Origin of the sequence: Lentzea sp. HUAS12, assembly GCF_024125735.1 — a bacterium.
GTDB lineage: Bacteria > Actinomycetota > Actinomycetes > Mycobacteriales > Pseudonocardiaceae > Lentzea > Lentzea albida.
This window is the reverse complement of record NZ_CP099738.1, coordinates 4,900,001-5,012,567: the sequence shown is the minus strand read 5'-3', so window position 1 is coordinate 5,012,567 and position 112,567 is coordinate 4,900,001. Positions and strand designations below refer to the sequence as shown.

The 112,567-nt window shown below is 69.7% G+C and carries 115 protein-coding genes and 1 pseudogene (2 of these 116 cut by a window edge); 66 read left to right on the top strand and 50 right to left on the bottom strand.

What is annotated here, in order from left to right:
- On the bottom strand, positions 1-625 hold the 5' portion of the coding sequence (locus ND450_RS22205; RefSeq protein WP_253320693.1) for a response regulator transcription factor. The gene continues 32 nt to the left of window position 1, outside the view; only the first 625 of its 657 coding nucleotides appear in the window; the start codon lies at positions 623-625; its stop codon lies off the left edge, out of view.
- 125 nt (positions 626-750) lie between these two features.
- On the opposite strand from ND450_RS22205, the gene ND450_RS22200 reads away from it, so the two are divergent.
- The gene (locus ND450_RS22200; RefSeq protein WP_253320692.1) at positions 751-1,020 is read left to right on the top strand and encodes a hypothetical protein; all 270 of its coding nucleotides are present in this window, start codon (positions 751-753) and stop codon (positions 1,018-1,020) included.
- A gap of 55 nt (positions 1,021-1,075) precedes the next feature.
- Here ND450_RS22200 and ND450_RS22195 read toward each other — a convergent pair whose 3' ends face one another.
- From ND450_RS22195 to ND450_RS22180, 4 genes are all read right to left on the bottom strand, one after another.
- Entirely contained in the window at positions 1,076-1,972 is an 897-nt protein-coding gene (locus ND450_RS22195) for an amino acid ABC transporter permease (RefSeq protein WP_253320691.1), read from the bottom strand.
- The gene (locus tag ND450_RS22190) at positions 1,969-2,616 is read right to left on the bottom strand and encodes an amino acid ABC transporter permease (protein ID WP_089924248.1); all 648 of its coding nucleotides are present in this window, start codon (positions 2,614-2,616) and stop codon (positions 1,969-1,971) included. The genes ND450_RS22195 and ND450_RS22190 overlap by 4 nt, the downstream gene beginning before the upstream one ends.
- A 79-nt stretch (positions 2,617-2,695) precedes the next feature.
- Positions 2,696-3,589: a glutamate ABC transporter substrate-binding protein gene (locus ND450_RS22185; RefSeq protein WP_089924244.1), complete on the bottom strand. Its 894-nt coding sequence runs from the start codon at positions 3,587-3,589 to the stop codon at positions 2,696-2,698.
- Between the two features lie 39 nt (positions 3,590-3,628).
- Entirely contained in the window at positions 3,629-4,357 is a 729-nt protein-coding gene (locus ND450_RS22180; RefSeq protein ID WP_177230107.1) for an amino acid ABC transporter ATP-binding protein, read from the bottom strand.
- Positions 4,358-4,516: 159 nt separating this feature from the next.
- Between ND450_RS22180 and ND450_RS22175 the strand changes: the two genes are divergently transcribed.
- Positions 4,517-5,191 carry a response regulator transcription factor gene (locus ND450_RS22175; RefSeq protein ID WP_089924238.1) on the top strand — a complete coding sequence of 225 codons (675 nt, stop codon included), beginning with the start codon at positions 4,517-4,519 and terminating at the stop codon, positions 5,189-5,191.
- 54 nt (positions 5,192-5,245) lie between these two features.
- Positions 5,246-6,631 (top strand): HAMP domain-containing sensor histidine kinase, encoded by a 1,386-nt coding sequence (locus tag ND450_RS22170; RefSeq protein ID WP_089924232.1) that lies wholly within the window; start codon positions 5,246-5,248, stop codon positions 6,629-6,631.
- A 3-nt stretch (positions 6,632-6,634) separates the two neighbouring features.
- Here ND450_RS22170 and ND450_RS22165 read toward each other — a convergent pair whose 3' ends face one another.
- Positions 6,635-7,558 carry a TAXI family TRAP transporter solute-binding subunit gene (locus ND450_RS22165; protein ID WP_245786559.1) on the bottom strand — a complete coding sequence of 308 codons (924 nt, stop codon included), beginning with the start codon at positions 7,556-7,558 and terminating at the stop codon, positions 6,635-6,637.
- 130 nt (positions 7,559-7,688) lie between these two features.
- Here ND450_RS22165 and miaB point away from each other — a divergent pair, with 130 nt between their 5' ends.
- From miaB to ND450_RS45870, 3 genes are read left to right on the top strand one after another with little or no spacing between them, the layout of a single operon-like run.
- Positions 7,689-9,170 carry a tRNA (N6-isopentenyl adenosine(37)-C2)-methylthiotransferase MiaB gene (miaB, locus tag ND450_RS22160; protein ID WP_256557239.1) on the top strand — a complete coding sequence of 494 codons (1,482 nt, stop codon included), beginning with the start codon at positions 7,689-7,691 and terminating at the stop codon, positions 9,168-9,170.
- On the top strand, positions 9,167-9,634 hold the full coding sequence (locus ND450_RS22155; protein ID WP_253320690.1) for a hypothetical protein: 468 nt from the start codon (positions 9,167-9,169) through the stop codon (positions 9,632-9,634). The genes miaB and ND450_RS22155 overlap by 4 nt, the downstream gene beginning before the upstream one ends.
- Positions 9,635-9,678: 44 nt before the next feature.
- The gene (locus ND450_RS45870; RefSeq protein WP_305885172.1) at positions 9,679-10,509 is read left to right on the top strand and encodes an RICIN domain-containing protein; all 831 of its coding nucleotides are present in this window, start codon (positions 9,679-9,681) and stop codon (positions 10,507-10,509) included.
- 56 nt (positions 10,510-10,565) lie between these two features.
- Here the strand turns inward: ND450_RS45870 and ND450_RS22145 are convergent, their stop codons facing one another.
- The gene (locus tag ND450_RS22145) at positions 10,566-11,915 is read right to left on the bottom strand and encodes a DUF349 domain-containing protein (protein ID WP_253320689.1); all 1,350 of its coding nucleotides are present in this window, start codon (positions 11,913-11,915) and stop codon (positions 10,566-10,568) included.
- A 170-nt stretch (positions 11,916-12,085) separates the two neighbouring features.
- Here ND450_RS22145 and ND450_RS22140 point away from each other — a divergent pair, with 170 nt between their 5' ends.
- From ND450_RS22140 to dapF, 3 genes are read left to right on the top strand one after another with little or no spacing between them, the layout of a single operon-like run.
- A complete protein-coding gene (locus ND450_RS22140; RefSeq protein ID WP_253320688.1) occupies positions 12,086-12,772 on the top strand; it encodes a class III extradiol dioxygenase subunit B-like domain-containing protein in 687 nt (228 codons plus the stop codon).
- A complete protein-coding gene (gene miaA, locus ND450_RS22135; protein ID WP_253320687.1) occupies positions 12,772-13,689 on the top strand; it encodes a tRNA (adenosine(37)-N6)-dimethylallyltransferase MiaA in 918 nt (305 codons plus the stop codon). The genes ND450_RS22140 and miaA overlap by 1 nt, the downstream gene beginning before the upstream one ends.
- Positions 13,677-14,483 (top strand): diaminopimelate epimerase, encoded by an 807-nt coding sequence (gene dapF, locus ND450_RS22130; RefSeq protein WP_253320686.1) that lies wholly within the window; start codon positions 13,677-13,679, stop codon positions 14,481-14,483. The genes miaA and dapF overlap by 13 nt, the downstream gene beginning before the upstream one ends.
- Positions 14,484-14,524: 41 nt before the next feature.
- Here dapF and ND450_RS22125 read toward each other — a convergent pair whose 3' ends face one another.
- Together ND450_RS22125 and ND450_RS22120 are read right to left on the bottom strand one after the other, a co-directional pair.
- The gene (locus ND450_RS22125; RefSeq protein WP_253320685.1) at positions 14,525-15,406 is read right to left on the bottom strand and encodes an SMP-30/gluconolactonase/LRE family protein; all 882 of its coding nucleotides are present in this window, start codon (positions 15,404-15,406) and stop codon (positions 14,525-14,527) included.
- Positions 15,399-16,640, bottom strand: coding sequence for an MFS transporter (locus ND450_RS22120; protein WP_253320684.1), 1,242 nt, complete (start codon positions 16,638-16,640; stop codon positions 15,399-15,401). Before ND450_RS22120 ends, ND450_RS22125 begins: the two co-directional genes overlap by 8 nt.
- A 58-nt stretch (positions 16,641-16,698) precedes the next feature.
- On the opposite strand from ND450_RS22120, the gene ND450_RS22115 reads away from it, so the two are divergent.
- From ND450_RS22115 to ND450_RS22105, 3 genes are read left to right on the top strand one after another with little or no spacing between them, the layout of a single operon-like run.
- Complete coding sequence (locus ND450_RS22115) at positions 16,699-17,199, top strand: transcriptional regulator (protein WP_256557238.1); 501 nt, start codon at positions 16,699-16,701, stop codon at positions 17,197-17,199.
- Positions 17,200-17,226: 27 nt separating this feature from the next.
- On the top strand, positions 17,227-18,687 hold the full coding sequence (gene hflX, locus ND450_RS22110) for a GTPase HflX (protein WP_253320683.1): 1,461 nt from the start codon (positions 17,227-17,229) through the stop codon (positions 18,685-18,687).
- Positions 18,688-18,725: 38 nt separating this feature from the next.
- Entirely contained in the window at positions 18,726-19,640 is a 915-nt protein-coding gene (locus ND450_RS22105; protein WP_253320682.1) for an esterase-like activity of phytase family protein, read from the top strand.
- 145 nt (positions 19,641-19,785) lie between these two features.
- Here the strand turns inward: ND450_RS22105 and lexA are convergent, their stop codons facing one another.
- On the bottom strand, positions 19,786-20,463 hold the full coding sequence (gene lexA / locus ND450_RS22100; RefSeq protein WP_177230106.1) for a transcriptional repressor LexA: 678 nt from the start codon (positions 20,461-20,463) through the stop codon (positions 19,786-19,788).
- Between the two features lie 223 nt (positions 20,464-20,686).
- On the opposite strand from lexA, the gene ND450_RS22095 reads away from it, so the two are divergent.
- The 3 genes from ND450_RS22095 (at position 20,687) to ND450_RS22085 (ending at position 24,636) form a co-directional block, all read left to right on the top strand.
- On the top strand, positions 20,687-20,980 hold the full coding sequence (locus tag ND450_RS22095) for a hypothetical protein (RefSeq protein WP_253320681.1): 294 nt from the start codon (positions 20,687-20,689) through the stop codon (positions 20,978-20,980).
- Positions 20,981-21,254: 274 nt separating this feature from the next.
- Complete coding sequence (gene nrdR / locus ND450_RS22090; RefSeq protein ID WP_089924179.1) at positions 21,255-21,725, top strand: transcriptional regulator NrdR; 471 nt, start codon at positions 21,255-21,257, stop codon at positions 21,723-21,725.
- Positions 21,726-21,795: 70 nt separating this feature from the next.
- Positions 21,796-24,636 (top strand): vitamin B12-dependent ribonucleotide reductase, encoded by a 2,841-nt coding sequence (locus ND450_RS22085; protein ID WP_256557237.1) that lies wholly within the window; start codon positions 21,796-21,798, stop codon positions 24,634-24,636.
- A gap of 119 nt (positions 24,637-24,755) precedes the next feature.
- On the opposite strand, the gene ND450_RS22080 is transcribed toward ND450_RS22085, so the two are convergent.
- Positions 24,756-25,277, bottom strand: a complete 522-nt coding sequence (locus ND450_RS22080; RefSeq protein WP_089924168.1) for an HNH endonuclease — start codon at positions 25,275-25,277, stop codon at positions 24,756-24,758.
- Between the two features lie 97 nt (positions 25,278-25,374).
- Between ND450_RS22080 and ND450_RS22075 the strand changes: the two genes are divergently transcribed.
- A complete protein-coding gene (locus tag ND450_RS22075; RefSeq protein WP_253320680.1) occupies positions 25,375-25,926 on the top strand; it encodes a hypothetical protein in 552 nt (183 codons plus the stop codon).
- On the opposite strand, the gene ND450_RS22070 is transcribed toward ND450_RS22075, so the two are convergent.
- On the bottom strand, positions 25,901-26,689 hold the full coding sequence (locus ND450_RS22070; RefSeq protein ID WP_253320679.1) for a LysR family transcriptional regulator: 789 nt from the start codon (positions 26,687-26,689) through the stop codon (positions 25,901-25,903). The genes ND450_RS22075 and ND450_RS22070 overlap by 26 nt on opposite strands.
- A 22-nt stretch (positions 26,690-26,711) precedes the next feature.
- Here ND450_RS22070 and ND450_RS46090 point away from each other — a divergent pair.
- The 4 genes and pseudogenes from ND450_RS46090 to ND450_RS22055 form a co-directional block, all read left to right on the top strand.
- Positions 26,712-27,062, top strand: a pseudogene (locus tag ND450_RS46090) (ADP-ribosylglycohydrolase family protein); the annotation flags it as partial.
- 34 nt (positions 27,063-27,096) lie between these two features.
- The gene (locus tag ND450_RS22065) at positions 27,097-27,327 is read left to right on the top strand and encodes a hypothetical protein (RefSeq protein WP_253320678.1); all 231 of its coding nucleotides are present in this window, start codon (positions 27,097-27,099) and stop codon (positions 27,325-27,327) included.
- 47 nt (positions 27,328-27,374) lie between these two features.
- On the top strand, positions 27,375-29,891 hold the full coding sequence (locus ND450_RS22060; protein ID WP_253320677.1) for a PEP/pyruvate-binding domain-containing protein: 2,517 nt from the start codon (positions 27,375-27,377) through the stop codon (positions 29,889-29,891).
- A gap of 10 nt (positions 29,892-29,901) precedes the next feature.
- The gene (locus tag ND450_RS22055) at positions 29,902-30,558 is read left to right on the top strand and encodes an EcsC family protein (RefSeq protein WP_253320676.1); all 657 of its coding nucleotides are present in this window, start codon (positions 29,902-29,904) and stop codon (positions 30,556-30,558) included.
- On the opposite strand, the gene ND450_RS22050 is transcribed toward ND450_RS22055, so the two are convergent.
- Complete coding sequence (locus ND450_RS22050; RefSeq protein ID WP_253320675.1) at positions 30,555-31,313, bottom strand: DUF4239 domain-containing protein; 759 nt, start codon at positions 31,311-31,313, stop codon at positions 30,555-30,557. The genes ND450_RS22055 and ND450_RS22050 overlap by 4 nt on opposite strands.
- A 314-nt stretch (positions 31,314-31,627) precedes the next feature.
- Between ND450_RS22050 and ND450_RS22045 the strand changes: the two genes are divergently transcribed.
- The 4 genes from ND450_RS22045 (at position 31,628) to ND450_RS22030 (ending at position 34,495) form a co-directional block, all read left to right on the top strand.
- A complete protein-coding gene (locus ND450_RS22045; RefSeq protein WP_253320674.1) occupies positions 31,628-32,590 on the top strand; it encodes a hypothetical protein in 963 nt (320 codons plus the stop codon).
- Between the two features lie 211 nt (positions 32,591-32,801).
- The gene (locus tag ND450_RS22040; protein ID WP_253320673.1) at positions 32,802-32,963 is read left to right on the top strand and encodes a hypothetical protein; all 162 of its coding nucleotides are present in this window, start codon (positions 32,802-32,804) and stop codon (positions 32,961-32,963) included.
- A gap of 144 nt (positions 32,964-33,107) precedes the next feature.
- Complete coding sequence (locus tag ND450_RS22035; RefSeq protein WP_253320672.1) at positions 33,108-33,536, top strand: CBS domain-containing protein; 429 nt, start codon at positions 33,108-33,110, stop codon at positions 33,534-33,536.
- 17 nt (positions 33,537-33,553) lie between these two features.
- The gene (locus ND450_RS22030) at positions 33,554-34,495 is read left to right on the top strand and encodes an MBL fold metallo-hydrolase (RefSeq protein ID WP_253320671.1); all 942 of its coding nucleotides are present in this window, start codon (positions 33,554-33,556) and stop codon (positions 34,493-34,495) included.
- 49 nt (positions 34,496-34,544) lie between these two features.
- On the opposite strand, the gene ND450_RS22025 is transcribed toward ND450_RS22030, so the two are convergent.
- Positions 34,545-35,090 (bottom strand): SRPBCC domain-containing protein, encoded by a 546-nt coding sequence (locus ND450_RS22025; protein ID WP_253320670.1) that lies wholly within the window; start codon positions 35,088-35,090, stop codon positions 34,545-34,547.
- Positions 35,074-35,421: a helix-turn-helix transcriptional regulator gene (locus tag ND450_RS22020; RefSeq protein ID WP_253320669.1), complete on the bottom strand. Its 348-nt coding sequence runs from the start codon at positions 35,419-35,421 to the stop codon at positions 35,074-35,076. The genes ND450_RS22025 and ND450_RS22020 overlap by 17 nt, the downstream gene beginning before the upstream one ends.
- Before the next feature lie 79 nt (positions 35,422-35,500).
- Between ND450_RS22020 and ND450_RS22015 the strand changes: the two genes are divergently transcribed.
- The 3 genes from ND450_RS22015 to ND450_RS22005 are packed head-to-tail and all read left to right on the top strand — an operon-like array spanning position 35,501 to position 37,567.
- Positions 35,501-35,920 carry a hypothetical protein gene (locus ND450_RS22015; RefSeq protein ID WP_253320668.1) on the top strand — a complete coding sequence of 140 codons (420 nt, stop codon included), beginning with the start codon at positions 35,501-35,503 and terminating at the stop codon, positions 35,918-35,920.
- Positions 35,921-35,958: 38 nt separating this feature from the next.
- Positions 35,959-36,924, top strand: a complete 966-nt coding sequence (locus tag ND450_RS22010; RefSeq protein ID WP_253320667.1) for a DUF3500 domain-containing protein — start codon at positions 35,959-35,961, stop codon at positions 36,922-36,924.
- Positions 36,902-37,567 (top strand): endonuclease V, encoded by a 666-nt coding sequence (locus tag ND450_RS22005; protein ID WP_253320666.1) that lies wholly within the window; start codon positions 36,902-36,904, stop codon positions 37,565-37,567. The genes ND450_RS22010 and ND450_RS22005 overlap by 23 nt, the downstream gene beginning before the upstream one ends.
- Here the strand turns inward: ND450_RS22005 and lspA are convergent.
- Genes lspA through ND450_RS21990 form a run of 3 tightly spaced genes read right to left on the bottom strand, consistent with a single transcriptional unit; the run spans position 37,539 to position 39,844 of the window.
- Positions 37,539-38,024 (bottom strand): signal peptidase II, encoded by a 486-nt coding sequence (lspA, locus tag ND450_RS22000; protein ID WP_253320665.1) that lies wholly within the window; start codon positions 38,022-38,024, stop codon positions 37,539-37,541. The two genes, ND450_RS22005 and lspA, sit on opposite strands and share 29 nt — an antisense overlap.
- A 49-nt stretch (positions 38,025-38,073) precedes the next feature.
- Positions 38,074-38,541, bottom strand: coding sequence for a DUF4440 domain-containing protein (locus ND450_RS21995; protein ID WP_253320664.1), 468 nt, complete (start codon positions 38,539-38,541; stop codon positions 38,074-38,076).
- A 4-nt stretch (positions 38,542-38,545) separates the two neighbouring features.
- Complete coding sequence (locus ND450_RS21990; protein ID WP_253320663.1) at positions 38,546-39,844, bottom strand: 6-phospho-beta-glucosidase; 1,299 nt, start codon at positions 39,842-39,844, stop codon at positions 38,546-38,548.
- Between the two features lie 348 nt (positions 39,845-40,192).
- On the opposite strand from ND450_RS21990, the gene ND450_RS21985 reads away from it, so the two are divergent.
- Positions 40,193-42,217, top strand: coding sequence for a helicase (locus ND450_RS21985; RefSeq protein WP_305885171.1), 2,025 nt, complete (start codon positions 40,193-40,195; stop codon positions 42,215-42,217).
- On the opposite strand, the gene cutA is transcribed toward ND450_RS21985, so the two are convergent.
- The gene (gene cutA / locus ND450_RS21980; RefSeq protein ID WP_253320662.1) at positions 42,200-42,514 is read right to left on the bottom strand and encodes a divalent-cation tolerance protein CutA; all 315 of its coding nucleotides are present in this window, start codon (positions 42,512-42,514) and stop codon (positions 42,200-42,202) included. The two genes, ND450_RS21985 and cutA, sit on opposite strands and share 18 nt — an antisense overlap.
- Positions 42,511-43,512: an adenosine deaminase gene (gene add, locus ND450_RS21975; protein ID WP_253320661.1), complete on the bottom strand. Its 1,002-nt coding sequence runs from the start codon at positions 43,510-43,512 to the stop codon at positions 42,511-42,513. Before add ends, cutA begins: the two co-directional genes overlap by 4 nt.
- Positions 43,513-43,619: 107 nt before the next feature.
- Here add and ND450_RS21970 point away from each other — a divergent pair, with 107 nt between their 5' ends.
- Both ND450_RS21970 and ND450_RS21965 read left to right on the top strand, forming a co-directional pair.
- Positions 43,620-45,419 carry a Xaa-Pro dipeptidyl-peptidase gene (locus tag ND450_RS21970; protein ID WP_253320660.1) on the top strand — a complete coding sequence of 600 codons (1,800 nt, stop codon included), beginning with the start codon at positions 43,620-43,622 and terminating at the stop codon, positions 45,417-45,419.
- Positions 45,420-45,591: 172 nt separating this feature from the next.
- On the top strand, positions 45,592-46,632 hold the full coding sequence (locus ND450_RS21965; RefSeq protein ID WP_253320659.1) for a DUF4192 domain-containing protein: 1,041 nt from the start codon (positions 45,592-45,594) through the stop codon (positions 46,630-46,632).
- Here ND450_RS21965 and ND450_RS21960 read toward each other — a convergent pair.
- From ND450_RS21960 to ND450_RS21945, 4 genes are read right to left on the bottom strand one after another with little or no spacing between them, the layout of a single operon-like run.
- Entirely contained in the window at positions 46,602-48,605 is a 2,004-nt protein-coding gene (locus ND450_RS21960) for a S9 family peptidase (RefSeq protein ID WP_253320658.1), read from the bottom strand. The genes ND450_RS21965 and ND450_RS21960 overlap by 31 nt on opposite strands.
- 6 nt (positions 48,606-48,611) lie before the next feature.
- Complete coding sequence (galE, locus tag ND450_RS21955) at positions 48,612-49,574, bottom strand: UDP-glucose 4-epimerase GalE (RefSeq protein ID WP_253320657.1); 963 nt, start codon at positions 49,572-49,574, stop codon at positions 48,612-48,614.
- Positions 49,575-49,610: 36 nt separating this feature from the next.
- Positions 49,611-50,786 carry a galactokinase gene (galK, locus tag ND450_RS21950; RefSeq protein WP_253320656.1) on the bottom strand — a complete coding sequence of 392 codons (1,176 nt, stop codon included), beginning with the start codon at positions 50,784-50,786 and terminating at the stop codon, positions 49,611-49,613.
- Entirely contained in the window at positions 50,783-51,478 is a 696-nt protein-coding gene (locus tag ND450_RS21945) for a metal-dependent transcriptional regulator (protein ID WP_253320655.1), read from the bottom strand. The genes galK and ND450_RS21945 overlap by 4 nt, the downstream gene beginning before the upstream one ends.
- A 78-nt stretch (positions 51,479-51,556) precedes the next feature.
- Between ND450_RS21945 and ND450_RS21940 the strand changes: the two genes are divergently transcribed.
- Complete coding sequence (locus ND450_RS21940) at positions 51,557-52,420, top strand: sulfurtransferase (protein WP_253320654.1); 864 nt, start codon at positions 51,557-51,559, stop codon at positions 52,418-52,420.
- Between the two features lie 38 nt (positions 52,421-52,458).
- Here the strand turns inward: ND450_RS21940 and ND450_RS21935 are convergent, their stop codons facing one another.
- The gene (locus ND450_RS21935; protein ID WP_253320653.1) at positions 52,459-53,064 is read right to left on the bottom strand and encodes a hypothetical protein; all 606 of its coding nucleotides are present in this window, start codon (positions 53,062-53,064) and stop codon (positions 52,459-52,461) included.
- A 74-nt stretch (positions 53,065-53,138) separates the two neighbouring features.
- Between ND450_RS21935 and ND450_RS21930 the strand changes: the two genes are divergently transcribed.
- From ND450_RS21930 to ND450_RS21910, 5 genes are all read left to right on the top strand, one after another.
- The gene (locus ND450_RS21930) at positions 53,139-54,311 is read left to right on the top strand and encodes an acetoin utilization protein AcuC (RefSeq protein WP_253320652.1); all 1,173 of its coding nucleotides are present in this window, start codon (positions 53,139-53,141) and stop codon (positions 54,309-54,311) included.
- A gap of 5 nt (positions 54,312-54,316) precedes the next feature.
- Positions 54,317-56,998 carry a bifunctional GNAT family N-acetyltransferase/acetate--CoA ligase family protein gene (locus ND450_RS21925; RefSeq protein WP_253320651.1) on the top strand — a complete coding sequence of 894 codons (2,682 nt, stop codon included), beginning with the start codon at positions 54,317-54,319 and terminating at the stop codon, positions 56,996-56,998.
- Between the two features lie 179 nt (positions 56,999-57,177).
- Entirely contained in the window at positions 57,178-58,011 is an 834-nt protein-coding gene (locus ND450_RS21920) for a glutamate ABC transporter substrate-binding protein (protein ID WP_253320650.1), read from the top strand.
- A 31-nt stretch (positions 58,012-58,042) separates the two neighbouring features.
- Positions 58,043-58,810, top strand: coding sequence for a GntR family transcriptional regulator (locus ND450_RS21915; protein ID WP_253320649.1), 768 nt, complete (start codon positions 58,043-58,045; stop codon positions 58,808-58,810).
- A 302-nt stretch (positions 58,811-59,112) separates the two neighbouring features.
- The gene (locus ND450_RS21910) at positions 59,113-59,454 is read left to right on the top strand and encodes a hypothetical protein (RefSeq protein WP_253320648.1); all 342 of its coding nucleotides are present in this window, start codon (positions 59,113-59,115) and stop codon (positions 59,452-59,454) included.
- A gap of 88 nt (positions 59,455-59,542) precedes the next feature.
- Here ND450_RS21910 and ND450_RS21905 read toward each other — a convergent pair whose 3' ends face one another.
- The 4 genes from ND450_RS21905 to ND450_RS21890 all read right to left on the bottom strand — a co-directional run bounded on the left by ND450_RS21905 (position 59,543) and on the right by ND450_RS21890 (position 62,656).
- Entirely contained in the window at positions 59,543-60,148 is a 606-nt protein-coding gene (locus ND450_RS21905) for a hypothetical protein (protein WP_253320647.1), read from the bottom strand.
- A complete protein-coding gene (locus ND450_RS21900) occupies positions 60,141-60,725 on the bottom strand; it encodes a hypothetical protein (protein ID WP_089924076.1) in 585 nt (194 codons plus the stop codon). The genes ND450_RS21905 and ND450_RS21900 overlap by 8 nt, the downstream gene beginning before the upstream one ends.
- Before the next feature lie 70 nt (positions 60,726-60,795).
- Entirely contained in the window at positions 60,796-61,974 is a 1,179-nt protein-coding gene (locus ND450_RS21895; RefSeq protein WP_089924390.1) for an RtcB family protein, read from the bottom strand.
- Between the two features lie 10 nt (positions 61,975-61,984).
- Positions 61,985-62,656 carry a hypothetical protein gene (locus ND450_RS21890; RefSeq protein ID WP_253320646.1) on the bottom strand — a complete coding sequence of 224 codons (672 nt, stop codon included), beginning with the start codon at positions 62,654-62,656 and terminating at the stop codon, positions 61,985-61,987.
- Between the two features lie 144 nt (positions 62,657-62,800).
- Here ND450_RS21890 and ND450_RS21885 point away from each other — a divergent pair, with 144 nt between their 5' ends.
- Both ND450_RS21885 and cpt read left to right on the top strand, forming a co-directional pair.
- Positions 62,801-64,129 (top strand): NAD(P)/FAD-dependent oxidoreductase, encoded by a 1,329-nt coding sequence (locus ND450_RS21885; RefSeq protein ID WP_253320645.1) that lies wholly within the window; start codon positions 62,801-62,803, stop codon positions 64,127-64,129.
- Positions 64,119-64,661 carry a chloramphenicol phosphotransferase CPT gene (gene cpt / locus ND450_RS21880; RefSeq protein WP_253320644.1) on the top strand — a complete coding sequence of 181 codons (543 nt, stop codon included), beginning with the start codon at positions 64,119-64,121 and terminating at the stop codon, positions 64,659-64,661. The genes ND450_RS21885 and cpt overlap by 11 nt, the downstream gene beginning before the upstream one ends.
- Positions 64,662-64,671: 10 nt before the next feature.
- Here cpt and ND450_RS21875 read toward each other — a convergent pair whose 3' ends face one another.
- From ND450_RS21875 to ND450_RS21860, 4 genes are all read right to left on the bottom strand, one after another.
- Positions 64,672-64,980 carry a hypothetical protein gene (locus ND450_RS21875; RefSeq protein ID WP_253320643.1) on the bottom strand — a complete coding sequence of 103 codons (309 nt, stop codon included), beginning with the start codon at positions 64,978-64,980 and terminating at the stop codon, positions 64,672-64,674.
- A gap of 115 nt (positions 64,981-65,095) precedes the next feature.
- Positions 65,096-66,598 carry an aldehyde dehydrogenase (NADP(+)) gene (locus tag ND450_RS21870; protein ID WP_253320642.1) on the bottom strand — a complete coding sequence of 501 codons (1,503 nt, stop codon included), beginning with the start codon at positions 66,596-66,598 and terminating at the stop codon, positions 65,096-65,098.
- Positions 66,595-67,419, bottom strand: a complete 825-nt coding sequence (locus ND450_RS21865; protein ID WP_089924062.1) for an NAD(P)-dependent oxidoreductase — start codon at positions 67,417-67,419, stop codon at positions 66,595-66,597. The genes ND450_RS21870 and ND450_RS21865 overlap by 4 nt, the downstream gene beginning before the upstream one ends.
- A gap of 42 nt (positions 67,420-67,461) precedes the next feature.
- Positions 67,462-68,250 (bottom strand): IclR family transcriptional regulator, encoded by a 789-nt coding sequence (locus tag ND450_RS21860; protein WP_245786551.1) that lies wholly within the window; start codon positions 68,248-68,250, stop codon positions 67,462-67,464.
- A 124-nt stretch (positions 68,251-68,374) separates the two neighbouring features.
- On the opposite strand from ND450_RS21860, the gene ND450_RS21855 reads away from it, so the two are divergent.
- From ND450_RS21855 to ND450_RS21815, 9 genes are all read left to right on the top strand, one after another.
- Complete coding sequence (locus ND450_RS21855) at positions 68,375-69,694, top strand: ABC transporter substrate-binding protein (protein ID WP_253320641.1); 1,320 nt, start codon at positions 68,375-68,377, stop codon at positions 69,692-69,694.
- A gap of 128 nt (positions 69,695-69,822) precedes the next feature.
- Positions 69,823-70,662, top strand: a complete 840-nt coding sequence (locus ND450_RS21850; RefSeq protein WP_253320640.1) for a carbohydrate ABC transporter permease — start codon at positions 69,823-69,825, stop codon at positions 70,660-70,662.
- Entirely contained in the window at positions 70,659-71,537 is an 879-nt protein-coding gene (locus ND450_RS21845; RefSeq protein ID WP_253320639.1) for a carbohydrate ABC transporter permease, read from the top strand. Before ND450_RS21850 ends, ND450_RS21845 begins: the two co-directional genes overlap by 4 nt.
- 8 nt (positions 71,538-71,545) lie before the next feature.
- Positions 71,546-72,448 carry a 5-dehydro-4-deoxyglucarate dehydratase gene (locus tag ND450_RS21840; protein ID WP_253320638.1) on the top strand — a complete coding sequence of 301 codons (903 nt, stop codon included), beginning with the start codon at positions 71,546-71,548 and terminating at the stop codon, positions 72,446-72,448.
- Between the two features lie 13 nt (positions 72,449-72,461).
- Entirely contained in the window at positions 72,462-73,721 is a 1,260-nt protein-coding gene (locus ND450_RS21835; protein WP_253320637.1) for a glucarate dehydratase family protein, read from the top strand.
- Complete coding sequence (locus ND450_RS21830; RefSeq protein ID WP_253320636.1) at positions 73,718-74,845, top strand: hypothetical protein; 1,128 nt, start codon at positions 73,718-73,720, stop codon at positions 74,843-74,845. Before ND450_RS21835 ends, ND450_RS21830 begins: the two co-directional genes overlap by 4 nt.
- A 53-nt stretch (positions 74,846-74,898) precedes the next feature.
- Positions 74,899-75,381, top strand: a complete 483-nt coding sequence (locus tag ND450_RS21825; protein WP_253320635.1) for a hypothetical protein — start codon at positions 74,899-74,901, stop codon at positions 75,379-75,381.
- Positions 75,382-75,550: 169 nt separating this feature from the next.
- On the top strand, positions 75,551-76,084 hold the full coding sequence (locus tag ND450_RS21820; protein ID WP_253320634.1) for a hypothetical protein: 534 nt from the start codon (positions 75,551-75,553) through the stop codon (positions 76,082-76,084).
- Positions 76,085-76,093: 9 nt separating this feature from the next.
- Positions 76,094-76,900: an alpha/beta fold hydrolase gene (locus ND450_RS21815; RefSeq protein ID WP_253320633.1), complete on the top strand. Its 807-nt coding sequence runs from the start codon at positions 76,094-76,096 to the stop codon at positions 76,898-76,900.
- Between the two features lie 152 nt (positions 76,901-77,052).
- Here ND450_RS21815 and ND450_RS21810 read toward each other — a convergent pair whose 3' ends face one another.
- The 5 genes from ND450_RS21810 to ND450_RS21790 form a co-directional block, all read right to left on the bottom strand.
- Complete coding sequence (locus ND450_RS21810) at positions 77,053-78,708, bottom strand: fumarate hydratase (protein ID WP_253320632.1); 1,656 nt, start codon at positions 78,706-78,708, stop codon at positions 77,053-77,055.
- Between the two features lie 249 nt (positions 78,709-78,957).
- Complete coding sequence (locus ND450_RS21805; RefSeq protein ID WP_089924027.1) at positions 78,958-79,947, bottom strand: sigma-70 family RNA polymerase sigma factor; 990 nt, start codon at positions 79,945-79,947, stop codon at positions 78,958-78,960.
- Between the two features lie 268 nt (positions 79,948-80,215).
- Entirely contained in the window at positions 80,216-80,641 is a 426-nt protein-coding gene (gene dtd / locus ND450_RS21800; protein WP_253320631.1) for a D-aminoacyl-tRNA deacylase, read from the bottom strand.
- Complete coding sequence (locus ND450_RS21795; protein WP_253320630.1) at positions 80,638-82,107, bottom strand: methyltransferase; 1,470 nt, start codon at positions 82,105-82,107, stop codon at positions 80,638-80,640. The genes dtd and ND450_RS21795 overlap by 4 nt, the downstream gene beginning before the upstream one ends.
- A 28-nt stretch (positions 82,108-82,135) precedes the next feature.
- Positions 82,136-83,620 (bottom strand): CdaR family transcriptional regulator, encoded by a 1,485-nt coding sequence (locus ND450_RS21790; RefSeq protein WP_253320629.1) that lies wholly within the window; start codon positions 83,618-83,620, stop codon positions 82,136-82,138.
- Between the two features lie 77 nt (positions 83,621-83,697).
- On the opposite strand from ND450_RS21790, the gene ND450_RS21785 reads away from it, so the two are divergent.
- Positions 83,698-84,012, top strand: coding sequence for a DUF3099 domain-containing protein (locus ND450_RS21785; RefSeq protein ID WP_089924014.1), 315 nt, complete (start codon positions 83,698-83,700; stop codon positions 84,010-84,012).
- 9 nt (positions 84,013-84,021) lie between these two features.
- Here the strand turns inward: ND450_RS21785 and ND450_RS21780 are convergent, their stop codons facing one another.
- Together ND450_RS21780 and ND450_RS21775 are read right to left on the bottom strand one after the other, a co-directional pair.
- Positions 84,022-84,900, bottom strand: a complete 879-nt coding sequence (locus ND450_RS21780; RefSeq protein WP_089924009.1) for a carbohydrate kinase family protein — start codon at positions 84,898-84,900, stop codon at positions 84,022-84,024.
- Positions 84,897-85,799, bottom strand: coding sequence for a pseudouridine-5'-phosphate glycosidase (locus ND450_RS21775; protein WP_253320628.1), 903 nt, complete (start codon positions 85,797-85,799; stop codon positions 84,897-84,899). Before ND450_RS21775 ends, ND450_RS21780 begins: the two co-directional genes overlap by 4 nt.
- A gap of 31 nt (positions 85,800-85,830) precedes the next feature.
- On the opposite strand from ND450_RS21775, the gene ND450_RS21770 reads away from it, so the two are divergent.
- Positions 85,831-86,082: a DUF3039 domain-containing protein gene (locus ND450_RS21770; RefSeq protein WP_089923999.1), complete on the top strand. Its 252-nt coding sequence runs from the start codon at positions 85,831-85,833 to the stop codon at positions 86,080-86,082.
- Positions 86,083-86,171: 89 nt separating this feature from the next.
- On the opposite strand, the gene ND450_RS21765 is transcribed toward ND450_RS21770, so the two are convergent.
- On the bottom strand, positions 86,172-87,284 hold the full coding sequence (locus tag ND450_RS21765; RefSeq protein WP_253320627.1) for a YihY/virulence factor BrkB family protein: 1,113 nt from the start codon (positions 87,282-87,284) through the stop codon (positions 86,172-86,174).
- Between the two features lie 168 nt (positions 87,285-87,452).
- On the opposite strand from ND450_RS21765, the gene ND450_RS21760 reads away from it, so the two are divergent.
- Positions 87,453-89,138, top strand: coding sequence for a DEAD/DEAH box helicase (locus tag ND450_RS21760; protein ID WP_253320626.1), 1,686 nt, complete (start codon positions 87,453-87,455; stop codon positions 89,136-89,138).
- Here the strand turns inward: ND450_RS21760 and ND450_RS21755 are convergent, their stop codons facing one another.
- Positions 89,139-89,927: a class I SAM-dependent methyltransferase gene (locus ND450_RS21755; protein WP_253320625.1), complete on the bottom strand. Its 789-nt coding sequence runs from the start codon at positions 89,925-89,927 to the stop codon at positions 89,139-89,141.
- A gap of 246 nt (positions 89,928-90,173) precedes the next feature.
- Here ND450_RS21755 and ND450_RS21750 point away from each other — a divergent pair, with 246 nt between their 5' ends.
- From ND450_RS21750 to ND450_RS21735, 4 genes are all read left to right on the top strand, one after another.
- Positions 90,174-91,301: a sugar ABC transporter substrate-binding protein gene (locus tag ND450_RS21750; RefSeq protein WP_253320624.1), complete on the top strand. Its 1,128-nt coding sequence runs from the start codon at positions 90,174-90,176 to the stop codon at positions 91,299-91,301.
- Positions 91,302-91,379: 78 nt separating this feature from the next.
- Positions 91,380-92,153: an ATP-binding cassette domain-containing protein gene (locus ND450_RS21745; RefSeq protein WP_089923972.1), complete on the top strand. Its 774-nt coding sequence runs from the start codon at positions 91,380-91,382 to the stop codon at positions 92,151-92,153.
- 20 nt (positions 92,154-92,173) lie between these two features.
- Positions 92,174-93,619 (top strand): sugar ABC transporter permease, encoded by a 1,446-nt coding sequence (locus ND450_RS21740; protein WP_253320623.1) that lies wholly within the window; start codon positions 92,174-92,176, stop codon positions 93,617-93,619.
- 4 nt (positions 93,620-93,623) lie between these two features.
- Positions 93,624-94,778 carry an ROK family transcriptional regulator gene (locus tag ND450_RS21735; protein ID WP_253320622.1) on the top strand — a complete coding sequence of 385 codons (1,155 nt, stop codon included), beginning with the start codon at positions 93,624-93,626 and terminating at the stop codon, positions 94,776-94,778.
- 92 nt (positions 94,779-94,870) lie between these two features.
- Here the strand turns inward: ND450_RS21735 and ND450_RS21730 are convergent, their stop codons facing one another.
- The 3 genes from ND450_RS21730 to ppgK all read right to left on the bottom strand — a co-directional run bounded on the left by ND450_RS21730 (position 94,871) and on the right by ppgK (position 98,003).
- Positions 94,871-95,050 (bottom strand): hypothetical protein, encoded by a 180-nt coding sequence (locus tag ND450_RS21730; protein ID WP_231642793.1) that lies wholly within the window; start codon positions 95,048-95,050, stop codon positions 94,871-94,873.
- Positions 95,051-95,550: 500 nt separating this feature from the next.
- On the bottom strand, positions 95,551-96,858 hold the full coding sequence (locus tag ND450_RS21725; RefSeq protein ID WP_089923967.1) for an RNA polymerase sigma factor: 1,308 nt from the start codon (positions 96,856-96,858) through the stop codon (positions 95,551-95,553).
- Between the two features lie 383 nt (positions 96,859-97,241).
- Positions 97,242-98,003 (bottom strand): polyphosphate--glucose phosphotransferase, encoded by a 762-nt coding sequence (gene ppgK / locus ND450_RS21720; protein ID WP_305885170.1) that lies wholly within the window; start codon positions 98,001-98,003, stop codon positions 97,242-97,244.
- 105 nt (positions 98,004-98,108) lie between these two features.
- Here ppgK and ND450_RS21715 point away from each other — a divergent pair, with 105 nt between their 5' ends.
- On the top strand, positions 98,109-98,903 hold the full coding sequence (locus ND450_RS21715; RefSeq protein ID WP_256557236.1) for an inositol monophosphatase family protein: 795 nt from the start codon (positions 98,109-98,111) through the stop codon (positions 98,901-98,903).
- Between the two features lie 261 nt (positions 98,904-99,164).
- Here the strand turns inward: ND450_RS21715 and cei are convergent, their stop codons facing one another.
- Complete coding sequence (gene cei, locus ND450_RS21710) at positions 99,165-99,893, bottom strand: envelope integrity protein Cei (RefSeq protein WP_256557235.1); 729 nt, start codon at positions 99,891-99,893, stop codon at positions 99,165-99,167.
- 422 nt (positions 99,894-100,315) lie between these two features.
- Here cei and ND450_RS21705 point away from each other — a divergent pair, with 422 nt between their 5' ends.
- Entirely contained in the window at positions 100,316-100,615 is a 300-nt protein-coding gene (locus tag ND450_RS21705; protein WP_030474775.1) for a DUF4193 domain-containing protein, read from the top strand.
- 90 nt (positions 100,616-100,705) lie between these two features.
- Here the strand turns inward: ND450_RS21705 and ND450_RS21700 are convergent, their stop codons facing one another.
- A complete protein-coding gene (locus ND450_RS21700; protein WP_253320620.1) occupies positions 100,706-101,167 on the bottom strand; it encodes a DUF3093 domain-containing protein in 462 nt (153 codons plus the stop codon).
- A gap of 24 nt (positions 101,168-101,191) precedes the next feature.
- On the opposite strand from ND450_RS21700, the gene dut reads away from it, so the two are divergent.
- Positions 101,192-101,665 (top strand): dUTP diphosphatase, encoded by a 474-nt coding sequence (gene dut / locus ND450_RS21695; protein ID WP_089923950.1) that lies wholly within the window; start codon positions 101,192-101,194, stop codon positions 101,663-101,665.
- 4 nt (positions 101,666-101,669) lie between these two features.
- The gene (locus tag ND450_RS21690; protein ID WP_253320619.1) at positions 101,670-102,287 is read left to right on the top strand and encodes a DUF3710 domain-containing protein; all 618 of its coding nucleotides are present in this window, start codon (positions 101,670-101,672) and stop codon (positions 102,285-102,287) included.
- On the opposite strand, the gene ND450_RS21685 is transcribed toward ND450_RS21690, so the two are convergent.
- Positions 102,284-102,940, bottom strand: coding sequence for an alpha/beta fold hydrolase (locus tag ND450_RS21685; RefSeq protein WP_253320618.1), 657 nt, complete (start codon positions 102,938-102,940; stop codon positions 102,284-102,286). The genes ND450_RS21690 and ND450_RS21685 overlap by 4 nt on opposite strands.
- 84 nt (positions 102,941-103,024) lie before the next feature.
- Between ND450_RS21685 and ND450_RS21680 the strand changes: the two genes are divergently transcribed.
- On the top strand, positions 103,025-103,390 hold the full coding sequence (locus ND450_RS21680; RefSeq protein WP_089923941.1) for an OB-fold nucleic acid binding domain-containing protein: 366 nt from the start codon (positions 103,025-103,027) through the stop codon (positions 103,388-103,390).
- On the top strand, positions 103,387-104,151 hold the full coding sequence (locus tag ND450_RS21675; protein WP_253320617.1) for a DUF3159 domain-containing protein: 765 nt from the start codon (positions 103,387-103,389) through the stop codon (positions 104,149-104,151). The genes ND450_RS21680 and ND450_RS21675 overlap by 4 nt, the downstream gene beginning before the upstream one ends.
- Positions 104,152-104,207: 56 nt before the next feature.
- On the opposite strand, the gene ND450_RS21670 is transcribed toward ND450_RS21675, so the two are convergent.
- Together ND450_RS21670 and ND450_RS21665 are read right to left on the bottom strand one after the other, a co-directional pair.
- Positions 104,208-104,864 (bottom strand): TrkA family potassium uptake protein, encoded by a 657-nt coding sequence (locus ND450_RS21670; RefSeq protein WP_089923935.1) that lies wholly within the window; start codon positions 104,862-104,864, stop codon positions 104,208-104,210.
- A complete protein-coding gene (locus ND450_RS21665; RefSeq protein ID WP_089923932.1) occupies positions 104,864-105,526 on the bottom strand; it encodes a TrkA family potassium uptake protein in 663 nt (220 codons plus the stop codon). The genes ND450_RS21670 and ND450_RS21665 overlap by 1 nt, the downstream gene beginning before the upstream one ends.
- A gap of 82 nt (positions 105,527-105,608) precedes the next feature.
- Between ND450_RS21665 and ND450_RS21660 the strand changes: the two genes are divergently transcribed.
- From ND450_RS21660 to ND450_RS21635, 6 genes are all read left to right on the top strand, one after another.
- Positions 105,609-107,594 (top strand): APC family permease, encoded by a 1,986-nt coding sequence (locus ND450_RS21660; RefSeq protein WP_253320616.1) that lies wholly within the window; start codon positions 105,609-105,611, stop codon positions 107,592-107,594.
- Positions 107,591-108,796, top strand: a complete 1,206-nt coding sequence (locus tag ND450_RS21655) for a class I SAM-dependent RNA methyltransferase (RefSeq protein ID WP_253320615.1) — start codon at positions 107,591-107,593, stop codon at positions 108,794-108,796. The genes ND450_RS21660 and ND450_RS21655 overlap by 4 nt, the downstream gene beginning before the upstream one ends.
- A 62-nt stretch (positions 108,797-108,858) precedes the next feature.
- Positions 108,859-110,763 (top strand): 1-deoxy-D-xylulose-5-phosphate synthase, encoded by a 1,905-nt coding sequence (dxs, locus tag ND450_RS21650; RefSeq protein ID WP_253320614.1) that lies wholly within the window; start codon positions 108,859-108,861, stop codon positions 110,761-110,763.
- Between the two features lie 225 nt (positions 110,764-110,988).
- Complete coding sequence (locus ND450_RS21645; protein WP_253320613.1) at positions 110,989-111,627, top strand: slipin family protein; 639 nt, start codon at positions 110,989-110,991, stop codon at positions 111,625-111,627.
- A 62-nt stretch (positions 111,628-111,689) separates the two neighbouring features.
- Positions 111,690-112,373: a response regulator transcription factor gene (locus tag ND450_RS21640; protein ID WP_253320612.1), complete on the top strand. Its 684-nt coding sequence runs from the start codon at positions 111,690-111,692 to the stop codon at positions 112,371-112,373.
- 16 nt (positions 112,374-112,389) lie between these two features.
- Positions 112,390-112,567, top strand: partial view of a cell wall metabolism sensor histidine kinase WalK gene (locus ND450_RS21635; protein WP_089923911.1) — the 5' portion only. Its footprint extends 950 nt past the window's final position; the window shows 178 of its 1,128 coding nt (coding positions 1-178); it begins with the start codon at positions 112,390-112,392; the stop codon falls past the right edge of the window.

Genomic DNA, 112,567 nt, shown 5'->3' with positions numbered 1-112,567 from the left:
CCAGCCGGGACTCGTACGCCATCACCACGGCCTGGGCCCGGCTGGTCAGCCGCAGCTTCGTCATGACGCGGTTGAGGTGCGTCTTCACCGTGCCCTCGGTGACCGACAGCCGGGCCGCGATGGCCGTGTTCGTCAGCCCCGTGCCGACGAGCCGGAGCACCTCGCGTTCGCGGTCCGTGAGCTCCTCCAGCCCGACCGAACGCCACGGCGACGCGTCGGGGTCGCCTCTCAGGTAGGCCGCCACGAGCCTGCGCATCACCGTGGGGCTGAACTGCATCTCCCCGGACGCGACGGCCTTGATCGCGGCGATCAGCCTCGCCGGCTCGGACTCCTTCAGCACGAACCCGGCCGCGCCCAGCCGCAACGCCTCGTGGACGTGCTCGTCCAGGTCGAACGTGGTGAGCACCAGCACCCGCGCGGACGTCGCCACGCGGGCGAGCGCGGCCAGCCCCGGCAGGCGGATGTCCAGCAGGACCACGTCCGGCCGCGACGACTCGGCGAGCGCGGCGGCGGTGTCGCCGTCCCCGGCCTCGCCGATGACGGTCAGACCGGGTGAAGCGTTAAGCAACGCGACCAGACCCGCACGGAACAACGGCTGGTCGTCGACCACAAGCACGCGCGTCACGATGCCCCTCATCCGTGTGACGTCACCGCGGAAGGTCCCCCACCAGGAGCGTACCGCGAAAGTTGACGGGAGATCCACTCCCCGTGAGACGACCCGGTTCCGCTGCCACGGCTACGTTCCGCTGCATGCGCACCGCATCGGCCGACCTGCTCGCCGTCCGCACGGTCACCGTCGACGGCTCGGACGTCTGGCTCCGCGTCACCGACAGCCCGGTCGACCTGGAGATCCGGTGGTGCCGCGACGGACGGGTCGCGGGCTCCCCCGTGCTGTTCCCGGCGGGCGACCGCTCGCGCAGGCTGCTCGGCGCGAACTTCCCGGCCGGCACCACCTTCCGCCTCGACGTCGTGGGGGAGTCCGGGCAGGACTGGAGCGGTGTCGTCGACTGGAACGTCTGACAAGCGAAGAGGGCGTGTCCGAAGTGGACACGCCCTCTTCCTCGTTCGTGCGGTGTCAGACCGTGATCCCGCCGCCGACCCCGACGGCGGACGCGTTGCCGAGCTGGACCTGCCCCGCGGCGTCGTCGTCGGTGTGGATGACCTTCTTGTTGCGGCGGTTGCGCTTCTCGAGGTAGTTCGCGAACCACGTGAGCAACAGGCACAGTCCGATGTAGATCAGGGCGACCACGATCATCACCGAGATCATCGGACGGCCGAAGTTCACCGCGTCACCACCGATGCGCGTGCCCCACCGCAGCAGTTCCTCGAACGTGATGAGGAAGCCGAGCGCGGTGTCCTTCAGCAGCACGACGAGCTGGCTGATGATGGTCGGCAGCATCGCCCGCAGCGCCTGCGGCAGCAGCACGAACGTCATCACCTGCGTCTTGCGCATGCCCAGGGCGTACGCGGCCTCGCTCTGGCCCTTCGGCAGCGAGTTGATGCCCGCGCGGAAGATCTCCGCGAGCACCGAGCCGTTGTACAGCATCAGGCTGACCACGACCGCCGTGAACGCGCTCAGCTTCACCCCGGCCACGGGAAGGCCGTAGTAGAAGAAGAACATCATGATGACGAGCGGGATCGCGCGGAAGATCTCGACGATCACCGCCGCGGGGGCGCGCACCCACGCGTGGTCGGAGAGCCGGGCCGCCGCGAAGATCGCGCCGAACGCGAGTGCGAGCACCGCTCCGACGCCGAACGCCGACAGCGTGTTGCCGATCGCCTCGACGAGCGACAGCTGGATCTGCTTGTAGTTGATCCAGTCGAGCCTGCGGGCGGTGAACTGGTCGGTCGCGATGAACCGCATGACGACGTACGCGATCGCGGCGAGCGCCGCGGCGATGCCGACGACGGCCATGATCTTGTGACGGACGCGGGCCTTCGGGCCGGGGACGTCGAACAGCACCATGCTCATCGGGCCACGCTCCACCGCTTCTCGAAGACCTGCTGGACGTACGTCAGCGGCATCACCAGGACGACGAAGCCGATCGCCACCCAGAGGAGTCCGAACAGGACGTTGTCACCCTGCTCCGACAGCGCGTCGCGGATCGAACCGGCCTGGGGGACGGCGAAGCCGGACGCGACCGTCGTGTTCTTCAGCAACGCGATCATGGTGCTCGTCATCGGCGGCACCACCGAGCGCAACGCCTGCGGCAGCACCACGTTGCCGAGCATCTGCGTGAACGTGAGACCGAGCGCGCGGGACGCCTCGGCCTGCCCGACCGGCACCGTGTTGATGCCCGAGCGCACGACCTCGCAGACGAAGGCCGCGGTGTAGAGCGACAACGCGGTCACGGCCGCGGTGTAGGGCTCGATCTTCACGATCTCCAGGAGCGGGTACGCGAAGAGGAAGAACACGAACACCAGCGTCAGCGGCGTGTTGCGCAGCACCGTCACGTAGGTCGCCCCGATGCCCCGGAAGACCGGCACGGGGCTGACCCGCAGAGCGGCGAGGAGCGTGCCCAGCACCAGCGACAGCACCGCGGAGATCGCGAAGAGCTGCAGGGTCTGGCCAAAGAGCCGCAGGAAGAGATCTAGGTTGTTGGTGAGGACGCTCATCGGTTTCCTTGCCGTCCGTCCGCCTTCAAAGGAACGGCCGGTGGACCCACGTGGGATCCACCGGCCACGTGATCAGCCGTCAGTAGCGGTCGATCGTCGGCTTCTGGGCCGCCGAACCCGACTTGCCGAGCGTGCCGTCGTAGATCTTCTGCCAGTCGCCACCGTCGAGCGCGGCCTGCAGGATGTCGTTCACCTTGTCGCGCAGGGCCTTGTCGTCCTTGGGCAGGCCGATGCCGTACGGCTCGCTGGAGAACGTCTTGCCGACGACCTTCAGCTTGCCCTCCTCGGCGGCCGCGTAGCCCTTGAGGATCGCGTCGTCCGTGGTGACCGCGTCGACCTCACCGTTGAGCAGCTTCGTGACGCACTGCGAGTAGCCCTGGAACTCGAGGATGTTCTCGGGCTCGGTGTAGCCGTTGTCGCGGATCTTCTTGATCGGCGTGGAGCCGGTGACCGAGCAGACCTTCTTGCCCTTGAGGGTCTCCGGGCCGGTGATCGACGAGTCGTCCTTCTTCACCAGCAGGTCCTGGCCGGCGACGAAGTACGGGCCCGCGAACGCGACCTTCTCCTTGCGGCCCGCGTTGATCGTGTAGGTGCCGACGTAGTAGTCGACGTCACCGTTGATCAGCGCCTGCTCGCGCGCGGCGGACTGGATCGTCTTGAACTGGATCTTCTCGGGGTCGAAGCCCAGCTTCGCCGAGACCAGTCGCGCGATGTCGATGTCGAAGCCGGTGTACTTGTTGGTCGTCGGGTCCTTGTAGCCCAGACCCGGCTGGTCTTCCTTCACACCGACGATCAGCGAGCCACGAGACTTGATCTTCTCGAACGTGGGCGAGCCGTCGACCTTGACGTCCTTGGCGACCTCGAACAGACCGGCGGGCGCGGCGCCCTGGTCGGCCGGGCTGCCTTCCTTGCCACACGCGGTCAGGGCCAGTGCGCCCGTGAGCAGCACCGCCGCAAGGGTGCGAACCCTCATCGTCCTTCTCCTGCCATTCGTTCGAAAGTGGGCTGACTACTAGTGAGTCAGGATCTTGCCAAGGAAGTCCTTCGCGCGGTTGGACTTCGGGGCCGAGAAGAACTCTTCCGGGGTCGAATCCTCGACGACCTCGCCGTCGGACATGAAGATCACCCGGTCCGCGGCCTTGCGGGCGAAGCCCATCTCGTGCGTGACGACGAGCATCGTCATGCCGTCCTTCGCGAGGCCCGTCATGACGTCCAGGACCTCCTGGACCATCTCGGGGTCGAGCGCCGAGGTCGGTTCGTCGAACAGCATCACCTTGGGCTTCATGGCGAGCGCGCGGGCGATCGCCGCGCGCTGCTGCTGCCCACCGGAGAGCTGAGCCGGGAACTTGTCGGCCTGGTTCGCGATCCCGACCCGCTCCAGCAGTTCCATCGCGGTCCTGCGGGCGTCGGCGGCCGGGGTCTTGCGGACCTTCACCGGAGCCAGCATCACGTTCTCGACGATGGTCTTGTGCGCGAACAGGTTGAAGGACTGGAACACCATGCCGACGTCGGCACGGAGTCGGGCCAGTTCTTTTCCTTCGGCGGGAAGCGGCTGCCCGTCGACCTCGATGACGCCGGAATCGATCGGCTCGAGGCGGTTGATGGTCCGGCACAGGGTCGACTTACCGGAACCCGACGGCCCCAGCACGACCACGACCTGCCCCTTCGGCACTTCCAGCTGCACGTTCTTGAGCACGTGCAACGGGCCGAAGAACTTGTCCACACCCGCCACGCGAATCATCGGCGGTGCAGAGGCGGCAGTCATCCAGTCCTCCATTTGGGGTCGTCGGCGTTGGCGGAAACCTAGGTGTCCGCCACCACACCAGTCCAGGACATTGAGCAAGACTTAGGGTCTCAACTCTGTCACAGGCAGACATCGGTTGCCCGGGAGGTAGCGAAAGTGCGCGTGCTGCTCGTCGAGGACGACGACAGGGTCGCCGAGGCCTTGGTCCCCGCCCTGACCAGGCGGGGTTTCCACGTGGACCGGCAGGCCACTGGCCGCGGCACGCTCGACCGCCTGGCCGGCGTCGACGTGGTGCTGCTCGACCTCGGCCTGCCCGACATGGACGGTGTGACGCTGTGCCGTGCCATCAGGGCCGCCTCGGACGTCGCGATCATCGTGGTGTCGGCGCGGGGTGAGATCGACGACCGGATCCTCGGCCTGCACGCCGGGGCCGACGACTACCTGGTCAAGCCCTACGACGTGGGTGAACTCGTCGCCCGCGTGCACGCCGTCCGCCGCCGGCGCGGGGCCGATCCCGTGGGGGTGGGCGCGGCGTCGACGGAGGTGTTCGAGACCGGCGACGTGCGCGTCGACCTGGGACGTCACGAGGTCACGGTGGCGGGGGAGTCGGTCGCTCTGTCGCGCAAGGAGTTCCAGGTGCTCGCGCTGGTGATGGCGGCCGGTGGCGCGGTGTGCACGCGCGAGCGGATCCTCGCCGAGGTGTGGGGCCGCACGTGGTCCGGCGCGAACCGGACGCTGGACGTGCACGTGGCGACGTTGCGGACCAAGCTCGGCAGGCCCGCGTTGCTGGAGACCGTGCGCGGCGTCGGCTACCGGCTGGGGCAGGTGTGATCTCGATTGGGTGATCTTGGGTCGGCGTGTCGTGATCGGGTGGGGTGAGGGCCTGTGAGGTCCCGGTTGCTGGGCGTGGTGCTCGCCCTGGTCGTGCTGGTGCTGGTGGGTCTCGGCGTGCCGCTGGGCCGCAACGTGGCGGCCGCGGAGCAGCAGGAGATGTTCCTCGACCGGCTCACCGACACCAGCCGGTTCGCCTCGCTCGCGGCGCGGCCGCTGATCGACGACAAGCCCGACCTGCTGCGGCCCGAGCTGCAGCGCTACGACGAGCTCTACGACATCGGCGTGGCCGTCGTGGCGCGCGACGCCCCGACGGTGCCGCTGGTGTCGTCGCGCAACGACCTCGCGCTCGGTGAGAGCGGTGTGCAGGACCTGGTCAGCAAGGCCCTGGCCGGGCGGCTGCCGGAAGCGCCGACGCTGTTCATGCCCTGGGACGAGACGCGGCTCGTGCTCGCCGAGCCCGTCCTGGTCGACGGTGAGGTGCGCGGCGCGGTGATCACGTTCTCGCCGACGGCGAAGACCCGCTTCGAGGTGCTCGCCTGGTGGGCGTTGCTGCTCGCGGCGAGCCTGCTGGTGCTCGCGCTGGCGGTGCTGCTGGCACTCCCGGTGGTGCGCTGGACGATGCGCCCGGTGCAGGCGCTCGACGACGCGACGGGCAAGCTGCTCGCGGCGGTGGTGTCGGGCCGGCCGGTGCCGCCGGTCGGCGCGGAGAGCGGGCCGCCGGAACTGCGGCAGCTCAGCCGCTCCTTCGACCAGATGGCCGCGAACGTGAGCGATGTGCTCGCGTCCCAGCGGGCGTTCGTCGCCGACGCCTCGCACCAGCTGCGCAACCCGTTGACCGCGCTGAAACTCCGTCTGTCCAACCTGGAGGGTCACGTCGACTCCGAGGCGGAGGTGCACCAGGTCGAGGCGCTGAGCGAGACCGACCGCCTCAACCGCATCCTCGACGAGCTGCTCGCCATGGCGCGCGCCGAGTCGAGCTCCGTGGACCCGGTGCCGGTCGACGTCGACAGGTCCGTGGCGGCACGGCTGTCCGCGTGGCAGTCGGCCGCGGCGGCGAAGGACGTCCACCTCGTGCTGGACGGGCAGAAGGTCGGCATGGTGCTGGCCCCGCCGCGCGGCGTCGAGACGATCCTGGACGCGTTGCTGGACAACGCGCTGAAGTTCACCCCGGAGGGCACGCTGATCGTCGTGGACGCCCGCAAGGCCGACGGCGTCGTGCGGCTCTCGGTCGCCGACGGCGGCCCCGGGCTGCAGCCGGACGAGCTGGAACGGGCCACCGACCGGTTCTGGCGCAGCCCGGCGCACCAGAACGTGCCGGGGTCAGGGCTGGGGCTCTCGATCGTGCGGCTGGTCGTGGAACGCGTCGACGGCGTCGTGCGGCTGGAGTCCCCGCAGGACGGTGGCCTGAAGGTCGTGGTGGAGCTGCCCGCGATCTAGATTTCAGACCTTGGCTTCGCGGTAGTAGCGCATCGCGCCGTTGTGCAGCGGCACCGGTGACGTCTCGATGGCGGACCGTTGCTCTATGGTGCGGGCCGCCGAGTGCGCCTTCACGAGTTCCGGCTGGCCGTCGAACAACTGCCGCACCAGCGCTTCGGCCACGTCGTCGGGCATCTTCTCGTTGACGAGCAGGAAGTTGCGCACGACGAGCGTGATGACCGGCCCGACCGGGTCGGACTGGAGGTTGTAGGTCGACGCGGGCAGCGTCGCCGACCCGTAGACGGGCTTCTCCTGGCGGAACTTCGGCAGCACGTCGCTCAGGTCGAGCATCCGCACGCCGAGGCCCTTGGTGAGGTCCGTGATGGCCAGGGTGGGCAACCCTCCCGACCAGAAGAACGCGTCGAGCCTGCCCTCCCGCATCGCCTGCGCCGAGTCGTCGAGGTTGAGGTTGACCGCCTGCGGGGTGACGCCCGCCGACTTGAGCAGCTCGCTCGCGATGATCTCGACACCGGACTCCCGCCCGCCGATCGACACGCGCAGTCCGGACAGGTCGCGCAGCTTCGTCACGGGGAGGTCGGCGCGGACGATGACCTGCAGGTAGTCGTCGTGCATGCGGGCCAGGGCGCGCAGCTTGCCGGAGCCCTCGACGCCTTCGAGCGCGTCCGCCTGCGAGAAACCGACCTGTGCCTGGTCGTTGATCAGCCGGGTGACGTTGTCCTTGGACCCGGCGGTGGCGACGACCTGGGGCTTCGCGATGCCGAGCCGTCCGCTCCAGATGTCCGCGAGACCCCGGCCGAGCGAGTAGTAGACCCCGCCGGGACTGCCGGTGGCCATCGTGATCTTGATGTCCGACACCGTGCTGCTACAGCCCGTCAGGACCGTTGCGGCGGTCAACAGGCTCACGGCGGCATGCACTCGTCCCAGCACCAGCGCATCGTGCCACGGGGGTGGGCGGTGCTTGCACCCGACGAAGGTCCTGCCTGGTCAACGCGCGGATGGGTGACGCTTTGCCCGGTCCGCCAGACTCGGGCTCGTGACCAGGGGTTATCGTGTTGGCGTGAGTACCGCGCAGGTTCGCAAGAGCTTCCAGATCCGCACGTTCGGGTGTCAGATGAACGTGCACGACTCCGAGCGCCTCGCCGGTCTGCTCGAGGACGCGGGCTACGAGCGGGCCACCGAGGCCGAGCAGCCCGACGTCGTCGTCTTCAACACCTGCGCGGTCCGCGAGAACGCCGACAACAAGCTGTACGGCACGCTCGGCCACCTCGCCCCGCAGAAGGCGGCGAAGCCCGGCATGCAGATCGCCGTCGGCGGCTGCCTCGCGCAGAAGGACCGCAGCGAGATCGTCCGGCGCGCCCCCTGGGTCGACGTCGTGTTCGGCACGCACAACATCGGCTCGCTGCCGGTGCTGCTCGAACGCGCGCGCCACAACGAGGAGGCGCAGGTCGAGATCCTCGACGCGCTGGAGACGTTCCCGTCGTCGCTGCCGGCGGCGCGCGACTCGGCCTACTCCGGCTGGGTGTCGATCTCGGTGGGCTGCAACAACACCTGCACGTTCTGCATCGTGCCGTCGTTGCGCGGCAAGGAGAAGGACCGCCGTCCCGGTGACGTGCTGGCCGAGGTGCAGACCCTGGTGGACGAGGGCGTGCTGGAGGTGACGTTGCTGGGGCAGAACGTGAACTCCTACGGCGTCGAGTTCGGCGACCGGCTCGCGTTCGGCAAGCTGTTGCGCGCCACCGGGGAGATCGAGGGCCTGGAGCGCGTGCGCTTCACCTCGCCGCACCCCAAGGACTTCACCGACGACGTCATCGCCGCGATGGCCGAGACGCCGAACGTGTGCCACAGCCTGCACATGCCGCTGCAGTCCGGTTCGGACCGCCTGCTCAAGGCGATGCGCCGCTCCTACCGCACCGAGAAGTACCTGGGCATCATCGAGAAGGTCCGCGCCGCCATGCCGGACGCCGCGATCACCACCGACATCATCGTCGGGTTCCCCGGTGAGACCGAAGAGGACTTCCAGGGCACGCTCGACGTCGTGCGCCAGGCCCGTTTCTCGTCGGCGTTCACGTTCCAGTACTCGAAGCGGCCGGGAACGCCCGCCGCCGAGCTGCCGGACCAGCTGCCGAAGGCCGTGGTGCAGGAGCGCTTCGACCGGCTCGTGGCGTTGCAGAACGAGATGACGCACACGCTCAACAAGGAGCAGGTGGGCCGCACGGTCGAGGTCCTCGTCGCCACCGGTGAGGGCAAGCGCGACGCCGAGACGCTGCGCATGAGCGGCCGCGCGCGCGACGGTCGTCTCGTGCACTTCACGCCGGGCGCGACGGTTCCGCGTCCCGGTGACGTGGTGGAGACGGTCGTGACGTACGCGGCCCCGCACTACCTCGTCGCGGACGGCGAACCGCTGTCGTGGCGCCGCACCAAGGCCGGCGACCGCTCGGAGGCCGGCATCAAGCCCAAGACCGCGGGCATCGGCCTCGGTCTGCCGTCGTTCGGGGTGCCCGCCCCGCTGCCCGCCGTGTCGGGATGTGCGGCCCAGTGAGTGACGAGGACTTCTTGCGCAAGGAAGTGGACGAGGTCGAGCGCCAGGCGGCCAAGAGGATCGACCCCGGCACGGGGGCGCTGACGATCTCGATCGCGGTGCTCGCGATCCTGGTGTCGCTGATCCTGCCGTGGGTCGGCGAGCACTCGGGCCTGCAGGTCGTGCTGGGCGAGTCGGAGCTGTTCCTGCCGACGCTGTTCTCGTACCTGGCCCTCGCCGTCGGCGTGGCGGGCTCCGGGATCACGCTCGCGGTGCGGCGCTGGGTGCTCACCTGGGTGTGCTCGCTGGGGCTGTTCGCGGGGTCGATCATCGGGGTGCTGTCGATCTGGACGCAGCAGACGACGACGAGCAACAAGACCATCGGACCCGGTCCCGGCATCGGGCTGGTCATCGCGGTGATCGCCGTGGTGGTGCTGCTCGTCAAGTGGGTGAAGATCGCGGCCTCGCGCCCGCCGCAGCTCTGACGTTCGGGCTGTAATGAATTCCGGGTGTTCTCGATTCGCTGGGCATGACCGAGGCGGAGGAGCACAGCGCGAACTCCACGCAGGGCGACATCAGCGGCACCGTCCTGCAGGCGCAGTCGGTTCGCGACGTGTACCTCCCCGGCTCGCGGAACTCGTCACACCTGGCCCGTGCCGCCATCGTCCTCGGAGTGGTGGCGGCGCTGACCGTGGCCGTCGTCGCCGCCGTGTACCTCAAGAACGACGAGCAGCCCGCTGCGACGACGACGGTGGTGTCCACGCCGCCGTCGCCCTCCACGGACACCCCGGTGCCGTCCTCGTCGACCTCGACGTCGGCGGTGGAGACGGGCACCGTGCCGACGGGCGTTCCACGCACCACCGCAACGCCACCGCGCCCGACGACCGCCGCACCGGCGCCTCCCGCGCCCCAGCCCGCGCCGGTGAAGCCTGCCACCGACGGGCCGGGGTACCTGGTGCCCGCCGGCAACGCCCAGCGCGCCGCGGACTTCTACGAGAACAGCTGGAACGACGTCGTGATGTGGGACCGGCACCCGGCGAGCGACAGCACCAGCTTCCAGCCGTTCTGGGCGCGCGAGTTCTCCGACGCGAACCCGGCCGTCTTCCGCATCCGCAACCAGCGGGGCAACCTCTGCATGGAGCCGGTGGTCCAGGAGAACTTCGGCGAGCACATCAAGGCGAACGCGTGCTCGTGGGGCAACGACGCGCAGCTGTGGCAGACCGTGAACAGCAGCCAGATCGCGCACGTGGCCTCCGGCCGGTGCCTGGGCACCGCGAACGGCTCGTTCGAGAACGGCACCTGGCTGATCGTGTCGCTGTGCGCGGGCAGCGACGACCAGAAGTGGCGCATCACCCGCTAGAACGCCCGAGAGCCCCTCTCCCGGTGGGAAGAAGGGCTCTTGGGCGTGAGGAACCTCTAGCGGGTGGCCAGGGCCTGCTCGGCGGCGGCCAGCCACTCGCGCCACTGCGCCGCCTGCGCCTCGGCCTGCTCGGTGCGGCGCTTGTCGCCCGCGGCACGGGCCTTCGCGGCCTGCGCCTCGAACTGCTCCACGCGCTCGCGGAACTGCGCCACGCGGGCCTCAGCCTCGGGGTCGGACCGGCGCCACTGGGCGTCGACCGCGCCGCGGACCCTCTCCTCGATGGCGCGGAGCTTGCCCTCGAGCTCGCGGATGCGCTCGCGCGGCACCTTGCCGATCGCGTCCCACCGCTCCTGGATCTTGTAGAGGTGGTTGCGCGCCGCCTCCAGATCGGTCGACGGGTCGATCGTCTCGGCCTCGGCGAGCAGCTCCTCCTTCAGCTTCGCGTTGGCCGAGAACTCGGCGTCACGCTCGCTGAACGCCTCGGAGCGCTTCTGGAAGAACGCGTCCTGCGCGGCGCGGAACCGCTGCCACAGCGCGTCGTCGGCCTCCTTGGGCGCACGCCCGGCGGCCTTCCACTCGACCATCAGCTCCTTGTAGCGACCGGCCGTGGGGCCCCAGTCGTCGGAGTCGACGAGCTTCTCGGCCTCCTCGACCAGCGCCTGCTTCGACGACTTCGCGACCGAACGCTGGCGGTCGAGGTCGGCGAAGTGCGAGCCGCGGCGGCGGTTGAACGCGTCACGGGCCTTCGAGAACCGGCGCCACAGCTGCTCGTCGGTCTTGCGGTCGACGCCGCGGATGGTCTTCCACTCGTCGAGGATCTGACGCAGGCGGTCGCCCGCGACCTTCCACTGGGTCGACTCGTTCGCGATCGACTCGGCCTCGTCGACGAGCGCCTGCTTGCGCGCCACGGACTGGGCTCGGGCGGCCTCCTTGGCCTCCTTCGCCTTCTCCATGCCCGCCTCGGCCCGCTCCAGCACGTGCTCGACGCGGGCGGCCAGCGCCTTCAGGTCGCCGACGACGGCGGCCTCGGCCAGCTGCTCCTTGACGTGCTTCGCGCTGGTCAGGGCGTGCTTGGGGTCGCCGGCGCCGGACTTGAGCCGCGACACGAGCAGCTCGACCTCGGTGCGCAGGTCGTCGAAGCGCCGCGCGAAGTGCGCGAGGCCCTCGACCGGCTCACCGGCCTGCCACGACCCGACAGCGCGTTCGCCGTCCTCGGTCTTCACGTACACGGTGCCGTCGGCGTCCACGCGCCCCCAGCGGTCAGGGTGGTCCGACGCCACGGGGACGGCCGGAGGCGTCGCCTGCGCCGCGGTCTCCTTCGGCGTTTGTTCGACCCCGCCCTCGGCTGCACCCTCGACTGGGGCGGTCTCCGCCACGGCCTGCGGTGTGCTGTCCTGCTCCGACATCGCCGGTTCCTCCCATCTGACGCCCGTGCCTGCCACGGGCGCCCCGCCGTTGGCGGGGCCGATGCAATACGGGCGCTGGAGGGTCTCCCGTCCCCAGTTCCCCGCGCGCATTCAAACAGGTCAGAGCTCGGCTCGGTACTGGGAGTCCACGATAGGTAGCCTCGTTCGTTGTGATCACCCGCGCTGCGGTGGTGCCGCACCCACCCCTCCTGGTGCCGGAACTGGTCTCCGGCGCCGCCGCCGAGACCGAGCCCGTGCGCGCCGCAACCCTTGCCGCAGCAGGAAAACTGCCCGGTCCGTGGGTCGCGGTGGCCGTCGACGGAAGTGGCCCCTCCACGTTCGTGCCGCCGTTGTCGGGAACTTTTCTCGGTTACGGGGTCGACGTGCCCGTGACACTCGGGGGTGACCTGCCGCCGGATGCCACGATTCCGTTGCCAGTGCTAATCACCGCGTGGCTGCGCGAACGCTGCGGAGTCGAGGTGTCACGCGTTGAACTCGTGCCTCACGACCTGCCCACTTCGGATTGTGTCTCGTTTGGACAACGACTCGCCGCCGGCGCCGGGGACGCGGGACTGCTGGTCCTGGGGGACGGGTCGACGCGGCACGGCCCGCGCTCGCCGGGGTCCGACGACGAGCGTTCGGGGCCTTTCGACTCGGCGGTCCACGACCTCCTGGCGGCCGCCGACGTCGACGGCCTGCTCGGCCTCGACCCCGGCCTGGCCCGCGAGCTGGGCGCGCAGGGGCGTGCGGCGTGGCAGGTCCTCGCGGGCGTGCCCGGTCCGTGGCGCTGTTCGAGCGCCGAGTTCTTCGCACCGTTCGGCGTGGGCTACCACGTCGCCGTCTGGGAGCGCCCGTGATGACGACCCCGATAACGCCCATCGCCGTCGTCGGACCCACGGCGACCGGCAAGTCCGATCTGGCCGTCGCGCTCGCGGAGCGGTTCGGGGGAGAGGTCGTCAACGCGGACGCCATGCAGCTCTACCGCGGCATGGACATCGGCACGGCGAAGATGCCCGTGCCCGAACGGCGCGGCGTGCCCCACCACCTGTTCGACGTCCTGTCCGTCACCGAGACCGCGTCCGTCGCCGCCTACCAGCGCGAGACGCGGGCCGTGGTCGAGGACCTGCTCGCCGCCGGGCGCCCGCCGGTGCTCGTCGGAGGTTCGGGACTTTACGTCCAGGCGGTGCTCGACGACCTGAAGTTCCCCGGCACCGACGACGCGGTCCGCGAGCGGTTCGAGGCCGAACTGGCGTCCGTCGGTCCCGAGGCGCTGCACCAGCGGTTGCGGGAGCTCGACCCGGCCGCCGCGATCGCGATCCTGCCGTCCAACGGCCGCCGCATCGTGCGCGCCCTGGAGGTCATCGAGCTGACGGGGCAGCCGTTCTCCGCGAACCTCCCCAAGCCCGGCCCCGCGCGGTACGGCACCGTCCAGATCGGCGTCGACCGCGAGGTGTCCGAACTGGACTCGCGCGTCGACCGGCGCGTGGACGTGATGTTCGAGTCGGGCCTCGAAGCCGAGGTGCGCGCGCTGGTCCGGCTCGGCCTGCGTGAGGGCAGGACGGCTTCCCGTGCCCTGGGCTACCAGCAGGTGCTGTCCGCAATGGACGGAGCCTGCACGATCGACTTCGCCGCGGAGGAGACCAAGCGCGCCACCCGGCGGTTCGTGCGCCGGCAGCGGTCGTGGTTCCGGCGCGACCGGCGCATCACCTGGCTCGACGGTGCTCGGCCGGATCTTTTGGACGCCGCCGGTAGCCTTGTCCCGTGGAGTTCGTGAAGGGGCACGGCACGGAGAACGACTTCGTCGTCCTGCCCGACCTCGATGACCAGCTGGACCTGACCGTCGCCCGCGTTCAGGCGCTGTGCGACCGGCAGCGCGGCCTGGGCGCCGACGGCGTGCTGCGCGTCGTGCGTTCCGGTGGCGGTTCCGGGGGCAAGTGGTTCATGGACTACCGCAACGCCGACGGCTCCATCGCCGAGATGTGCGGCAACGGCCTGCGCGTCTTCGCCCGCTACCTGGTCGACGCGGGCCACCAGCCGCAGGGGTCGTTCGTGGTGGGCACCCGCGCCGGCGACCGCACGGTGACGACGCACCCGGACGGCTCGGTCACGAACGACATGGGCCCCGCGCGGGTCACCGGCACGTCCATCGCCGCGGTCGACGGCGCCGGCATCGGCGGCTTCGCGGTCGACGTCGGCAACCCGCACCTGGCGTGCGTCACCGACCTCCCGGTGGGGAGCTTCGACCTCACCGTGCCGCCCGGCTTCGACCCGGTGATGTTCCCGCACGGCGTGAACGTCGAGCTGATCAACGTCATCGGCGAGAACGCGCTGCGCATGCGCGTCTACGAGCGCGGCGTCGGCGAGACCCGCTCGTGCGGCACCGGCACCGTCGCGTCCGTCGCGTCGTGGCTCGCCGGCCAGGGCCGCACGACCGGTGAGGCCACCGTCGACGTCCTCGGCGGCCAGGTGCGCGTGACGATCGAGCCGACGACGTCGACGCTCACCGGACCTGCCGTGCTCGTCGCGCGCGGCGAGCTCGACAAGTCCTGGTGGGACGCCCTGGTCTAGCTGGTCCGGCCCAGCCGATATCCGATATATCAGTCGAGATTTCAGTTGAGCTCGTAGACCTCGATCTTCCCCAGCCGGTCGGGCTTGACCACGGACGGGTTCGAGTCGGGCGCCGTCAGGCACACGAGGTGGTCGTCGACGACGGCGACGGCGAAGCACGTCTGCGTCGTCTCGACCTTGTGCGTGACCTTGCCGCCCTCGGCGATCCGGAACACCGCGGGCTGCAACGCCGGCGCCACCCACACGCCGTCGCCGTCGCCGGCGATCCCGTCCGGAGCGATCCCGAGCTCCTTCACGTCGGCCCACACCCGGCGGCCCCGCAGCGACCCGTCGCGGTCGACCGAGAACGCCGTGAGCTTGAACGCGACGGTCTCGGCGACGACCAGGACGTTCCCGCTCTCGGCCTCGCCGCTCGGGTCGGGGAGCAACGCCATGCCGTTCGGGAACTTGAGGTCCTCGGCGACGACGCGGACGGAGCCGTCGGGCCCGACGAGCGCGAGCTCGGTGCCGAGCGGGTCGAAGTCCGGTTCGAGCAGCCGCGGGATGCCGACCTCGTCGATCAGGCCGTGCAGGTCGAAGCCGAAGTTGCCGACGTACGCGCGGCCCTCGGCGTCGACGAGCATGTCGTTCGCGTGAAAGGTCGCGATATCCGATATATCGGCGTGGACGACCAGTTCGTCGTTCACGAGTTTGCGGACCGTCCGGTCGAGCATCGAGACGACGAGCAGGGTGCCGTCCGGCAGCCAGCCGAGGCCCGAGGGCTGGCCGTCGAAGGCGGCGACGACCTCGTCGGCACCACCGGTGAGGTCGAGGGCGTGCACCTCGCCCGCGTAGAAGTCGGAGTAGTAGAGGCGGCCATCGGGGCCGCGCCGCGGTCCCTCGCCGAAGTGAAGACCGTCGCGCACAACCTTCGTCTCAGCCATGGGCCTCGACGCTAGACGTGGTCGGCAGGTCCCGCATAGACCGCAACGGCGAGAACAGCACCCACCCCATCCCGGCCACCGAGCCGATCAGCGAGACCCACAGCGTCGGCACGATCCCGATCCACGAGCCGAGCCCGCCGCCCAGCAGCGCCCCCAGCGGCGTCGCGCCCCACACGACCCAGCGGATCGAGGCGTTCATGCGGCCCAGCAGGTGGTCGGGGCAGATCGCCTGCCGGTAGCTCACCTGCCCGATGTTGTAAACGACGACGCCGAACGAGCTGATCGCGAGCCCGGCCATCGCGAACGCGATGCCCCACCCCGGCGTCGTGAACGGCATCAGCAGGACGAACGGCCAGGTCAGGACCGGTACGAACCAGATCAGCCTGGCCTGGCCGATCCACGTTCCGAGCCGGTGCGCGACCATCGCGCCGAGCACGCCGCCCACCCCGCTCGCGCTGAAGACCAGGCCCGCCGTTCCCTCGCTCAGCCCGGCGACGCGCAGCAGGAACAGCACGCTGACGGCGTTCTGGATGCCGTGGAAGAAGTTCGACGTGCCGGTGCAGGCGACGATCTTGCGCAGCGTGGGGTTGCTGAAGACGAACCGCAGCCCCTCCACGATCTCGCGACGCAGGTGCGGGTCCGGGTGGCGTTCCGGCGCCGGTTCGGCCGTGCGGATCCCGGCCAGGAAGAACGCCGAGCTCAGGTAGCCGAGGCCGGTCGCCAGCACGCCGTTGGCCGCGCCGAGGAACTGGGCCGCGTAGCCGCCGATCGCGGGTCCCGACACCTCGGCGACGGACATGCTGGCCTGGAGCTTCGAGTTGCCCTCGACGAGCTGGTCCCGCCCGACCAGCGACGGCAGGTACGACTGGTAGGCGACGTCGAAGAACACCGTGCACACGCCGACCGCGAGACTCACCACGATCAGCTGCGGCAGGTCGAGCACGCCCAGCCACCACGCGACGGGCACGCTCAGCATCAGCGTGGCGCGGGCGACGTCCATCGCGATCATCAGCGGCTTGCGGCGCATCCGGTCGACCCAGACGCCCGCGGGCAGTCCGATGAGCAGGAACGCCATCGTGCTCGCCGCCGCCAGCAACCCCATTTCGAACGGCGTCGCGTTCAGCACGCCCGCCGCGAGCAGCGGGATCACCGTGACGCCGACACTGGCGCCGAACTGGCTGATGGTGTCGCCGACCCACAGCCGGCGGAAGTCGTGATGCCCCCAAAGCGTCATGCCGGGGAGTCTGCGCCGAGTGATTGGAAACTGTCAATCACTCGCTTACACTGGGCGGGTGCCACCCCCGAGGAGACGCCGGCCCGCGACGAGCGAGGAAGCCGCCGCCCTGAGCTCCGACCTGCGGCTGCGGATGATCCGCATGACGTTCGACCGCCCGCTCACCAACAAGGAGCTGGCGCGGCGCCTCGGCAAGGACCCGGCCACGACCCTGCACCACGTGCGCAAACTCGTGGCCGCCGGATTCCTGGAGGCGATGCCGCCCCGCGCGGGCAACCGGGGCGCGAAGGAGATCCCCTACCGGTCCACGAAGCTGTCCTGGGAGCTTGACAACAGCGAAAATGCGGTCGCCGTCGGCGAGGCGATGTTGCACGCTTTCCTCGGCGAGGTCGCCGACATCGGGCTCCGTGACGTGGATCAGAGCCGCCTGGTCGTCACCGTCGACCCCGAGGAACTAAAGCAGCGGCTCGAAGCGTTGATGGAGGAGTTGGCCGCGCAACCGGTCAAGCCGGATGTTCCCCGTGTGGCGATCTACCTCGCGGTGTATCCGGGGGACTGAACAGGTCCGTGGGACGATGAAGGGCAAATGACGGAAAACATCCAGAGCACAGAGTTCGACCCCCAGTTCGACGACGAGTCGTGGGAAGACGACTTCTCGACGGGTGACTACGAACTCGCCGAACGCGCCGCATTGCGCCGTGTCGCGGGGCTGTCCACCGAGCTCGAGGACATCACCGAGGTCGAGTACCGGCAGCTTCGCCTGGAGCGGGTCGTGCTCGTCGGGGTGTGGACCGAGGGCACGGCAGCCGACTCCGACGCCTCGATGGCCGAGCTCGCGCGCCTCGCCGAGACCGCGGGTTCCGAGGTCCTCGAAGGCGTCGTGCAGCGGCGGGACAAGCCCGACGCGGCGACGTACATCGGGTCCGGCAAGGTCTCCGAGCTGCGCGACGTCGTGCAGTCGACCGGCGCCGACACGGTGATCTGCGACGGCGAGCTCTCGCCGGGCCAGCTGCGTCAGCTGGAGGAGAAGCTCAAGGTCAAGGTCATCGACCGCACCGCCCTCATCCTGGACATCTTCGCGCAGCACGCGCGGTCCAAGGAGGGCAAGGCGCAGGTCGAGCTGGCCCAGCTGCAGTACCTGATGCCGCGCCTGCGCGGCTGGGGTGAGACGTTGTCGCGGCAGGCCGGTGGTCGTGCCGGCGGCGGCAACGGCGGTGTGGGTCTGCGCGGTCCCGGTGAAACCAAGATCGAGACCGACCGCCGCCGGATCCGCGCGCGCATCGCCAAGCTGCGCCGCGAGATCGCCGCGATCGGCGTCATCCGCGAGACCAAGCGGGGCCGCCGCACGGCGAACGAGATCCCGAGCGTCGCCATCGCGGGCTACACGAACGCGGGCAAGTCGTCGCTGCTCAACGCGCTGACGGGCGCCGGTGTCCTGGTGGAGGACGCGCTGTTCGCCACCCTCGACCCGACGACGCGCCGCGCGCTGACGCCCGAAGGCCTGCCGTACACGCTGACCGACACGGTCGGCTTCGTCCGGCACCTGCCGCACCAGCTGGTCGAGGCGTTCCGCTCCACCCTCGAGGAGGTCGGCCAGTCCGACCTGCTCGTGCACGTGGTCGACGGCTCCGACGCCATGCCGGAGCAGCAGGTCAAGGCCGTGCGCCAGGTCCTCGCCGAGATCAACGAGAAGGCCGACGCGCCGATGCCGCGCGAGCTGCTCGTCGTGAACAAGATCGACGCCGTGGGCGACCTGGGCATGGCCCGGCTGCGACACCTGTTCCCGGACGCGTCGTTCGTGTCGGCGCACTCGGGAACCGGCATCGAGGAGCTGCGGGTCCGCATCGCCGAGCTGATGCCACGTCCCGAGGTCGTGGTCGAGGCCCTAGTGCCGTACGCGCGCGGCGAGGTCGTCGCCCGCGTGCACCGCGACGGCGAGATGCTGTCCGAGAAGCACACGGAGTCGGGCACGCTGATCAGCGCTCGGGTGCGCCCGGACCTGGCCGGCGTCCTGGAGGAGTTCGCGACGAACGGGACGCCTGCTTGATCCTCCCGCCTCCACCGGTGGACGTGTGCCCGGTAGCCATGCAGGAGCTCTCCGGGCTCACGTCCAACGGCACAGAGTTCTTCGCCGTCAGCGACAGCGACAACGGCACGCTGCGCATCCAGGTCATGGGCCGCGACTGCGTCGTGAAGCGCACGATCACCGCGCCCGTCGACCCGTACGACGTCGAGGACCTGGCGATGACGCCGGACGGCACCCTCTGGGCGTCCGACACCGGCGACAACAACAAGTCCCGCTCCACGGTCGCCCTGCACAAGGTCTCGCCCTCGGGCGCCGTGGAGCGGTTCCGCGTCACCTACCCGGACGGCAAGCACGACGCCGAGGCGTTGCTCATCGACAAGTCCGGAACGCCGTACATCATCACCAAGGAACCCCTCGGCTCCGCACTGGTCTACCGCCCCACAGCCCCACTGCGAACTGATATATCGGTGCCGCTGGAGCAGGTGGCACGCGTGTCGCTGTCGTCGACGGACACCCCCGGCGGCCCCCTGGAGGGCACCCTCGACTCGCGCCTGGTGACCGGAGCGGCCTCCACGGCCGACGGCTCCGTCATCGCCCTGCGCACCTACACCGACGCGTACCTCTACCCGGTCCCCGACGGCGACGTCGTCAAGGCGCTGTCCGGCGACCCGGTCCGCGTCCCGCTGCCGAACGAACCGCAGGGCGAGGCCATCGCCTTCGACCCGGACGGCACCCTGCTCTCAGCCTCCGAGGGCGCCGGCACCCCGATCCGCGCCGTGGCGGGCGCCGCGGCCCTGGCCCAGCCACCCGCGCCGACGACCACGACACCACCGCCACCGGCCGACGAGCAGCAGGCCGCACCCGCGAACTCGTCGAACGGCTCGTGGCAGAACTGGCCCCTGGCTCTCAGCCTGGGCGGCCTGGTGCTCGTCGTCGCCCTCGTCATCGGCCTGCGCTTCCGCCGCCGCGCCTGACCGCCGCCCGGTGACTGGGGAGCCGTGGCGAAGACCGAGAAGGTCGAGGACGCCGTCGGCCGCGCGCGAGCGCAAGCTCCACTGCCGCAGACACGCCTGAGCCCGGAACCGATATATCAGTTCCGGGCTCTGAGCCCGTCGAGAACTACGGAAGGCGCCTGAGCACCGTCACGACCTTGCCGAGGATGGTGGCCTCGTCGCCGTTGATCGGCTGGTAGGCCGGGTTGTGCGGCATCAGCCACACGTGGCCGTCCTTGCGCTTGAACGTCTTCACCGTCGCCTCGCCGTCGATCATGGCGGCGACGATCTCGCCCTGGTCGGCCGTGGGCTGCTTGCGGATCACGACCCAGTCGCCGTCGGTGATCGCGGCGTCGATCATCGAGTCGCCGACGACGCGCAACAGGAACAGCTCACCCTCGCCGACGATCTCGCGCGGCAGCGGGAACACGTCCTCGATCGACTCCTCGGCCAGGATCGGGCCACCGGCCGCGATCCGGCCGACCATCGGCACGTACGCGGGCGTCGGCTTGGACATCGGGTCGAGACCGGGGTCGATCTCGGTGGGCAGCATCCCGACCGCGCGCGGGCGGTTCGGGTCGCGGCGCAGGAAGCCCTTCCGCTCCAGCGCGCGCAACTGGTACGCGACCGACGAGGTCGACGTCAGGCCCACGGCCTCGCCGATCTCGCGCACGCTCGGCGGGTAGCCGAAACGGTCGACCCAATCGCGGATCACGTCGAGCACCTTGCGCTGACGCAGAGTCAGGCCGGCGTTTCCCGCGATCTCGTTCACCTGTGTCTCCACAAGAGCGGGATCCGGGTCGATCGTCTTGCCTGCCACGGTCGCTGTCCTCCTCGCCGCCCCCAGTTCGAATGGGATTCCGGCACTCCGTCGATCTTCGTGGTCGACGGTAGTCGTGTTTGCTGCACAGATCAAACACCTGTTCGAGGTATTTGGGCGCGTGTTGTGGCGTTCGGAGAGCGGGTCTGGTAGAAATTCGCACGGACGTTCGATCGAACCCCTGTTCGATCAAGGTGGTTGACCTGCGATGGAGGTCGTGATGGCGGTGCTCGTCGAGAAGCGGTTGCCGGGTGGCGAGGGTAGTGACGTCGCTGCCGTCGCGGCGGGACGTCCCCTCCGTTCGGGTCCTCGCGTCATGCCCCGCCGTCCTGCGACGAGGCCGCATCCCGTCGTCGTCCCGGTCAAGCGCGAGTCGAGCTCGTGTGAAGTCCGGCCGCAGCGCGAGTCGTTGTTCGAACTGATCGCGGTCGGCGTCTTGAGCGCACTCACGGTGGTCGCGCTCGGCGTGCTCTACCTACAGCAGGCGGGGGTCACCCCGTAGGTCTGCCCCTACATCTTGTGTTCTCGCTGCCCGCCGTGACGTGGACCCTCCGTCACCGGCGGGCGTTTTTGCGTAATCGCCGCTGATCGTCGGCGGTTCGCCCAACAGGGTGACACGCGTTGCGTCGTGTCGAGTTGCGCGAGCCTTGGGTTGCGATCTAGGTTCTACCCCTACATCTAGTGGTTGCACCGTTGTAAGTAGTCCACAGGTTGTGGGTAACCCGACCGGTGAGGCTGCTGCGACGGCTGCTGCGCGGGGGAAGGGGTGAGGTGGCGTGCGGTGTCCGTTCTGCCGCCATTCGGACTCGCGGGTGGTCGACTCCCGCGAGGTGGACGAGGGTCAGGTGATCCGTCGTCGCCGCTCCTGCAACAGCTGCAGCCGAAGGTTCACCACGGTCGAAGAAGCGGTTCTCGCCGTGGTCAAGCGCTCCGGCGTGACGGAGCCTTTCAGCCGCGACAAGGTCGTCGTCGGCGTGCGCAGGGCGTGCCAGGGCCGCCCGGTCGACGAGGACGCGTTCCAGGTGCTCGCGCAGCAGGTGGAAGAGTCGATCCGGTCGACGGGGTGCGCGGAAATCGCGAGCCACGAGGTGGGACTCGCCATTCTCGGCCCTCTGCGTGAACTCGACGAGGTCGCGTATCTGCGGTTCGCGAGCGTTTACAGGTCCTTCTCGTCCGTCGAGGACTTCGAGAAGGAAATCCTTGATCTTCGCACTGCGAGAGCCGAGGAAGCACCGGCCGAGCAGTGATCCGCGCGCGGTGAAGCGCGCGAGGCAAGCCATCTTTTTTCCTGAAGCACCAGTACGAGGGAGATCCACCGTGACCGAGACCGTCGGCGGCTCAGCCAAGAAGACAGCCGCACGGGCGGCTGCCAAGCCTGCCGCGCTGAAGGTCCAGCGCGTCTACACCACCGAAGGCCGCCACCCCTATGACGAGGTCACGTGGGAGCGCCGCGACGTCGTCATGACGAACTGGCGCGACGGCTCGGTGAACTTCGAGCAGCGCGGTGTCGAGTTCCCCGAGTCCTGGTCGGTGAACGCCACCAACATCGTCACCAGCAAGTACTTCCGCGGTGCCGTCGGCAGCGAAAAGCGCGAGCAGTCGCTGCGCCAGTTGATCGACCGCGTCGTGAAGACCTACGTGGGCGCCGGCAAGGAGCACGGCTACTTCACGGGCGAGCAGGACGCCGAGATCTTCGAGCACGAGCTCACCTACATGCTGCTGCACCAGGTGTTCAGCTTCAACTCGCCGGTGTGGTTCAACGTCGGCACCAGCTCGCCGCAGCAGGTCAGCGCGTGCTTCATCCTCGCGGTCGACGACACGATGGAGTCGATCCTCAACTGGTACCGCGAGGAGGGCCTGATCTTCAAGGGCGGCTCCGGCGCCGGCCTGAACCTCTCGCGCATCCGTTCCTCGAAGGAGCTGCTGTCCTCCGGCGGCACCGCGTCCGGCCCCGTGTCGTTCATGCGCGGCGCCGACGCGTCCGCGGGCACCATCAAGTCCGGTGGCGCCACCCGCCGCGCGGCCAAGATGGTCGTCCTCGACGTCGACCACCCGGACGTCGTCGAGTTCATCGAGACCAAGGCCCGCGAAGAGGACAAGATCCGCGCGCTGCGCGACGCCGGGTTCGACATGGACCTGGGCGGCGCGGACATCGTGTCCGTGCAGTACCAGAACGCGAACAACTCGATCCGCGTGTCGGACGAGTTCATGCACGCCTACGAGGCCGGCAACGACTTCGGCCTGCGCGGCCGCCAGACCGGCGAGGTCATCGAGCGCGTCGACGCCAAGGAGCTGTTCGGCAAGCTCGCCAAGGCCGCGTGGGAGTGCGCCGACCCCGGCATCCAGTACGACGACACGATCAACGACTGGCACACCTGCCCCGAGTCGGGCCGCATCACCGCGTCCAACCCGTGCTCCGAGTACATGCACCTCGACAACTCGAGCTGCAACCTCGCGTCGCTGAACCTGATGAAGTTCCTCGGCGACGACGGCCGCTTCGACGCCGTCACGTTCGCCAAGGCCGTCGAGCTGATCATCACCGCGATGGACATCTCGATCTGCTTCGCGGACTTCCCGACCGAGCCGATCGCGGACACCACCCGCAAGTTCCGCCAGCTCGGCATCGGCTACGCCAACCTCGGCGCCCTGCTGATGGCGACCGGCCACGCGTACGACTCCGAGGGCGGCCGCGCGCTCGCCGCGACCATCACCTCGCTGATGACCGGTGTCTCGTACCGCCGTTCCGCGGAGCTCGCGGGCATCGTCGGCGCCTACGACGGCTACAAGCGCAACGCCACCGCGCACCAGCGCGTCATGCGCAAGCACGCCGCCGCGAACGACCTAATCCGCACCTACCACGCGAACGACTCGGCGGTGCACAAGGTCGCGACCGAGGCCTGGCAGCAGGCCCTCGAGGTCGGCGCGAAGAACGGCTGGCGCAACGCCCAGGCGTCCGTGCTGGCCCCCACCGGCACCATCGGCCTGATGATGGACTGCGACACCACCGGTATCGAGCCGGACCTGGCCCTGGTCAAGTTCAAGAAGCTCGTCGGCGGCGGCTCGATGCAGATCGTCAACCAGACGGTGCCGCGCGCCCTGAAGGCCCTCGGTTACCTCGACGAGCAGATCGAGGCGATCGTCGAGTTCATCGGCGAGCACGGCCACGTCGTCGACGCGCCGGGCCTGCGCCGCGAGCACTACGAGGTCTTCGACTGCGCCATGGGCGAGCGCTCCATCGCGCCCATGGGCCACGTGCGGATGATGGCGGCCACGCAGCCGTTCCTGTCCGGCGCGATCTCCAAGACCGTCAACATGCCGGAGACGGCGACGGTCGCGGACGTCGAGGAGATCTACTACCAGGGCTGGAAGCTCGGCCTGAAGGCGCTCGCGATCTACCGCGACAACTGCAAGGTCGGCCAGCCGCTGTCGGCGGGCAAGGGCGCGAAGGCGACCGAGGAGAAGAAGGCCGCCAGCGAGACCGTCGTCGAGTACCGCCCGGTCCGCAAGCGCCTGCCGAAGAAGCGCCCGTCGCAGACCGTGTCGTTCACGGTCGGCGGTGCCGAGGGCTACCTGACGGCCGGTTCGTACCCGGACAACGGCCTCGGCGAGGTCTTCGTCAAGCTCGGCAAGCAGGGCTCCACCCTGGCCGGCGTGATGGACGCGTTCTCGATGTCCATCTCCGTGGGCCTGCAGTACGGCATCCCGCTCGAGTTCTACGTCTCGAAGTTCCAGAACCTGCGCTTCGAGCCGGCGGGCATGACCGACGACCCGGACGTCCGCATCGCGACGTCGGTGCTCGACTACCTGTTCCGCCGCCTGGCCCTCGACTACCTGCCCTACGACAAGCGCGCGCAGCTCGGCATCTTCACCGCCGACGAGCGTTCGGCGCAGGTCGCGGGCGAGTACGGCGGCCCGACGACGTCCGACGTGGACCTCGAGGGTCTGCGCCAGTCGGTGGAAGCGGTCGAGGCCGCGCCGAAGCAGGTCGAGACCGTCGTCGAGACGCCGAAGCACGTCGGCAGCTCCACCGAGCTGCTGGAGCTGCACCTCGGCAAGGCCGCCGACGCGCCGCTGTGCATGACCTGCGGCACGAAGATGCGCCCGGCCGGCTCGTGCTACCTGTGCGAGGGCTGCGGCAGCACCTCCGGCTGCAGCTGACAGCGGTAGCTGGACGCTGTAACCGAACAGCGGTCGGGGCCTCGACGCGTCACGCGTCGAGGCCCCGCCTGTACGTGGCGTCTCTCAGAGTTAGACGCTCTAACCGGAGTTGCGGACCGTCACGGCAGCTTGATGCCGTGACGGTCCGCCAGCTTCTTCTCGACCTCCGCGATCACGCACGCGATCGTCGACGGGTTGAGCCGTCCCTCCCCGAAGCGGACGACGGTCTTCGCGAACTCGTCGGCCGCCAGCGCCCGGCACTCGGCGTTCAGCGAGCGGTGGTCGACCCCCGCCTCCTTGAAGCACTCCAGGGGCTTGCGTCCGAAGATGACCTCGAACTCCTCCCAGCCCCGCAGCGTCCAGTAGGTGTCGTTGACCGCCACGGACGTCGCGCGCAGCCACCTCCACAGGTACTGCGGGTCCTGGTGGCTCGGCGACTCGCTGACGCACCGGCCGCACAGCAGCACGACGTTGTCCGTGGTGCGGACGCCGCCCATGGACGGCGGTACGACGAGGTGTTGCTCCAGTGAGGACCTGTAACCGCAGCGCCAGCAGCGTTCGTGGGCCGTGCTCCAGTCGATGACGAGGTCGACCTCGTGCTCGACCCAGTACGCGACGACCTGCCGGTTGGTGATGCCCAAGTGGTCCTCCCCAGTTCTTGCCTCCCCTGTCGGTCGTGAAGGCGATTCCGTTTCGCCCACTCGCAACTGATAGAACATCTCGCATTAAGGGGGATAGATGCCTTCGTTCGACGACTTGCGCCGTTACCTGCTCGGACAGCTCAACGCCGCTGTCCGGCGTCCCGGCATGTACGGCGGTGAGGCGGTGATCCTCACCTTGCTCGACGCGCTGGCGTTCGCCGACGACCGCACGGACCGGTGGCAGAACGAGCTCGAGGCGTTGGTCAAACGCGGCGCGGCGAACGCGGCCATGGTCAGCGGCGCGGTCCACGAGGCGCTCGGCCACCGCAGCGAGGACGTCATGGCCTCCGTGTACGCGGACCTCGCGCACCGGCAGGGCTGGCTCAGCCTCGACGCGGACAGCCGCATCCCCGGTGTGCTCGGCGAGCACGACTGCCTGCTCGACGACGTGATCGCCGAGTACGGCGAGCCGCCGTTGTGGCTGGGCGGCACGAACCCCAAGTACTCGAAGACGCTCGGCTACCCGGACAGGTCGGGGTCGCTCGTGTTCTTCCACTTCATGCCCGAGATGCGGCTCATGGCGACGAGGCGTGGCGACGGCGGCTTCCGCGACAGCTTCGTCTTCACACCTGCCGGGCTATCGCGATGAAGTCGTCGATCAGCGGCGTGTGCCGGTGGGCGGCCCACGCCAGCGCGACCTCGTTCGGCGCGATGTCCTCCACCGGCACGTGCACCAGGTCCTCGCGCGAGTAGAACACCGCCGTCGACAACGGCAGGATCGTCACCCCGCCGTGCAGCGCGACGTGCTCCAGCTTCTCCTCGACGGACCGGATCCCCGGCGTGCTGTCGTGGTGCACGATCCGTTCGCCGGCCAGGTCCGCTTGCCGCACGCCCTCCTTGCCCGCCAGCCGATGTGTTGCCGGGAGCACGGCCACGCACGGCTCGGTGGCGAGCGGCGCGATCCCCAGCCCGTCCACCGGCACCGGCAGCCGCACGTACCCGACGTCGACGCGGCCGTCGTGGATCACGTCGACCTGGTCCGTCCACGTCGTGCGCACCACGTCGACCCGCAGCCCGGGATGCCGTGACGCCAGCAGCCGCACCGCGGGCGTGATGACCAGGCCGGGCATGAATCCGACCGCGAACGTGCCGGCCGCGCCCACGCGTCGCAGCAGGGCCGAAGCCTGCGCGAGCAACGGCCGCGCGTCGGCCAGCAGCCGCTCACCGGACGGCGTCAGCACGGTCCCCTTGGACGACCGGTCGAACAGCTGGACCTTCAGCTCGGCCTCCAGTGCGCGGATCTGCCGTGACAGCACCGGCTGCGCGATGTGCAGGGCCTCGGCGGCGCGGCCGAAGTTCAGGTGCTCCGCGACCGCCACGAAGTACCGCAGCTTCCGCAGGTCCAAATCCATGCGACCAGCGTAGGTCAGACCGATGAAATCGCAGGTGATGCGCATAGTTCTGCACACTCGTGCGCGCCTGGGACCTCGCATACGCCTCGCTCGACGGGCTCTCCGTCGGCGACGCTTTGGGCGCTCAGTGCTTCATTGTCGGCCACTCGTTGCCCGACCTCGTGGCCGGCAAATCGCCACGGGCCCGTGGGAGTGGACCGACGACGCCGAGATGGCCTGCAACCTCGTCGCCGAACTCCGAGACCACGGCGCCGTCGACCAGACCCGGCTCGCGATGACGTTCGCCGGCCGCTGCGAGCCCTACCGCGGTTACGGCGCTGGGGCTTTCACGATCCTGCACGAGATCCGCCAGGGCACACCGCCGCGACCTGCTCGGCACCGTCCTCGACCACCTCGGGGACTCGGTCGTGCGCAAGGGGATCGACAGGGCGCGCAAGATCGGCGACGTCGAGGAGGCGGCCAACGTGCTGGGCAACGGCTCGCGCGTCACGGCGCAGGACACCGTGCCGTTCACGCTCTGGGGCGCCGCCCACCACCTCGACGACTACCGCGCCGCCTTTGTCGGAGGCGTCGTCACGGGTCCGCCGGACGACTGGCTACACGCGGGGAGATTTATTCATCGCGTGTTGAGTTTTTGACCGAACGCTCGTAACCTCCTCTTCAGGCGGAACCCGGAGGGGACACCATGGCGCTCACGATCGGCTTCAAGTCCATCGACGGCTCGATGCTCGCCACCGTGGGCGGCAAGGCCGCGAACCTCGGCGAGCTCACCAGGGCCGGCCTGCCGGTGCCGCAGGGCTTCTGCGTCACCACGGACGCCTACCGCGCCGTCGTGCAGGCCGGTGACCTGGCGGGCACGACCCCGGACAATGCCCGCAGAACGGTGCTCGAAACCCCTGTGCCGCAGGAGATCCGGGACGCGGTCGTCGCCGGGTACCGCGAGCTCGGCGACGCCGTGCCGGTCGCCGTGCGGTCCAGCGCCACGGCCGAGGACCTGCCGTTCGCGAGCTTCGCGGGTCAGCAGGACACGTTCCTCAACGTCGTCGGCGAGGACGCGGTGGTCGACGCCGTGCGCCGGTGCTGGGCCTCGCTGTGGACGGATCGCGCGGTCAGCTACCGCGAGACGAACGGCATCGACCACACCACGACGTACCTCGCCGTTGTCGTGCAACGGATGGTGCAGTCCGCGGTGTCCGGCGTGATGTTCACGGCGAACCCCGTCACGGGCACGCGCGACCAGATCGTCATCGACGCCAGTCCCGGCCTCGGCGAGGCGGTGGTGTCCGGCGCGGTGAACCCCGACCACTTCGTCGTCGACGGCGACGAGATCGTTGAGAAGCGGTTGGGCGACAAGAAGTTCGTCATCCGCTCGCTGCCCGGCGGCGGCACCGAGCACGTCGAGGTCGGGGAGAGCGGCGACCAGTGCCTCACCGACGGGCAGGTCCACGCGCTCGCCGTCCTCGGCCGCAAGGTCCAGGCGCACTACGGATCACCGCAGGACACCGAGTGGGCCATCGACGACGACGGCGAGCTGCACCTGACCCAGGCGCGTCCGATCACGACGCTGTTTCCGTTGCCGGACAACCCCGACGGCGGCGCCCACGCCTACTTCTGCTTCAGCCTCGCCCAGGGTCTCGAACGCCCGATCACGCCGATGGGACGTGCGGCGTTCCGCGAGATCGCCAAGTCCGCCTTCGAGATCGTGATCGGCGATCCGGCGAGCCGGTCCTATGTGGAGGCCGGCGGGCGCATCTTCTTCGACGTCACCAAGGTGTTGCAGAGCAGGGTCGGCCGCGAGTTCGTCACGCGCCTGCTCGGTGTGATGGAGGCGCGTTCGTCCGAGGTGTTGAAGGGCCTGTTCGACGATCCGAGGTTCGCGATCAGGAGCTCCTCGCCGACGCCCGCGCTCAAGCGCGTCCTCAGGCTCGCCCGCCGGTTCCACGTGCCCGTGACGGCGGTGAAGGCGTTGGTGAACCCCGAGAAAGCCGTGCGCACCGCGTTGCTGCTGGAACGCGAGGTCCTGGAGAAGTCCGCGAACCTCTCGATCGAGCAGGCGTTGCGGCAGTGCACCGTGCCGGTGCTGCCCAGGCTCGCCCCCACCGCGCTGATCGGGTTCGCGATGCTCGGCCTGGTCGGCAAGGTCGTGAAGACGAAGCCGGGCGAGCTGCAGACCGTGCTGCGCGGCCTGCCGAACAACATCACCACCGAGATGGACATGGCGATGTGGGACCTGGCGCAGGAGATCCGGCACGACCCCGCCGCGCTGCGGCAGTTCCAGGACGGGGAACGCCCCGCGGCGCTCGACCGCTTCCTCGCGCGGTGGGGTCACCGCGCCGTCGCCGAGATCGACCTGGGCCTGCCGAGGTGGTCGGACGACCCCGCGCACGTCATCGGCGTCGTGAGGAACTTCCTGCTCCTGGAGGACGGCCAGGCCCACCCGGACGCGGTGTTCGCACGCGGTGCCGCCGAGGCCGAGGCGATGATCGAGACGCTCGCCCGGCGCGCCAGGGGACGCGGCTGGTTCGTGCGCTTCGCGTTGCGCCGCACCAGACTGCTCGCCGGCCTTCGCGAGTACCCGAAGTACCTGATCATCACCTTGTTCGGAGCGCTGCGGAAGCGCATCGCCGAGTTCGGCGCACGGCTCGTCGCGGACGGTCGCCTCGACACCGCGGACGACGTGTTCTTCCTCGACTTCGAGGAAATGCGCTCCTCGCAAGGGGATCTGCGCCCGCTGGTGGCCGCGCGCCGCGAGGTCCACGACCGCGAGATGCGGCGCAGGCACATCCCGCGCGTGCTGCTGTCCGACGGCACGGAACCCGAAGCCGTCCACCACGGCACACCGGTCGAGGGCGACCTGGTCGGCACGCCGGCGTCGGCGGGCACGATCACCGGTGTCGCGCGCGTCGTCATGGACCCGGTCGGCGCACACCTCGAACCCGGCGAGATCCTCGTGGCACCGTCGACGGACCCAGGCTGGACGCCGTTGTTCCTCACGGCGGGCGGCCTGGTGATGGAGATGGGCGGCGCGAACTCGCACGGCGCGGTGGTGGCGCGGGAGTACGGCATCCCGGCGGTCGTGGGCGTGCGGGAGGCCGTGTCCAGGATCAGGACGGGGGAGCGGATCACCGTGGACGGCAGCACCGGCGCGGTGACCGCGCTCGACCGCCCGGTCGAGGTCTCGCAGAGCCCTGTGGACGCGTAATGTCGGGATTGTGGCTGAGTCCAAAGGTGAGCTGAACAAGGTCCAGCAGGGCATCGCCGACTACCTGCTGCGCGCCGGTGTGGACGGCTTCGGACCGTTCAAGAGCGCCCGCGAGTCCGCGTCCGACGCGCTGGTCAAGAGGGGCGACGAGGCCGCCGCGATCCGGCACCTCATCCGCACGCACGTCGCGCTGGCGGGTGCCCAGGGCTTCGTCACGAACCTCGGCGGCCTGATCACGCTGCCGGTCTCGCTGCCGTCCAACGTCGCGGCCACCTACGTCATCCAGACGCACCTCATCGCGTCCATCGCGTCGTTGCGCGGCCACGACGTCGACAGCGACGAAGTGCAGATGGCCATCCTGCTGTGCCTGCTCGGCAACGCGGGAACCGAACTGTTCAAAAAGGTCGGCATCAAGCAGTTCACCAAGAAAGCCGCGTCGGCGCTCATCACGAAATACGGCACGAAGAAACTCGGCACGATCGCGGCGAAGGGCGTTCCCCTGCTGGGCGGCGTCATCGGCGGTGGCGTCGACGCCGCCTCTACCAGAGCGGTCGGCTCATTCGCAAATCGCTACTTCGCCCAGACGAACCCGTTGCCCAAGGTCATCGACGGCGAGGTGTTGTCCGTGGAGATCGAGGAATCGGACGGAACCACCGATTCGCGCTAACTCAGCCTGTCCAGTGCGGAGCTGAACGCGTCCGACGGGATGAGCACGCCGCCGTCGAACGGGTTCTGCAACTGATATATCGCGAACAGCAGCAGGACCAGCGTCGAGCTCAGCGTGACGGTGATGAGCAGCTGCGACGTGAGCGTCGGCCCACCGAACAGGTACGGGAACAGCAGCGACAGCCCCGTGCCGATCAGCAGCGCGAGCCACACGACCGGGTTGACGCCGTTGTCCGCCGCGTCCAGCCGCTCCTGCCTGGCCTGGTACGCGTTCCAGAGCTGGTTCGCGGCCTCGGCCTTGCGGTCCTCCTGCCAGTCGCCGTCCGGCGCCGCGGCCGAGATCGTGTCCCTGAGCCGGTTCAGCGTGAGCCAGCCCTGGTTGTCGACGGTCTCGCCCTCACGCATGCGGGGCCACTCGTCCTGCACGACGGTCGACACGTAGTCGCGGATCAGCTCGTCGACGGTGGACTTCGCGGGCTCGGGCAGCGAGTCCGACGCCCAGTCGACCGCGACCAGCGCGTTGGCCTCCTTCTGCACCTGCTCCTGCGCGCCGTTGGCCGCGTCGAACAGGGAGATCAGGATGAACGCGGCGAGCACCGCGTGCAGGCCGGCGACGATGCTGAACACCGATCCGCCCGCGCCGAGGTTCTTCTCGCCCACTTCCTCCGAGCCGAACCGGCGGGTGACGACGACGAGAACGGCGGAGATGACGGCGGCGCCGAGAACCCAGAGCGCGCCGCTGAGGTAAATGCTCAATTCGGCTCCTTTCTGGTGTGGGATTAGACCACGGTCTACTGTGACCGGTACAGCACGGTCTGGTTGAGAGCAATGGTCAGGTGGGAATGCGCGGCCACAGCAGTAATACCCGGTTGTCGTATTGGGCTGCTCCATTCCGGTTGCGGCGGAATACGCTCGCACTGGGTGGGGTCGCGTCCCTTCTCGCGCTTTCCGCGCCGTTCACCAGCGCCGTTGCTCAGGCCGCAGCGCCGAACTGTGACGCTTATCAAGTGCGTTCATCCCATCGTGGAGAACTCTCGATGTTCACGAAAGTGGACGTTTCATCCGGTGGAGTGACAGAAGTAGCTCGCCTGGACTACGCGGTGAATGCACTGGGGTACTCGTCCGCACTGGGACGCCTGGTCGGCATCACGTCGAAGGGGCACCACTGGTGGAAGAACCCCTCCCACGTCGTGCTGATCGACACCAAGGGCGCGGTCAACGACCTCGGACCCGTTGACGCGCACTGGTTCCGCACCGACGACGTGTCCGCAGGAGCCGTCGTGGGCACCACGTTCTACGTGCGCGACCACGCCCGCCTGCACGCCATCGACATCGACCCCGCCAGCCCGTCGTACCTCAGGATCGTGCGGACCGCCGTGCTGGACTGGCCCGCGCTCACGCTCGACGACTTCACCCCCGACCCGCTGACCGGAAGGCTGACGGGGGTGTCGGCGGCGGGCTGGGGGCCGGGCGAGGTCGTGTCGTTCGACCCGGTGACCGGACGGGTGCTGAGCAGGACCGAGATCGCCGGGCTGCCCGGGAGGTCCACCTACGGCGCCGTGGTGATCGACGCGGCCGGCACCGTGCACGCCATCAACAACGGCTATCAGGGCAGCAGTCGTCTCTACCGCACCACGGGTACCTCGGCGGTCGAGCTGTCGACCGGCCCGCAGATGGGCCTGATCGACGCGGCGGGCTGCCTGCCGAACCCGATGCCACCCCGCGTCGAACCTCCCGAGCCGCGTCCGGAGGTCCCGCTCGTGCCTCCCGCTCCACCCGTGCAGGTCCCGGCTCCGCCCGCGCCGGGCGCGGTTCCCGTCGTGCGGCAGCCTCCGGCCGCCACGCCCACGCCGCCCCCGGCGACGCCACAACCGGCGCCGGTGCGCACCGCACGTCAGAAAACCCAAGCGCGCCAAGACCTCGCGCTCGACCCCGAGACCACGCCGATGACCAAGTCCCGCAAGTGGGCGATGGTCACCATCATCATGGTGATGCTCGGCGCCGGTGCGGCGGCAGCGCGCGCACGGGGGTAGTTCGCGCCGGATTAATTCGGTTGGCACGAGGTGGCGGCGTCGCTAGCGTTGCGGGCATGTTCTTCATCTGATGAAGCCCCGCGGCGCTCTCGACGCCGCCCTCGCGACCTCGATGTCGCGCTGTTCTCCGGTGACCCAGGAGCGGGTCCATCTCTCACGGCCGTCCTATCGCCGTGCCTTCTGCACGACCTCTTCGCGAGGAGGCTTTCGCATGCCTGACACCACCCAGCCCGAACAGGGCAACCGAGCCGCGCGTCGTGCGCGGAAGCGGGGCAAGCAGGACCAGAACACGCACTTCGCGCTGCCGCAGCAGCGGGTGCCGATGGTCCAGCCGCGCCAGTTCGCGATGCGTCGCCGCGGAGGATCCGCGTAGCCGACGCCGAACGGGGCGCGACACCAGCAGGGGACGTGGTCTTTCGACCACGTCCCCTGCTCTCTTCGTGGGCTCGATCTCCCGTTCTGTCCGGATCCGATCTAGCCTGAGGTGCTACCGGACCGACAGGATCGGAGGCGCCTGATGAGGATCGCTGACGTGTTGCGGACCAAGGGATCGGCGGTCGCGACGATCGCCCCGGACGTTCCCGTGTCCGAACTGCTCAGAGCGCTCGCCGAACACAACGTCGGCGCCATCGTCGTCGTCGGGTCTTCGGGCGTCGAGGGGATCGTGTCCGAGCGCGACGTGGTGCGGCGGCTGCACGAAACGGGTGTCGACCTGCTGTCTTCCCCCGTGTCGGCGATCATGACCGCCGAGGTGTTCACCTGCACCCCGTCGGACACGGTCGACAGCCTCACCGTCGTGATGACCGAACGGCGCTTCCGCCACGTGCCGGTGCTGTCCGACGGGCGACTGGTCGGCATCGTCAGCATCGGCGACGTGGTGAAGAGCCGCATCGGCCAGCTCGAACAGTCGCAGGACCAGCTGCAGGCCTACATCGTCCAGGGCTGATCACTACGCTCGACCGGGTGAAATCTTCTCCCGGCCGGCCCGATCTCGCCCCGGAACTGGTGCAGGTCGCACCAGGGGTCCACGCCTACGTCCAGCCCGACGGGTCCTGGATGATCAACAACACCGGCGTCGTCGTCGGCACCGACGACACGTTGCTGCTCGTCGACACCACGTCCACCGAGGCGCGCAACCGCGCGTTGCTCGCCTCGGTGGCGTCTGTGTCTCCTGTGGACCCCACCTACGTGGTCAACACCCACCACCATGGCGACCACACGTTCGGCAACTGGCTCGTGCCGCCGTCGACGGTGATCGTCGGCCACGACGCGTGCCGCGAGGAGGTCCTCGCCGCCGGCCTGCTGGCCGCCCACGTCCTGACCGGCCCGGACTACGGCCACATCGAGGTCCGCCCGCCGTCGCTCACCTACAGCACATCGCTGACGCTGCACCTCGGCACGCGCGTGGTCGAACTGCACCACCCCGGCCCGGCGCACACCCGCGGCGACACCGTCGTGTGGCTGCCGGCCGAGCGCGTCCTGTTCACCGGTGACCTGGTGTTCGCGGGCGGGCAACCGTTCCTCGCGGAAGGCAGCATCACCGGCTACCTGTCCGCGCTGGAGTTCCTGCGCGCGTTCGACGCCGACGTCGTCGTCCCCGGTCACGGACCGCTGCTACGCGGTCCCGAGATCAACCGCGTCCTGGACGACCTCGTCGCCTACACGACCTACCTCGCCGAACTGGCCGCGTCCGGCCACGCCGCCGCCAAGACCCCGATGGAGGTCGTCCGCGAGGCGGGGGAGACGCGGTTCTCGACGTGGCAGGAGTCCGAACGCCTGGTCGGCAACCTCCACCGCGCCTACCACGAGCTCGACGGCAAACCGCTCGCCGAACGCCTGGAGCTCCTCGCCGTCTGGACTGACATGACGGAACTCCACGGCGGCCCGATCGCCTGCCACGCCTGACCGAACCGATATATCAGTTGCCTCGACCGGTCCGACGAGGGTGAACGTCCTAGACAGACTGGTCGAGGCCGGGCGGCTCGGGGACGTTCTCCGTCCTGGTGCCCGACGGCATCGCCCACATGAAGGCGCGCATCATCGCGTACTGGAACTTCAGGCCGGTGCCGACGTCGCCGGACTCCACGACCTGCTTGAGCGCGGCGAGGATGCCCTTCCACGTCGAGTCGACCTTGTCGAGCCGCTCGACGCCCTCGGGCCACCCGGAGTTGCGCACCGTGACGCGCGTGCCGCCGTCGACCTCTTCGAGCTCCCACGAGACGACGGTCCACGGGTCGTCGCGCATGGTGAGCCGCTGCGTGTGGGAGAGCAGCCGCGGCGGATCGACCTCGACGACGCGGCCGACGACGAAGACGCGCGTGCCGTCGGTCGACCGGTAGTACAGCGGCGCGCCCGGTTCGAGGGAGGAGTCGAGGACCGCGTCCATCATGGCGCGCTGCTTGCCGTCGAGTTTGGTGATCTCCGCCCACACCTTCTCGATGGGCGCGGCTATCACGATGCTGTGCACCAGCTCGGTGCCGGGTTCAGCCAACGTCCTCATCCTCCTGTTCGGCACTCTCGACCGCGAGTTTCAGGCCGACCAGCGCCGCTGCCCAGTTCTCCTCGTACTGTGCGACCCACCGCTGGTGGATCTGCTGGATGGGCACGGGGTTCAGGTGGTTGACCCGTTTCCGGCCCCGCGGCTCCACGACCACCAGATCGGCCTCGCGGAGCACACCGAGGTGCTGCATGACGACGTGCCGGCCGGTCTCCAACGCCTCGACCAGCTCGCCCGTGGTGCGCGGGCCCGTGCGCAGGACGTCGAGGATCGCGCGCCGCAGCGGGTTCGCGAGGGCGCGCCAGACGGCGTCGTCATCATGTGGCAACTTCATTACGTAAGATTTTTAACACCTGTCGGCCCGGCTGTCGAGGGCCGGTCACAAGTCGGCGCCGTACCTCGTCCGTATCGACATGAGCGTTCTTCGCGGAGGTCTCGTGTTCCTCGCCCTGGTCCAGGCCGTGCAGGGTGGTTGGCCGTTGTTCGCGCCTCAGGGCTTCTACGACAACTTCCCGTTGCCGTCGAACCCCTGGGTGGCCTACTTTCCGCCGTTCAACGAGCACCTGCTCCGGGACTTCGGCGCCCTCAACCTCGCGTTGTGCGCGGTGTTCGTGTTCGCCGCGGTGACGATGGAACGCAGGCTCGTCCAGGCGGCGCTGGCCGGCTACCTGGTGTTCGCCGTCCCGCACCTGGTCTTCCACCTGAACCACCTGTCGCACATGCCGTTCGCCGACCAGGTCGGCAACGTCGTCTCGTTGACCGCCGTCGTCCTCGTCCCACTGGCGTTGCTGCTGCTGACGCGGAAGGTCCCGGTTGCTGCGACTGCTCGATGAGCACTGCTGCACCGCCACAACGCCTATAAGTTCGAGAGATGCTGCACGACGTCGCCGACGCCACGCACCACTACATCGATTCGCTCGCCGGTGACCAGCGCGAACACGCGATCCGCGCAGTCACCGACGACGACCTGCGCCACCGCTGGGCGTACACACCCGGTACACGCTCCGGACTCGCGCTCGGCGAGCTCCGCCGGGACCAGCGCAAAGCGGTGCACGGCATGCTCGCGACCGTCCTCAGCCCGCACGCCTATGCCCAGGCCGCGGCGGTGATGGCGTTGGAGGACGTGCTCGACCACCGTGAAGGCGGACACCGCGACCGGCACAACAACGACTACTGGACAGTGCTCTTCGGCACTCCCGGCGGCAACGAACCGTGGGGATGGCGCGTCGAGGGACACCACCTGTCGGTGAACGTCGTCGTCGCCGACGGCCGCGTCTCGGCGACACCGTTCTTCCTCGGCGCGAACCCGGCCCGCGTCACCTACCGCGGCCGCGTGGTCGGCCAGCCGCTGCGCCTGGAGGAGGAACTCGCCCGCGAACTCCTCGACCGCATGGGCCCGACCGCGCGCCGCCTGGCCGTCGTCGCCGACACCGCGCCGCACGACATCCGCACCGGCAACGCGTCCCGCGTGAGCCCGTCCGAACCGGTCGGCGTGACGCCGGCCCAACTCGGCAAGCCCGCCGCGGAGCTGCTCGTCGACATCGTCCGCTTCTACCTCGACCGGCTCGCCTACGAGCTCGCCGACGAGGAGTTCGCCCAGATCGACCCGGACCGCCTGCACTTCTCGTGGGAGGGCTCGCTCCGCCGGGGCGAGGGCCACTACTACCGCGTCCAAGGCCCGGAACTGCTCATCGAGTACGACAACACGGCCAACGAGGCCAACCACGTCCACACGGTGTGGCGTCGTCATTCGGGCGACTTCGGCGACGACCTGCTCGCCGCCCACTACGACACGTCACGGCACACTGTCGGCCGTGGAGTGGCCCAGAACGGTTGACGACGCCGTCGCGTTGCAGGAGCGCCTGCGCACCCAGGTGATCACGACGAGTGCTCCTGACCTGCGCATAGACACCGTCGCAGGCCTCGACGTCGGCTACCGCGGCGATGACGCGGTGGTGGGCGTCTGCGTGGTGTTCGACGCGAAAACGCTGGTCGTCCTCGACGAGGTCGTCGTCGAGGACACCACGGACTTCCCCTACATCCCCGGCCTCTTCGCGTTCCGCGAGATGCCGGTCCTGCTGCGCGCCCTCGAACGCCTGACCGTCATGCCGGACCTGCTGGTCGCGGACGGCCAAGGCCTCGCCCACCCGCGCCGGTTCGGCCTCGCGTGCCACCTCGGCGTGCACACCGGCATCCCGAGCGTCGGCGTCGCCAAGAACGCGATGGGCAGGTTCGAACAGCCCGGCCACGCCCGAGGGTCGATGAGCGACCTCGTCATGGACGACGACCACGGCGACGAGGTCGTCGGCAGGGCACTGCGGACGCAGAACGGCGTCAAGCCGGTGTTCGTGTCGGTCGGCCACCGGATCGACCTCGACCGCGCGTGCGCCGAAGTGCTGCGCCTGGCCCCGCGCTACCGGCTGCCCGAGACGACCCGCCGCGCCGACACGCTCACTCGGCGGGTTGCTTCGTCGGGGTGAAGCTCATCAGCACGAGCAGGATGGCGCCGCCGACGAGCGCGATGTCCGCGACGTTGCCGACGAACCAGCCGTTGTAGTCGATGAAGTCGACGACGTGCCCGCGCGCGAACCCCGGCGGCCGGAACAGCCGGTCGAGCAGGTGCGTCGTCGCCCCGCCCAGCATCAACGCGAGCGCGGCCGCGCGCAGCCTCGTCTGCGGCTGCATGCCGTACCGGGCGAGCAGGACGACCGCGACGGCCGCGACGATGGTGAAGATCCACGTCGACCCCGCGCCGATCGAGAACGCGGCACCGGGGTTGTAGAGGAGCCTGAGCTGCAGGAACTCCCCGAGCACGGGAATGGGCGCGCGGCCGGTCAGCGCGCTCTCGGCCCAGAACTTCGTGGCCTGGTCCAGCAGCAGCACGAGCACGGCGATGCCCATGACGAGTGGCACGCGGCGAGAGGTGGTGGTGTCCATTTGCGGTCGAGCGTAGTTAAGAACACCACCACTCGGCATCAGACCCTCGTCACTCCTTGAACGCGTCGACGTCGTCGACGTCGAACGCAGCGAGGAACTCCTCCTCCAGCGTCGCCGACCGTTCGTCCGTGTCGTAGTCGACGCAGATGCGCCACCGTCCGTCCGTGCACCGCGAATATGTGTGGAAGCGGCCATAGAACGTGCGCCCGTCACCATCCGCACGTGTCGACACGAGCCGGAAGACGCCACGCTCGCTCGCGACGTCGTTCGCCACGATCCGCTCGACGAACCGGAGCGAGATGCTCACGGAACTTCCGCGGCCGGCGAGTTCGGCGAACCACTCCTCGATCTGGTCCGGGTACTCCGCGAACCCGATCACCTGCTTCGCGGGCCCACCGGCGCGGATCAGTTCCGGCGCGTGCAGAGCCAGGAACGCCGGGGCGTCGAGCCGCGCGTAGGCGACCGCGAACGGGTGCCAGACGTCGTCGTTGAGCTGCCGCACCAGGTCGGTGTCCACGACCTCAGAAGGTAGCGCGGAAGACTCCCGACAAGAGCGGATGAGCATCGACGATCTGGCGGGCGACGCTGACGGAGTCGACCAGCGGATGCAACGCCAGCGCCTTCACGGCGTGCGCCCGCTCGCCGCTGACGGCAGCCTTGATCGTCGCGCGCTCGACCGCCTTCAGCGCCGTGACGAGTCCGACGCCCTCGTCCGGCACCTGGCTGACCGAGACCGGCCGCGCCCCGTTCGCGTCGACCAGGCTCGGCACCTCGACGACCGCGTCGGCGTCGAGGCACGACAACGTCGTCCCGTTCGGCACGTTGAGGATCAGCGTGGCCCGCTTGTCCGACGCGATCGCGTGCATCAGATCGAGCGCGACCCGTTCATAGCCACCGCCGTCGAGGTCGTCGGCGTCGCGTTCGTCGTCGCGGGTCTCCGCCATGTAGGTCTGCTCCCGTTCGAGACGGGTCCGTTCCCAGCTCTCCCACGACGGCGCCGCGTAGAACCGCTTCTGCTGCTCCAGCAGGAACGCCCCACGGGAAGCGCCGGACTCGACCGCCTCACGCGTGAAGTAGTAGTAGTGCAGGTACTCGTTCGGAATGGCGCCCAACGTCCGCAGCCACTCCGCCCCGAAGAGCTTGCCCTCCTCGAACGACTCGAGCCGCCCGGCGTCGGCGAGCAGATCCGGCAGCACGTCCCGCCCCCGCACGTGGACACCGCGCAACCAGCCGAGGTGGTTGAGGCCGGCGTAGTCGAGCCAGGCGTCTTCGAGGGTCGCCCCCACGGCCCGGACGACCCGCTTGCCGAGCCCGACGGGGGAGTCGCAGATCCCGATGACGCGCTCGCCGAGGTGCGCCGACATCGCCTCGGTGACCATGCCCGCGGGGTTCGTGAAGTTGATGACCCAGGCGTCGGGCGCGTGCACAGATATGCGGCGCGCGATGTCGAGCGCGACGGGCACGGTACGCAACCCGTATGCAACGCCGCCGGCGCCGACGGTCTCCTGGCCGAGCACACCACACCCCGACGCGACGCTCTCGTCGGCCGCACGCCCCTCGAGCCCGCCGACGCGAATCGCGGAGAACACGAAGTCCGCTCCACGCAGCGCCTCGTCGAGGTCGGTCGACGCCGACACGACCGGCGCGTCCGGCACACCGGTCGCGAGCTCGACGAGCACGCCCCCGATCGCGGCGAGCCTGGCGGAGTCGAGGTCGTGCAGCACGACCTCGGTCACGCGGCCGGGCGAGCGATCGGCGAGCAACGCCCGGTAGACGAGCGGCACGCGGAAGCCGCCCCCACCCAGGATGACCAGCTTCATGCCTCGACCACGTCCATTCGGGCCTCTTCCGCAGTGTGAACCGCTCCGCCGATCCTACATTTCCCGCTGCGGTGGACAGCGAATTGCCAGGGTGACCTCGGGACAGCTCGCAGGCCGACGGCGCTGAATGAGTAGCCGAGGGGACCCGTGGCCCTGCACGAGTCCGACGTAGCTGCCGCGCCGGTCTCATCGCGGCAGCTCAGTGTGCCCTCGATGACGATGGAATCGGTCAGTCGCGGGATCTCTCAAAGGGTTCCGCGCGCGACTGGAACGTGATAGAAAGAATAGCTTTGCATTTTCGGAATGAATTTTCCGGGAAGATAGAATTATTGTATCACAGGGGGCAAGGTGTTGGCGAGCGAACAGGCACGGATCACCTCTCTGTATGAAAAGCTCGACGAAGAACGGAACAAAGCGGCCGCCGACCTCGCGGCCGCACTGCGGGACACGACCACCCGGCGGCTCGACCGCGAGGCGTCCGTCGAGGTGCTGACCAGGGAAGTCGGGAAGTACCGCGCGGCGGAGGAAGGGCTGTGCTTCGGCCGCATCGACTCGGAGAACGGCGACCGCACCTACATCGGACGCGTCGGCCTGTTCGACGACGACTTCGCACCGCTGCTGCTGGACTGGCGCGCACCGGCGGCGCGGCCGTTCTACACGGCGACCGCGGCGAATCCGGAGGGCGTCGTGCTCCGGCGGCACTTCCGCGTACGTGATCGGGAGCTGTGCGACTTCCACGACGACGAACTGCTCACCGACGCCACCGCACTGCTCGACGCCCTCAACGCGCCGCGGACCGCGACCATGCGCGACATCGTCTCGACCATCCAGGCCGAGCAGGACGAGATCATCCGCTACTCGGGCCCCGGCGTGCTGGTGATCGAGGGCGGACCGGGCACCGGCAAGACCGCCGTGGCGCTGCACCGCGTGGCATACCTGCTGTATACGCGTCGTGAACGCCTCTCGCGGCACGGTGTCCTGATCGTCGGCCCGAACACCGGCTTCCTCCACTACGTCGGCGACGTCCTGCCGTCGCTGGGCGAGACCGACGTCGTCTTCGCGACCCCTGGCGAGCTGTATCCCGGCGTCGCGACGGACGTGGAGGACACCCCGTCGTTGCAACGCCTGAAGGGGGACATATCGGTTCTGGACCTGCTCGCCGTCGCTGTCGCCGACCGGCAGGAACTCCCCGACGAGCCCGTCGAGATCGAGCTGGAGGACGTCGTCGTCCCGCTCGACGCGCACATCGCCGCCGTCGCGCGGGAGAAGACGCGCTACTACGGACTGCCGCACAACGCCGCCCGCAAGTACTTCTTCCTCGCGCTCGCCGAAGAACTCGTTGCGCCGGCGATGCGGCTGATCGGCGTCGACTGGCCGGAGATCGAGGAGGACGTCCGCCACGAACTCCGCCACAGCTCGGAGTTGCTCGACGCCGTCGACAGGCTGTGGCCACTGCTCACACCACAGCAACTGCTCGCCGACCTCTACGAAGGCCGCTGCTTCCGAATCGGCGCCCCGGAGCTCTACCGGCCCGACGGCGCGGCGTGGACGGTGTCCGACGTGCCGCTGCTGGACGAGCTCGCCGACCTGCTCGGTTCCGACGGCTCCGCGGAACGCGCGGCGAGACGAGAGGAGGAGGAACAGCTCGAATACGCGCGCGGCGTCATGGACGTCCTGTCGATCGACAAGCGCGCGGACTCCGACGAGTACATCGTCACGGACTTCGTCAACGCCGAGGTGCTGGCGGCCAGGAACGAGGTCCGCGACCGCCGCACTCTCGCCGAACGGGCCGCCGACGACCGCATGTGGACCTACGGTCACGTGGTCGTGGACGAAGCACAGGAACTGTCCGCGATGGACTGGCGAGTCCTGCTGCGCCGATGCCCGAACAAGTCGATGACGGTCGTCGGCGATCTCGCGCAGCGCCAGGCGGCGGGAGGCGTCCGGAGCTGGGGTTCGGTGTTCGAGCGGTTCACCTACCGCCGGCTCGAGGTCAACTACCGCACCCCCGGCGAGATCATGGCCGTCGCCACCCCGGTCCTGAAGCTCGTCGACCCCGACGCGTCAGCGCCGGTCTCGGTGCGCAACGCCGGCGTCCGCCCGTGGGCTCGCCACGTGACCGACGTGTCGGCAGCGGTACGCGAAGAACTCGACGCGCACGCCGGCACACGCGGCGACCGCACGATCGCCGTCATCGGCGAAGGCTGGATGTCACCGCGCGCGTCGAAGGGCCTGGAGTTCGACGTCGTCCTCGTCGTCGAACCGCAACGCATGGCTCCCAGCGAGCTCTACGTGGCGTTGACGAGGGCGACGCAGCGGCTCGGCGTCCTGCACACCGAACCGCTGCCGCGCCACCTACGAGGTCTCCTCTGAGACCCATGCGAGGTAGTCGTCGTTGCCTCCGGTCACGGGCGTGACGACGACCTCGGGCACGTCGTAGCTGTGCCGCGCCTTGATGTGCGCGACGAGTTCGTCGACGCGGATGGCGGACGTCTTCACGACGCACTGCCATTCCGCGTCGACGCGCACTTCGCCCTCCCACCGGTAGACGCTGCGGATCGGCACGATCTGCACGCACGCGCCCAACCGCGCCTCGACGATGCCCTTCGCCAACGACTCCGCGGCCTCGGGGGAGTCGACCGTCGTCGTCACCACATTCGCACCACTCACAGCGCGTCGATCTCCTTCAGCAGTCGGTCCTTCAACTCGACCGGCGCGTACGACGCCCGCACCGCCGCTCGCGCGAGTCCGGCGAGGTCGTCGCGGCCGAACCCGAACCGCTCGTGGCACAGCAGGTACTCGCGGTCGAGGTCGGTGTGGAACATGCCGGGGTCGTCGGTGCTGATCGTCACCGGCACCCCGGCCTCCACGAGCCGCGGCAGCGGGTGCTCGTCCAGCGACCGCACCGCGCCCGTGCGGATGTTCGACGTCGGGCACACCTCCACGACGACGCCCTCGTCGGCGAGACACCGCACCAGGTCGGGGTCCTGCACCGCACTGACGCCGTGCCCGATCCGTTCGGCACGAAGATCCCGCACCGCGGCCCAGATCTCGCTCGGCGGCGTCGTCTCACCGGCGTGCGGCACCATGTGCAGTCCCGCGTCACGGGCCAGCGCGAACGCCTCGCGGAAGTTCGACCTGGGCGAGTCCGACTCGAACCCGCCGAGCCCGAACCCGACCAGCCCCTCAGGTCGGTGGCCGGTCGCGAACCGCGCGCTCGTCATGCCCCAGTCGCGATCCCACACACCGGGAACGTCGAAGATCCACTGCAACGTCACGCCGTGCACGGCGAGGGCCTCGTCCCGCCCCGCCCGCAACGCCTCGACGAGCTCGGCGGGCTCGATGCCGGCACGCAGATGGCTGGTCGCGCTGATCGTCAGCTCCGCATAGCGGACGTTGGTCCGTGCGGCGTCACGCGCGTATCCGACGACGAGCGTGCGGACGTCCTCGCCGGTGGTGACCAGGTCGTTGACGATGCCGTAGACGTTGATGAAGTGCCGGAAGTCCCTGAACTCGTAGAACTTCCGCAATGCGGCCTCGTCGGTCGGCACCCGTCCGCCGGGGTGGTTGCGGGCGAGCGCGAGAACCGTCTCGACCGAGGCCGCGCCCACGAGGTGGACGTGCAGCTCGGCCTTCGGCAGCGCGTGGACGAAGTCGGAAATGTGCACGGTCCATGCTCTCAGGTCAAGGGCCATTCGACGGGTGACATGTCTTGCAGTCAAAGGAGAGGGTGCAGGCGAATCCCTGTCTCTGGCTTCCGCATTGGGGGTGCCTCGTGAGGGGCGCACGAAGAGTTGCACTGCTGACAGCGGTGCTGGTTCTGCCATTCCTGCCCGTGACCGCCCAGGCCGCCGAAGGGCCGGTGTTCTCCGACGGCGAGGCGCAACCCGTCTTCGATCCGAAGGACGTGGTGAAGGAGAGCCTCTGGGTCCGGGCACCGGTTGACAGCGACCGCGACGGCAAGGACGACGAGGTCTACACCGAGGTCGTCCGGCCGCGCGCCACCGAACGCGGTCTCAAAGTCCCGGTCGTCTACATGGTCAGCCCGTACTTCTCGGGCGGCAACGACGTCGCCAACCACAACGTCGACGTCGAGCTCTACGTGCCCGACAAGCGCAACGGGCGTCTGCTGAAGTCCAACTCGGACGAACGCATCACCGCCGCCCTCGGCCCGAACCCGATCACCTCGGGCCGTTACGAGGCCTACTTCATCGCCCGCGGATACGCCGTCGTCTACGCCGAGTCGCTCGGCACCGGCAAGTCGACGGGCTGCCCGACGACGGGTGACGTCAACGAGACGATCGGCGCACGTGTCGTCGTCGACTGGCTCAACGGCCGTGCGACCGCACGCACCGCCACGGGCGAGGCCATCAAGGCGACCTGGTCCACCGGCAAGACCGGGATGATGGGCGTCTCCTACAACGGAACGCTGCCCAACGCCGTCGCCTCGACCGGCGTGCGCGGCCTCGAGGCCATCGTGCCGATCGCCGCGATCTCCAGCTGGTACGACTACTACCGCGCGGACGGCGCCGTCGTCGCACCCGGCACGTTCCAGGGCGAGGACGCCGACGTGCTGGCCGAGTACGTCTACACCCGCGCGGACCGGGAGATCTGCAAGCCGATCCTCGCCGAGATCGCGAGGGACCAGGACCGCGTCACCGGTGACTACAGCCGGTTCTGGGACAAGCGCAACTACCTCAACGACGTCCACAAGGTCCGCGCGGCCGTGCTCGCGGTGCACGGGCTCAACGACTGGAACGTCAAGATGACGCACGTCGAGCAGTGGTACTCGGCGTTGAAGAAGGTCGGTGCGCCGCACAAGATCTGGCTGCACCAGTCCGGTCACACGGACGCCGACACACTGCGTTCAGTCGAGTGGCGGCGCACGCTGAACCGCTGGTTCACGCAGTACCTGTGGGGTCACCGCAACGGCGTCGACAAGGAGCCGAAGGCGACGATCCAGCGCGAGGACAAGACGTGGGTCGACGAGAAGGACTGGCCGGCCCCCGGCACCTCCGACGTGCGGCTGCGGCCGTCCGCCGGCGGACCCGCCAAGGGCGGCCTCGGCATCCTGCCCGGTCGTGGTGTCGAGAAGCTGACCGACGACGCGACGAAGACTGCTGAGTCGCTCATCGACCAGGTCTCCTCGCCGAACCGCCTCTCCTACAGCTCGGAGCCGGCGAAGAAGCCGCTGCGGCTGTCCGGCAAGTCGACGGCGAACCTGCGGATCGCGTTCGACCGGCCCGCGGCCAACGTGACGACGTTGCTCGTCGACCGCGCGCCGGACGGCAGGTCGCACGTCATCACGCGCGGCTCGACCGACCCGCAGAACCGGGAGCGCCCCGACCGGACGTCGCCGATCAAGCCGGGCAAGTTCTACGACGTCGAGGTGCCGATCGTGCCGGACGACTACGTCCTGCAGACCGGTCACCGGCTCGAGTTCGTCGTGATCTCCAGCGACTACGACTACACCCTGCGCCCGCAGCCGGGTGCCGGCCTGTCCCTGGACCTCACCCGGACGTCGGTGGAACTGCCGGTCGTCGGCGGCTGGCGCACCGTGCTCCAGTCGTTCTGACGTGGTGCCGTGCTCCGGTCCGACGGGCCGGAGCACGGCAGCCTAGCACCCACCCCCGACAGAACACCGCTCCCGAGCACCCCAAGATCTCAACCTGTCCACACCCGCGAAGTTGTCCACAACCTCGCGGCACCCCCGCCCCACCACCTCGCCCACCCTCCACAGTGGGCCCATGCCCTCAACCCTCTCGAAGCCGATCCGGGTTCGGGACGCCGGCGATCTCTACGCCGCGATCCCGCACCTCATGGGGTTCCACCCGGCCGACTCGCTCGTCGTGCTGGTGCTGAAAGACCACCTGGTCAGCATGACCATGCGCGTCGACCTGCCACGCCCACGACATAGAGGCTTCCTCGCGGCCCAGCTGGAAGGGCCGCTGCTCGAACAAGGCGCGTCCGAGGTGATCCTCGTGGTGGTGTGCGCGCCGACCGAGCACATGCCCGAAGAGCTACCGCACGAGCCGCTCGTCACCGCGCTCGACCTCCGGCTGGGTGGTGTGGGTATCGACGTCGTCGAAGCCGTGTGGCTGCCGTCTTGCCAGAAGGACGCGCAGTGGCTCTGCTACCTCGACATCGACTGCCACGGCACGTTGCCCGATCCCCAGTTGTCCGCTGTCGCCGCGGCGTCGGCGCACGAGGGCAACGTGACGTTCGAGTCGCGCGCCGCCATGGCCGCGATCGCCGCACTGGACCCGCCGGAAGCGCTCGAACGCAGATCCGCGTTGCTCGACGAGCTCATGACGACCACGGGAGACCCTGATCCGCGCACCGAACTGCGGCGGGTGAGCGACGCGATCGACGCCGTGGAACACCGCAAGGGATCGTTGCCGGACAACGACGTCGTCGCCCTGGCAAGGGCGTTGGCGGTGCCCGAGGTGCGCGACGCGAGCATGGGGTTCGCGGCGCAGGCGAGGTCCCGGCACGCCGAACGCCTGTGGCTGGAGCTCACGCGGGCCTGCCCCGCACCGGAACGAGCCGAGCCCGCGTGCCTGCTCGCGTTCTACGCCTACCAGCGCGGCGACGGCGGGATCGCGTCCATCGCGCTCGACGCCGCCGAGGAAGCGTGTCCCGGCCACTCGCTGAGCAAGCTCATCCGCTCCGCCGTCAGCGCCGCGTTCCCGCCGTCGGAGATGCGGGCGCTGGCCGTGAAGTACCTGGCCAGCGCCCGTGAGCTGCTCGCCGGCGCTCAGAGGAGCTCGGGGCGTTCCCAGTCCTGATCCAGGACGTGCTCGGCCAGGAACGCCCACACCGTCTCGTACCAGACCCGAGAGTTCCCGGGGGTGAGGATCCAGTGGTTTTCGGTTGGGAAGTAAAGGTATTTCGCATCGACCCCGTGTCGGACGAGGTCGAAGTAGAGGCGATGCCCCTCACCGATCGGAACCCGGTAGTCCTTGTCGCCGTGGATGACGAGCATCGGGGTCTTGATGTCCGCGACCCGCAAGTGCGGGGAGTTGGCGAGGATCCGCTCCGGCTGGGTGAGCGGGTCGCCCATCTCCCGCATCCAGAAGTAGGAGCTGTCGGTGCCGCCGGAGAAGGCGTCGAGGTGCCACAGGGACGCGTGCGTGACGATCGCGCGGAACCGGTCGGTCTGGGTGGCGATCCAGTTGGCCATGTAGCCACCGAACGACCCGCCCATCGCGGCGGTCCGCGAGGCGTCGATGTCGGCCCGCTCGACGGCGACGTCCGTGATGGCCATGAGGTCGGTGTAGGGCTCGGCGCCCCAGCGACCCCAGCCGGCCTTGATGAAGTCGGGCCCGTAGCCGGTGGACAGAGCGGGGTCGGGCAGCAGGATGGCGTAGCCGCGAGCGGCCATCAGCCACGGATTCCAGCGCCAGGTCCAGCCGTTCCAGCTCATGACGGGCCCGCCGTGGACCCAGAGGACGAGCGGCGCGGGGGAGTCGGCGGAGGCACCCTCGGGCAGCACCAGCCAGGAGCGGACGGTCCTGCCGTCGGCGACGACCGTGGAGATCTCGGTGAGCGTGCCGGGCACCGAGTCGAGGGCGCCGGGCGCGCGCAGCCGTTCCGGGTCCTGGTCGGCGCCGGTGGCCGCGAACCGCACTGGCTGCGGCGGGTGGTCGACGGAGTTGCGCAGCGCGTACAGCGTCTTGCCGTCCGGGCTCACGACCAGGTCGCTGTAGTAGCCGGAGACCGTCAGCTTCGTGATCTCGCCGGTCGCCAGGTCGAGCCGCCACACCGGCTGGTGCCCGAGGTGGCTCGCGGTGAAGAAGACCGCCGAGCCGTCCGGGCTCACCACCGGGTGGTCCGGTTCCTCCTGGAAGCTGGGCGCCAGTGGCGTGATCGAGCCGTCCGCCAGGTCGACGCGCACCAGCTCGCGCCGGTGTGGGGAGTCCGGAGTGGACTCGCGGTGGCGGACAGCGACCAGTGCGGAGGAGTCGGGCGTGAACGTGGCGCCGTGGAAGGAGAAACCCTCCTGGGAGGCGACGGTTCGCGCCGCGCCGCCGGTCGTGGCCACGACCCGCAGTTCGGTTCGGCGGCCGTAGGCGGCGCTGACGTCCACGGAGTGGCCGTGGACAGCCCACTTCCCGTCTGGGCTCAGCTCAACGTCCTCGTCGCTGAGCCTGCTTTCGGAGTCTTCGGTGAGAGCGGTGACGGTCTCGGTACCGACGTCCTCGAGAGGAGCCGCGAACAGGCGCGGGTAGGCGGGACCGAGGTCCGCGTCCCAGTACCTGATCGGGTACGACTCGTGCAGGATCGCTGTCACGCCGGCGTCCTCACGGGCCTTGCGCTTGGCGTTGTCGTCGTCGCCGAACTCCGCGAAGCGGTGCGCCGACGACGTGAACAGCACCGTGTCGCCGGCGGCGCGGACCTGACCGATTCCGCCACCGGGCCGGAGCACCTCGCCGGCCTCGCCGCGGACCGGAAGCCGCCACAGCGCCTTCTTGTCCTGGGACTCGCCGGGCTTCGCGAGCGGGTCCGGGCGGGCCGACAGGAACAGCAGCGATCCGTCCGGCGCGAACACGGGGGAGGAGTCGCCCTTGCCGGAGCGGGTGAGCCGGACGGCCTCCCGTTCCCCGGTGGGGTCGACCTCCCAGAGCGCGCCCTGCCACGTCTTGCCGTCCGGGGCGAGCGTGGACACGACGGTGACGAGCCGGGTGCCGTCCGGGGACAGCGCGAGCGACGCGAGCCGCGGGGTGGCGTTGTAGCTCTCGAAGGAGGCGAAGTCGGTCATCCCGGCTCAGGCTCCGTGCCGGGCGCGGGTGAACTCCCACGCGTCGCGGACGATGCCGGTGATGTCGGCGCGCTCGGGCTTCCAGCCGAGGTCGGCCCGGGCGCGCTCGGCGGAGGCGACGAGGACGGCCGGGTCGCCGGCGCGCCGGGGGGCGACGACGGCGGGGATCGGGTGGCCGGTGACCTCGCGGCAGGTGTCGATGACCTGCTTGACCGAGAAGCCGGTGCCGTTGCCGAGGTTGTAGATCCGGTGCTCGCCGGCGGTGGCGTTCTCCAGCGCGAGGAGGTGGGCGTCGGCGAGGTCCAGGACGTGGATGTAGTCGCGGACGCAGGTGCCGTCCTCGGTGGGCCAGTCCTCACCGTAGATCGAGATGTGCTCGCGCTGACCGAGCGCGACCTGCAGCACGAGCGGGATGAGGTGGGTCTCGGTCGCGTGCCGCTCGCCGATGCTGCCGTAGGCGCCGGCGACGTTGAAGTACCGCAGGCTCGTCGCCGCCAGGCCGTGCGCGGCGGCGTACGACGTGATCGCGTGGTCGATGGCCAGCTTGGTGGCGCCGTAGGTGTTGGTCGGCGCGGTCGGGGCGGTCTCGGGGATCGGCACCTCCCGCGGCTCGCCGTACGTCGCGGCAGTCGAGGAGAAGACGAGCTTCGGCGTGCCGTGATCCTTCATCGCGTCGAGCAGGCGAATCGCCGTCAGGACGTTACCCGTCCAGTACTTGCCGGGGTCCTGCATGGACTCGCCCACGAGGGACTTCGCCGCGAAGTGCAGAACGCCGTCGAACCCTTCTGCGAGGACATCGCCGATCACCTCGGCGATGTCGCCCCGGATGAAGCGCGCTCCCGCGGGGACGGCGTCCTCGTGCCCGGTCGAGAGGTCGTCGAGGACGACCACCTCGTGCCCGGCTTCGAGCAGCCTGGCAGCGCACACGCTGCCGACGTATCCGGCCCCGCCCGTGACGAGCAGCTTCACCACAGTCCTCGCAATCCTGGTCAAGATCGTTCTTGGCTACCGGTCCCTGCCCGCACCCGCGGACGGAACCGCCGTGAAGAGCCTCGGCCGCGTGAGCGAGCGCGAGGCGAAGCCGGCGAGCACGGACCGCTCGACCTCGTCGTGCCGTTCGACGGGCACGAGGGCGATGGCCGAGCCGCCGAAACCGCCGCCGACCATCCGGGCGCCCAGGGCACCGGCCGCCATCGCGGAGTCGACGGCGACGTCGAGCTCGAGGCACGAGACGCGGTAGTCGTCCCGCAGGCTCGCGTGGGAGCCGGAGAGGAGGGGCCCGACCTCGGCGAGCCTGCCCTCGCGGAGCAGTTCGACGGTCCGCAGGACCCTGTCGTTCTCGGTCACGACGTGCCGCACCAGCGGACGCAGGTCTTCGGGCAGCCGGACGAGCACCTGGTCGAGTTCGGCGATGTCGACGTCGCGCAACGCGGGAACACCGAGGATCTCGGCCGCGCGTTCGCACCCCGCCCGCCGGGCGCCGTAGCCGCCGTCGACGAGGGCGTGGCTGGCACGCGTGTCGATCACGAGCACCTCGAGCCCGCTGGCAGCCGCGTCGAACGCGACCTGCTCGGGCTTGCCGGAGCGCACGTCGTAAAACAGGGCGTGCGCTTCGACGCAGCACAGCGATGCCGTCTGGTCCAGGATGCCGGTCGGCGCGCCCACGAAGTCGTTCTCGGACCGCTGCACCCAGCGCGCGATGTCCGGCCGCTCGGCGTCGACGCCGGCGAGACCGAGCAGGGCGAGCGCGACGGCGCACTCCAGGGCGTGCGAGGAGGAGAGACCGGCCCCGGCGGGCACGTCGCCCGCGATGACGAGGTCCGCCCCGCCGGTGACGGCGATCCCCTGCTCACGCAGGGCCCAGGCGACTCCACCGGGGTACGCGGCCCACCCCTTGACGATGCCGGGGGCTAGGTCGGCGATCGCGACCGGGTCCGCTTCCTGCAATCCGCCGTCGTCGCCCATCGTGCTGACGGTCATGACACCGTCGGTACGGGGCGACGCTGCGACCGCGATGCGGTGGGGCAACGCGAACGGCAGCACGTAGCCGTCGTTGTAGTCGGTGTGCTCGCCGATGAGGTTGACGCGGCCAGGGGCCGACCAGACCCCCTCCGGAGCGCGTCCGTGGAGGCGCTCGAACGCCTCTGCCGCCTTCGCCGCTGGAGTCGTCGCCTGGGTCACCGGGCGAGCACCAGGACGGCGTGGGCGACCGCGGGGTCGAGCTCTGCCGTGTGACCGTTGCCGCCGCGCACGTGGATGACCTTGGCGCCACCGAGCGCCTCGACCTCCACGGTGCCGCCCGGCACCACGCCGGCGTCCTTCAGTTCGGCCATGAGATCCGGGTCGAGCTGGACGTGCTCGGCGATGCGGCGGATCTCGACGCGGCCACCGCCGCGGCGGGCCACCTCGTCCACGCGCACCAGGTCCGCCTCGGCGGGCGGGGCCGGCTCGCCGTCGCCCAGCTTGTCGAGGCCGGGGATCGGGTTGCCGTAGGGCGAGGTGGTGGGGTTGCCGAGCAGCTTGATGAGCTTGCGTTCGACGGCCTCGCTCATCACGTGCTCCCAGCGGCACGCCTCGCTGTGCACGTGCTCCCACTCGAGCCCGATGATGTCCACGAGGAGGCGCTCGGCGAGCCGGTGCTTGCGCATGACGGCGATCGCGAGGTTGCGGCCCTGCTCGGTGAGCTCGAGGTGGCGGTCCTCCGCCACGACCACCAGGCCGTCGCGCTCCATGCGGCCGACGGTCTGGCTCACTGTCGGTCCACTTTGGCCGAGGCGCTCGGCGATGCGGGCGCGCAGTGGCACCACGCCCTCTTCTTCGAGCTCGTAGATCGTGCGGAGATACATCTCCGTGGTGTCGATGAGGTCGTTCACACCCGCTCCCCTTCGTATGGTGTCAATGGTAGTCGTGCCGGGGGACACAGGTGTCCGCGCGGGTGCAGGATGTGAGCCGTGCATCCCTTGATCACTCCTGAGGCCCTCGCCGACGCGCTGAGTGCGCGCTCCGCCACCGTCGTGCTGGACGTCCGGTGGCGTCTCGGCGGACCACCCGGACGCCAAGACTACGAGGTCAGCCACGTGCCCGGCGCGGTGTACGTGGATCTGGACACCGAGCTGTCCGCTCCGCCCGGTGCCGGGGGCCGTCATCCGCTGCCGGATCCGGAGCGGTTGCAGGCGGTGCTGCGCGCCGCGGGCGTGCGCGAGGGTGGCCGGGTCGTGGCGTACGACGCGGGGGACGGCTCGGTCGCCGCTCGGGTGTGGTGGTTGCTGCGGTGGGCAGGGTTCGATGAGGTCGCGGTGCTGGACGGCGGGTTCGCCGCGTGGGAGGCCGCCGGGCTGCCGGTGACCGCGGACGTGCCGGCGGCCCCGGCCGATGACGCGGCCGGTGAGTCGGTCGGCAACGTGGTGGTGCGGCCGGGGCGGATGCCGGTGCTGGACGCGGACGAGGCGGCGGCGCTCGCTCGGGAGGGTGTGCTGCTCGACGCGCGTGCGGCCCCGCGGTACCGCGGGGAGACCGAGCCGGTCGATCCCAAGGCCGGACACATCCCCGGCGCCCTCAACGCGCCGTCCACCGGACACGTCGGAGCGGACGGGCGGTGGCTGCCGGCGGAGGAGCTGGCCGCGCGGTTCGCCGGTCTCGGGGTGTCCGGTGAGGTGGCCGTCGGCGCGTACTGCGGGTCGGGTGTGACGGCCTCGTCCGTCGTGCTCGCGCTGGAGGTCGCGGGGATCACGTCGGCCGAGAAGCCGGCGGCCCTGTACGCCGGGTCGTGGTCCAACTGGTGTGCGCTGGACCGGGAGGTCGCCACCGGCGGCTGAGGCGCCGGAGGAGTGCGGCGTGGGCGTGGCGCGTGCGCTCAGGCGTTGGGGATGCGGTTGAAGCCCTCGGTGGCGAGCTTCAGGGCCATGGCGCAGGTGTCCACGTCATCGATCGCCAGGACGCTCACCGAGAAGGCCGGGGTGATGACGTTCGGGTCGTCGGTCAGCATGACGGTGACCTGGCAGTCCTCCTTGGAGGCGTTGACCTGCCAGGCGGTGTTGCCGCCGATCTCGATCTGCTTCTTGTCGCCTTCCTGGTCCGCCACGTCCGGCACCGTGACCATCTGGGTGATCACGGTGGACGGGTTGGTGGTGGTGTGGATGCAACCGCCGTCCGCCGTGGACTTGCCGCCCGTGGCGGCTTCGATGTCGGCCGTCTTGAGGACGCCGCAGGTCTCGAGGCCGGTGGCCTTCTTCTTGGTGGCGATCTTCACGTCGCCCTGCTTCGGGGCGGTCGTGGGGCTCGCCGGCTTCGAGGCGGGGGTGCTGACCGGCGCCTTCTTCGAGGTCGTGGTGGGGTCGGCCGGCTCTTGGACCGCGTTGGTGTCGGCCGTCGCGTTGCCCTTGACCTGCTCGGCGCAGCCCGTGACGGCGGCGAGGGTCAGGCCGAGTGCGAGGAGGAGGGCCGCTGGTCTCAGGTGCATGTCGCCTCTGACCCCTGTTCGGTGAGATCGGTTCCGCGGATCGGTTCGGCGTTGGCGACTGTAGGTTGCAGGGCATGGGTAAGCCAGCCGCTGTTGTCTGGGACAGGTCCTTCCTCGGGTACGACCTCGGTGGCGACCATCCGCTGAATCCGGTCCGGCTCGACCTGACGGTGCGGCTCGCCACGGCGCTCGGGGTGCTGGACGGTGTCGGGTTGCGGGAGCCGGTGGCGGCCAGCGACGAAGAGATCGAGCTGGTGCACAAGCCCGGGTACCTGAGTGCTGTGCAGGCGGCGCCCACCGCCGGGTGGGACGTCGGGCACGGGCTCGGGACGGCGGACAACCCCGTGTTCGAGCGGATGCACGAGGCTTCGGCGCTGGTGGTCGGAGGGTCGCTCGTGGCGGCTCGGGCCATCGCGTCGGGTGAGGTGGACCGGGCGGTCAACATCGCCGGCGGGTTGCACCACGCCATGCCGGACAGCGCTGCCGGGTTCTGCGTCTACAACGACTGCGCGGTGGCCATCGAGTGGTTGTTGCGCAGCGGGGTGGAGCGGGTCGCGTACGTCGATGTCGACGTCCACCACGGGGACGGGGTGCAGACGGCGTTCTGGGACGATCCGCGGGTGCTGACGATCTCGTTGCACCAGCACCCGATGAGCCTGTGGCCCGGTACCGGGTGGGCCGGTGAGGTCGGTGGCGCCGGGGCCGAGGGGAGCGCGGTCAACGTGCCGTTGCCCGCCGGGACGCGGGACGGCGGGTGGATGCGGGCGTTCCACGCGACCGTGCCGGCGCTGTTGCGGGCGTTCCGGCCCCAGGTGCTGGTCACGCAGTGCGGGGTCGACACGCACAAGGAGGACCCGCTCGCCGACCTGTCGCTGAGCGTGGACGGGCACCGGGCGATCTACCAGGCGTTCCGGGACCTGGTGAACGAGCACGGGTACAAGTGGCTCGCGCTCGGGGGCGGTGGGTACGAGCTGCTCAGGGTGGTGCCGCGGTCGTGGACGCACCTGCTGGCGACCGTGCTGGACCGTGACGTCGACCCGAACCGGCCGTTGCCGGCGGACTGGGTGGCGCATGCGACGCGCATCGCACCTGAGTGGCCTTTGCCTGCGTCGATGACCGATGGGTGCGACGCTGGGCACCAGCCGTGGGGCGGGGACGCGGAGGAGCCGGTGGACAAGGCGATCCGCGAGACGCGCCGGGCTGTGTTCCCCTTGCACGGACTTGATCCCGACGACCCCAGGGACTGACACCGGTGCCGGACAGCGTTGCAGACTCGAGCGCGAGAGATCCGTTCGACTTCCCGCGGCGGTGGGAGGCGGACGTCGTCCTCAGCGACGGCGGCACCGTCCACCTGCGGCCCATCACGCCCGACGACGCCGAGAAGCTGCGGGAGTTCCACGGGCGGCTGTCGGAGCGGACGCGGTACTTCCGCTACTTCGGGCCGTACCCGCGGATCCCACAACGCGACCTGGAGCGGTTCAGCACCGTCGACCACCACGACCGGGTGGCGCTCATCGCGCTGCTCGGCGACGACATCGTCGCCGTCGGCCGGTTCGACCGGCTGCACGGCCACCAGAACGGCGGGGTCGCCGGGGACGGGACCAAAGATGGGAACAGCGCCGAGGTCGCGTTCGTCGTCGAGGACGGGCACCAGGGGCGCGGGCTGGGCAGCATCCTGCTCGAACACCTCGCTGCGGCGGCCAGGGAGGTCGGGCTCGCGCGGTTCGAGGCCGAGGTGCTCGCCGAGAACGGGCAGATGGTGCGGGTGTTCCGCGACGCCGGCTACCAGGTCAGCAGAGCGTTCGAGGAGGGCGTGCTGCACCTCGAGTTCGCGATCGACCCCACCGACGAGTCCGTCGCCGTCGCCAGGGCCCGCGAACAGGCCGCCGAGGCCCGCAGCGTGCACAACCTGCTGCACCCGCGCAGCGTGGCCGTCATCGGCGCGTCCACCGACCCGACCAAGATCGGGCACGCGGTCCTCAAGAACCTGCTCGAAGCCGACTTCAACGGGCCCGTCTACCCGGTCAACGCCGAGCACCGCGCCGTCAGGGGCGTCCGGGCCTACCCGACCGTGCTCGACATCCCCGACGACGTCGACCTCGCCATCGTCGCCGTGCCCGCGGCCAGCGTCGACGAGGTCATGGACGGCTGTCTCGCCAAGGGTGTGAAGGCGCTCGTCGTCGTCAGTTCGGGCTACGGCGAGACGGGACCGGACGGGCTGTCGGCCGAACGGCGGCTGGCCGCGGAGGCGAGAGCGCACGGCATGCGCGTCGTCGGCCCGAACGCACTGGGCGTGCTCAACCTCGACCCCAAGGTCCGCCTCAACGCGAGCCTCGCCCCGAAACTGCCGTCACGCGGCCGCGCGGGCTTCTTCTGCCAGTCCGGCGCCCTCGGCACGGCCATCCTCGCCAACGCCGCGGGCTGGGGCCTCGGCCTGTCCACGTTCGTCTCGGCGGGCAACCGCGCCGACGTCTCCGGCAACGACCTGCTGCAGTACTGGGAGACCGACCCGTCGACCGACGTCGTGCTGCTCTACCTCGAGTCGTTCGGCAACCCGCGCAAGTTCGCGAGGCTCGCCCGCCGGCTCGGCCGCACGAAGCCCATCGTCGCGGTGAAGTCCGGCCGGCACGCCGTCGTCCCCGGCCTCGCCGCCACCGCCGCGAACGTCGACGAGGCGAGCGTCCAGGCCCTGTTCGAACAGGCCGGCGTGATCAGGGTCGACTCGCTGGCCCAGCTCTTCGACACCGCGCTCCTGCTGGCCCACCAGCCGCTGCCCGGCGGCAAGCGCGTCGCCGTCGTCGGCAACTCCACCGCCATCGGCCTGCTCGCCGCCGACACGCTGCTGGCCCAGGGCCTCGACCTCGCGGGCGACCCCGTCGACGTCGGCGCGCAGGCCACGCCGGAGGAGTTCGCGAAGGCCGTCGAAGAGGCCCTGGACCGCTCCGACACCGACGCGCTCGTCGTCGTGTTCGTGCCCCCGATCGCGGTGCCCGGCGCCGCCTACGCCCGCGCGCTGAAGGAGGCCGCGCACCGGACGAAACCGATCGTCAGCACGTTCCTCGCGGTCGAGGGCATCCCGGACGAGCTCAAGATGCCCGGCAGGGGCTCGATTCCCAGCTACTCCAGTCCCGAACGGGCCGTGCTCGCCCTCGCCCGCGCCGTCCGCTACGCCCGCTGGCGCGCCGCACCGCAGGGCACCTTCGTGCGCCCCGAAGGCATCGACCTCGACCGGGCCAGGTCCATTGTGGACAATCCAGGGGCCGAGCTCCGCCTCGACGACCTGCAGGCCGTGGAACTGCTGGACTGCTACGGCATCGACGTCGTGCCGTTCCGCATCGCCCACAGCGCGGAGGAAGCCGCCGCGGCGGCGGAAGAACTCGGGTACCCCGTCGCGATGAAGGCCACCAGCGAACGGCTGCGGCACCGCACCGACCTCGTCGGCGTCCGGCTCGACATCGCCCAGCGAGAGTCCGTCGAGGCCGCCTACCACGACCTCGCCACGCTCTCCGGGAAGCCGGACGTCTACGTGCAACGCATGGCGCCCAAGGGAGTGAGCTGCGTCCTCGGCCTGCAGGACGACCCGAGCTTCGGCACGCTGGTCTGGTTCGGACTGTCGGGACTGGTCAGCGATCTGCTCGGCGATCGGGCCTACCGGGCGGTACCCCTCACCGACACCGACGCGGCGGAACTCGTTGCCGCGCCGAAAGCAGCGCCCCTGCTCACCGGGTACCGCGGCGACGAACCCGCGGACCTGAAAGCACTTCAGGATCTGGTACTCCGTTTGGCGGCACTGGCGGAGGACCTGCCGGAGGTGCGGTCGCTGAAGCTCGAACCCGTTCTTGCTTCTGCCGCAGGGGCTTTCGTGAGCAGCGCCCGCATCGTCATCGGCCCTCCTCCGTCCCTGCACGACGCGGGTCCGCGCCGGCTGCGCTGACCACCGGCCGGCGCGGGACTGAACTGTTACGGCACCGATTCCGTTGTTTCCATTCGTACCAAGGTATGGACATGCGTCCCGCCGCCGCTTAGGTTTCCCGCATCGCCGAGCGGCACCGACCCAGGTGCGCAGGCGCATGCCCGTGGAATATCGCTGAAGTTGAAGCTGTAGAGGGACGAATGACGCCGAGAGCACTTCTCCGCCTGCTGGCGACCATGGGTGCTGCCGTGCTCCTGCTCGCCTCGTGCGCGGACGGTGGCGGCTCCGGGATGGCCGCCAAGGTCAGCTCGGACGACCGCATGGTCATCGCCGTGTCGTACGACCAGCCGGGACTGTCGGTGCGCAGGCTCGACGGCAGCTACCGCGGGTTCGACGTCGACGTCGCCAAGTACATCGCGAACGAGCTGGGCGTCTCGGAGCAGAACATCACCTGGAAGGAAGCGCAGCCGGGCAACCGCGAGACGCTCCTGACCAGCGGTGAGGCCGACATGGTCGTCTCCACCTACTCGATCACGGACAAGCGCAAGCAGATCGTCGACTTCGTCGGCCCGTACTTCGTCGCGGGCCAGGACCTGCTCGTGCGCATGAACGAGAACCGCATCGACGGCCCGAAGTCGCTGAACTCGAGCCTGCGCCTGTGTTCCACGGCCGGGTCGACGTCGGCCGAGTACGTCCGCGACCAGTTCGCGAAGGACGTGAAGATGGTCGAGTACGCGAAGTTCAGCGACTGCGTCACGGCGCTGCTCGCGGAGAACGTCGACGCCGTCACCACCGACGACGTGCTGCTCGCGGGCTACGCCGCCCAGAACCCCGAGCTCCTGCGGGTCGTCGGCGACCCGTTCAGCAAGGAGGAGTACGGCGTCGGCCTGCACCGCGACGACCCGGGCAGCAAGGCGAAGGTCCAGGCCGCGTTGCAGAAGATGATCGACACGGGTGCCTGGCGCAAGTCCCTCGAGGCCAACATCGGATCTTCCGGCTACAAGATCCCGGACCCGCCGCTGCTGGCCCCGTGATCACACGGCGCGTAACGTATGCTCACGCCACGTGAACCGCGTCCCGCCGCACCGCGCTGATCGTCCTGTTCGCGCGGGCATCCCAGAACACGGCCGAGTCCCGCGTTACTACGCGGTCAAGGCCGAGTTGTTCGACCTCGTCGAGAACCTCGGCGAAGGCACCGTCCTGCCGTCCGAACGCGAGCTCGCCGAACGGTTCTCCGTGTCGCGCGTCACGCTCCGCCAGGCCGTCAGCGAACTCGTGCTCGAGGGCAAGCTCATCCGCCGCCAGGGCAGCGGCACGTTCGTCGCGCCGCCCAAACTCGTCCAGCCGTTGTCCCTGGTCAGCTACACCGAGGGCATGCGCCGCCAGGGCGTCGAGCCGAACCGCACCGTCATCACGGTCGAGGAGCTCGGTGCCGACGAGGGCCTCGCCCGCGATCTGATGATCGAGCCCGGCGACCCGGTCGTGCACCTCGAACGCGTCCTGCTCGCCGACGACGAACGCATCGGCCTCGAGTCCACCTACCTGAGCCTCTCTCGTTTCCCCGGCCTGCTGGAGAAGCTCGACCCCGCCGGGTCGCTCTACGCGTGCCTCACCGAACGGCTCGGGGTGCGTTTCGCCGAGGCCGAGGAACGAGTCGAGACGGTGCTCGCCACGCCCCGCGAGGCGCTGCTGATCGGCACGAACCCGGCGCTGCCCATGTTGTTGCTGCACCGCGTCTCCTACGACGTCGAGGGCCACCCGATCGAACGCGCCCGATCGCTGTACCGGGGCGATCGGTTCAGCTTCGTCGCGAGGCTGCACGCCGATCGCTGAACACCGACCATCCACAGTGGACCAAGCGCGACCGCACTCCTTTGGGTCCCAACGGAGACGGCTCGGGGCGGGCCGCGCACTTTGTGTTACTTCCCGGGCGCGTCCGGGCGGCTGACGACCGGGCGCATCGTGGCGAAATGCGGCCCCTCCGGACGTTCGAAGTGACTGCGGGTCACCGCGATCCCGTACGGGCACAGGAAGATACGACCCGTTCGCACTCGTTCCCCGCTCAAGTCGCGGAGGTACTGTTGGTGGGAAGAACTTCAGGTGTCCGCAACGGTGCGGAGGAGCGGGGGTGTGCCGTGTCCTTCAAGGCGGAGTTCCTCGCAGAACTCGAGGACTGTCTGCGCGGCTACGGCGCGGTCCCGGTCAGCAACCCCGACGCACTCGCGTTGTTCATCGAGTTCGTGCGAGCCCTTCCGGAGATCGACCAGAGGCTGCGCAGCCTCGAAGGCGTCGACCAGGGCTCCGGCTCGTTCTGGAACAACCCCGCGGTGTGGTGGGAGCAGGTGCCGAGGTTCGGCGCGGGACTGCCGCGATGCGGATCGGCGGAGTGCCGCAAGCTGCTGGACGACATGCTCGACGAGGCCATCAGCGACGAGATCGACGTGCTCGAGATGGAGATCCGCGAGCTGCCCAGCTGAGGTGAACAAGGCTGGGGGACTGGGCTGGTCCGGACATGCCTGCCGGCGCCGCCACCTGTTACGGCCACGGCGCCGGGGCTTCCAGCGCTTATTTGACGGCGACCAGCGACTTGAACAGTTCCCGATAGCGGTGGAGGGCCAGTCGCAGGTCCTCGGTCTGTGGATCACTGTTTCCCTCGAGCTGCTTCGTGAGGGAGCGGTGCCGGGAGGTGAGCTCCTCGAGTGCGCGCGTCACGAGCGCGTCCGCCTTGCTGACGGCCGCCTTCGGGTCGTCGACGAACTCGTACTGCACCGCCTGCCACTCGTCTTCGAGCTTGGCGACCGGACGCTGGTCCGTGCGCTGCGGCTCGGTGTGGCGCTGGTCCGCGTGACGCTGGTCGGCGCGGTGCTGGTCGACGCGGTGCTGCTCCCCGCGCTCGTGGTCGTTGCGCTGCTGGGTTTCAACGCGCTGACCACCGGTGTGCTGACCGTCGGTGCGCTGGCCGTCACCGCGCTGGGCCTGCGTCGCCTGGACGTCGGTCCGCTGCGCCTCCGCCCGGTGGGCGTCCGCCTGCTGGCCCTCGGTCCGCTGTGCGTCAGTGCGCTGGGCGTCAGGCCGTTGCTGCGGCACGCGTTCCGTCTGCGGTGCGCGCTCGGTCTGCTGCGGCCTTGCCGGGGTGGGGACGCCGGCGGCGTGGGTGGGGGTCTCAGACATCGGTCTTCTCCTTCCGCACGGCTTCCCGGTCCTTGCGCGGCGCTGCACCGTGTTCCAGCAGGTCGGTGAACAGCTCGCGGTAGTGCACCATCGCGGTGCGCAGGTCCTCGGTGCTCGCCTCGCCGATCTCCTGGCGCTCCGAGATGTCGTGCGCCTTGCGGTAGTGCTCCAACGTCCGCGCGTGCTCGACGGACAGAACGCTCAGCTGCGCCTCATACCCCTCGGTGGGGTACCCGCGCTCGGCCATCAGATCGGTCACGAGGCGGTCGGCGTCGGCGATGGAGCTCTCCGGCGAGTCGACGAACTTCGCCTGCACGGTCGCCCAGTGCCGGCGGTAACTCTCCTGCGCCGTGGGGGAAAGCGGCTTCAGGTCGAACTCGCTGTGGCGGTGCTCCCGCTCGGCGAGTTCCTTCTCCGCGGCCGATCTGTTGTCGCTGTGCTCGACCACGCGGTCGTACTCAGGGCCGAAGCGGTCGCGCAACTTCTTGCGCTGCATGGCGGGCCTCAGCACGAACGCGAGGACCACCAGCACCACGAGAACCGCGACCACCACGCCGATGATGGCGCCCGTTGACATGGAAAAACCTCCAAGACAGGCAGAAACTCTGGCTGTCCGGAGGCTTTCCCGTTCACTCACAAGGGAAACATCAACCCTTGATACAAACCACCTGCTTGAGCTTCGCGACCACCTCGACCAGGTCGGACTGGTTCGCCATCACGGTGTCGATGTCCTTGTAGGCGCCCGGGATCTCGTCCACGACGCCGGAGTCCTTGCGGCACTCGACACCACTTGTCTGGTCGGCGAGATCCTTCGTCGTGAACGTCTTGCGGGCCTTGTTGCGGGACATCCTGCGGCCGGCGCCGTGCGACGCCGACTCGAACGAGTCGGGGTTGCCGAGCCCGCGCACGATGTACGAACCGGTGCCCATCGACCCCGGGATGATGCCGAGCTCACCGCGGCGGGCGCGGATGGCGCCCTTGCGGGTCACCAGCACGTCCTCACCGAAGTGGTTCTCCTCGGAGACGTAGTTGTGGTGAGCGGAGATCGGCTCCTCGAAGACTACCTGCGGGAACTCGGCGCGCAGCACGTCGCACACCAGGCGCAGCATGACCGAGCGGTTGCGCCGCGCGTAGTCCTGCGCCCAGTACAGGTCGTGTCGGTACGCCGCCATCTCGGGCGTGCCCGCGAGGAACACGGCGAGGTCCGGGTCCGGCAGCTCGGAGTTGTGCGCGAGCGTGCGCGCCACCGCGATGTGGTGCTGCGCCAGCTCGTTGCCGATGCCGCGCGAACCCGAGTGCAGCATGACCCACACCCGCTGGTCGCCGTCCAGGCAGATCTCGAGGAAGTGGTTGCCGCCCCCGAGCGTGCCCATCTGGTGCATCGCCTTGTCGGCGCGCGCCTTCACCGCGGGCGTGAGGTCGTCGAACCCCCTCCAGAACGTGCCCCAGTCGGACGCGTCCCTCTCGGTGAACGCGGTCGCCTTGTGCTGACCGAAACCGACGGGGACCACGGCCTCCATGCGGGACCGCAGACCACGCAACGTCTCCGGCAGGTCGCTCGCCGTGAGCGAGGTGCGCACGGCGGTCATCCCGCAGCCGATGTCCACGCCGACGGCCGCGGGGGAGACGGCGTCGCGCAACGCGATCACCGAACCCACCGTGGCGCCTTTGCCGTAGTGCACGTCGGGCATCACGGCCACGTGCTTGAAGGCCCACGGCAGCGAGGAGATGTTCTGCAGCTGCCGCATGGCGAACTCCTCGACCTCGTCCGGTCGAGTCCACATGCGAATGTCCACGTTCTGGCCGCGGACCAGGGTTGCTGCCATGCCCACGAGGTTAGGCGGCGCTTCGCCCGTTCCACAAAAGAGTTTCCGCGCCGACGAACTCCCACGTGCCCTTGCGGAACTTCGCCTTGCGGAGGTCTCCGCCGATGTTCGTGACGAACGCCCGCACGACAGGCAGGTCGTCGACGGAGGCGATGAGGATCGCCTTGCCCTGCAAGGTGACGCTGCCACCGCCGAGCTTCTCGCGCGCGACGGCGTCGTTGAGCAGACCGGTGCGGACCTGCTGCGCGGTGAGGCCGTCGACCTCGACCTGGACGGCGTCGACGGAGGGCGAGTTCGCGGGCAGGAAGCGGAACGTGAGCACCGACTCCTGCCGGAACTGCTCGGCGATCGCCGAAGCCGTGTGCCGCAGGTTCTCCTCGCCGAGGGTGACGTCGAACTTGCGGGAGCGTTCGAACGTCGTCTGCTGCAGGTCGCTCGACCAGAACACGCCGTCGAGCAACGTCGACCGCGTGGTGTGGCCGCCGTTCGCGCGCACGATCCCGCGGACGTCGCGGTCGAACCGCACGAGTCTTTCCTGGAGCCTCGGGTCGGCGGGATCGGTGATGATCGCCGTGTTGTTCGTCGCGAAGATCTCCGGGGACGGCAGCGGCGCGCCCGCCGCCGTGCCCGTGGAGACCGCGAACGCCAGTACCGACGTGACTGCCACGAGAAGATTTCGCATGGCGCACAACGTATTGCGCGAGCCCGCCGAGCGCACCCCGTCCCACTCGGCGGACGACGCGAACGGTCGACGTGCCCCGGTCTTCCCGCCTTTCCGCGTCCGGGTCATTGACAGCCGCCGCGAACGTGAAAATACTTCGGTCGCATGGATCGCGTGTGCGTCATCGGGGCGGGGTCGTCCGGCATCGCCGCATGTCAGGTGCTCGGCGCCCGCGGCATCGAGTTCGACTGCTACGAGACCGGGTCGGAGATCGGCGGCAACTGGCGCTACCTCAACGACAACGGGATGTCGTCGGCGTACCGGTCGCTCCACATCAACACCTCGCGGCAGATGATGGAGTTCAAGTCCTTCCCGATGCCCTCGCACCTGCCCGCGTACCCCTCGCACTTCCAGATCGCCGAGTACTTCGACGACTTCGTGAAGCACCACGGGTTCCGCGACCGCATCCGCTTCCGGACCGAGGTGACGTCGGTGGCCGTCGCACCGGGCGGCTACCTGGTGACGACGCGCGACCGCGACACCGGGGCCGAGACCGCGCTCACCTACCGTTCGGTGATCGTCGCGAACGGGCACCACTGGTCGCCCCGGATGCCCGAACCGGCCTTCCCCGGCTCGTTCGACGGCGAGGAGATGCACGCGCACTTCTACAAGACGCCGGAGCGGTTGGCGGGCAAGAAGGTGCTGGTGCTCGGCATCGGCAACTCGGCGTGCGACATCGCGGTCGAGTCCTCCCGCGTCTCCGCGCGGACGTTCCTCGCGATGCGCCGGGGAGCGCACATCATGCCCAAATACCTCTTCGGCATGCCGACCGACCACCTGACGACCTCGCCTCTCGCCCGGTTCGCCCCCGGCTGGCTGCAGGCGCTGTCGCTGGGGCTGATGCTGCGGCTGGCGCGCGGCAAGGTCTCCGACTACGGGCTGCCCGAGCCGTCGCACGGCATCCTCGGCGCGCACCCGACGGTGTCCGACGACCTGCTGACCAGGCTCGGGCACGGCGACATCACCGTGAAGCCGAACGTCGAACGGCTCGACGGGTCCGGCGTCGTGTTCGCCGACGGGTCGCGGGAAGACATCGACGTGATCGTCTATTGCACCGGTTACAAGGTGGAATTCCCGTTCCTGGATCCAACGGAGTTCACGGCCGTCTCGTCGCCGGACAACGAGGTGTCGCTGTACCGGCGGGTCGTCGACCCCGCGCACCCCGGCCTGTACTTCCTCGGACTGATCCAGCCCCTGGGGGCGATCATGCCGCTGGCCGAGGCCCAGGCCGAGTGGGTCGCCGACCTGGTCTCCGGCCGGGGCGCCCTGCCCCCGGTACCGGAGATGAAGGCCGAGATCACCACCTACCGGGAGAGGCTGCGGCGCAAGTACGTGAAGTCGAAGCGGCACACGCTGGAGGTCGACTTCCTCGGCTACCAGCGCGAGTTGCTCCAGGAACGGCGGACGTGGGTACGGTCGGACCGTGTCGTCTAGTGCTCAGGTGATCGTTCTCAACGGCGGGTCCAGCTCCGGCAAGTCCGGGATCGCGCGCTGCCTGCAGGCCGTGCTGCCGCAGGCGTGGCTCGCCATCGGCGTGGACACGCTGATCGACGTGATGCCCGCCCGGCTGCGGCTCGGGTCGGAGGGCATCGGGTTCCCGGACGACGGCGGCGGCGAGGTCAGCGTCGGGGCCGAGTTCCGGGTGCTCGAGGACGCGTGGATGACGGGCGTCGCCGCCATGGTGCGCGCCGGGGCACGGGTGATCGTGGACGACGTGTTCCTCGGCGGTGCCGAGTCGCGGCGGCGGTGGGAGACCGCGCTGGACGGGCTGGAAGTGCTGTGGGTCGGGGTGCGGTGCGACGCCGGGGTCGCCGCCGGCCGCGAGCTCGCCCGCGGTGACCGGGTCGCCGGGATGGCCGAGGCGCAGGCCGAGCTCGTGCACCGGGGGATGACCTACGACATCGAGGTCGACACCGCGAAGGCCGAAGCGGTCGAGTGCGCGCGTGTGATCGCCGCGGAAGTCTAGCGGCGCGTCATCAGGAAGCACGCGAAACCGCTGCCGCGCACGGGTTCCGGCAGCCGCTCGATCTCGAACGCCTCCCCGAACAACCGCTGCGCGCCGCCATCGCGTCCACGGCGGCGCCGCGCAGGTCGTCCAGCACGCTGTAGTCGACGAGCAGGTCGAACGTCCCGGACACACCGGGGATCGAGGAGGCCGTCAGGTCGCCCCGCAGCCAGTCGACCGACAACGACGGCGGCGTCGCGCGCCGGGCCTTCTCCAGCCCGGCGGGATCCGCCCGGACGTCACGAGCCCGACCAGTTCGGAACGGGCCCCGCCCTCCCACGGCGCGAAGGTGCGGTACATGAAGTCGTACGCCCGGCGACCGACCACGGCACGTCCTCTCGACGAAAACGGGGCCGCTGACCATCGTGTCAGCGGCCCCGTTCGCGGGACACCACTCAGTGGACGCCGAGCACACCGTCCACCCGGCGGGGGATGCCGAGCGGGTTCGCGTCCTGCAGCTCCGCGGGCAGCAGCGCGTCCGGCCACGACTGGTACGTCACCGGGGCGATCCAGCGGCGGATCGACGTGGCGCCCACCGACGTGTGCAGCGGGTTCGTCGTCGCGGGCCACGGGCCGCCGTGGTGCTGGCCCCACGCCACCGCGACACCGGTCGGCCAGGCGTTGAAGATGATCCGGCCCGCCACGCGGCGCAGGACCTCGGCGACCTCACCGGCCTCGGCGTGGTCCGACTCGGCGGCGTGCACCGTGCCGGTCAGCGTGCCGGGCAGCTTCGCGAGCACCGGGTGCAGCTCGTCCGGCGACGAGTACGTCACGACCAGCGCCGCCGGGCCGAAGTGCTCCTCGGTCAGCTTCTCGAGGTTCTCCTCGAACACCTTCACCGACGTGCTGAACAGCAGCGGCGCCACCGCCCACGCCTCGTCCGGCCGCGTGCCGGTCGACACCACGGAGACCAGGTCCGACGCGGCCAGCGCGTCCGTGCCCGACTTGTAGGAGTCGCACATGCGCTCGTTCAGCATCGCGCCACCGGACGACGCGGCGACCGCCTCGCCCAGCGCGGGCACGATCGACTCCGGCGCGAACACCAGGCCGGGGTTCGTGCAGAACTGCCCGACGCCCATCACCAGCGACTGCGCGAACCCGGCCGCGATCTCCGGCGTGGCCGCGCCCGGAAGGATCACCGTCGGGTTGACGCTGCCCAGCTCGCCGTAGAACGGGATCGGGTCCGGCCTGCCCTGGGCCAGGTCGAACAACGCCCGGCCGCCGCCGGTCGAGCCGGTGAAGCCGACCGCGCGCACCGCCGGGTGCTTCACCAGCGCGACACCGGCCTCGGTGCCGTACACGATCCCGAACACGCCCTCGGGCGCACCGGCCTCGCGCAGCGCGTCGACCACGACCCGCGCGGTCTCGCGCGACGTCGACGGGTGCGCCGAATGTGCCTTCACCACGACGGAACAGCCGGACGCGAGCGCTGAGGCCGTGTCACCGCCCGCCACCGAGAACGCGAACGGGAAGTTCGACGCGGAGAACACCGCCACCGTCCCGAGTGGACGGAGGACGCGGCGCAGCACCGGCCGCGGCGGGATGATGTCCGGGTTCGCCGAGTCCAAAGTGGCCTCGACGTAGCTGCCCTCGCGCAGCACCTCGGAGAACAGCCGCAACTGGTTCGTCGTGCGCTTCAGTTCGGTCGTCAGCCGCGGCACGCCCAAAGCCGTTTCGCTGTCGGCCGTCTCGATCAGCAACGCCGACTCGGCGTCGAGCGCGTCCGCGACCTTCTCCAGCACCACGGCGCGGTCCGTCGCCGCGACGGCCGACCAGGCCGGGAACGCGGTGGCCGCGGCCGAGGCGATGCGGTCCACCTCGCCGTCGGGGGTCTTCGCAACCGGTTCGCCGTACGGCTCACCGGTGCGCGGGTTGTATCCCTGCACGCCGTGGCTCAACGCCCTGCCTCCTTGACTGCCGTGTCGAAATCGGGGCCGCACCAGACGCCGCCCAGGTACTTCACCGCGGGCGACGAGGGATCCGGCTCCCCGTGCTTCTCCAGAACCTCGGCCGCGTACACCTCGGAGTCATCCTGCGGTTCGTACCCCAGGGAGCGGGCCTCGTCCAGCGAGAACCAGGCGCGCTTGTTGGCCGAGATGCCCCACACGACGCGGAAACCCGGTGAAGGGGCGGAAAGGCACGCCTCGAACAGGCGCGCGGCGTCGTCCGGGGACATCCACGTCGAGAGCATCCGCACGTCGCGTGGCTTCTCGAAGCACGAGCCGATGCGGATCGCGATCACGTCCAGGCCGTAGCGGTCGGCGTACAGCGACCCCAGCGCCTCCATCGCCACCTTGGAGACGCCGTAGTAGGTGTCCGGGCGGGGGAAGAGGTAGTCGCCGGCCTCGCCGTCGGCCTGTTCGACGTAGCCCACGGCGTGGTTGGAGCTCGCCAGGACCACCCGGCGGACGCCGGCACGCCGTGCGGCTTCCAGGACCGTGTGGGTGCCGTCGATGTTGACGCGCAGGATCTTGTCCCACGACTCCTCGAGGCTGTGGCCGCCGAGGTGGATCACCGCGTCGACGCCCTCCAGCGCCGCCTCCATGGCGGCCATGTCGGTCACCGACGCCTCGACGAGCTCGACGTTCTCGCCATCGGCGGCCGCGGGCAGCTCCGCGATGTCCAGCAGCCGCAGGACGCGGCCCTCCGCGGCGAGGCGGGGGCGCATGAGCGTGCCCACCCCTCCGCCGGCGCCGGTGATCAGGATGCGTGCGGTCACGGGTTGGAGCCCTCCGTCTTGATCAGGTGGATCGGCAGGAAATCAGCGACCGAACTGGCGGAGGAGTTCGGTGATCGTGCGGGCGGCGTCGAGCAGGGCCGAGATGACCTGCCGCTCGTGCTCCGGGGTGAGCCTGCCCAGCGGCACCGAGCAGCTCATCGCGTCCAGCACGGGGTTGCGGTAGGGCAGCGCCACCGCGAAACAGCCCAGACCGGGAGTGTTCTCCTCGCGTTCGTGGGCGAAACCCGCGTTGCGGAACCCGGCGAGCTGCTCGTGCAGCGCGGCCCTCTCCGTCACGGTGTTGGGCGTCAGCGGCGCCAGTTCGTCGGGGAGGATCTGGTCGACCTCCTCGGGCGTGCGCGTCGAGAGCACGGCCTTGCCCAGGGACGTCGAGTGCGCGGGCAGCCGGCGGCCGACGCGCGAGACGACGCGCAGGTGGTGCTCGGACTCGCGGCTCGCGAGATAGACCACGTCCGCACCGTCCAGGCGGGCGAGGTGGACGGTCTCGTTGATGTCCTGGCGGACCTGTTCCATCACGCGGATCGCCGCCCGCACAACGGGGTCGTGGTCCAAATAGGACGTACCGACGAGCAGAGCGCGCACGCCGATGCCGTAGGTGCCCCTGTCCGAGTCGACCTCCACCCAGCCGCGCGCCACCAGCGTCTGGAGCAGCATGTACAGGCTGGACTTGGGGTAGCTGAGCTCGCGGTGCAGCTCGGTGAGCGTCAGCCTGCGGTCTGACGCGGACAGCACTTCGAGCAGCTCCACCGTGCGGTCGGCGGACTTCACCGCCCCGGGACGCGCTGTGCCCTTGTCGATCGGCGACGCCACCTGACCTCCTCGAAACAGTTAAGCAACTTGCCCTTGACACGTTGCTGTGCTGATTCTTACAGTCCTGCACCAGGTTCACAAGTACGACCCAGGTTCATGTATCTGAACACGAAGGGCTCCGACGATGCGCCGTAGAACTGCCACCACACTCGCCACGCTCGGCGTGGCCGCGCTGCTCGCGGGATGCGGCAGCGGTGGCAGCACCGCCGCGTCGAACAAGGACCCGAACAAGCCCCTCGAGGTGTGGACCCGCTCGACGGAGGCGACCGCGAAGGTCTACGAGAAGATCTTCAAGTCCTTCACCGAGAAGACCGGTGTGCAGGTCGACTACAAGCCGATCTTCAACGACTTCGACAAGCAGGTGCAGCAGCGCGCCGCGTCCAAGGACCTCCCCGACGTCGTCATCACCGACACCGGCTCGCTCGGCAACTTCGTCAAGCAGGGCTGGACGACCGAGGTCGCCAAGGACGACGTCGCGGGCGCCGGCGACATCGTCGACCGCGCCTGGAACAACGGGAAGGGCGCGGACGGCAAGTACTACGCCATCCCGTACTCCACCCAGGCGATGGTCACGCTGATCCGCAAGGACTGGCGCGAGAAGCTCGGCAAGCCGGTCCCCACCACGTGGGAGGAGCTCGACGACCTCGCGAAGGCGTTCACACGGAACGACCCCGACGGCAACGGCCAGAACGACACCTACGGCATGCTCGTGCCCGGCACGACCGACCGCGGCTACCTCGCGTGGTGGGCGTCCAGCTACATCTGGCAGGGCGGCGGCGACATCCTCGAGGACGAGGGCGGCGGCAAGTTCCACGTCGGCATCGACTCGCCCGAGTCGACCAAGGCCGTCGAACGGCTGCGCAAGCTCTTCTGCGACGACAAGGTCATCCAGCCCGGCTCGCTGACCCTGGGCACGAACGACGCGCACCCGCTGTTCGAGTCGGGCAAGAGCGGCATCTACCTCACCGGCCCGTACATGATCGGCCGCTTCGACAAGTCGCTCGGCAAGGACAAGTACGAGGTCGTCGCGTCCCCGAAGGGACCGGCCGGCGCCACGGTGCTCGGCGAGGGCGAGAACATCTACCAGATGGCGGGTTCCGCGAAGACCGCCGACCAGAAGAAGCTCGCCGAGTACCTGATCACGCCCGAGGCGCAGCAGGCCGGCATGAAGGGCGACCCGCAGCCCGTGGTCCGCCTGCCCGTCAACAAGACCGTCGACGTCAACGCGACGTACGACGACCCGCGCTGGGCGACCGTCGCGGGCGTGTACTCCAGCGAGGCGCGGCCGTTCCCGAGCGTCCCGAACTTCGCGCCGTTCCGGCAGAAGACCTCGGAGACCCTGAACTCCATCTTCGCGAAGTGCCCCGCCGACTCCTCGGCCGAGCTGAAGTCGCTGGCGGACGCGCTGAAGAAGGAGCTCGACAACCAGAAGGCGTCGAAGTGACGGCAGTTCAGTCCTTCGGCGACACCCGAGACGTGGGCTCGACGGCTAGTGGCGGCGGTGCCGTCGAAACCCACCCCGTGAGGCGGCGCCGCCGGCGCCGCCTCACGGGAGCCACCTTCATTCCGTGGTTGTTCCTGCTCCCCGCCGCGCTGATCTTCCTGGTCTTCAAGTTCATCCCGATGGCCGAGGGCATCCGGCTCTCGCTGTTCGAGGTCCGGCCCTTCCTCGGCGACATCTTCGTCGGGTTCCGGAACTACGCGACGATCCTGCAGGACGAGAAGTTCCTGACCGCCAGCTGGCACACGCTCGTGCTGGCCGGCGGTCAGACGGTCGGCGCGATGGTGATCGGGTTCTTCCTGGCGTTGCTGCTGGAGGGCCACACCAAGTCGCTGTGGTTCGTCCGGTCCGCGGTGTTCCTGCCCGTCGTGGCGGCCACCGCGGTCATCGGTGAGATCTGGCGGCTGTTCTTCTACCCGGCGCCCGAGGGCTTCCTCAACGAGCTGATCTCGTGGGTCGGTCTCGGGCCCTGGGAGTACATCCACAGCACGGACACCTCGCTGGTGTCGGTCATGTTCGTGGGCATCTGGAAGCACGCCCCGTACGACATGGTGCTGATCCTCGCCGGGCTCGCCGGCATCGACCGCCAGCAGTACGAGGCCGCCGCGATCGACGGGGCCTCGACGCCGCAACGGATCTGGAACGTCACGCTGCCCGCTTTGCGCCCGGTCATCACGATCCTGCTGACCCTGGCGGCGATCCGCGGCCTGCGCGTCTTCACCGAGGTGTACGTGCTCACCGGTGGTGGGCCCGCGGGATCGACCGACGTCTGGATGACGCGCGTCTACACCACGGCGTTCGAACAGTCCGAAGCCGGGCTCGCCTCGGCTGGTTCGGTGCTGTTGTTCCTGGTTACCTTGGTCCTGACGGTCAGCGTGCAGTGGTACCGCCGGTGGAAGGAGGCGCGATGAGCGTCAACTCGAGTCGCTTCGACAGCGCCATCGGCTGGTCCACCCGCCCGGACGCGTGGGTCAGCAGGGGCATCCGGTTCGTTTTCAGCGCCGTCGCTGTAATCCTTTTCTGCGGCCCGCTGCTGGTCATCTTCTCCGGAGCGTTCGACCACAACCCGGACCCGACCAAGCTGTCGGTGGTCCCGGACAGCCCGTCGCTGATCAACTTCCAGGTCGCGGCGGAGAACAGGATCTGGCACTACCTGACGAACTCGCTGGTCATCGCCGGTGGCGCGCTGCTGTTGCAGCTGTCGGTGAGCGTGTTCGCCGCCTACGCGTTGGCGCGCAAGAAGTTTCGCGGTCAGGCCATCGCTCTGTTGGTCATCCTCGCCACGATGATGTTGCCGGAGGAGGTCATCGCGATCCCGCTGTCGCTGGTGATCGGAGACCTACCGCTGGTGCACGTGAGTCTCAAGGGCACCCTGCTCGGCGTCATCCTCCCACTGGGGGCTTGGGGTTTCTCCATCTTCGTCATGACGGAGTTCATGCGGGAGATCCCCGCGGAGCTGGAGGAGGCGGCCAAAGTGGACGGTGCCGGGGAGCTGCGCCTCTTCGCGCAGATCATCCTCCCGCTGTGCAAACCCGCGCTCGGCGTCATCGCCGTGTTCGGCTTCAACATGATTTGGGAGCAGTACCTGCTTCCCCTGATCGTCGCCGCCGACCCCTCCGATTACACGCTCACGGTCGCACTGCTCGCGCTCCGCTCCGACGACCAGGTCGGAACGGGCATCGTGCTGGCCGGTGCGTTGCTGGCGCTGGTGCCGAGCCTGGTCGTGTACCTGTCGCTGCAGAAGTCCTTCCTGCGTGGGATCACCACCGGAGCGATCAAGGGATGAGTCTGGTTATGCAACTCGATGGTGTGCTGTTCTTCCCGGTGACCCCGTTCGACGGCGAGGGGAACATCGCCTACGACGTGCTCGCCGAGCACGTCAAGCACGGTGTCTCCGCCGGGCCGGGCGCTGTGTTCGCCGCCTGCGGCACCGGCGAGTTCCACGCGCTGGGGCTGGAGGAGTTCGAACGCGCGGTCGCCGTCGCGGTCGAGGCGACGGCGGGCAAGGTGCCGGTGTTCGCCGGCGCGGGCGGCTCGATCGTGGCCACCAAGCAGTTCGTGAAGGCGGCGGAACGCGCCGGCGCCCAAGGCATCCTGCTGCTGCCGCCGTACCTCGTCAGCAACCCGGCCGCCGGTCTCGTGCGGTACGTGGCCGAGACCGCCGCCGTCACCGAACTGCCGATCATCGTGTACCAGCGCAACAACGCGGTGTTCACGCCCGAGACGGCCGTCGAGGTCGCGCGGATCCCGAACGTCGTCGGCTTCAAGGACGGCCTCGGCGACCTCGACCAGATGCAGCGGGTCGTGCTGTCGGTGCGTGCAGGCGTTGACAAGCCCTTCCAGTTCTTCAACGGCCTGCCGACCGCGGAGATGACGCAGCTCGCGTACCGGGCCATCGGGGTCGAGCTCTACTCGTCGGCGGTGTTCTGCTTCGCGCCCGAGATCTCGATCGGCTTCTACAACGCCGTGCAGGCGGGCGACACGGACCTGGTGAACCGGTTCCTGCACGAGTTCTACAAGCCGCTGGTGGAACTGCGGGACAAGGTCCCCGGCTACGCGGTCGGCCTGGTGAAGGCCGCCGTGCGCGCGAACGGGTTCGAGGTCGGGGGAGTGCGGCCGCCGCTCATCGACCCGACGGACGAGCACCTCGCCGCACTGGACAAGATCATCGGCGCGGGCAAGGCACTGCTGAGCTGAGAGGGCGTCCGGCATGAAGATCACCGAGATCGTTCTGACACCGATCGCGTTCCGGGACCCGCCGCTGCTGAACTCGGCGGGCGTGCACGAGCCGTGGGCGCTGCGCACGATCGTCGAGGTGCACACCGACGAGGGCATCTCGGGGCTGGGGGAGACCTACGGCGACCTCGGGCACCTGGAGCGCTCGCGGTCCGTTGTGGACTCCCTCGTCGGGCTGGACGTGTTCGCCCTCAACGAGATGCACGCACGGGTGGCGGCCGCGCTGGGCGGCGAGGCCGGGCCGGACAAGCACGGCCTGACCGGCAAGATCACGGCGGAGAGCACCGTCGACCGCGTGTACTCGCCGTTCGAGGTCGCCTGCCTCGACATCCAGGGCAAGGCGCTCGGGCGGCCGGTCAGCGACCTGCTCGGTGGCGCGGTGCGGTCCTCCGTGCCCTACTCCGCCTACCTGTTCTACAAGTGGGACGGGCACCCCGGCGCGGAGCCGGACGAGTGGGGCGAGGCGGTCGACCCCGCGGGCATCGTCGCGCAGGCCTCGGCCATGATCTCGCGGTACGGGTTCGGGTCGATCAAGCTCAAGGGCGGTGTCTTCCCGCCGGAGCAGGAGATCGAGGCGATCCGGGCGCTGCGCGAGGCGTTCCCGGACCACCCGCTGCGACTCGACCCGAACGCGGCCTGGTCGGTCGAGACGTCGCTGCGGGTGGCCGCGGAGCTCGACGGCGTGCTGGAGTACCTGGAGGACCCGACCTCCGAGATCTCCGGGATGGCGGAGGTGGCCGCGAAGGCGCCGATGCCGTTGGCCACCAACATGTGCGTGGTCGCCTTCGAGCACCTCAAGCCGTCGGTGGAGCAGGACGCCGTGCAGGTGCTGCTGTCGGACCACCACTACTGGGGCGGCCTGCAGCGGTCGCGCCAGCTGGGGATGATCTGCCAGACGTTCGGCATCGGCCTGTCGATGCACTCGAACTCGCACCTCGGCATCTCGCTGGCCGCGATGACGCACCTGGCCGCGGCGACGCCGAACCTCAACTACGCGTGCGACACGCACTACCCGTGGAACGCGGCCGACGAGGTCGTCGAGCCCGGCGTGCTGTCCTTTGTGGACGGCGCGGTGCCGGTCCCGACGACGCCGGGGCTCGGTGTGTCGCTGGACCGCGACGCACTGGCCCGCCTGGCGGAGAACTACGTCCGTTGCGGCATCACGGCTCGCGACGACACGGGCTACATGCAGAAGTTCGACCCGAGCTACGAGAGGAAGCGTCCCCGGTGGTGAAGTCGGTCGTCCACGCCTACCCGTGGGACCTGATCGGAGATCCCGACGCCGTCGCGCGGTACCAGGCGCTCGGGGTCGACGCGATCGCGCTCGCCGCGTCGTACCACACGGTGCGGGCCGCGACGCCGTTGCACCCGGAGCACCGCCTGGTCGACGCCCGGCACGCGGCGTTCTACCTGCCGGTGCGGCCGGAGAAGTACGGCCGGCTGGTGCCCGCCGCACCGTCCTGGGTGGACGGTGCGGACTCGTTCGGCGAAGCGGCCGCCCTGGTCCGTGCCGCCGGACTGCCGGTGTACGCGTGGACCGTGCTCACGCACAACTCGCGCCTCGGCGACCTGCACCCGGACGTGACGGTGGTGAACGCGTTCGGGGACCGCTACCCGTACGCGTTGTGCACCGCGCAGCCCGACGTCGTGGAGTACACGTCGGTGCTGGTGTCGGAGGTGCTGGAGCTCGGTGCCCCCGACGGGATCGTGCTGGAGGCCTGCGGGCCGCTCGGGTTCTTCCACGGCGGGCACCACGAGAAGACCGACGGCACGGACTGGAACGCGGTGCAGCAGAAGCTGTTGTCTCTGTGCTTCTGCTCGGCCTGCACCGCCCTCTACGCCGACCCGGATGCTCTGCGTGACGCGGTCCGGGCGGGGGTCGACCGCGGCGCTCCTGCCGTCGAGGAAGCGCTGGGAGCGCTCGCGGACGACGTCCGGGCCGTGCGCACCGGCGTGGTGCGGTCGTTGCGGCAGCGGCTCGTGGGCGAGATCCGTGCCGCCGCGCCCTCGGTGCGGGTCGGCATGCACGTGACCGCGGACCCCTGGGGCACCGGGCCGTTCGCGACGGTGGCCGGGGGAGTCGGCGCTGACATCGATGTCCTGACGACCATGTGCTGGCCCGGCCCGGACGTCGCCGTGCCCGGCATCGAGGCCCTGCGCGCCGAGGCTCCGGACACCCGGATCGCCGCGTACGTGCTGGGGCTGCCGCCGAAGCCCGCCGACGGCGCCGCGCTGTCGGCGGAATGGCTCGCGTACCTCGACGCCGGTGTCGAGGAGTTCCACCTCTACCACGGAGGATTGGCTTCGGCCGCTCGTTTGGAAGCGTTGCGGGAAGCAGTGGCCGCCGTCAGCCGGTAACTGTGAAAGCAAGTCGTTGCAACCCGTTGTGAGCGCGGTTCCGTCCTTCTCACATGAGGCACATAGGAACCGTAGTCGGCACCGGCGTACTGCTCCTCGCCATCTCGGCCTGTGGCAGTGCGCAGAACGCGGCGCCCGGGGCAGGTGGCGGCGAGACGCTGCCGACCGCCACCTCGTCCTCCGAGGCACCCCCTGAGGTACCGCCGAACGCGTCCCCCGGTGAAGTTCCGCCGGACGGCAAACCCGTGACCAAGCTCGACACGAACGCGCTGCCGGAGGACCAGCCGCGCACCGTGTGGACGGTGGGCGACGGGAAGACCGTCGGCGTCATCGGCCAGGAAGGCGGATGTGGCAAGGCCAGCGCGTCCGTGCTGGAGCAGAGCGCGTCCGCGGTGAAGATCGAGCTGCTGGAGACGACGCCGCTGACGAAGCAGATGTGCACCATGGACATCCGCTTCCCCCCGCTGACGGTGCAGCTCTCCGAACCCCTCGGTGAGCGCACGGTCGTGCTGACGTCGCGGCAGGAGCAGAAGTAGACCTCCCTCCCCGCGGTGCCCGGCCGGCACCTGCCCCGCCGGCCGGGCATCCCCCTTTTTCCCGATCTCTTCTCCCGGTCTCTTCTCCGCGACGTCTGAAATATTCGACCGGACAGGTCGCAGGACATTTCACAGGGACTTCTTGTCCCGGTTTGCGAGGATGGTGCGCATGAGAAACGCCGTCGCTGCCGTTGCTCTCGCCGTCGTGCTCGCCGGCTGTTCTTCCGGCACGCAGTCCGGCGCGCCCGGCTCCAGTTCGCAGGGCGGTTCCTCCACCGCCACGACCGCGCCCGGTTCGAGCGGCACGCCAGGCTCGTCGTCGGGAGCGAACCCGACCGCTCCGGCCCAGCCCCCGGTCTCGATCTCGGAGGAGAAGCCGGTCATCCCTCCGAACGTCACGCCCGTGGCGAAGGAGAAGGTCGACACGACATCGTTGTCAGACACCTACCGCGACGAGGCCTACGTCTTCGGGGACGGCCGCGACGTCGAGGTCTTCGGCGTCGGCGGCGGGTGCAAGGAGGCCCGCGCCGAGATCACCGGCCAGTCCGCCGACGTCGTCCAGATCACGCTGGTCACGATCACCAAGCAGCCTCCCGGCACGATGTGCACCCAGGAGGTCCGCCAGGTGCCGCTGACCGTCCGCCTGGACGCGCCGCTCGGTGACCGCCGGCTCGTGCTGGAATCCCGCGAAGAGACCGGCTGAGATCGCACCGTGGAGTCCGTCGACATCGCGTATGGCGACCGCGTACTGCGTGTATACGACGTGGGTACGGGTGTGCCGGTGTTCTGGTGCCACGGCACGCCCAACCTCGGAAAGCCGCCGAGACCGCTGTTCCGCCCCGGCGTGCGCTGGATCTCCTACGACAGACCCGGCTACGGCGGGTCCACGCCCGTGGGTGACAGACCTGTCGGAACAGCGGCGACTGATATGTCGCACATCGCCGACGAGCTGGGTGTCGAGCGGTTCGCGGTGGCCGGGCACTCCGGCGGCGCACCACACGCCCTCGCGTGCGCCGCCCTGCTGCCCGGCCGTGTGACCGCCGTTCTGGCCGTCGCGCCGCTGGCGCCCTTCACGGCAGAGGGCCTGGACTGGTTCGGCGGCATGATCTCCTCGGCCGAGGGGTCCCTGAGAGCGGCCGCCGCGGGTCGCGAGGAGAAGGAGCGCTACGAGGCGTCCGGCGTCGAGTACGAGCACGAGTTCTCCGAGGCCGACCTGGCCACGTTGCGCGGCCCGTGGTCGTGGCTCGGCGAGGTGGCCGGATCGGCGCTGCCGGACGGTCCCGGACCGCTCGTCGACGACGATCTCGCCTACGTCACGCCGTGGGGCTGCGACCCGGCGGCCATCACCGCGCCGACCCTCCTGCTGCACGGCGACCGCGACGGCATCAACCCGCCGTCGCACAGCCGGTGGCTGGCCTCGCGGATCCCCGGCGCGGAGCTGCGCATCACACAGGGCGACGGCCACATCTCGGTCCTGGACCACGCCTCGGACGGCCTCGACTGGCTGCTGGCGCGCTGACCGGTGCCGGAACCACGCGAAACCCCCGGCCGAGCGGTGGCGGACACGCGCACCGTTCGACCGGGGGTTCGGGTGAGAGGTTCTAACGCCAGAAACTCAGCGCCGGAAACTCATCGCCGGAAACTCATCGCCGGAAACTCAGCGTCGGAAACTCAGCGTCGGAAACTGATCTGCAGGGTCGGGGTCGACGTCTCCGCGAAGAAGTCGTTGCCCTTGTCGTCGACGACGACGAACGCGGGGAAGTCCTCGACCTCGATCTTCCAGACCGCCTCCATGCCCAGTTCGGGGTACTCGAGCACCTCGACCTTGCGGATGCAGTCCTGCGCCAGCCGGGCCGCCGGGCCGCCGATCGAGCCGAGGTAGAAGCCGCCGTGCGTCGCACACGCGTTGGTGACCTGCTTCGAGCGGTTGCCCTTGGCGAGCATCACCATCGACCCGCCCGCGGCCTGGAACTGCTCGACGTAGGAGTCCATGCGGCCGGCGGTGGTCGGGCCGAACGAACCGGAGGCGTAGCCCTCGGGCGTCTTGGCCGGACCGGCGTAGTAGACCGGGTGGTCCTTCATGTACTGCGGCATGTCCTCGCCGGCGTCGAGGCGCTCCTTGATCTTGGCGTGCGCGATGTCGCGCGCCACGACCAGCGGGCCGGTCAGCGAGACGCGGGTCTTCACCGGCAGCTTGGTGAGGATCTCGCGGATCTCCGCCATCGGGCGGGTCAGGTCGATGTTCACGACCTCGTCGGACAGGTCCTCGCCCTCGATCTCGGGCAGGAACTGCGCCGGGTCGCGCTCCATCTGCTCCAGGAACACGCCGTCGGCGGTGATGCGGGCCTTCGCCTGGCGGTCGGCCGAGCACGACACCGCGATGCCGACCGGCAGGGACGCGCCGTGGCGGGGGAGGCGGATCACGCGCACGTCGTGGCAGAAGTACTTGCCGCCGAACTGCGCGCCGATGCCGAAGTTGCGGGTCAGCTCCAGGACCTGCTGCTCCAGGTCCGTGTCGCGGAACGCGTGGCCCGACGCGGAGCCCTCCGTCGGCAGGGTGTCGAGGTAGCGGGCCGAGGCGAGCTTCGCGACCTTGAGGTTCTGCTCGGCGGACAGTCCGCCGACGACGACGGCGAGGTGGTACGGCGGGCACGCGGCCGTGCCGAGCGAACGCAGCTTCTCGTCCAGGAACGTCGCGAGGCGCTTCGGGTTCAGCACCGCCTTCGTCTCCTGGTAGAGGAACGTCTTGTTCGCGCTGCCGCCGCCCTTGGCCATGAACAGGAACTCGTACACGGGCTCCTGGCCGGGCTTGTGGAACACCTCGATCTGCGCGGGCAGGTTCGTGCCGGTGTTCTTCTCGTCCCAGAACGTCACGGGAGCCATCTGCGAGTAGCGCAGGTTGAGCTCCTGGTAGGCCTCGTAGACACCGCGGGCCAGCGCCTTCTCGTCGTCACCGCCGGTCAGGACGGTCTCGGAGCGCTTGCCCATGATGATCGCCGTGCCGGTGTCCTGGCACATCGGCAGCACGCCGCCGGAGGAGATGGCCGCGTTGCGCAGCAGGTCCATGGCGACGAAGCGGTCGTTGCCGGACGCCTCGGGGTCGTCGATGATCTTGCGCAGCTGGGCGAGGTGCGACGGGCGCAGAAGGTGCTGGATGTCGCGGATCGCTTCCTTGGCCAGCAGCGTCAGCGTCTCGGGCGCGACTTCCAGGAACTTGCGGTCACCGGCCTCGATCAGCTTCACCCCGTCGGAGGTGACGAGGCGGTACTCGGTCTCGGTGTCCTTCGCGAGCGGCAGGACGTCGGTGTACTCGAAAGTGGTGGGCACGTCGTACACAACTCCAACGGTGTGCAGTTCGGATCAGAAAACCGTACCGCCATCAAACGGACGTTCCGATGTGATCCCCGACCACCGCGCTGTTCCGTACCCCACAAACGCGGAAGGCCGGGGCGGCCCCCGGCCGTCCCGACCTTCCTTCGCGTGCGACTCCCGGCTCACGACGGGCGACGCGTGGCTCTGGTAACGCCCGACCGTGCCGTGAGTTGAGTCACAAGTCAATACTGCCGGACGGGTGAGTTACGAGGCGTAGGCCCGCAACTTCGCCGCCCGCTCGCCCTGGCGGAGCTTCGACATGACCTCGCGCTCGATCTGGCGCACCCGCTCGCGCGAGAGGCCGAACCGCTTGCCGATCTGGTCGAGCGTGCGCGGCTGGCCGTCCTCGAGGCCGTAGCGCAGCCGGATCACGGCCTGCTCGCGCGGCTCGAGCGTCGCGAGCACGCGGCGCAGGTCGTCCTGCAGCAGCCCGGAGATGACGGCGCTCTCGGCGTCGGTGGCGTCCGAGTCCTCGATGAAGTCACCGAGGGGCGCGTCCTCCTCCGTGCCGACCGGCATGTCGAGCGATACCGGGTCACGGGCGTGGTCGAGCAGGTCGGCGACCTTGTCGACGTTGAGGCCGGCCTCCTTCGCCAGTTCCTCGTTCGTCGCCTCGCGGCCGAGCGTCTGGTGCAGGTCGCGCTTGATCCGCGCGAGCTTGTTCACCTGCTCGACGAGGTGGACGGGGAGGCGGATGGTGCGGCCCTGGTCGGCCATGCCGCGGGTGATCGCCTGGCGGATCCACCACGTCGCGTACGTCGAGAACTTGAAGCCCTTGGTGTAGTCGAACTTCTCGACCGCGCGGATCAGACCCAGGTTCCCCTCCTGGATCAGGTCCAACAGCGGCATGCCGCGGCCGGTGTAGCGCTTGGCCAGGGAGACGACGAGACGCAGGTTCGCCTTGAGCAGGTGGTCCTTGGCGCGGCGGCCGTCGCGGACGAGCGCCCCCAGCTCTTCGCGACGGGTGGGGGTGAGGCGCTTGGCCGTCTCCATGACGTGCTGCGCGAACACACCGGCCTCGATGCGCTTGGCGAGCTCAACCTCCTCCTCGGCCGTGAGGAGCGCGGTCTTGCCGATTCCGTTCAGGTAGACTCGAACGAGGTCGGCTGCTGGACCCTGGGCGTCGAGTTCGTGCTCGACGACGGTGGGCGTGTTCTCTCCGACTTCACGGTCGGAGATCCTCGTGACGGTCATGGATCTCCCTCCCCCTGGTGCGGGCGACGCTGCTGTCGGTCAGGCCTGTGGCTCCTGATCGATCAGTCGCGCGTGGCGGTCAAGGCGGCGCGGCGCTGCGCCCTGGTTGCCGGTTGCGGCGGGCCCGCTCGGGATCCCATCGCTAGCTGGCTGATACCTGGGTAACGAACGCGATTCCGAATTCGTTCCCGACTTCCATGACCTGAAGACGTCACCGCTGTCACAGCGGTTGCGCGACTAATCTGAGAACTGCCTGAGAACCCTTTAGTCAGAGCTCCACGATCACCGTGAACGGGCCGTCGTTCACGCTCCGCACCTTCATCTCGGCCCGGAAACGTCCCGTTGCGACGCGCGCGCCCTTTTGGCGTAGTTCCCGCACCACGGCGTTCACCAAGGGTTCGGCGTGCTCGGGCCGGGCGGCCGCCGTCCAGGACGGACGGCGACCCTTCCGCGTGTCCCCGTACAGGGTGAACTGGCTGACGACCAGCAGCGGAGCACCGGTCGACTCGCACGACCGCTCGTCGTCGAGGATGCGCAGCCCGTGCAGCTTCTGCGCCATTTTGCGGGCGTGGTCGTCGGTGTCGTCGTGGTGGACGCCGAGCAGGACCAGCAATCCGGGCTCGTCGATCGCGCCGACGATCTTCCCTTCGACTTCGACACTCGCCTCTGTGACGCGCGCCACAACCGCTTTCACGCGGGAATCAGCATTCCGTGCCGGATGAGATCACGAACGATCGGCAAGGCCGCTTCGGCGTCGATTTCTCCGTAAGCGAACTCGAGCAGCGAGAGCAGGTCCTCGAGCGGCAACGCCCCGTTGCAGCCCGCGACGAGCTTCGCCGTGGCCTCGTCGACCTCGTGTTGCCAGCCGGGCCCGTCCGTGCGGTGCAGGCGCGCGACGACCTTGCGCCAGCCCTCGTCGCCCGGCTCGGACACCTCTTCGAGCAGCACGGTGTCGGCGACCCGGAACCGCTGACCGAGCAGGTCGGGGTTCGCGCGGAGCCACGCGACGTTGTCGAGCCAGCGCGCCGCCTCCGGGCCCAGCGGGTCGTCGTAGGCGTGACGCAGGTCCTCGCAGATGACCTGTGAGTGCATCTCATCGGTGCGACGCAGTGTCACGTACCCGAATCCGACGCCCTGGACGTCGTTCTCCTCGAACCAGTCGAGCCACGCCGCGGCCTTCTGCCGGCCCTCGGGGCTGCGCGGGTCGACGCCCGCGTCCTTGAGCCACGTGCCGACGTACAGGGCGGGCTCGGCGATGTCGCGCTGCACGAACCACGCGTCGATGCCACCCCTCGGGAGCCAGCTGGAGACGCGCTCCTCCCAGTCCTCGCCCCTGCGGTGCACCCAGGACGCGAGCAGCTGGCCGACGCCGCCCTCGTTGAGGAACGCGGGCAGCTGCCGGATGACCAGCGCCGACGCGTCGTCACCGCCGAGGCCGGAGTCGCGGTAGACGAAGTCGACGCGCGGCGGGCCGACGACGAACGGCGGGTTGCACACGACCTGGTCGAACCGCCGGTTGCGGACCGGGCCGAACCACTCGCCCTGCAGCGTCTCGACGTCGAGCTCGTTGATGCGGAACGTGCCCTGGGCGAGCTTCAGCGCGCGCTCGGACAGGTCGGTCGCGGTGATGCGCTCGGCGTGCGTGCTGGCGTGCAGCGCCTGGACGCCGCACCCGGTGCCGAGGTCGAGCAGCGTGCCGACCGGGGTGCGCTTCGTCGCGCGGGCGAGGCTGATGGACGCGTGACCGACGCCGAGCACGTGGTCCTCGGGGACGGCGCCGCCGCGCACGTCGGAGTCGAGGTCGGCGATGACCCACCAGTTGTCCTCGTACGGCCTGACGTCGAGCCCGGCCCTGAGGTCCCCCGCCGTCCGGCCGGCGGCGACGACCTCGTTCTTGACGGCGTCGTCGACGTCGACGCCCGCCAGTGCGGCGCGGACGTCCTTCTCCGGCTCCTCGTCGCCGAGCAGGAACAGGCGGATCAGCGTGCCGAGCGACCCGGCGTCCTGGCTGGCGCGGCGCGCGGGCTCCGGCTCGCCGCGGCCGAGTGCGGCGTGGGCTTGGGGACCGAGGGCGTCGACGACGCCGTCAGCGGTGTAACCGGTGTTCAGGAAGGCCTCGCGCAGACGGGCGCACAGGTCTGCAGAAAGATCGGGGTGCACGGGAGGAGATGCTTTCACGCCCCGGGGTTCATCGCGTGACGCGGAGGGCGATGGCCATCGCGAGCCGCTGGTCCGGGTCGTCGAGGGGGAGTGGAGTCACCTCGGCCATCTTCTGCATCCGGTACCGCAGCGTGTTCGGGTGCACGTTGAGCTCCTTCGCCGCCGCCCGCACGTCACCCTGGGCCGCGAGCCACGCCCTCAACGTCGTCGCGTACTGCGTCCCGTACTCGGCGTCGTACCGCAATATATTGGATATCGGGCCACGGGTCGGGAGGCGTCCGGCGTCGGCGACGGCGGCGAGCCGGTGCAGCAGCACCTGAGCCCACGCGTCGTCGTATACAACCGGTACACCCGTGGAGAGCGCGAGGCATTCATCGGCCTCCTGCCGTGACGTCGGCAGCTGCGTCGCCTCGGCCGGTCCGCCGATGCCCGCCACCACCTCCGCCTCGGCGGGCAGTTCGCGCACCAGCGACCGCACCCACGCGACGGCGTCGTCGGCGGCGGGGATGACGGTGTAGAGGACGTTGCCGAACAACGCGCTCCGCCCCGGCCGCGACCAGCCGAAGCCGGCCGTGGCGCGCTGGAAGGCGAGAACCGCGGCGCCGTGCTCTCCCTCGCCCGCGTGGGCCTGGACCGCGATCACCCGCAGGTCGGCCGACGGCAACCCGAGGCGGGCGACGTCGGCGGACTCCGGGTGCTCCAGCAGCCTGATCACCAGATCCGCCTCGGCCTGGCGTTCGAGGTCGGTCGATGCCCGCGACCGCAACAGGTGCAACGCCGCCGTGCGCGCGCCGTCGACCAACGCGGCGCTGCGGGCCGGGTCCACCGGCCCGGTCACCTCGACCCACACCGATCCGAGCAGTTCGCGGCCGGCGCGCACGGCGGCGACGAGCCGGTTGCCCAGCTGAGGGGTCAGCTTGGGCACGAAGATCGGTTCGTCCGACGACGCGAGGTGCGTGAACACCCCGAACTCGTCCAAGGCCCGCCGCGCCTCCTCCGGCACCCGCCGCCCGAGGATGGTCTGCACGCGGACGGGGTCGACGTCCTCCTGCCGGTAGGAGTAGGCGAGCACGCGGGACTGCTGGTCCTCGATCGTCACCGGCCCGCCGACCACACCCGCGATGACGTCGGCCAGCCCGAACAGGTCGCCCGTGCGCGTACCGCCGTTGACTAGCGTCTGCGTGACGTTCGCGAGCTGGCTCCACGGCACCGACGGGTCGACGAGCAACACGGCCGCGCCGGACTTCTTGGCCGCGGCGACCACCCGTTCGTCGAGCGGCGGCCTGCCGTGCAGGACGACGGCGGAGGCCGCGGTGGACGACACCAGGCGCGCGGCCGCGGCGACCGAGGGCGTGCCCAGACCGAGGAGCACGTCGCCCGCGGCCGCCGGGGTGTTCTCCGCCGGGTCGTGCAGGGCGACTCCGCGGAGTTCGGCGTCGCGGCCCCTCGGTGCGCAGGCCAGATGCGTGCCCAGGCTGCCGAGCACGTCCACGAGCCGATCAAGGGCGACCACTCGCGGATGTTAACCGCCGACCGGCTGTCCCCGCCCTCACTCGGACGTGGGACCATGGAACATCTGGAGGTGGTGTCGTGAGCAGTCCCGACCGGAACGACACCCCGGTGTTGATCACCGAGGCGGCCCCGTCCTACGAAGAACAGCACGCCGCCCGGCGCAAGAAGTACGCGATCATGATGAGCCTGCGCTTCCCGTGCCTCATCCTCGCGGCTCTGTTCGCGCACACCTGGTGGCTCGCCCTGTTCTTCATCGTCCTGTCGGTCCCGCTGCCGTGGATGGCCGTGCTGATCGCGAACGACCGGCCGCCGCGCAAGACCGAGAAGGCGAACCGCTACGAGGTCGAGCGCCGCGCCATCACCCAGAAGAGCACCACCGTCATCGACGGCTAGCCGCACCGCCTACCGGGGCGGTTGCGCTCCGACGACGCCGACCGCGCGCGAGCCCGCCCGCACGCCACCCAGGAGCGCGTCGCGCTTGGACGCGCCGTCCAGCCACGCCGCGAGGAAACCCGCGTCGAAGGCGTCGCCCGCGCCCGTCGAGTCGACGCACTCGGTGACTTCAGCGGGGACCGAGATGAGCTCGTCCTCGTCCACCCACGTCGCGCCGTCGGGTCCCGACGTGACCACCACGACACCGACGTGCGACAGCAGCGACTTCGCCGACGCCGGTTCGGAGGAGCCCGTCAACGCGAGCAGCTCGTCGGCGTTGGGCAGCAGGAAGTCGACGCCGCGCACGTCCTCCAGGAACGCCTCGGCCGAGTGGATCAGCACGGCCGCCTGGGGGTCCACGGACGTCGTCCAGCCCGCCTCGTGGGCGGCCCGCAGCACGGCGAGACCCGCGGGACGTGAAGTCGCGTCGAGCAGCACGTAACCGGACAGGTGCAGGTGGCCGCCCGTGCCCGCGAGCAGGCCGGGGTCGAGGTCGGCGGGGGAGAAGCGGGCGTTGGCGCCCCGGTCGGGGAGCATCGAGCGCTGGCCGTCGTCGTCCACGAGCACCACGACGCAGCAGGTCGCGAGGTCGGGGTCGACGGCGAACGCGCACTGCACGCCCGCGGAGGTCAGTTCGGCGTGCACCTGGCGGCCCGCCGAGTCGGCGCCCACGCGGGCGACCAGGACCGGGGACGCACCGCACGCGGCCAGCCACACGGCCGTGTTCGCGCCGGCGCCACCCGGTTCGATGGTGACCTTCGCGCGCACGTCACCGCCGTGGGCGATGGGGCCGGAGTGGCGGGCCACCACGTCGAGGCCCGCGTCACCGACGACGACCACAGGCCTCATCGGGCCGGCTCACCGGAGAGCGCGACCGCGGTGGCGGCGGCCACGAAGGCGTTGTTGACGACCAGTTCCTCGTTGGCGTCGAGGCTGACGCCCTCACTCGCGGTGTGGAAGTGCTCGAGCAGGACGGGGCTGACGTCCTTGCCGCGCACGTCCTGGTCGACGAGCTTCTGCAGGCCCTCGGCGAGGAGCCGGTCGTGCAGGCCCGCGTCCATCTCGAACGCGGCGGGGATCGGGTTCGCCAGCAGCATGCCGCGACCACCGGCCGCGAACACGGCGGCGGCCTCGGCCGGGTTCTCCACGCGCCACGGCACGTCGAACTCCGACTCGCGGCGGTAGAAGGCCGGGAACCGGGACGTCTGGTAACCCACGACCGGCACCGACCGGGTCTCGAGGACCTCCAGCGTCGCGCCCATGTCGAGGATCGACTTCACACCCGAGCAGACGATCAGCACCGGCGTCGTCGCCACCACGTCGAGGTCGGCGGACACGTCCCACGTCTCGCGCGCCCCGCGGTGCACCCCGCCGAGACCACCGGTCGCGAACACCCGGATGCCCGCCTGGTGGGCGAGCGCCGTGGTCGACGCCACGGTCGTCGCGCCGCTGCGACCCAGCGCGTAGGCGGCCCCGAGATCGCGCAACGACAGCTTCACGAGGTCGCCGGAGGTGCAGACGCGGTCGAGCTGGGCCGAGGAGAGCCCGATGTGCGGCACGCCGTCGAGCACGGCGATCGTGGCGGGAACGGCACCGGCCTCCCGCACCACCTTCTCGAGGCGCGCGGCGACGGTCAGGTTGCGCGGCGCGGGCAGGCCGTGGGACAGGATGGTGCTCTCGAGAGCGACGACCGGCCGGTTCTCGGCCAGGGCGGCGGCAACTTCGTCAGCGATCTGCAGCGTGGTCACGAGGGGACATCATCCCAGGTACCCTGGGCGCGTGAGCACCCAGACTCTCCCCGAGGTCGACGTACGACCGGACGAGACCGACCAGTCTTCGGACGACACCCCGAAGATGTTCCACTACGTGCGCAAGGCGAAGATCGCCGAGAGCGCCGTGATGGGCACGCACGTGGTCGCGCTGTGCGGCGAGGTCTTCCCGGTCACGCGGTCACCGAAGCCGGGCTCCCCGGTGTGCCCGGACTGCAAGAAGATCTACGAGAGCCTGCCGCCCGGCGGCGACGGCGACTGAGCCCCACCCACGCGCATCCGGCGCCCGCCGCCCCGGCTCGACCCGGGACGGCGGGCGTTGCTGCTCCGGGAAGGGTGCGAGGCGGTCGGCTACCCCCGCTGCCTCTCCTCTTCCGAGTGCGGGCGCTGGTCCTGGATCCGCAGCGGCGTCGTGAGCTGCGTGTCCGCGGGGGACGGCGCCGAGTAGCCGTTGTTCGGCTCCTGCTGTGAGGTGTCTTCGGGCGTCTCGCGGGGCTGCTCGGCCTCCTCGCGGATGCGCGACGCCGCCCGTTCCATCTCCAGCCGGCGCCAGCGGCGGCGCTGGCGGCGGGTCATGCGGGCGGGCCACATGTCCTGGACGGCGCTGTTGAAGTACGCGCCGATCGTGATCGCCAGGCCGATGAAGAACACGAACAGCAGGAACGCGATCGGCGTCGCGAGCGCGCCGTAGGTGTAGCCGGTGGTGGTGATCCACTGGATGTACAGGCGCAGGCCGATGGACGACAGGATGAACACGGCCATCGCGAGGAACGCACCCGGCAGGACGCGGTGGTACGGCAGCCGGCGCGGCAGGGCGACCTTGTAGAGCAGCGACAGCGACAGCACGAGCAGCAGTCCGACGCCGGGGTAGTAGAAGCGCCCGACCCACGTCTCGATGTACGGCTGCCAGGTCGTGGGGAAGAACTGCGGCAGGACGTCCGGGCCGAGCGCCAGGACCGGCAGGCCGACCACCAGGGCGACCAGCGACACCATGTAGAGCAGCAGGGCGAAGATGCGCTGCCACAGCTCGTTGCGCACGCCGTACTGGCCGTGGGCGACCGTGATCGCGTCGACGAACGACGACATGGCCGACGAACCCGCCCACAGCGAGATCAGGAAGCCGATCGACACGATCTCGCCCTTGCCGGTCGAGAGGATCTCCGCGACCGTCGGCGCGATCACGCCGTTGACGACGTCCGCGCTGAAGATCGTCCGGGTGAACCCGATGATCTTCTCCTGGACGGACAGGACGATCTCCGGGCCGAACCACGTGCCGATCCAGCCCATCGAGCCCAGCACGCCGAGCAGCAGTGGCGGGAACGACAGCGTCTGCCAGAACGCGGCCTCGGCCGCTTCTGAGAAGATGTTGCCCTGCCACGCCTTCGACAGCGTGCGCGCGAGTAGACGCAGCGGCCCCTTGCGGCCGGACCTGCGTGGTGCGTCGTTGTCGGAAGGCGAACCCATCGCAGTGACAAGCATGGTGCATACCGCCACGTTTCGCGGCATCGACGCCCGGAACAGGTAGAGTCGCGGTGCCCTCGGCCCTCGTCCGCCTGAGGGTATTGCTATGTCTGACCTGCACAAATGAGGAGAAACACGCCTGTGACAGCGCCAGCAGCAACGCCGGCCGCGATGCGACCGCTGCGAGCCTGGCAGCGCCGCGCGCTGACCAAGTACCTCGCCGCCAAGCCTCAGGACTTCCTCGCCGTCGCGACGCCCGGAGCGGGCAAGACGACCTTCGGGCTCCGCGTCGCCGCCGAACTGCTGGCCGACCGGACGATCGAGGCCGTCACGATCGTCACGCCCACGGAGCACCTCAAGCACCAGTGGGCGAAGGCCGCCGCCGAGCAGGGCATCCACATCGACTCGAACTTCCGCAACACCAACGCGATGACCTCCCGCGACTACCACGGTGTCGCGGTCACGTACGCACAGGTCGCCGCCCACCCGACGCTGCACCGCGTGCGCACCGAGAACCGCAAGACGCTGGTGCTGCTGGACGAGGTCCACCACGGCGGTGACGCGAAGTCGTGGGGTGACGCGATCCGCGAGGCCTTCACGCCCGCCGTGCGCCGCCTGTGCCTCACCGGCACGCCGTTCCGGTCCGACGACTCGCCGATCCCGTTCGTGCAGTACGAGGAGAGCAACGGCGGCTTCAAGACGTCGAAGGCGGACCACACCTACGGCTACTCCGACGCGCTGCGCGACGGCGTCGTCCGGCCCGTGCTGTTCCTGGCGTACTCGGGTGAGGCGTCGTGGCGGACCAGCGCGGGCGAGGAGTACACCGCACGGCTGGGCGAGCCGCTGACGCAGGAGCAGACCGCACGGGCGTGGCGCACGGCCCTCGACCCGGCCGGCGACTGGATGGCCTCGGTGCTGCGCGCCGCCGACAAGAGGCTCACGCAGAAGAGGGAGAACGGCCTGCCCGACGCGGGCGGACTGGTGATCGCCACCGACCAGACCGTCGCGAAGGCCTACGCGCAGGTGCTCGAACGCGTCACGGGCCAGGTCCCCACGCTCGTGCTCTCCGACGACCCGAAGGCGTCCGGCAGGATCGCCGAGTTCGCCGCGACGAACGAGCGCTGGATGATCGCGGTCCGCATGGTGTCCGAGGGCGTCGACGTGCCGCGCCTCGCCGTCGGCGTGTACGCGACGTCGTCGTCGACCCCGCTGTTCTTCGCCCAGGCCATCGGCCGCTTCGTGCGCAACCGGAAGCCCGGCGAGACCGCGACGGTGTTCCTGCCGTCGGTGCCGGTGCTGCTGCAGCTCGCGTCGGAGCTGGAGGCGGAGCGCGACCACGTCCTGGGCAAGCCGCACCGCGAGAAGGACGGCTGGGACGACGAGCTCATGGCCGCGGCGAACCAGGCCAAGGACGAACCGGGTGAGGACGAACGCGCCTTCACGGCCCTGGGCACCACCGCCGAGCTCGACCAGGTCATCTACGACGGCTCGTCGTTCGGCGCGCCGACCCACGCGGGTTCGGAGGAGGAGCAGGAGTACCTCGGCCTGCCCGGCCTGCTCGAACCCGACCAGGTGCGCACCCTGCTGCTGCAGCGGCAGGAGGAGCAGATGGCGCTCGCGGCCAAGCGCCCCAAGCCCGAGGCTCCCGTGCGCGAGGCACGGCCCGTGGGCGTGCAGGAACGCCTCACGTCGCTGCGCAAGGAGCTCAACACCCTCGTCGCGATGCACCACCACCGCACGAAGAAGCCGCACGGCAAGATCCACAACCAGCTGCGCGAGTACTGCGGCGGCCCGCCCACGGCGATGGCCACCATCGAGCAGCTCGAGGAGCGGATCGCGACGCTGCGGTCCTGGTAGTCAGGTACGGGCGACGGCGACGGCCAGCGTGCTGTAGCGCGCGGTGAACCCGCCGCCGATCGCGTCGATCGCGCGGCCGACGTCGGCGAGCAGTTCGGTGCCCTGCTCGGCGCTGAGCAAGGCCATCGGGCTCATGGTGCGCATGAGGTCGAGGTACTCGGCGGTCGTGTAGCCCCGTTCCCAGTCCGCCCGCCAGCGTTCGGCGTGTGAGAACGCCCCGGTGGCGACGAGTGCCTCACCGGTGCGCACGCAGCCCGCCTGGTAGGACTCGAACGCCTCGTCGTAGGAGTGGCCGACGCGATAGGGCATCTGCGGCGCCACCTTGGCGTAGGCCGCGACGTAGGCGTCGGCGATCGGTTCCGGCGTCCCGAACACGTGCCAGAGCCCGACGAACACACCACCGGGCCGCAGCACCCGTGCGGCCTGGCGGGGGCCTTCGTCCGCGTCCACCCAGTGCCACGACTGCCCGGCGACGACGGCGTCGAACTCGCGGCCGGCCGGGTCCCAGTCCTCGAACTTCGCCACCTCGACGGCCACGCCGGTGCCGCGGGCGAACCCCGCCATGCGCTCGTCGTGCTCGACGCCGAGGACGTCCAGTCCGGCCTGCCGCAACTGCCGGGACAGAACACCGGTGCCGCACCCCACCTCGACCACCCGCGGGCCGGGACTGGCGGTGACGATCTTGCCGATCAGGTCGTCCGGGTAGGGCGGTCGCGTGCGGTCGTACCGCGCCGCCTCGGCACCGAACGAGTTCGCCAGCCTTTCGGCGGCTTCCTTGTCGACGGTCATGCACCCAACCTAGGGATGTCCGGGAGGTGACCGGCGAGTGTTCGCCGCGAGCGGAGGCCGAGATGATGCCGTTGTAATCGGTAGCTCGGTGGTAACGCTCTCACGACTCTCCGTGACCATATTTCGCCACGGTTACCGCATCGTTGCGACTTAATCGATTCAGTGTGGTTCCGGTCACGCATATGTCGGGCATACGTTGTGCGCCACAACATTCTCTGTGACACAGCGCAGTGAAAGGGATGGCGGATGCGCAGCAAGACTCTCGCTTCCATCGCCGTGACCGCGGGCCTCGCCCTGGCGGTTTCGGCATGCGGCGCCAACTCCTCCTCCGGCACCGGAGGAACCTCTGAAACGAACTCTGGCGGCAGCGGCTCGGGCGCGAAGGTCGGCGTGATCCTGCCCGAGACCGCGTCCTCGGCTCGCTGGGAGGGCTTCGACAAGCCCCTCCTCGAGGCCGCTCTGAAGGCCGAGGGTCTCAGCCCCGACATCCAGAACGCCCAGGGCGACGTGCAGAAGTTCAGCACCCTGGCGGACGGCATGATCAACGCCGGCGTCAAGGTCCTGATCATCGCCACGCCCAACAGCGAGGTCGGTGCGTCCGTCGCCAAGAAGGCGCAGGCGCAGGGCATCCAGGTCATCGACTACGACCGCCTGAACACCGGTGGCTCCTCGTCCTACTACGTGTCGTTCGACAACGTGAAGGTCGGCGAGCTGCAGGGCCAGGGTCTGGCCGACGCCATGAAGGACAAGCCGCAGGGCTCCCAGGTCATCGAGATCGAGGGCGCGCCGACGGACAACAACGCGACGCTCTTCACGCAGGGCCAGAAGAAGGTCCTGCAGCCGCTCTACGACTCGGGCAAGCTCAAGCTGGTCCAGTCCCAGCCGATCGACAACTGGGACAACCAGAAGGGTGGCCAGGTCTTCGAGCAGATCCTGACCTCCAACGGCGGCAAGGTCGACGGCGTCGTCGCCGCGAACGACGGCCTCGCCGGCGCGGTGATCACGATCCTCAAGAAGGTCGGCCTCAACGGCAAGGTCCCGGTCACCGGTCAGGACGCCACCCCGGACGGCCTGCAGGCCGTGCTCCGCGGTGACCAGTACATGACCGTCTTCAAGCCGATCAAGGACGAGGCCGAGGCCGCCGCCAAGCTGGCCGGCGCCCTCGCCAAGGGTGACACCGCCGCCGCCGACGCCCTCGCGTCCGGCTCGACGGACGACAGCAAGGGCAACCGCAAGGTCAAGTCCGTCCTGCTGTCCGCTCAGCTGATCACCAAGGACAAGGTCAAGTCCGTGGTCGACGCTGGCTTCGTCAAGGCCTCGGAGATCTGCGTGGCCGACACCCAGGCCGCCTGCACCGAGCTCGGCATCAAGTAGGACCGCTCGCGACGAGGGCGGGGTGCGGTTTGGGCCGCACCCCGCCTCTCGCCGCGTGGTAACCACGGAGGAATCCCAGTGAGCGAGCCGATTCTCGAGCTGCGCGGCATCAACAAGAGCTTCGGTCCCGTGCACGTCCTGCACGACATCGACCTCGACGTCAACCCCGGCGAGGTCACCGCCCTCGTCGGCGACAACGGCGCGGGCAAGTCGACGCTGGTCAAGTGCATCGCGGGCATCCACCCCACCGACTCCGGTGAGGTCCTTTTCAACGGTGAGCCCGTCCACATCAAGGGTCCCCGCGACGCCGCGGAGCTCGGCATCGAGGTCGTCTACCAGGACCTCGCGCTGGCCGACAACCTGGACATCGTCCAGAACATGTTCCTCGGCCGCGAGCGCACCAAGGCGGGCCTGCTCGACGAGACCGACATGGAGCAGGCCGCGCGCAAGACGCTGGCCTCGCTGTCGGTGCGCACGGTCAAGTCGGTGCGCACGCAGGTCTCCTCGCTGTCCGGTGGCCAGCGCCAGACCGTCGCGATCGCCAAGGCCGTGCTGTGGAACAGCAAGGTCGTGCTGCTCGACGAGCCCACCGCCGCACTCGGCGTCGCACAGACGCGCCAGGTGCTCGACCTGGTCCGCCGGCTCGCGGAGCAGGGCCTGGGCGTCGTTCTGATCAGCCACAACATGAACGACGTCTTCGAGGTCGCCGACAAGATCGCGTGCCTCTACCTCGGACGCATGGCCGCGGTCGTGTCGACCAAGGACGTCACGCACGGCCAGGTGGTCGAGCTGATCACCGCCGGGCGTTCCGGTGACCTGGGCATCGCCCGCCCCGAGGCGGCGACGATCTGATGAGTTCCGAAGAGGCGAGCATGACCGACACCACCGAAGCGCACGAGCACACGCACGATCACGACGCCCCTCAGCAGCAGGGTGCGATCTCCGACTTCGGCATCGACACGACCTCCCAGTCCACCGGTGAGGCCGTCCGCGACTACTGGGCCAGGGTCCGCGGCGGTGAGCTCGGCTCGCTGCCCGCACTGCTCGGGCTCGTCGTGCTGCTGATCGTGTTCAGCTCGCTGTCCGACACGTTCTTCACCCTCGGCAACCTCGCCAACCTGCTCCAGCAGGGCGCCAGCATCACCATCATCGCGATGGGCCTGGTGTTCGTGCTGCTGCTCGGCGAGATCGACCTGTCCGCCGGTACCGCGTCCGGTGTGACGGCCGCGGTGATGGCACTCCACCTGATCCACAACGGCAACCTGCTCGGCGGCATGGGCGACACGGTGTTCTACGTGTTCTGCGGTCTGCTCGTGCTGGCGATCGTGCTCGGCGCGGTGATGAAGGTCTGGGCCGGTGTGGCGCTCTCCGCCATCGCCCTGGTCATCGCCGCCGTCGGCATCCCCGCGAACGCGTGGCTCGAGATGCTGCTCGCGGTCTGCGTCGGCGCGGCCATCGGCACCATCACGGGCTTCCTGGTCGCCAAGGTCGGCATCCCGTCGTTCGTCGTGACCCTGGCGTTCTTCCTCGTGTGGGGCGGTGTCGTCCTGCAGCTCATCGGCCAGGGCGGCACGCTCGGCCTGCGCGACGACACGATCTTCAACGTCGCCAACGGCAACCTGAACTTCGTGGGCTCCTGGGCGCTGTTCGTCATCGCCGTCGGCGGCTACGCGGCGGTCGTGCTCACCCGGCACTTCTCCCGCCTGCGCAAGGGTCTCGTGGCCCAGCCGACCTCGCTGGTCCTGGGCAAGATCGGCGCCCTCGCGGTGCTGGCCGCGGTCATCACCTACGCGCTGTCGCTGAACCGGGCGCCGAGCAACCTGATCGTCATCGAGGGCGTGCCCTACGTGGTGCCGCTCGTGCTGGTGCTGCTGGTGGTCGGCACGTTCGTGCTCGACCGCACCTCCTACGGCCGCCACATCTACGCGGTGGGCGGCAACAAGGAAGCGGCTCGCCGCGCCGGTATCAACGTCGAGCGCATCCGCATGAGCGTGTTCGTGATCGCCTCCGCGGCGGCCGCGATCGGCGCCATCGTGTACTCGTCGAAGGTCGGCTCGGTCGACCCGAACGCCGGTGGCGGCAACACGCTGCTGCTGTCGGTCGGTGCGGCCGTCATCGGTGGCACGTCGCTGTTCGGTGGCAAGGGCCGCCTGCGCGACGCGGTGATCGGTGGCGCGGTGCTCGCGATCATCCAGAACGGCATGGGTCTGCTCCGCCAGCCCGCCGCCGTCGTGTTCATCGTGACCGGTCTGGTCCTGCTGCTCGCCGCGAGCGTCGACGCGTTGTCCCGCCGCCGGGCGGCCACCGCGGCTCGATGACGCGGTGACCGGTCCCACGTCCGGCACCCGTCCCGACGAGATCCGCAGGCACAACAGGACGGCGCTGCTGCGCCGCCTGCACGTCGACGGACCGTCCACCAGGGCATCGCTCGCGGCTGAGCTCGGCCTCAACCGCAGCACGATCAAGGCCCTGGTGGACGGCCTCGCCGAAGCCGGTGTGGTCGCCGAACGCGTGCCCGCTCTGCGCAGCGGAGCGGGCCGCCCGTCCCTCCTGGTGCTGCCCCAGCCGAGCGCCGCCGTCGTCATCGCGATCGACGTGCGCGTGGAGCACGTGGCGATGGGGTTCGTCGGCCTCGGCGGGGAGATCCTCGGGCGGGACAGCTGGAACCTGCACCGGACGCGTGATCCGGGGGAGGTCATCACGCACATCGTCGAGTCGGCGCGCCTCATGGCCGACGACCTCGACGCCACCGCGGTCGGGGTGGGCATCTCGGTGCCCGGCGTCGTGCGGCGCGCCGACGGGCACGTCCACGAGGCACCCAACCTGCACTGGACCGGGGTGGCGCTCGGCAAGCGCCTGGAGGCGGTGCTGAAGCTGCCGGTCCAGGTCGGCAACGACGCGGAGCTCGGTGCTCTCGCCGAGCACGTCCGCGGTGCCGCACGGGAGTCCTCGGACATGGTCTACATCTCCGCGGACGTGGGCGTCGGCGGGGGAGTGATCCTGTCCGGGCAGCCGTTGCGCGGCTCCGGCGGCTACGTCGGCGAGCTCGGGCACATGGTGGTCAACCCGCGCGGACGGCGCTGCTACTGCGGCTGCGACGGCTGCTGGGAGACCGAGGTGGGCGAACCGGCGCTGTGCCGGGCGCTGAGCCTTCCCGACGACGCACCGCGGGGTGCCGTGGTGGCGGCGTTGCGGGCGTTGGACGACCCGTCGGTGCTCGACGAGTTCTCCGGCTGGCTGTCACTGGGGCTCGCGAACATCGTCAACGTCCTCGGCCCCGAACTGGTGGTGCTGGGCGACCTCTACACGGCGCTGCCGGCGTCCGTCGTGGACGCGGTGAGCTCGGCCGTGCAGCAGCGCAGTCTCGTCTCCCGCGCGGTCGGCGGGACCCAGGTCGTGACGTCACCCTTGGGCCGCGACGCGAAGCTCGTCGGCGCCGCGGAACTGGCCTTCGAACCGGTCCTCGAGACCCTCTAGAAGGCCGCTGGACGGCCCGGAACACCCCGGAGAAGCGAAGGGGGCGGAGATCCTCGCGGATCTCCGCCCCGAGCGGCTAGGTGGGGTGGAAGTCAGCCCTGCTGAATCTCAGCAGCGAGTTCGCGCAACTTCTCACTGTGCGCGCGAGCGTGGTGCCCGCAGAACAGCAGCTCGCCCCCGGACGGGAGCAAGGCGCGAACCTGGGCAGCAGCCCCGCAGCGGTCGCAGCGGTCGGCAGCGGTCAACTCGGGGCGGGTGAGTGCTGCAGTCATGATGAATCTCCCTCCGTCCCAGCAACGGAACGAAGTGTCCCGGTGCCCTCTTACCAAGCTGCGACCACAGCGCCCCTGGATTGGTGCGCGGTGCTCGCTGGCTCCACTCTGACAGACGTTTCGGCGATAGTCAGTGTTCCCGTGTACGTGGCGACTCGCGTCACTATGCGATTTACCCGGCTGCAGCAGGCTTACACCTGCGTTCGCCACCGGTTCACCGTCTTGACACGCACGCTGCGCAACCGGAAACCCGCTGGTGGAGCAGCATGTTCAGGCCGTTCGGTCGGTTGCGTGCCACCGGGAGTGTGATATCGGTTGCGCTTGTACGCCCGCAGCGAACAGGTCACGAACGTCCCACGATTCGGACGCGGGACCGTGATCGAAGTTCGATTTCGCTGTGCGTGAACGGCGCCCCGCTCACCACTTTTGTCCGTTTTCCGAAAACACGACGGCCCCGCACCGAACCGGTGCGGGGCCGTGTGCGTATGACTCGGTAAGACCTAGTCGAGGTAGTCCCGCAGAACCTGCGAACGGGACGGGTGACGCAGCTTCGACATCGTCTTGGACTCGATCTGGCGGATGCGCTCACGCGTGACGCCGTAGACCTGACCGATCTCGTCCAGCGTGCGCGGCTGGCCGTCGGTGAGACCGAAGCGGAGCCGCACGACACCGGCCTCGCGCTCGGACAGCGTCGCGAGCACGGACTGCAACTGGTCCTGCAGCAACGTGAACGAGACGGCGTCGACCGCGACGACGGCCTCGGAGTCCTCGATGAAGTCGCCGAGCTGGCTGTCGCCCTCGTCGCCGATCGTCTGGTCCAGCGAGATGGGCTCACGCGCGTACTGCTGGATCTCCAGCACCTTCTCGGGCGTGATGTCCATTTCCTTGGCGAGCTCCTCCGGGGTGGGCTCGCGGCCCAGGTCCTGGAGCAGTTCGCGCTGGATGCGACCGAGCTTGTTGATGACCTCGACCATGTGCACCGGGATGCGGATGGTGCGGGCCTGGTCGGCCATCGCGCGGGTGATCGCCTGACGGATCCACCAGGTGGCGTACGTCGAGAACTTGTAGCCCTTGGTGTAGTCGAACTTCTCCACCGCGCGGATCAGACCCAGGTTGCCCTCCTGGATCAGGTCCAGGAACGCCATGCCGCGGCCGGTGTAGCGCTTGGCCAGCGACACGACGAGGCGGAGGTTCGCCTCGAGCAGGTGGTTCTTGGCGCGCTCGCCGTCGCGGACGATCCAGCGCAGGTCGCGGCGCAGCTGCGGCGTGAGCTTCTCCGCTTCCTCCTCGGAGCGGCGCACGCGCTCGGCGGCGTAGAGACCCGCCTCGATGCGCTTGGCGAGCTCGACCTCCTCCTCGGCGTTGAGGAGGGCGACCTTGCCGATCTGCTTGAGGTAGGCGCGAACGGAGTCGGCCGAGGCGGTGAGCTCCGCGTCCTTGCGCGCCTGGCGCAGGGCCTCGGACTCCTCCTCGTCCCAGACGAAGTCGCCCTCGTTCTTGGGGTCCTCCGCCTCCTCCGGCTCGTCGACGACCGGCTCGTCGACGATCTCGACGTCCTCCAGGTCCTCGGCGCCGGGAGCGCCTTCCATGTCCTCGGGGTCTTCGCCGGGCTTGCCGGCGCCCTTCGCGGCAGGATCGGCCTTGCCGGCCGTCTTGCGCGGGGCCTTGGCGGCGGCGGGCTTCTTCGCTGCCGCAGTCGTCTTGCGCTTCGGCTTCTCCTCGGCCTCGCCGGCCGCGGTCGCCTTGGTCGTCTTGGCGGCGCTCGCGGCGGAGCTGGAGCGTCGGGTTGCGGTTTCTGCGGCTGCCACGTACGCCCTTTCGCGACGGTCGTTCAAGGCGGACCAGAGGGCGCGAAACCTCGGTCGCCAGAGTTCAGGGGATCTCCCCGCCGATCTTGCCCGGCGGGTGTGCGTTCCATTGTAACGACGTCGGTGACGCGGTGTTGCGCCCCGAGGTGCTTCGAGGCGCGCTCACCTGCGTTTTCGCAGCTAGATCGAGTCGGACACGTTTCGGTGTCGAACGCTTCTCCAGTGCGGTGACCACTGACCCTCTCCGGGTTGTGCACGGTCCAGGGCGATGCATCGTGATACCGCCCCCACGCCTTCGTACTGGTGGTACGGGGGCGTGGGGGCGGTATCACGAGGTGTCCACCTGGGCCGCGCAGAACCCGGTGAGGATCGTGGTCACCGCACTAGGGCCTGACGCCGTGTGCGGCGGCCCAGGCCGCGCCCACGATGCCGGCGTCGTTCTTCAGTGCGGCCGCAACCACTTCCGTGCGCACCTCGAGCAACGGCAACCACTTGTGCGCCTTCTTGCTCACGCCGCCGCCCGCGATGACGAGGTCGGGCCAGATGAGGTCCTCCAGCACGCTGATGTAGCGCGAGACCCTGGGCGTCCACTCCTCCCAGGACAGGTCCTTCTCCTCCTTCACGGAGGCGGCCGCGCGCTTCTCCGCGTCGTGCCCGTCGACCTGCAGGTGGCCGAACTCGGTGTTCGGGACCAGCTTGCCGTCGAGGAACACCGCGCTGCCGATACCCGTGCCGAACGTCAGCAGCACCACGGTCCCGTTCTTGCCGACGCCCGCGCCGAACGACATCTCCGCGATGCCGGCCGCGTCCGCGTCGTTCATCACGACGATGTCCTCGGGCCTGCGCTTGAGGCGCTGGGCGAAGAGCGTCTGGGCGTCGCAGTTGATCCAGCCCTTGTCGACGTTCGCCGCGCTGAGTGCCACACCGTGCTTGACCACGCACGGGAGCGTGATGCCGACGGGGCCGTCCCACTGGAACTTCTCGACGATCTCCGCGACCACCTCCGCCACCGCCTCCGGTGTCGAAGGCTGGGGCGTGGGGATCCGCAAGCGTTCGCCGTCCAGTGCTCCTGCCTCGAGGTCGACCAGTCCGCCCTTGACGCCGGAGCCGCCGATGTCCACACCGAACCCGCGGGTGATGCCCATTCCCCGTGGTCCTTCCTACTCGTTCGATTCAGTAACCGTGGTGCGCAGACACTAGCCTGACGTCGTCCGATAGTCCCGTGCTAGTGACGCAGGAGGGAACCGGTCGTGTTCGATCCCCGGCCACTCGTAGACATCGCGACTGCCATCGGACGGGAAGCGGGCGCTCTTGTTCAGCGCATGCGCGCTTCCGCCGTCGTCTCGTTCGACACCAAGAGCACCTCGACGGACGTGGTCACCGCCGCGGACCGCGCCTCGGAACAACTCGTCCGGACGCGTCTGTCCGAGTTGCGGCCCGGCGAGCCCGTGCTCGGAGAGGAGGAGGGCGGCACGCTCGTCGAGGGCCTGACGTGGGTCGTCGACCCGATCGACGGCACCGTCAACTACCTCTACGGCATCCCCTGGTACTCGGTGTCGATCGCGGCGCAGCTCGACGGCGAGTCCGTCGCGGGCGCCGTGTTCGAACCGGCGACCGGCCGCATGTGGACCGCCGCGCGTGGGCACGGCTCGTTCCTGGACGGCGTCCCGCTGGGCGTGTCCGCGACGACCGACCTGTCGTTGTCGTTGCTCGGCTACGGCTTCGCGTACAGGCCGGAGCGGCGGCAGCGGCAGGCCGACACGTGGGCGGGCATGGCCACGCGGGTGCGCGACCTCCGCCGGGCCGGCGCGGCGTCGCTCGACCTGTGCTCGGTGGCGTCCGGCCGGCTCGACGCCTACGCCGAGCACGGGCTCGGCCGCTGGGACTGGGCGGCCGGCGGGCTGATCGCCGCGGAGGCCGGTGCGGTCGTGCGGCTGCCGGGGTCGTCGCCCGAGCTGGGGGAGGACGCGACGTTCGCCGCCGCGCCCGGCATCGCCGACGCCCTGTACAGCGCACTCGCGGAGTGCGGCTTCGGCAAGGTCTGAGGCTCGGATCAACGTTGACTCGACGTTGACGGCGGAATCAACGTTGACGGGGATGTTGACACCGGTCCCGTCCAGTCAACGTTGATTGCGTCAACGTTGATCCGCGGCCTGTCCAGTCAACATTGACAGCAGCGTGACGCGACCATGCGAGAACGGCGCCGCCCCACTCAGGGGCGGCGCCGTTCTCGCGAGAAAGTCGAACCATCGGAAGCGGTTGCCCGCCTGGTTGAACGTCAGCACTTGAACGTCAGCACTTGAACGTCAGCAGGTGACTTCGCGCGCCCCGGCCAGGTTGTCCGCGTTGAGCGTCGGCCGCGTGGCCGCGGCCACCTGCCCGCCCTGCTGCTCCGGCTGCTGCGCCGCCCACTCGCTGAGCTGGTCGAGGACCTTGCGGGCGTTGCTGTTGGGCTTGACCTCGTCGAACTTCTTGCCGATCGCCACGTCGACGGTGGCGTCCTGGCGCTCGTCGCGCACGAGCTCGAGGCACGGCTCCAGCAGCGACAGGGTCCTGGCGGCCGAGGCACCGGGCGCGCCGAAGCGCAGCTGGCCGCGGCAGGTCATGTCGCCCGCCGGGTAGACCGGGTCGTTGCCGGGCTCGGCCGCCTGCTTCAGGCCCAGCTCGGTGAACATCGTCGCGACGGCCTTGGCGTGGTTGCGCTGCGTCGAGGCGTTGACGACCTTGAAGTTCACGTCACCGACCGGCACAGGATCGGTGCGGTCGAGCGCGTCGTGCTCGAGGACGGTGCCCAGCGCGGGCGGGGGCGCCGTCGGCGTCTCGCCCGCCACGGGGTCGGCCCCCGCCGGGGCGGTGGTGGACGCCGTCACGTTGCCGGGCGCGTTGCACTTGATGGCCGCGTCCACGTCGCTTGCGTTGCCGAGCACCTTCACCCACACGAACACGGAACTGACCAACAGCACCGCGAACAGGACGAGCGCGGGCACGGGCCGACGCCTCTTGTAAGGCGTCAAGCTCCCCGATGCGGATCCCACGTTCGAAGCCCTCCCCGTGATCCGTCCCCTGAGATCAGCCTAGGCCTTGCCCGGCTGTTGCGCGCCCTGACGGGCGTGACCCACTGCACCGGTCCCATTGCTCACAGTCAGGACGGTACCGGCCTGGCGTCAGGTTGCACGCCGAGACACATGTGCTCCCGCACAGCCTATCGGTCCAGCGTAGAAAGGTTGTGTCACCCGTCCGGTCGGTAAGGGGTAACCCGATGTCGAGCCACTCTGACAATGAGCTACCCTCTGCGCGCTCCGCACACATTTCGATCAAGCCGACGGTCACGTCAAGGGGGTTGGCTTGCCCGCCGGGTGTGGGAGACCTACGTCACCTTGACGTGGGGCACAAAAGAGGTCGCTGGAGCGTTAACCAGCGACACGAACAGTCTCCGTAGACCGCAGGGGTGAAGAAGATGGCGACCGACTACGACGCGCCGCGTCGCAGCGAGGCGGACGAACTCGCTGAGGACTCCCTCGAGGAGTTGAAGGCCCGGCGGAACGAGACGCAGTCCGGCGTCGTCGACGTCGACGAGGACGCGAGCGCCGAGAACTTCGAGCTCCCGGGCGCCGACCTGTCCGGCGAGGAGCTCACGTTCAAGGTCCTGCCCAAGCAGGCCGACGAGTTCACGTGCTCGAAGTGCTTCCTGGTGCACCACCGCAGCAGGCTCGCCGAGGACAACGGCGGCACGTACATCTGCCGCGACTGCGCCTGATCCGCACGGCTTGGTCCCACAGGCCTGAGTTCAGTCCGCCGAAGAAAAACTGGGCGCTCACCCTCACGGGTGGCGCCCAGTTGTGTTCTCTCAGGACTTGATCGCGGCGGCGAGCTCTTCCGGGCGCCGCGTGCTGATCACCCAGTAGGGGGTCGGGTCCTGCGGATCGTCCACCCGCACCCGCACGAGCGGCTTGACCCAGCCCCGGTGCACGACGAACGCCGCCGGGTCGAGGTCGCGGCCCATGGTCCGGCGGCGGTCCTCGACGGGGATGATCTCGACCTCGCCGAGCAGCTCCAGCGGGATGTGCGCGTCGCCCGCGCGCAGCTCGCCGCCGGAGACCTCGACCTTCGTCGAGCCCAGCCGGACGATCAGCACGACCGTCAGCGGCAGCAGGATCACGTACGGCAGCCAGGACCGGACTCCGGGGAAGCCCATGTGCACCTCGGCGGCCAGCAGCGCGGCCGCGAGCAGCGGCAGCGGCCAGATCCACCACGTCACGTACAGGCGTTCGCGGAAGGTCGTAGTGGCGGTCACGGCAGTCTCACTCACGTCGTCAGGGTAATCTCGGCCGCCGTGTCCAGCGTCGAGGTGTTGCTGACCCGGCTCGATCCGGGGGTTCCCGTGCCCGCCTACGCCCGTCTCGGCGACGCGGGCGCCGATCTGGTCACCACGTCGGACGTGGTCATTCCACCAGGCGAGCGGGCCGTGGTCGGCACCGGTGTCGCGATCGCGCTCCCCGCCGGTTTCGCCGGGTTCGTGCACCCGCGTTCCGGATTGGCCGCGAAGGTCGGGTTGAGCGTGGTGAACACGCCCGGCACGATCGACTCGGGCTACCGCGGTGAGATCCGCGTTTGCCTCGTGAACCATGATCTTCGTGAGCCGATCGCGCTGTCGCGCGGCGACCGGATCGCCCAGCTCGTCGTGCAACGCGTCGAGCACGCGGTGTTCCGCGAGGTCGCCGAGTTGCCGGAGACGGAACGCGGTGCGGGAGGCTATGGCTCGACCGGCGGGCACGTGGTGCTCGCCAGGATGAAGGCGGAGGGGTAGGGCAATGTTCGGAAGGCGCCGCAAGCGCGGTCGTCACTCCTCGGGCGCGGTCGACACCGGTCCGGAGCACGACGAGGACTTCGACGACGTCGAGGGCCCGTGGGACTCGACCGTGGCGCCTCAGGACGACGTGGATCGGCTCGACCTCGGCTCGGTGCTGCTGCCGATGCCGGAGGAGGCCCAGCTGCAGGTCGAGATGGACCAGCAGACGAACGCCGTGCGCGCGGTGCACATCCTCACGCCGGTCGGTCAGCTGACGGTCAGCGCGTTCGCCGCGCCGAAGTCGGGCGACCTCTGGAAGGAGGTCGGTGCGGAGCTGATCGACGGCCTCAAGGAGGACGGCGCCCGCATCAACCGCGAGAACGGCGAGTGGGGTGAGGAGATCACCGCGCGCAACCAGGGCGTGAAGATCCTCTTCATCGGCGTCGACAGGCCGCGCTGGATGCTGCGCGGGGTCGCGGCCGGCCCCGAGGAGCACTTCGAGCAGAACGCCGAGGCGCTGCGCGAGATGCTGCGCGGAACGGTCGTCGTGCGCGGCGAGCAGCCGATGCCGCCCCGCACGCCGCTTCCGGTCGAGCTGCCGGAGGCCATCGCGCGCCACATCCAGCAGCAGCAGGGCTAACGCGCCTGTCGCCACGCCTGCACCGCACGCCCCAGCGCGTGCGGGTAGGCGTCCAGCGTCGTCGTGACGAGCACGGCGCGGGGGAGGGCTTGTGCCCACGCGCGTGCGACCGCGATCGGGTGCACCGGGTCATCGGTGCACCCGACGATCCCCACCGGCACGTCGAGCGACCCGAGCTCGTCGAGCGTCGGTGCGAGCGACTCGGCGGCTTCCTCGAGGTGCGGCACGAGTTGCTCGCCGTAGCCGTGCCAGGCCCTCGTCAGCTCGTCGTGCAGCCAGCCGGACGTGCCGGACAGCGCCGTCGCGAGCCCCCGGGTCCTGACGACCTGCGCGCTGGCCCTGGCCGCGAGCGCCGCCGGAGCCCCGTCCGGGGCGCCGGTCCAGGCCGGCAGGGCGAGGACGAGACCCGCGCAGCGGTCCGGGTTGGCCACCGCCCACCTCGCCGCGACGTGCGCGCCGAGTGAGACCCCGCCCACCACGATCGGGTGGCCTGCCGGGGCATTTTCGAGGGCCGTCAACCGTTCACGGAGTGTGCGAACACGTGGTGCGTGGAGAACGGCATCTACCTGCGACAACGGCTCGGCGAACACGGATCGGACAAAGACCTCGTCCGAGGCGGTTCCGGGCAGCAGCAGGACGGTCTCGGCAGGCACGCCTGGGATTGTCGCCGCCTCTGCGTACCCTCACTGTCAGACGGCCCACACCACGGGGCCACCAGAGCACTGCGGGAGTCGGGGATGAGCGGCTATTGGCGCCGCTTGGTGCGTCGCTTGACCAGCGACGTCGCCGAGCTCGACGCGGACGACCTGTCGCGAAAAGCGGAGGCCGTCGGCGCGGTGAAGGCCTGTGACTGCAAGTCCGGTGAGGAGGTCACCGTCCTCGGAAGGCTCCGCAGCGTGGAGCTCTGCCCCCGGGACGCGGCCGCCACGCTGGAGGCCGAACTCTACGACGGCACCGAGGGCGTCACCCTCGTCTGGCTCGGCCGCCGTCGCATCGCGGGAATCGAGCCTGGTCGGACGATCAAGGTCCGTGGCCGCATCGCCGTGCGCAACGGGCGCAAGGTGCTCTACAACCCCTATTACGAGTTGCAGAACGCTTCATGACTTCAGCCAAGACCGAAGAAAAGCAGCCCACCGTCCTCGAGCAGATGGGCGGAGTGAGCGGAATGCTCTACTCCTCGTTGCCCGTGCTCGTCTTCGTGATCGTCAACTTCGCGACCAAGAACCTGATGGCCGCGATCATCAGCTCCCTCGCCGCCGCCGTCGTCATCGGCGCGGTCCTGGCCGTGCGCAAGGGAACCATCCAGCCCGCGATCTCCGCCGTCTTCGGCGTCGGCATCGCGGCCTTCATCGCCTACAAGACGGGCGAGGCCAAGGGTTTCTTCCTCTTCGGCATCTGGCAGAGCGTCGTGTACGGCAGCGCGTTCCTGTTGTCGATCGTCGTGCGCTGGCCCCTCGCCGGCGTCATCTGGACGTTCCTCAACGGCAGGGACCGCTCCTGGCGCGACGACAAGGCCTCGGTCCGCGACTACGACATCGCGACCTTCGTGTGGGCCCTGGTCTTCTTCGCGCGCTTCGTGGTCCAGCGCTGGCTCTACGACGAGGACCAGGTCGGCTGGCTCGCCGTCGCCCGCCTCGGCATGGGCTACCCGCTGATGGCCATCGCCCTGCTCGCCACGGTCTGGGCGGTCCGCCGCGCGGACAAGCGCCTCAAGGCGGCCGAGGAGGCCGCCGAGGCGGAGGCCAAGTCGCAGGCCGAGGCGGAGGGCGTGCTCGCGCGCACCGCCGACGACCTGATGACCCCGGACATGGACGAGCTCAAGCGCGTCGTCGACGCCGAGTCCCGCGACAAGTCCAGGGACTGACCCCGAAACGCCGATGCCCGGCAGGCCGCGCCTGCCGGGCATCCGCGTGAGAACCGTCAGTACCCCAGAGCCCTCTTGATGTCCTGCTCCACGGCGGCGGTCGTGACGAACAACAGCTCGTCCCCGCCCTCCAGGGTGTCGTCGGGCTGCGGCACGATGACCCGCCCGCCGCGCAGGATCGTCACCAGGGCGGCGTCACGCGGCAGCGTCAGCTCCGAGACCGCCCGGCCGGCGAACGGCGTCGACTCGTCGAGCGTGATCTCCACGAGGTTCGCCTGTCCCTGCCGCAACGTCATCAGCCGCACGACGTCACCGATCGTCACGGACTCCTCGACCATGGCGGCCAGCAGCCGTGGCGTCGACACGGCCACGTCGACGCCCCACGACTCGGTGAACAGCCATTCGTTCGTCGGGTCGTTCACGCGCGCGATGACGCGGCGCACCGCGAACTCCGTCTTGGCGAGGAGCGACACCACGAGGTTGACCTTGTCGTCCCCGGTCGCGGCGATCACCACGTCGCACAGCTGCATGCCCGCGTCCTCCAAAGAGGACAGCTCGCACGCGTCGGCCTGCACCCACTCGGCCTGCTCGACGGAGTTCGGGTCGAAGTGCGCCCGGTCCCGCTCGATCAGCATGACCTGGTGCCCGTCCGAGACGAGCTCCTGCGCGATGGAACGGCCCACCGCTCCCGCGCCGGCGATGGCGACCCGCATCAGCTCTCCTCCGGTGCCTGCAGCGCCGCGGCCGCGACGTCGGTGATCGTGCCGGACAGCGCCGCCACGTAGATGGTGTCGTCGGCCTGCACGACCGTCGAGTGCTCCGGCAGCACACCCGTGCCGAAGCGCATCACGAACGCCACCCGCGCGCCGATCGCCTCCTCGAGCTCGCGGACGGGCCGTCCGACCCACTCCTCGGAGACCTCGATCGGCAGCACCGCCACGGTGCCGGACGGGTCGCGCCACGCGGTCGCCGCCCCTTCGGGCAGCAGCATCCGGAGGAACCTGTCGGTGCTCCACGGCACCGTCGCCACGGTCGGGATGCCCAGGCGCTCGTACACGGCGGCGCGCTTGTGGTCGTAGATGCGCGCGACGACGTGCTCGACGCCGAACGTCTCGCGCGCGACCCGCGCCGAGATGATGTTCGAGTTGTCGCCGCTGGAGACCGCCGCGAACGCGCCCGCGCGCTCGACACCGGCCTCGATCAGGACGTTGCGGTCGAAACCGTTGCCGACGACCTGCTGTCCGTGGAAGTCGCTGCCCAGCCTGCGGAACGACTGCGAATCCTTGTCGATCACGGCGACCTGGTGGTCGAGTCGCTCGAGGGCCCTGGCCAGGGATGCTCCCACCCGGCCACACCCCATGATCACCACGTGCACGACATGCCTCCTCAGGCGAACTCTGCGCAGAACCTACCCAGCATTAGCCCGTCCCGGTGAGCGGACCCCTTACGCTCTGGCCGTGTCCAAGCTCGCCACCGCCGCCAAACGCCTCCTGGTCGGACGGCCGTTCCGCAGCGATCGCCTCGCTCACACCCTCCTGCCCAAACGCATCGCCTTGCCGGTCTTCGCCTCCGACGCCATGTCGTCGGTCGCGTACGCGCCCGAAGAGATCTTCCTGATGCTCTCGGTGGCCGGCCTGAGCGCCTACGCGATGGCGCCGTGGGTGGGTGTCGCGGTCGTCGTGGTCATGCTCACCGTGGTGGCCAGCTACCGGCAGAACGTGCACGCCTACCCGTCCGGAGGCGGTGACTACGAGGTCGCGACGGTCAACCTGGGCCGCAGAGCGGGGCTCACGGTGGCGAGCGCCCTGCTCGTCGACTACATCCTCACGGTCGCGGTGTCGATCTCGGCGGCGGCGGCGAACATCGGGTCCGCGATCCCGTTCGTCGCGACCCACAAGGCGGAGTTCGCGGTCGCGGCCATCGTGCTGCTGACGGCGGTGAACCTGCGCGGCATCCGCGAGTCCGGCAGCGCGTTCGCCGTCCCGGTCTACGCGTTCATGATCGGTGTCTTCGGCCTGATCGGCTACGGCCTGTTCCGCGGCTTCGTGATGGGCGACGACATGCGGGCCGAGAGCTCCGGCCTCGAGATCCACGCCGAGTCCGACCACCTGATGGGGCTCGCGTTCGTGTTCCTCGTGCTGCGGGCGTTCTCGTCCGGTTGCGCCGCTTTGACCGGTGTCGAGGCCATCAGCAACGGCGTGCCCGCGTTCCGCAAGCCCAAGTCCCGCAACGCCGCCACGACGCTGCTGCTGATGGGCGGCATCTCGGTGGTCATGCTGATGGGCCTGATCGTCCTCGCCCAGCTGACCGACGTGCGGATGGCCGAGTTCCCCGACCAGCAGATCACCAACGCGCCCGAGGGCTACGAGCAGAAGACGATGGTCGCGCAGATCGCGCACGCCGTCTTCGACAACTTCCCGCCCGGCTTCTACTTCATCGCCGGTGTGACCGCGCTCATCCTCGTGCTCGCGGCGAACACGGCGTTCAACGGCTTCCCCGTGCTCGGCTCGATCCTCGCCCAGGACCGCTACCTGCCGCGCCAGCTGCACACCCGCGGCGACCGGCTCGCGTTCTCCAACGGCATCCTGTTCCTCGCGGGCTTCGCGGTCGTGCTGGTGATCGCGTTCGACGCCGAGGTGACCCGGCTGATCCAGCTCTACATCGTCGGTGTGTTCGTGTCGTTCACGCTGAGCCAGCTCGGCATGATCAAGCACTGGCAGCGGCTGCTCAAGACCGAGACCGACGCCCAGGCGCGCACCCGGATGCGGCGCTCGCAGGCCATCAACACGTTCGGCCTGGCGCTGACCGCGACCGTGCTGATCATCGTCCTGATCACCAAGTTCACCAAGGGCGCGTGGATCGCCATCGCCGCGATGGCCGCCATCTACGCGTTGATGACGGCGATCCGCAAGCACTACGACACCGTCGCCGAGGAGCTGCGCAAGCAGGAGCGCGTGCGCACGATGCCCGCGCGCAACCACTGCATGGTGCTGGTGTCCAAACTGCACATGCCCACGCTGCGGGCGTTGTCCTACGCGAAGGCCACCCGCCCGGACGTGCTGGAGGCCGTCACGGTCAACGTCGACGACGGCGACACCCGCAAGCTCGTCGCCGACTGGGAGAAGGAGAACTTCAAGATCCCGCTCAAGGTCATCGAGTCGCCCTACCGGGAGATCACCAAGCCCGTTCTCGACTACGTCAAGCGCGTCAAGACGGACAACCCGCGCGACGTTGTTACGGTGTTCATCCCCGAGTACGTGGTCGGCCACTGGTGGGAGCAGCTCCTGCACAACCAGAGCGCGTTGCGGCTCAAGGGAAGGCTGCTGTTCCAGCCGGGTGTGATGGTGACCAGTGTTCCCTGGCAGCTCGAGTCGTCGGTGAAGGTCAAGGACAAGGACGTCATCGCGCCCGGCGCTGTCCGAAGGGGACTTGACGACCGATGAGCACCACCAAGGAAGACTGGACCGGACGCAAGTTCGAGGTAGAGGTAGGCCCCGTCGCGCACGGCGGGCATTTCGTTGCACGACACGAGGGGCGCGTTCTGTTCGTTCGCCACGCACTGCCTGGCGAACGCGTCGTGGCATCGGTGTACGAGGACAACGGCGGCTCGTTCTGCCGTGCGGACGCCATCGAGGTCCTGCAGCCGTCACCGGACCGCGTCGAGGCGCCCTGCCCGTTCAGCGGACCGGGGCTGTGCGGCGGCTGCGACTTCCAGCACGTCTCGTGGGACGCGCAACGGGAGCTCAAGGCCCAGGTGGTCCGCGAGCAGCTGAGCCGCCTGGCCAGGATCGAACGGGACGTCGTCGTCGAGGCGCTGCCGGGCGGCCCGCTGGAGTGGCGGACCCGGATCAGGATGGCCGTCGACCGCGACGGGCGGCCGGGTTTCCGCGGCACCCGATCCCACGATGTGATCCCGGTCGACCACTGCGTGATCTCCCGGCCGGGCATGGTCGAGGCGGTGGCCGACCGCAAGTGGCGGGCCCAGGAGCTCACGATCGTCCAGGACGGTGACGGCAACCGTCATGTGGGTGAGGTGCGCGGCCGACACACCGTGCGACGCGCCGGGAGCGATACGGCCGTCGAGATCGCCGCCCTTCGAAAGTGGCGAATTTCGGCGGACGGCTTCTGGCAGGTCCACCCGGCGGCCGCGGACACGTTCGCGACCGTCGTGGGCGAGTGGGCGGCGGCCGAGCCGGGGCAACGCGCGTGGGACCTCTACGGCGGCGCCGGGCTCTTCGCGTCGGTGCTCGGCCGGCAGGTCGGCGAGACCGGGTCCGTGCTGGTCGTCGAGTCGTTTCCGGGCGCCGTGGAAGACGGCAGGCGCAACCTCCGGCGCATGTCCCAGGTCGAATTCGTGGTGGACAAGGTGGAGCGCGCCGTGGGGCGCCGCCTGCCCGTTGAAGATCCTCATGTCGTCGTGCTGGACCCCCCTCGCAAGGGGGCGGGCAAGGTCGTTGTGGCTGAAGTCGCACGACGCCGCCCGCAGCGGGTCGTCTACGTGGCGTGCGACCCCGCGGCCCTGGCCCGTGACCTGGCCGAATTCACAGTTCAGGGGTACCGGCTCGCGGACCTGCGGGCGTTCGACGCGTTCCCGATGACGCACCACATGGAGTGCATCGCCCTGCTCGTAGCTGAGACCGGCTGACAGGTCGTCTCAGTCGCGTCTCCGTAGACTGAGCCGAAGTCTTCAGGAGTGAGGTGGGCGTGGTGACCCTGCTGGAGTCCGTGCACGGACCAGCTGATCTGAAACGGATGGACGAGGCGCAGCTGTCGCGGCTGTGCGAGGAGATCCGGCGTTTCCTGGTCGACAAGGTGTCCAAGACGGGCGGGCACCTGGGCCCCAACCTGGGCGTAGTCGAACTGACCCTGGCACTGCACCGGGTCTTCGACTCGCCGCAGGACCCGATCGTGTTCGACACCGGTCACCAGTCGTACGTGCACAAGATCGTCACGGGCCGCCGCGACGGCTTCGACAAGCTCCGCCAGCAGGGCGGCATGTCGGGCTACCCGTCGCGGTCGGAGTCCGAGCACGACGTGCAGGAGAGCTCGCACGCCTCGACGGCGCTGTCCTACGCGGACGGTCTGGCGAAGGCGAAGCAGATCAACGGCGCGCACGGCCACGTGGTCGCGGTCGTCGGTGACGGCGCGCTCACGGGCGGCATGTGCTGGGAGGCGCTGAACAACATCGCGGCGGACAAGAACCGCCCGGTCGTGATCGTGGTCAACGACAACGGCCGCTCCTACTCGCCGACGATCGGCGGTCTCGCCGACCACCTGTCGTCGCTGCGCCTGCGCCCCGGCTACGAGCGCGTGCTCGAGAAGGGCAAGAGCGTCCTCGAGCAGACGCCGATCTTCGGCAAGCCGCTCTACGCAGCCCTGCACGCCGCCAAGCGCGGCATCAAGGACGCCCTGGCGCCGCAGGCGATGTTCGAGGACCTGGGCCTCAAGTACATCGGCCCGGTCGACGGCCACGACATGGCGACGCTGGAGTCCGCTCTGCAGCGCGCGAAGTCGTTCGGCGGCCCGGTGATCGTGCACGCCGTCACCCGCAAGGGCATGGGGTTCGCGCCGGCCGAGAACCACGAGGCCGACCAGATGCACGCCACCGGCGTCATCGACCCGATCACCGGCGAGGACCTCAAGCCGTCCAGCCGCACCTGGACGCACGTGTTCTCCGACTCGCTGGTCGACATCGGCCGCGAGCGCTCCGACGTCGTGGCGATCACCGCCGCGATGCAGGGCCCGACCGGTCTGGACGCGTTCGCCAAGGCGTTCCCGGAGAGGTTCTTCGACGTCGGCATCGCCGAGCAGCACGCGCTGACCTCCGCCGCCGGCCTCGCCATCGGCGGACTGCACCCGGTCGTCGCCGTCTACGCGACGTTCCTGAACAGGGCGTTCGACCAGCTGCTGATGGACGTCGCGCTGCACCGGCAGGGCGTCACGGTCGTGCTCGACCGCGCGGGCGTCACCGGCCCGGACGGCGCGTCGCACCACGGCATGTGGGACATGTCGATCCTCGGCGTCATCCCCGGCGTGCACGTGGCGGCGCCGCGGGACGCGGGCACGCTGACGGAGGAACTGCGCGAGGCCGTGGAGATCGCGGACGCGCCGACGGTGATCCGCTACCCGAAGGCCTCGGTCGGCCCGGACCTGCCCGCGCTGGAGCGCGTCGGGTCCGTGGACGTCCTCCGGCGGTCGGGCAACGACGTGCTGCTGGTGACGGTCGGCGCGTTGGGCGAGCTCGGACTCGAAGCCGCGCAACGGCTGGAGGACCAGGGCATCGGCGTGACGGTCGTCGACCCGCGGTGGATCTACCCGATGTCGTCCGACCTCGTGGAGATGGCCGCGTCGCACAAGCTCGTCGTGACCGTCGAGGACGGTGGCCGGCACGGTGGCTTCGGGTCGTCGTTCGCCGCCGCCCTGCGCGACGCCGACGTCGACGTGCCGTTGCGCGACATCGCCCTGCCGCAGGAGTTCCACGACCACGGCTCGCGGGGCGAGGTGCTCGCGCTGTGCGGCATCACCGCGCAGGACGTGGCACGCCGCGTGACGGAGTGGGCCGCTCGCCTCGAGTGCCTGCCCGTCGAAATCGACGCGCCCGCGGAGAAGTAGTTCGGCTAACCTCCACCACGCGCCGCCTTCCGCGGCCCGGCAGGCCTTCCTCGCCGGGTTCCGCAATCGGGGCGGCGCGTGGCGCTGTAGAGGCACCAGGTTCAAATCCTGAACGCCGAGACCCCGGTCGCACACGGGGGCCGCGAGCTCTGCGAGTCCCTTGTGGACTCCCGTTCGCGGCCTCGCCGGCCGGGGTCTCGGTCAACCTGGACGGAGGTGGAGACGATGAGGCACACGCTGTACCCGTGGGAGCGGGCGGTCAGGTTCGATCGGGGAGTGCTGGTGGGCGAGGTGGAGCCCGGCGAGCACAAGTTCCCGCGGCACGTCGTCCTGCACCGCGTCGACCTCCGGCCGCGCTCGCTCACCCCGGCGGCACAGGACGTGCCGACCGCCGACGGCGTGCTGGTCCGTGTGACCGTGGTCGTCCGTTGGGTCGTGTCGTCCGCGACGGCGTTCGTGGTCGCATCGGCCGGTCCGGAGGCCGAGCTCTACACGGCCGTGCAGCTCGCATTGCGCGGTGCGGTGATCACGCGCGTGCACTCCGCCGTTGATCCCGAGCGTGACGCCATCGCCGCCGAAGTGCTGGCCGCCGTGGGTCCGCGTGCCGCTGAGCTGGGCATCTCGGTCTCCGAGGTGGCCGTGCGCGACGTCGTCATGCCCGGCGAGCTGCGGCGAGCGGCACTGGCGGAGCTCGTGGCGGCGTCCGAGGGACGTGCGGCCCTGGAGCGTGCGCGCGGGGAGACGGCCGCGCTGCGGTCGTTGCTCAACGCGGCCCGGCTCGCCGAGGAGCACCCCGCCCTGCTGGAGCTGCGCGCACTGCAGGCCGCGTCCACCGTCGTGGTGGACAGGCCGGCGCGCAGGTAGCCGACAGCCCTTGTGAAGGTGTCGTTAAGCGCCTTCTCAGGTGCGTGTGGCACCTTGGACGCGTGCGGATTCTGGTAGTCGAGGACGAGGCACCTCTGGCAGACGCGATCGCTCGTGGCCTGAGGCGTGAGGGCATGGCCGTGGACGTCGCCTACGACGGCGAGACCGGGCACGAGAAGTCGACCGTCACGCGGTACGACGTCGTGGTGCTCGACCGCGACCTGCCGGGGATGTCCGGCGACGAGCTGTGCAAGGAGATCCTCAGCTCCGGCGCGCTCACCAGGGTCATGATGCTCACGGCCAGCGGGTCGATCGAGGACCGCGTCTCCGGGTTGTCCCTCGGCGCGGACGACTACCTCGCGAAGCCGTTCGCGTTCCCCGAGCTGGTCGCGCGCGTGCGGGCGCTGGCCCGGCGCGCCACGCCGGCGACGCCGCCCGTGCTGTCCGCGCAGGACGTCGAACTGGACCCGGCGCGCCGCACGGTGGCCCGCGGCGGGCAGCCGATCGAGCTGACGCGCAAGGAGTTCGGCGTCCTCGAGGTGCTGCTCGCGGCCAAGGGATCGGTCGTCAGCAGCGAGGAACTGCTCGAGCGCGTGTGGGACGAGAACGCCGATCCGTTCACCACGACCGTGCGCGTCACCGTGATGACGTTGCGCAAGAAGCTGGGCGAACCGGGCATCATCGACACCGTCGTGGGCTCGGGCTACCGGGTCCCGAGCGCTTCGAACGGATCCGCTGAAGACTGATCTTGGGGACTGACCTATGCGGAGGCGCGGACCAGGGCTTCGCCTTCGGATCACGCTCCTGACCACCGCGCTCGTCGCGGTGGTCGGCGCTGTCCTGCTGTTCCTCGGGTGGACGCTGGTCGGGCGGGTCTTCGACTCGTCGCCGTCGTTCCCCTCCGACAGCCAGGTGACGGTGGACGGTGTCACCGTCACCG

What these genes read in the sequence shown, in the direction of transcription:
- ND450_RS22200 (WP_253320692.1), top strand. Translation starts at nt 751, where the DNA reads ATGCGCACCGCATCGGCCGACCTGCTCGCCGTCCGCACGGTCACCGTC.
- ND450_RS22195 (WP_253320691.1), bottom strand. Translation starts at nt 1,972, where the DNA reads ATGAGCATGGTGCTGTTCGACGTCCCCGGCCCGAAGGCCCGCGTCCGT.
- ND450_RS22190 (WP_089924248.1), bottom strand. Translation starts at nt 2,616, where the DNA reads ATGAGCGTCCTCACCAACAACCTAGATCTCTTCCTGCGGCTCTTTGGC.
- ND450_RS22185 (WP_089924244.1), bottom strand. Translation starts at nt 3,589, where the DNA reads ATGAGGGTTCGCACCCTTGCGGCGGTGCTGCTCACGGGCGCACTGGCC.
- ND450_RS22180 (WP_177230107.1), bottom strand. Translation starts at nt 4,357, where the DNA reads ATGATTCGCGTGGCGGGTGTGGACAAGTTCTTCGGCCCGTTGCACGTG.
- ND450_RS45870 (WP_305885172.1), top strand. Translation starts at nt 9,679, where the DNA reads ATGACCGAGGCGGAGGAGCACAGCGCGAACTCCACGCAGGGCGACATC.
- ND450_RS22145 (WP_253320689.1), bottom strand. Translation starts at nt 11,915, where the DNA reads ATGTCGGAGCAGGACAGCACACCGCAGGCCGTGGCGGAGACCGCCCCA.
- miaA (WP_253320687.1), top strand. Translation starts at nt 12,772, where the DNA reads ATGACGACCCCGATAACGCCCATCGCCGTCGTCGGACCCACGGCGACC.
- ND450_RS22125 (WP_253320685.1), bottom strand. Translation starts at nt 15,406, where the DNA reads ATGGCTGAGACGAAGGTTGTGCGCGACGGTCTTCACTTCGGCGAGGGA.
- ND450_RS22120 (WP_253320684.1), bottom strand. Translation starts at nt 16,640, where the DNA reads ATGACGCTTTGGGGGCATCACGACTTCCGCCGGCTGTGGGTCGGCGAC.
- hflX (WP_253320683.1), top strand. Translation starts at nt 17,227, where the DNA reads ATGACGGAAAACATCCAGAGCACAGAGTTCGACCCCCAGTTCGACGAC.
- ND450_RS22105 (WP_253320682.1), top strand. Translation starts at nt 18,726, where the DNA reads ATGCAGGAGCTCTCCGGGCTCACGTCCAACGGCACAGAGTTCTTCGCC.
- ND450_RS22095 (WP_253320681.1), top strand. Translation starts at nt 20,687, where the DNA reads ATGGAGGTCGTGATGGCGGTGCTCGTCGAGAAGCGGTTGCCGGGTGGC.
- ND450_RS22075 (WP_253320680.1), top strand. Translation starts at nt 25,375, where the DNA reads ATGCCTTCGTTCGACGACTTGCGCCGTTACCTGCTCGGACAGCTCAAC.
- ND450_RS22070 (WP_253320679.1), bottom strand. Translation starts at nt 26,689, where the DNA reads ATGGATTTGGACCTGCGGAAGCTGCGGTACTTCGTGGCGGTCGCGGAG.
- ND450_RS22060 (WP_253320677.1), top strand. Translation starts at nt 27,375, where the DNA reads ATGGCGCTCACGATCGGCTTCAAGTCCATCGACGGCTCGATGCTCGCC.
- ND450_RS22040 (WP_253320673.1), top strand. Translation starts at nt 32,802, where the DNA reads ATGCCTGACACCACCCAGCCCGAACAGGGCAACCGAGCCGCGCGTCGT.
- ND450_RS22035 (WP_253320672.1), top strand. Translation starts at nt 33,108, where the DNA reads ATGAGGATCGCTGACGTGTTGCGGACCAAGGGATCGGCGGTCGCGACG.
- ND450_RS22025 (WP_253320670.1), bottom strand. Translation starts at nt 35,090, where the DNA reads ATGAGGACGTTGGCTGAACCCGGCACCGAGCTGGTGCACAGCATCGTG.
- ND450_RS22020 (WP_253320669.1), bottom strand. Translation starts at nt 35,421, where the DNA reads ATGAAGTTGCCACATGATGACGACGCCGTCTGGCGCGCCCTCGCGAAC.
- ND450_RS22015 (WP_253320668.1), top strand. Translation starts at nt 35,501, where the DNA reads ATGAGCGTTCTTCGCGGAGGTCTCGTGTTCCTCGCCCTGGTCCAGGCC.
- ND450_RS22010 (WP_253320667.1), top strand. Translation starts at nt 35,959, where the DNA reads ATGCTGCACGACGTCGCCGACGCCACGCACCACTACATCGATTCGCTC.
- lspA (WP_253320665.1), bottom strand. Translation starts at nt 38,024, where the DNA reads ATGGACACCACCACCTCTCGCCGCGTGCCACTCGTCATGGGCATCGCC.
- ND450_RS21990 (WP_253320663.1), bottom strand. Translation starts at nt 39,844, where the DNA reads ATGAAGCTGGTCATCCTGGGTGGGGGCGGCTTCCGCGTGCCGCTCGTC.
- ND450_RS21965 (WP_253320659.1), top strand. Translation starts at nt 45,592, where the DNA reads ATGCCCTCAACCCTCTCGAAGCCGATCCGGGTTCGGGACGCCGGCGAT.
- ND450_RS21960 (WP_253320658.1), bottom strand. Translation starts at nt 48,605, where the DNA reads ATGACCGACTTCGCCTCCTTCGAGAGCTACAACGCCACCCCGCGGCTC.
- ND450_RS21935 (WP_253320653.1), bottom strand. Translation starts at nt 53,064, where the DNA reads ATGCACCTGAGACCAGCGGCCCTCCTCCTCGCACTCGGCCTGACCCTC.
- ND450_RS21930 (WP_253320652.1), top strand. Translation starts at nt 53,139, where the DNA reads ATGGGTAAGCCAGCCGCTGTTGTCTGGGACAGGTCCTTCCTCGGGTAC.
- ND450_RS21920 (WP_253320650.1), top strand. Translation starts at nt 57,178, where the DNA reads ATGACGCCGAGAGCACTTCTCCGCCTGCTGGCGACCATGGGTGCTGCC.
- ND450_RS21905 (WP_253320647.1), bottom strand. Translation starts at nt 60,148, where the DNA reads ATGTCTGAGACCCCCACCCACGCCGCCGGCGTCCCCACCCCGGCAAGG.
- ND450_RS21900 (WP_089924076.1), bottom strand. Translation starts at nt 60,725, where the DNA reads ATGTCAACGGGCGCCATCATCGGCGTGGTGGTCGCGGTTCTCGTGGTG.
- ND450_RS21895 (WP_089924390.1), bottom strand. Translation starts at nt 61,974, where the DNA reads ATGGCAGCAACCCTGGTCCGCGGCCAGAACGTGGACATTCGCATGTGG.
- ND450_RS21890 (WP_253320646.1), bottom strand. Translation starts at nt 62,656, where the DNA reads ATGCGAAATCTTCTCGTGGCAGTCACGTCGGTACTGGCGTTCGCGGTC.
- ND450_RS21885 (WP_253320645.1), top strand. Translation starts at nt 62,801, where the DNA reads ATGGATCGCGTGTGCGTCATCGGGGCGGGGTCGTCCGGCATCGCCGCA.
- ND450_RS21855 (WP_253320641.1), top strand. Translation starts at nt 68,375, where the DNA reads ATGCGCCGTAGAACTGCCACCACACTCGCCACGCTCGGCGTGGCCGCG.
- ND450_RS21845 (WP_253320639.1), top strand. Translation starts at nt 70,659, where the DNA reads ATGAGCGTCAACTCGAGTCGCTTCGACAGCGCCATCGGCTGGTCCACC.
- ND450_RS21840 (WP_253320638.1), top strand. Translation starts at nt 71,546, where the DNA reads ATGCAACTCGATGGTGTGCTGTTCTTCCCGGTGACCCCGTTCGACGGC.
- ND450_RS21835 (WP_253320637.1), top strand. Translation starts at nt 72,462, where the DNA reads ATGAAGATCACCGAGATCGTTCTGACACCGATCGCGTTCCGGGACCCG.
- ND450_RS21825 (WP_253320635.1), top strand. Translation starts at nt 74,899, where the DNA reads ATGAGGCACATAGGAACCGTAGTCGGCACCGGCGTACTGCTCCTCGCC.
- ND450_RS21820 (WP_253320634.1), top strand. Translation starts at nt 75,551, where the DNA reads ATGAGAAACGCCGTCGCTGCCGTTGCTCTCGCCGTCGTGCTCGCCGGC.
- ND450_RS21805 (WP_089924027.1), bottom strand. Translation starts at nt 79,947, where the DNA reads ATGACCGTCACGAGGATCTCCGACCGTGAAGTCGGAGAGAACACGCCC.
- ND450_RS21780 (WP_089924009.1), bottom strand. Translation starts at nt 84,900, where the DNA reads ATGAGGCCTGTGGTCGTCGTCGGTGACGCGGGCCTCGACGTGGTGGCC.
- ND450_RS21765 (WP_253320627.1), bottom strand. Translation starts at nt 87,284, where the DNA reads ATGGGTTCGCCTTCCGACAACGACGCACCACGCAGGTCCGGCCGCAAG.
- ND450_RS21760 (WP_253320626.1), top strand. Translation starts at nt 87,453, where the DNA reads ATGCGACCGCTGCGAGCCTGGCAGCGCCGCGCGCTGACCAAGTACCTC.
- ND450_RS21755 (WP_253320625.1), bottom strand. Translation starts at nt 89,927, where the DNA reads ATGACCGTCGACAAGGAAGCCGCCGAAAGGCTGGCGAACTCGTTCGGT.
- ND450_RS21750 (WP_253320624.1), top strand. Translation starts at nt 90,174, where the DNA reads ATGCGCAGCAAGACTCTCGCTTCCATCGCCGTGACCGCGGGCCTCGCC.
- ND450_RS21740 (WP_253320623.1), top strand. Translation starts at nt 92,174, where the DNA reads ATGACCGACACCACCGAAGCGCACGAGCACACGCACGATCACGACGCC.
- ND450_RS21730 (WP_231642793.1), bottom strand. Translation starts at nt 95,050, where the DNA reads ATGACTGCAGCACTCACCCGCCCCGAGTTGACCGCTGCCGACCGCTGC.
- ppgK (WP_305885170.1), bottom strand. Translation starts at nt 98,003, where the DNA reads ATGGGCATCACCCGCGGGTTCGGTGTGGACATCGGCGGCTCCGGCGTC.
- ND450_RS21705 (WP_030474775.1), top strand. Translation starts at nt 100,316, where the DNA reads ATGGCGACCGACTACGACGCGCCGCGTCGCAGCGAGGCGGACGAACTC.
- ND450_RS21690 (WP_253320619.1), top strand. Translation starts at nt 101,670, where the DNA reads ATGTTCGGAAGGCGCCGCAAGCGCGGTCGTCACTCCTCGGGCGCGGTC.
- ND450_RS21680 (WP_089923941.1), top strand. Translation starts at nt 103,025, where the DNA reads ATGAGCGGCTATTGGCGCCGCTTGGTGCGTCGCTTGACCAGCGACGTC.
- ND450_RS21675 (WP_253320617.1), top strand. Translation starts at nt 103,387, where the DNA reads ATGACTTCAGCCAAGACCGAAGAAAAGCAGCCCACCGTCCTCGAGCAG.
- ND450_RS21670 (WP_089923935.1), bottom strand. Translation starts at nt 104,864, where the DNA reads ATGCGGGTCGCCATCGCCGGCGCGGGAGCGGTGGGCCGTTCCATCGCG.
- ND450_RS21655 (WP_253320615.1), top strand. Translation starts at nt 107,591, where the DNA reads ATGAGCACCACCAAGGAAGACTGGACCGGACGCAAGTTCGAGGTAGAG.
- ND450_RS21645 (WP_253320613.1), top strand. Translation starts at nt 110,989, where the DNA reads ATGAGGCACACGCTGTACCCGTGGGAGCGGGCGGTCAGGTTCGATCGG.